This window comes from Comamonas sp. wu1-DMT (assembly GCF_040187805.1).
GTDB lineage: Bacteria > Pseudomonadota > Gammaproteobacteria > Burkholderiales > Burkholderiaceae_C > Comamonas > Comamonas thiooxydans.
The window spans coordinates 1-110,084 of sequence record NZ_JBANEM010000016.1; the positions used below are offsets into that span (position 1 = coordinate 1).

Below are 110,084 nucleotides of genomic sequence, written 5' to 3' on the forward strand. Positions count from 1 at the left end.
GCCGCCAGCGTTCAATCTGAGCCAGGATCAAACTCTATAGTTCGATCTTGAATTTAAAGTCTTTCGACTGCTCACTCACTTGACGGAATCAAGAAGAATTAATTCTTCCTCATTACTGTTTTTGTGAGCGTTTGATAACTCCGAAGAGTTTGTTCCGAAGAACTGACTGCTTGCCCTCAAACGCCCACGCTTATCGGCTGTATTTTTTTAAGGAACCGAGTGCAAAATCGGAAAACCCGATCTTGAATCTCGTTGCTTGCTGCGATCAGCGAAGCCTTGCATTGTAGCCTGTTTTCACCAGACTCAAATCAAAGTTTGAAACTTTTTGTCAACACCCAAAAGATCTTGACAAAAAGAAAAAGCCTTGCGGCTTTTTCTTTGATTTGGCGGAAACGGAGGGATTCGAACCCTCGATGAGGCTCTACACCCCATACTCCCTTAGCAGGGGAGCACCTTCGGCCACTCGGTCACGTTTCCGGAATGACGCTATTGTAAACAGCTTTTTTGTTCGTTTTTGGAAAGTTGCGAAAATTATTCGCTTTTGTCCAAACCGAAGGCTGTGTGCAGGGAGCGCACGGCCAGCTCCAGGTACTTCTCGTCGATCACGACCGAAGTCTTGATCTCGGAAGTCGAGATCATCTGGATGTTCACACCTTCCTTGCTCAGGGCACGGAACATGGTGGAGGCCACACCCACATGGCTGCGCATGCCGATGCCGACGATGCTGACCTTGGCGATATTGGGATTGCCCACCACTTCGGAAGCACCCAGTGCAGGAACAACGCTTTCACGCAGCAGTTCCATGGCACGCTGGTAGTCGCCCTGACTCACGGTGAAGCTGAAGTCGGTCTTGCCGTCCTTGGAGATGTTCTGGATGATCACATCGACTTCGATGTTGGCATCAGCCACGGGGCCCAGGATGGCAGCAGCCACGCCGGGGGTATCAGGCACTCCCAGCACGGAGATCTTGGCCTCGCCACGGTTGAAAGCGATGCCGGATACGACAGCCTTTTCCATTTTTTCGTCTTCCTCAAAAGTAATCAGCGTGCCGGACTTGGCTTCTTCTTCCAGATCGATATCCCAGGGCGTGAAGCTCGACAGCACGCGCATGGGCACCTTGTACTTGCCCGCAAACTCCACGGAACGGATCTGCAGCACCTTGGAGCCCAGGCTGGCCATTTCCAGCATTTCCTCAAAGCTCACCGTACCCAGGCGCTTGGCAGCAGGCACCACACGGGGATCGGTGGTGTAGACGCCATCCACATCGGTATAGATCAGGCATTCGGCCGCCTTCAGGGCGGCAGCCACGGCCACGGCCGAAGTATCGGAGCCGCCACGCCCCAGCGTGGTGATATTGCCTTCTGGATCGATGCCCTGGAAGCCAGTCACGATCACGACACGACCTGCCTCGAGGTCGGCGCGCACGCGCTTGTCGTCGATGGACTCGATGCGAGCCTTGGTGTAGCTGCTATCGGTGCGCACGGGCACTTGCCAGCCCGCATAGCTGACGGATTCCATGCCTTCGGCCTGCAGCGCAATGGCCAGCAGCGCCGAGGATGCCTGCTCGCCAGTGGCGGCCAGCATATCAAGCTCACGATAGTACGAACTCTTGGCGTGGCTGGGAGCCAGTTCGCTGGCCAGACCCAGCAAACGGTTGGTTTCGCCACTCATGGCGCTGGGCACAACCACCAACTGGTGACCTGCCCGAGCCCATTTGGCCACACGCTTGGCGACGTTGCGGATGCGCTCTGTCGAGCCCATCGAGGTGCCGCCGTATTTATGAACGATCAGTGCCATTGGATACTAAAGGGTGACGAAACAGCAGCCACGGCGCAGATCACAAAGGTTTTGGCGCGCCGGCGGTTTTCGTACAGGTAAAAAAAACCAAAACCTAGGAATTGTACCAACCGAGACTTGCCCCCTGGCGCTCTACAAAACCTCGCCCCACCTTGATGTGGATGCGGTGCCCTCGCGTAGTGCAAACGCCGAGCTGCGCCATGAGCTGCGCAAGCTGGGCCGCCGTCGGCGTCGTGCCATGCTCGGTGCGCAACCAATAACGCAGGACATTGCCCAGACGCAGCTCGCTCAAACCCTGCAATGCCTTGATGGCGGGCGGCACCCCCACCAGCAGCAGATCTGCCGCCGCCTGCTGATCCAGCAACTGCGACGCCTGGGCGCAATGGGCGCTGCTGCGTGCAAACGTGCTGCGAAACTGCGGAAAGACCTGCTCCAACACCGGCAGCAACTGAGCCCGGATGCGATTGCGCGTGTAGCCTGGATCGGCATTCGTCGGATCCTCGACCCAGCTCAAACTCCTGAGCCGCAGCCAGTCACGCAGCACCTGCCCCGGCACCTCCAGTAAGGGCCTGAACCATTCCAGCCCTGCTCTTTGCCAATGCCCTGGCATGGCCGCCAGACCGGCCACACCGGCACCGCGCGAGAGCGCCAGCAGCAAGGTCTCGACCTGATCGTCGGCATGCTGAGCCAGCGCCATGGAGCGCACCGCATCCAGCGCAGCGCCCTGCGCATCGAGCCAAGGCTGCCGGGCCGCCTGAATCAAAGCCGCATAACGCCCCTGGCGCGCCGCATCTTCGGGGCTTTGTCCCTGCACATTGCGCGCATCGATGGCGCAGACCTTGAGGGCAATGCCGTGCCGAGCACACAGTTGCTCACAGTGCCGCTGAAATTCATCAGCCGCCGCCTGCAAACCGTGGTGCACATGAATCGCCCTCACCCGCCCCGGCCAGCGCGCATGGCAGGCCAGCAGCAGAGCCGACGAATCGGCTCCGCCGCTGAAGGCCACGGCCAGTGGCAGCGGCGGCTCGAATGCCGCCATCGCTGCATCCACCCGAGCAGCCGAGGCCCGCAACAAGTCAGCATCTGACTGGGCTTGCATGAACAACAGACTCCCTATTTCCAATTCAATAGCAGCTAGCGCTTACCCCAAAAGGGCTAGAAACACACTTCACTCAAAGCCCTTCGGCAAAAACAAATGGCTCCCGAAGGAGCCATTGTGCGCAAGCAGCATCAAGCCCGCGGGATCAGCGGTTGTCAGCCTTGGTGTCGGCAAACTTGCCATAGCTCTGAATGCGGTCGTAGCGACGATCCTGCAGCTCCTTGGGCTTGAGATCGGTCAACTGGCGATAGGCATCGCCCAACGCACGCTTGAGGAAGGCACCCATTTGCTTGTGATCGCGGTGAGCGCCACCCACAGGCTCGTTGACGATCTTGTCCACCAGACCCAGCGCCTTGAGGCGGTGAGCGGTGATGCCCATGGCGTCCGCTGCTTCCTGGGCCTTTTCGCCGGTCTTCCACAGAATGGAAGCGCAGCCTTCGGGACTGATCACCGAGTACACGGAGTACTGCAGCATCAGCACCTGGTCTGCCACGGCAATGGCCAGCGCACCGCCCGAGCCACCTTCACCGATGATGGTGGTGATGATGGGGGTCTGCAGCTGAGCCATTTCGTAGATGTTGCGACCAATGGCCTCGGACTGACCACGCTCCTCGGCATCGATGCCGGGGAAGGCGCCGGGCGTGTCCACGAAAGTGAACACGGGCAGCTTGAACTTCTCGGCCGTCTTCATCAGACGCAAGGCCTTGCGATAGCCCTCGGGACGCGTCATGCCGAAGTTGCGCAGCGTACGCTCCTTGGTATCGCGGCCCTTTTGATGACCGATCACCATGCAGGGCTGGCCGTTGAAGCGCGCCAGGCCACCGATGATGGACTGGTCATCCGCAAAGTGGCGGTCGCCGTGCATTTCGACAAAGTCGGTAAAGCACTCGCGCACATAGTCGAGCGTATAGGGGCGCTCGGTATGGCGTGCGATCTTGGTGATCTGCCAGGGGGTCAGGTCACTGTAGATGTCCTTGGTCAGCTGCAGGCTTTTCTTGCTGAGCTGATCGATCTCTTCCGAGATATCTACTGCGCTTTCAGTCTGCACATAGCGCAGTTCTTCGATTTTGGATTCGAGTTCGGCAATGGGCTGCTCAAAATCCAGAAAGTTCTTTTTCGCCAACGTATTTCTCCTTGTGCCAGCCTGTTGCAATCCTTGCAATCGGCCAGTGGACAGATGTCATCAAGCCACAGGCTGCGCCTCGAGCGAGCGCCAAATATACCAAGTTGCAACCGTACACCACGGTTTCCAAGCCTCGGCAACTTCACGGGCATCGCTGCGACTGACAGGATCGCCCGAAAAATGATTGAGAGAGATGCCCTGTATCAAACCGGCATCATCCAGAGGCAGCACATTGGGCCGCCCCAGACAGTAAATCAGAAAATTCTCGGCCGTCCAGCGGCTGAGGCCGCGTATGGACATCAGCTCGGCAATGATGACTTCATCGCTCATCTGAGCCCATTCATCCATGTGCAGACGGTTCTCGGTGAAGTGCAGAGCCAGATCGACCAGATAGTCCACCTTGCGGGCCGACAATCCCACCGCACGCATATCGTCCACCTTGAGCCTGAGCACCTGCTCGGGCTGCATGGCAGCGGGCAGCCTGACGAACTTGTTCCACAAGGTCTTGGCGGACTTCGCCGAAATCTGCTGCCCGATGATGGACCGGGCCAAAGTGGCAAAGGCCTGCTCCTGCCCGCAAGGCAACAGCGCCTGGCTGCCGAGTTGCGGGATCAGGCGCTTGAGCACACGGTCGCGGCGCATGAGCTGACGACAGGCCTCAGCCCAATAGGCGGGCACACCATCAGGCAAATCCAGATGGATCTTTGGAGCGGCCACTTTGGACGCAACTGCCTGCTTTGCAGTTGTACCCGCAGGCTGAGCAATGGCTGCGGCCCCCAAAGGCGCTACAGGCAAAGGCGCAGCCGGCCCCATGGGCACGGGCAGATCAGCCACCAGCGGCAGCTGTTCAAACTCCATGGTGTCCAGATGCTTGGCCGCACTCATGCACGACTCTCCGCACTGCTCACACAGTTGATGGAATATTGCATGCAGCCTCAGCCCTTGGCGGCCGCTTCCCAGGTCGTGCCCGCGGCCGAGTCCTTGAGGACGATGCCCTGATCGAGCAGCTCCTTGCGGATGCGGTCGGCCTCGGCCCAGTTCTTGGCAGCCTTGGCCTCTGCGCGTGCGGCAATCTGCGCCTCGATCCCTGCCGCGTCCACCCCTTCGGCACCGGCCTGCAGAAACTTCTGCGGCTCGGCCTGCAGCAGGCCCAGGCAGGCCCCCAGAGCCTTGAGCAAGCCAGCCACTTCGGGCGACTTGCTGCGGTTGACCTCGGCGGCCAGCTCGAACAGCACGGCCACGGCCTCGGGCGTGCCGAAGTCTTCGTCCATCGCCGCCTTGAAGCGGGCGGCATAGGGATTGCTCCAGTCGATCTGCACCTCGGCAGGCGTCACCAGGTCCAGCGCGGTATAGAGGCGCTTGAGCGCACCGCGCGCATCATCGAGATGCACATTGGAATAGTTCAGCGGGCTGCGGTAGTGACTGCGTACGACGAAGAAACGGATGGTCTCGGCGTCGTACTCCTTGAGCACGTCGCGGATGGTGAAGAAGTTGCCCAGCGACTTGGACATCTTCTCGTTGTCCACGTTGATGAAGCCGTTGTGCATCCAGGTCCGGGCGAACGGCTTGCCAGTCGCACCTTCGCTCTGGGCAATCTCGTTCTCGTGGTGGGGGAACTGCAGATCCGCACCGCCGCCATGGATGTCGAAGCTCTCGCCCAGCAGCTCGCAACCCATGGCCGAGCATTCGATATGCCAGCCGGGGCGACCTTCGCCAAACGGACTCTGCCATCTCACATCGGCCGGCTCGTCGGCCTTGGCCGACTTCCACAGCACAAAGTCCAGCGGGTCTGCTTGCCGTCTGCCACGGCCACACGCTCGCCGGCGTTGAGCTCGTCCAGCGACTTGCCCGAGAGCTTGCCGTAGCCCGGAAACTTGCGCACGGCGTAGTTCACATCGCCGTTGCCGGCCTGATAGGCCAGGCCCTTGTCCTGCAAACGGGCGATCATGCCCAGCATCTGCGGCACGTATTCGGTGGCGCGCGGCTCCAGCGTGGGGCGCTCGATGCCCAGCGCATCCGCGTCCTGGTGCAGCGCATCGATCATGCGGTCGGTCAGGCTGCGTATGGTCTCGCCGTTTTCCACCGCTCGCTTGATGATCTTGTCATCGATGTCGGTGATGTTGCGCACATAGGTCACCTTGTAGCCGCTGGCGCGCAGCCAGCGCTGCACCACGTCGAAAGCCACCATGGAGCGTGCATGGCCCAGGTGGCAGAGGTCATAGACCGTCATGCCACAGACGTACATACGCACATGGCCCGGCTCAAGCGGCGAAAACGATTCCAGTGCACGCGACAGCGTGTTGTAGATACGCAAACTCATGAATCTTGAAATAGGGAGAGAGGGTGGCGAGCAGCAGCACTGGTCATGCCTGCGATGCATAAACCATGCCTGCCATTCCCTGAGGCTGAAAAATGCGCACTAGCATCCAGACACATCCCGGTCCGGCCAGACGCCTAAGCGCCGCACACCCCTCAGCTACAATTCCCCGCAGTATAAGCTCCCGCCGCAGCGCAGTTTTGCGGCGCCATGAAAGCACCTACATGCCTGTACGCAACTTGTTCAGTACCGCAGCGCGTGCGGCAGCCCTGGCTGCCTTGCTCGCTGCAGGTAGCGCCTACGCCGACGATTACACGGATGTTGCCCAGTTGCTCAAGAGCGGCAAGACACAGCAGGCGCTGCAAAAAGCGGACACCTATCTGGCCAAGAATTCACGCGACCCGCAGATGCGTTTTCTGCGCGGCATCGCGCTGAGCAATGACGGCAAGACCGAGGACGCGATTGCAGCGTTTCGCCAGCTGACCGAGGACTATCCCGAGCTGCCCGAGCCCTATAACAACCTGGCCGTGATCTATGCACGCCAGGGTGACCTGGATCGCGCCCGCGCCGCGCTCGAAGCCGCCGTGCGCAACAATCCGAACTATGCCGTGGCGCACGAGAACCTGGGCGATATCTATGCCCGCCTGGCCTATCAGTCCTATGCGCAGTCCCTGGCCAAGGGCGGTCGCCCCGCAGCCCTGAACCCCAAGCTCAAGCAGCTCAAGGACTTGCTGCAGCCTGCGACCTCTCTCGCCACGCCTGCCCCGGCCCTGCCTCCACAGCGCTGAACCCGTTTTTTCAATCACCGCCCTCTTGTGAAGCCGGCCGGCGCCCTCAGCTGCCTCAAGCCTGTTTTTCGCAGCCGCCATCCCTGCGGCCCTGCCCAAGGCCCACTTACCCAGGAATATGACCATGCTGAATTTCCGTCGAAACAGCCTCAAGGCCCTGTCTGCCATTGCGCTGACAGCCACTGTTTTTGCCATCCCCGGCCTGGCCCAGGCGCAATCCAAGGTGCAGCTCAAGACCAGCATGGGCGATATCGTGGTCGAGCTCAACGATGCCAAGGCCCCCAAGAGCGCCGCCAATTTTCTGCAGTATGTGCGTGACAAGCACTATGACGGCACGGTGTTCCACCGCGTCATCGACGGCTTCATGATCCAGGGCGGCGGCATGGACGCCAATCTGAACGAAAAGCCCACACGCGCCCCGATTTCGCTGGAAGCCAGCAACGGCCTCAAGAACGACCGCGGCACGATTGCCATGGCGCGCACCGGCAACCCCAATTCCGCCACCTCGCAGTTCTTCATCAATGTGGTGAACAATGACATGCTCAACGCCCCCAAGCCCGACGGCCATGGCTATGCCGTCTTCGGCAAGGTCGTCAAGGGCATGGACGTGGTGGACAAAATCCGCGCCGTGGCTACGGGCAACCGTGGCATGCACCAGAATGTGCCCACGACGCCGGTAACAATCCTCTCCGCCACCGAAATCAAGTAAACAACCCGGCGGCGCTGCACCTGCCGGGCCGCGCCCGCCTCCTTACTCCATCCTCTAGAAAGTACAGACATGAGCAATCCCCAAGTCGAACTGCACGTGACCATCAACGTGGCTGACACCGCAACCCAGGGCGTGATCACGCTGGAACTGGACGCCGTGAACGCGCCCAAGTCCACCGAGAACTTCCTGAACTACGTGAACCAGGGCTTCTACAACGGCACCATCTTCCACCGCGTGATCAAGAACTTCATGATCCAGGGCGGCGGTTTCGCAGCCGACATGAAGCAGAAGGACACTGCGGCTCCCATCGAGAACGAAGCCAAGAACGGCCTGAAGAACGACAAGTACACGATTGCCATGGCTCGCACCAGCGATCCTCACAGCGCAACCGCCCAGTTCTTCATCAACACCGTGGACAACGGCTTCCTGAACCACACCGCCCCCACCGGCCAGGGCTGGGGCTATGCCGTGTTCGGCAAGGTGGTCAAGGGTGAAGAAGTCGTGGACGCCATCAAGAAGGTGCGCACCACCCGCAAGGGCTTCCACGACGACGTGCCTTTCGACGCCGTGGTGATCGACAAGGCCGTGGCCCTGTAATCTCCCCCTGAGGCGCTAACGCGCCTTCCCCCTCTCTGCTTCGCGGAGGGGGACGACGGCCTCGCTGCGGGGCGGCCTTTGCTTGCCGTCTCTTTGTGAGGCCGTTATTGTTTTCAGGCTGCGCACTTTTCATTCATGGCTGAATCTTCTGATCCACGCACTGCCGCTCCTCAAGTCGCGCAGCTCCAGGCTGAGCCCCACTGGCGCACGCTTGATTTCATTTCCGATCTGCATCTGCAGCCTTCGGAGCCGCAGACGGTTGAAGCCTGGTGCAGCTATCTGGCACGCAGCACGGCCGACGCCATCTTTATCCTCGGCGATCTGTTTGAAGTCTGGGTGGGTGACGATGCACTCGATGAGCCCGGCAGCTTCGAAGCCGAATGCGCTGCCGTGCTACGCGAAGCGGCGCAGCAGCGCCCGCTGTTCTTCATGGTCGGCAACCGCGACTTTCTGGCCGGTGACGAATTTCTGCGCCGAAGCGGCATGACCGGCCTTTGCGACCCCACGGTGCTGCGGTGGGCAGGCACCAGCATCCTGCTCAGCCATGGCGACGCGCTGTGCCTTGACGATGTGGATTACCAGCAATTCCGTGCTGTTTCGCGCTCCGCCGCCTGGCAGAAGCAACTGCTGGCCCAGCCCCTGGCCGTGCGCCGCGCGATCGGCAGATCGGCACGCAGCGAAAGCGAGCAACGCAAGCAAAGCGGCGCACCCTACGCAGATGCCGACGCGCAGATGAGTGCCACCTGGATGCAGGCCGCGCAAGCGCCCTGGCTGATTCACGGCCACACTCATCAGCCCGCCGACCACGCACTGGGCAATGACCAATGGCGCGTCGTGCTCAGCGACTGGCATATCGATGCCGATACGCGTCGCGCCGAGGTGCTGCGTGTGACGCCCGAAGGCTGGCAGCGCATACCGCCCGAGCTGGCCTGACGCGCCGCCCCCGTTGGTACTATCTAATTCAGAGCTTCTTGCGCTTGCCATTCATAGATTTCAGATTGAAAACCATCCAAGTTCTATGAATAACAAGCGCTAGCAGCTATCAAATTTGCTGAACCGGCAGACACCCAGAGCCCGCTGCCCACAGAACTAAGGCATCGGACCTTGGAGTCAACTGCGGGATCTCAGACCGAGATCGCGGAAGCCGAGCCTGCTTGCTTGCGCAGCTCGAACTTCTGGATCTTGCCCGTGCTGGTCTTGGGCAGCTCGCCAAACACCACGGCGCGCGGCACCTTGTAGCCGGCCAGATGCTTTTTGCAGTGGGCAATGATGTCTTCGGCCGTGGTCTCGGCTCCGGCCTTGAGTTCGATGAAGGCGCAGGGCGTCTCGCCCCATTTGGGATCGGGCTTGGCCACCACGGCCGCAGCCAACACGGCGGGGTGGCGGTAGAGCACATCCTCCACTTCGATGGACGAGATGTTCTCGCCGCCCGAGATGATGATGTCCTTGCTGCGATCCTTGATCTGGATATAGCCGTCGGGATGCTGCACGGCCAGGTCGCCGCTGTGGAACCAGCCGCCGCGAAAAGCCTCCTGCGTCGCTTGCGGGTTCTTGAGATAGCCCTTCATGGCGATATTGCCCTGGAACATGATCTCGCCCATGGTCTGGCCGTCGTGCGGCACGGGCTGCATGGTTTCGGGGTCCAGCACGGCCGCAGAGCGCTGCAGGTGGTAGCGCACGCCCTGGCGCGAGTTCAGGCGGGCGCGCTCGCCGATATCGAGCGCATTCCAGCTTTCATGCTTGGCGCAGACCGTAGCCGGGCCATAGGTTTCGGTCAGGCCATAGACATGGGTGATGTCAAAGCCCATGGCCTCCATGCCCTCGATCATCGATGCGGGCGGCGCTGCCCCTGCCACCATGGCCTTGACGCCGGCGGGCACGCCCTGCTTCATGGCAGCCGGCGCATTCACCAGCAGGCTGTGCACAATGGGCGCACCGCAGTAATGGCTCACGCCATGGTTGCGGATGGCATCAAAAATCGCCTGCGCATCCACCCGTCGCAGGCAGACATTGACCGCCGCGCGTGCGGCCACCGTCCAGGGGAAGCACCAGCCGTTGCAGTGGAACATGGGCAGCGTCCACAGATAGACGGCATGTTTGGGCATGTCCCACTCCAGCACATTGCTGATGGCGTTGTTGTGCGCGCCGCGATGGTGGTAGACCACGCCCTTGGGGTTCCCGGTGGTTCCGCTGGTGTAGTTCAGCGCAATCGCATCCCATTCGTCGCCGGGCAACTGCCAATCGAAACCGGCATCGCCCTGGGCCACGAAGCTCTCGTAGTCGATGGCACCGATCTGCTCGGCCGCCTCGCCGTAAACCGGGTCTTCGACCTCGATCACATAAATGGGCACGGTGCTCTGGCGCAGCTTGAGCGCCCTGGCCATTAGAGGCGCGAACTCGGGGTCCACGATCAAGGCCTTGGCTTCGCCATGATCCAGCATGAATGCCAGGGTCTCGGCATCGAGCCGGGTATTGAGCGTGTTGAGCACGGCACCGGCCATGGGCACGCCAAAGTGCGCCTCCACCATGGGCGGCGTATTGGGCAGCATCACGGCCACGGTGTCGTTCTTGCCAATGCCGATTTTCTGCAGGCTGCTGGCCAGCTGACGGCAACGCGCATAGGTTTGCGCCCAGCTCTGGCGCAGGTCGCCGTGAACAATGGCCAGGCGCTCGGGGTAGACCTCGGCCGTGCGGGCAATAAATCCCAGCGGCGTCAGCGCGGCATGGTTGGCAGTATTTGGGGCGAGGTTCAGATCGAAAGAACTTGTCATGTTTGTCTCCTGAGCGTTTTGTACTCCAGCATCCGTCACGCCAGGCTTACAACCGAGCGCCATGCAGGCTTGTTGTGATCGGGATCAAGCAGTTGCGCCCGAAATGGCTGCACCGCGCCGGCAAACCGGCATGCGACATCCGCAGACAAACCAGAGCAATGCAAAAGGTCATTCAGCGAGACAGTACTTTCAACAGCTTCTGAAAATCGATAAATTCATTTGAAATCAACCACATGGAATCCTATTGAAAAATCCCCTCATTCCCCAGGCAGGGCCAACTCATGCAAGTCATCTATAAGACATCATTTATCTGACAGACCAATCACCAGGACTTCGAATCGCTTTTAGAATGCGCACATGTTTTGAGTACATGACTGCCTGCATCGGCAATGCAAGACCGGCATCTCTGCCCGCACGGAGCCGGTCGCAAGCCTCAAGACTGAGTGGCGGAGGAGACGTTTTAGAGGAGAGCCTGGCAATGACCCAGGCATCAGGAGACCTGAGCCTGCACCCATGGGTGCAGGCTTTTTTTTTGCCCGTCTGCCCCATTCCTGCCGCGCCCTCGGCCATTGCCGAAAAAGGCAGAATACGCGGGTGGCCATTCCCCAATCATTCATCCAAGAGTTGCTATCCCGCGTCGACGTGGTCGACATCGTGGGCCGCTATGTGCAGCTCAAAAAGGGCGGCGCCAACTTCATGGGCTTATGCCCGTTCCATAGCGAGAAGTCGCCCTCTTTCACCGTCAGCCCCAGCAAGCAGTTCTTTCACTGCTTTGGCTGTGGCAAGAATGGCAATGCCATCGGCTTTCTGATGGAGCATGCCGGCATGGGCTTTGTCGAAGCCGTGCAGGAGCTTGCCAACCAATGCGGCCTGCAAGTGCCGCAGGACGACATCAGTCCTGCCGAGCGCCAGCGCCAGGCTCAGCAAAAGCAAAAGGCGGAAACACTGAGTGATCTGCTGGAAAAAGCCGGCGAGTCCTATCGCAAGCAGCTCAAGGCAGCTCCGAAAGCCATCGAGTATCTGAAAAAGCGCGGCGTCTCCGGCGAAGTCTCCAAGCGCTTTGGCCTGGGCTATGCCCCTGCAGGCTGGCATGGTCTGGCCAGCGTATTTGCCGAGTACGACAACCCGCAGCTCGAAGAATGCGGGCTGGTCATCGTGGGCGAGGACGACAGTCGCCGCTATGACCGCTTCCGCGACCGGCTCATGTTCCCGATTCGCAATGTCAAGGGCGAGTGCATAGGCTTTGGCGGGCGAGTGTTCGGCGATGAAAAGCCCAAATACCTGAACTCGCCCGAAACCCCGGTCTTCCACAAGGGGCGCGAACTCTACGGCCTTTACGAGGCCCGGCAGGCCCTGCGCGACATGGGCTACGCCCTGGTCACAGAAGGCTATATGGACGTGGTGGCACTGGCCCAACTGGGCTTTGCCAATGCCGTTGCAACGCTGGGGACGGCCTGCACGCCCGAGCATGTGCAAAAGCTGTTTCGATTCACCGATGCCGTGGTCTTCAGCTTCGACGGTGACGGGGCGGGGCGGCGCGCCGCCCGCAAGGCGCTGGATGCGGCCCTGCCACTGGCGACGGACACGCGCTCCATCAAATTTCTGTTCCTGCCTTCAGAACATGACCCTGACAGCTTCATCCGCGAATTCGGCCCCGAGGCCTTCTCGCGCTATGTGGGCGATGCCACGCCGCTGAGCCGCTTTCTCATCGAATCGGCCAGCGAAGGCTGCGACCTGGGACAGACAGAAGGCCGGGCCCATATGGCCAGCAACGCCCGGCCGCTGTGGTCGCTGCTGCCCGACGGCGCGCTCAAGCGCCAGTTGCTCTCCGAAATCGCAGCCCTGGCTCAGCTGGACTCGCGCGACCTCTCCGATATCTGGGCGCAGGAGGCGGCACGCACCGCCCCCATTGTCCGCCGCGCGCCTGCGCCCCCCCGGCCCTCAGGCACCGGAATGGGATGCGCCTGCGGGCAACTGGGAAAGCGCTCCCGACTGGGCCGATGCCGCGGCACCGGCTCCCTCCTATCCGAGCCAGGGCAGCGGTGGCAACTGGCCGGGCCGCAAGGAATTCGGCCGCCAGCGCAAACCCTGGGGCAAGAAGGGTGAGGACTGGAACCCGCCGCAGCTGGGCCCGCGCCCCACGCCGGTCAGCCGCGAAGACCAGGCCGCACGCCTGCTGATGTGTCACATGGAGTTCATGGAAGAGATGACCCATGAGGACTTCGATGCCCTGGCTCGCTGCAACCAAAGCCATGCCCCCTTGTTCCGTTGGCTGGAAGCCCAGTTCACCGAATCCGGCCCGCGCTCCTGGGCAGTGCTGCGCGAGCAATTGCAAGGCTCTCCCTGCGAGCCGCTGGCCCAAAAGCTCATGAGCGGCGCCCATGCCAACCCCGAGGGCGAGGTGGACGAGTTGCGCAAGGAGTTGCGCGGCACTCTCAATCTGATCCTGGTGGATCACCTCAAGCGCGAAGAAGCCAAGGCCCTCAAGGAAATTGCTACGGACCCCACCGCGGCAAGACGTTACATTGAGTTTCAACAGCGGCGAAAAAATTTATCTGTAATTATTAGCTCCACCTCTTGACATCTTTAAAAAAGGTATAATTTAGTGGATATAGGCAAGAGCGACAGCAACACCTCCGACCCGGGCACCGTGAAGAAATCACGTGATGGCAGCAACTGCATGGCCCATTTCTCGCAAGGATTGCATACCAAATGATCGCCCCAACATCTTGCCATGGAGTCTTTGTGCTCCACCGGACAGGCTAGGCCTGTTCTTGCGCCAGCTTTCATGGCGTTTGTTTGCATTTTCCGTTTTCCTTTGTGTGTTTGTGTGTGTTCGTACCGTGAGAGGTGTTCATGCCCGTTTCAAAGTCCGTGAAGTCCAAGCAGGCCCCAGAAGCTTCAGCAAAGCCCAAGACCTCTAAAACTTCCACTTCCGCAGCAGAGCCCGCGAAAAAGGCCAGTGCCGGCAAGCCTGCTGTGAAGAAGAGTGCTGCATCTGCAGCCGAAGCAAAGAAAGACACCACCGTGGTTACCAAGTCACAAGCCGAACTCAAAGCCATGGCCGATGCGCTGCTGGCGCAGGCAACTCCCAAGCGCGGCCGCAAGAAGGCCGAAGAAGACGACGACACTGCTGCCGCTCCTGCCGCCAAGAAGACTGTCGCCAAAAAGGCCCCTGCTGCCAAGAAGGCCGCCGCCGTCAAGGCCCCTGCTGCCAGTGCCGATGCCGACAAGGCTCCCGCCAAGCGCGGCCGCAAGCCCAAGGCCAAGGAGGCCGACGAGGACATGGATGATGCAGACCTGTCGGATATCGACAGCGATCTGGAAGGCGAAGTCGAAGAGGAGGCATCGACCGAAGCGTCTGCTGCTCCTGCCGAAAAGGCCAAGCCTCTGCGCATGAAGATCAGCAAGGCGAAGGAACGCGCCTTGATGAAGGAATTCGGCCTGGACGAGACTGTTCTGACCGAAGAGGAAATGAACACCCGCCGTCAGCGTCTGAAGATGCTGATCAAGCTGGGCAAGACCCGCGGCTACCTGACCCACGCCGAAATCAACGACCACCTGCCCGACAAGCTGGTCGATGCCGAAACGCTGGAAGTCGTGATCTCCATGTTGAACGACATGGGCGTGGCCGTGTACGAGCAGACTCCCGATGCGGAAACCCTGCTGCTGAACAACACCGGCCAGTCGGCGACCACCGAAGAAGAAGCGGAAGAAGAGGCCGAAGCGGCTCTGTCCACCGTGGACTCCGAATTCGGTCGCACCACCGACCCCGTGCGCATGTACATGCGTGAAATGGGCACCGTCGAACTGCTGACACGCGAAGGCGAAATCGAAATCGCCAAGCGCATCGAAGGCGGTCTGATGGACATGATGGAAGCCATCTCGGCCTCCCCCGCGACCATCGCCGAAATCCTCAACATGGCCGAGGAAATCCGCGAAGGCAAGGTTGTCATCTCCACCGTGGTGGACGGCTTCGTCAATGCCAACGAGAACGACGACTATGTGGCCGAGGAAGACTTCGACGAATACGACGAAGAAGACGACGACGACGGCAAGGGCGGCTCCAAGGCTCTGACCAAGAAGCTCGAAGAGCTGAAGAACGAAGCCCTGGGTCGCTTTGACTCCATGCGCGAGCTCTTCGACAAGATGCACAAGGTGTATGACAAGGAAGGCTACGGCACCGAGGCATACATGAAGGTGCAGAAGGCCATCACCGAAGAGCTGATGACCATTCGCTTCACGGCCAAGACGATCGAGAAGCTCTGCGATCTGGTGCGCGCCCAGGTGGACGACGTGCGCAAGAAGGAACGCGAGCTGCGCAAGATCATCGTTGACAAGTGCGGCATGCCCCAGGAGCAGTTCATCAAGGACTTCCCGCCCAATCTGCTGAACCTGGACTGGGTCATCAAGCAAGTGGCGGCAGGCAAGAACTACAGCGCCGTGCTGGAGCGCAACATCCCGCCCGTGCAGGAGCTGCAGCAGAACCTGATCGACCTGCAGGCCCGCGTGGTCGTGCCTCTGGAAGAGCTCAAGCACATCAACAAGCGCATGAACAGCGGCGAGCGCGCCAGCCGCGATGCCAAGAAGGAAATGATCGAGGCCAATCTGCGTCTCGTGATCTCCATCGCCAAGAAGTACACCAACCGCGGTCTGCAATTCCTGGATCTGATCCAGGAAGGCAATATCGGCCTGATGAAGGCCGTGGACAAGTTCGAATATCGTCGCGGCTACAAGTTCTCGACCTATGCAACCTGGTGGATTCGTCAGGCCATCACGCGCTCCATCGCCGACCAGGCCCGCACGATCCGCATCCCCGTGCACATGATCGAGACCATCAACAAGATGAACCGCATCTCGCGCCAGCACTTGCAAGAGTTTGGTTTCGAGCCCGATGCGTCCATCCTGGCAGCCAAGATGGAGATCCCCGAGGACAAGATCCGCAAGATCATGAAGATCGCCAAGGAACCGATCTCGATGGAAACCCCCATCGGCGACGACGACGATTCCCACCTGGGCGACTTCATCGAGGACGGCAACAACACGGCGCCTATCGACGCCGCCATGCAGGCCGGTCTGCGCGATGTGGTCAAGGACATTCTCGACGGACTGACGCCTCGCGAAGCCAAGGTACTGCGCATGCGCTTCGGTATCGAAATGTCCACCGACCATACGCTGGAAGAAGTCGGCAAGCAGTTTGACGTGACGCGCGAGCGCATCCGTCAGATCGAAGCCAAGGCGCTGCGCAAACTCAAGCACCCTTCGCGCTCCGACAAGCTGCGCAGCTTCATCGACTCGCTGTAAAGTCAGTCCGAGGAACCGGCTCACCGGTTCCCTGCTACTCAAAGCCCCGACCTGCCCAGGTCGGGGCTTTTTCGCATGCAGCCCAGGTCAGCAAGCCTTCGCTTGCGGCCAAACACACCAAAAGACACATAACAACGGAGACAGACATGAATACCCCCCACTCGGACAATGCCCTGACACGCCGCCACTGGCTAAGCTATTCCGCTGCCTTGCTGTCTACACCTTTTGCAGCCATCGCCAATCCTCCCCAGCGCCTTGGCACGCAGCTGCGTATCGTGATCCCCGCCAACCCCGGCGGCGGCTGGGACCAGACTGGCCGCGCCCTGGGCGCAGTGCTGACCAGCTGCGGCACGGTGGACAAGGTCGTTTATGAAAACATCGGCGGCAAGGGCGGCACCATAGGCTTGGCCGAGTACACCAAACGCTATGGCAGCGACCCCAACAGCCTGCTGATCGGCGGCATGGTCATGGTCGGCGCCCTGGCACTGAACAAGAAGTCAGCAGAGCTGCAGCAGGTGCAACCCCTGGCGCGCCTGACCAGCGACTATCTGGTGGTGGCCGTGCCCACCGACTCGCCGCTTGCCAACCCCAAGGCACTGGCCAAGGCCATGCGCGAGAACCTGCCGGCACTGACCATTGCCGGAGGCTCTGCAGGCGGTGTGGACCATATGTACGCAGGCATGCTGGCCCGCCTGGCCAAGGCCAATGCGGAGCAACTGCAATACAAACCCTTTGCCGGCGGTAACGATGTGCTCCAGGCCCTGCTGCAAAAGCAGGTGCAGGTGGGAATCTCGGGTTACAGCGAGTTCAGAGAAGCCTTGCAGGCGGGCAAACTGCGCGCCCTCGGTGTTTCGTCACGCCGTGCCATGTTCGGCATTGCCTCCATGCGCGACCAGGGTCTGGATGCTGAAATGTCGAACTGGCGTGCCGTCTTTACAGGCAAGAATCTGCCGGCAGAACGCGCCCAACAACTGCTGGCTGCTATCGACCATGCAAGCAACCAGGACAGCTGGAAGCAAGCCCTGGTCAGCAATAATTGGAACTCTTCCTGGCAAACCGGCAAGGCACTACATGAATTTCTGGAGGTCGAAACCTCCACTGCCCAGCTGATGACCTATCTGCTCAAGCTCAAGAGCTGAGCCTCTTTGCGAGATAGCCTCATGAACATGGTCAACCACACCGCCGCCTCCCCCCGCCTGTCCATTGCCGTCATGGGTGCGGGCTCGGTGGGCTGCTACTTTGGTGCTCTGCTGGCTCGCGCCGGCCACCCGGTCACGCTGATCGGTAGAGCATCGCATATGCAGGCCATCAGCCAGCACGGGCTGCGACTGCAGACGGCGACAGAAGATCTGAACATCCCCATCACCACCAGCACCGAAGCCAGTGCCGTGGCAGGCGCCGATGTGGTGCTGTTCTGCGTGAAATCCACCGACACCGAAGCAGCGGCTGCACAGATCAAACCCCACCTGGCAGCGCACACTCAGGTACTGAGCTTGCAGAACGGCGTGGACAACGACCGGCGCCTGCGCCTGGTACTGGGTCAGCAGCCGGTGGCTGCTGCCGTGGTTTATGTCGCCACCGCCATGGCCGGCCCAGGCCATGTGCGTCACTTCGGCCGGGGCGAGCTGCTCATCGCCCCCTGTCCGCAGGGTGACGAGATGGCACTTCAGTTCAGCGCAGCAAACATCCCCACCCAGACCTCGGACGGCGTGCTGACCGCACTCTGGCAAAAACTCATCATCAACTGCGTGTACAACGCACTCTCCGCCCTCACCCAGCAGCCCTATGGCTGGCTGATCGCGCAGCAGGGCGTACCCGCCGTCATGCAGGATATTGCCGCCGAGTGCAAGGCCGTAGCTCTGGCCGACGGCGTGCTGCTGCCGGCCTCCGTGGACGAGGCTGTAGCGGCCATAGCGCGCACCATGCCCCGACAGCTCTCTTCCACGGCCCAGGATCTGGCGCGCGGCAAGACCACGGAAATCGACCATCTCAACGGCTATGTGGTGCGGCGCGGTCAGGCGCTGGGCATTGCCACGCCGATCAACCGTCTGCTGCAGGTGCTGGTGCAACTCAAGCAAATGCCGGCACAAAAGCAGGAACTATGATTTCCATAGCTGCTTGCTCTGACAAATCAATGGCTAGAGTCAATTTTTACACCCGGAAACACCTAAGCCAGTACTAACACTTCCGGCATGGCTCGCCACCCCGTCCCGAGGGCTGCTTCAGTTCTGCCCCTATTGCTACAAACCCTGAAGCAAGCGAGTCTTCTCCCTGATTCGTGGCTGACCCGCAACACTTGCGCGCTGTTTGTGGCCTTTATCACTTCAAGGCGTTGCAGTCGAAGATTTGAAGCTACTAAACTTGTAGCAAAATAAATTAACCGCTATAGTCCATTGGACATGGCACTGAAAGCGCCTAGTGCGCCCAGCTCGACAACATCATTGCGCAAGGAGAAGCGTCCATGAGCTCCAAGGAAAACGCCGCCATCAACCAGCTGTTCGAGAAGCTCGAATGCCGCTATGCGCTGCGCGTGCTGTGGGCTTTGCGGGATGGTCATCCCCAGACCTTCCGACTGCTGCAAGACAGTGTGGGCGGCATCACCCCCAACACCTTGAACACCCGTATCAAGGAGCTGCGCGAGTGCGGCCTGCTCGAGCATGGCAGCGACGGCTACACCGTCACCCTGACCGGGCAGGATCTGCTCAAGCGCCTGTCCGATGTACAAGCCTTTGCCAACCGCTGGGTTGCCGCGCGCGCCAAGAAGTAAACCTTGCCGCAGTTGCGGCCGGGGGACTGGCAGCAAGCGGGTGCACCACTATCATCCAAGGGCCCCAAGCGTGCTTGGCGGGCCCTTTTTCCATCGCCTTTTTCTGCTTTGCGCTGAAAGGAAATCATCATGGCATTCAACACTACTGCCTCCGGCCTGCAATACGAAGACACCGTCGTGGGCGAAGGCGCCGAAGCCAAGGCCGGTCAGAACGTGACCGTGCACTACACCGGCTGGCTCTACAACAATGGCGTGCAAGGCGCCAAGTTCGACTCCAGCAAGGACCGCAACGATCCTTTCGTCTTTCCCCTGGGCGCCGGCATGGTCATCAAGGGTTGGGACGAGGGCGTGCAGGGCATGAAGGTGGGCGGCCAGCGCACGCTGCTGATCCCCGCCGCCCTGGGCTATGGCGCGCGCGGCGCCGGTGGCGTGATCCCGCCCAACGCCACGCTGAAGTTTGACGTGGAACTGCTGGCTGTCTAAAAACAGGCTGGTTCATCAAAAAAGCGGCTCTCCGAAGCCGCTTTTTTCTTTGCGAGAGGCTCGGCACAGATGGTGCTCATGTCTCATCCGCCTCAAACAGCGCCCTGTACAACGACGTATAGGCCTTGTCACCCGCAGCATCTCGTATGCGTGGAGCCAGCGCTGCCAGTTGCTCATAACCCATGGCCGCCTCCACCGCCAGATTCAGCCGGAAGCCCTTGAGCCCAAGAGCCCCCGTGATGGACACCGCTATCGGATAGGCCCTCTGGTAGCGCCTCTGGGCGCTGCCAGGGTCGACGTCAGCAGTTGCCAACGATGCCGAACTGCTCTTTGAGAGCGAAGATGCATGGGCCTGTGCTGCAGCATCAGCCGCGACGGACGACTCTCTTGTGGCCAGCCAGCCCTTGCCGACCAGCGCCAGAATATCGTCCTTGTTCACCCCCAGCGCCGAGGTCGCCTCCAGCACCTGCATAAGACTGCGACGACCGTCAAACAGCAAAAAGGCCGAGCGCAGCCGCTGGCTCAAATCGGCATGGCGCTCCTTGAAGGCCAGCTGACCCTCGGGTGTTTTGACTAGATACATCGACCCCGCCCTCTGTGCATTGAATTGCTTCCCGCCCTGCAGAGTGGCAGTTATGGCTGGAGCTGAAAAGCGGGTTTTCCTGCAAGCCTGGTCCGCCCATGCTCCAGATCAGCTCACGGCGGATATTCAGCAGAAAACTGCCTCGAACCCGACCCAAAAGATCGCTGAAGGCCATCCAATCAAGAGTTTTTCAAACTCTCGCCCGCCGCTGCTCCCACCAGCTGACGAGCAATGTGGTGGCCAAGCCCACCGGCACGCCAAACACTCCGGCCGAGATGGGCTGAATACCCCACCACAGCGCTTCGCCACGGAGGACCGATGGCAGCACCCCTTGCAGGCCTGGAACGTGCGAGGCCATGTAGTAAAGCGTCACGGCCAGGCCCAGCAACATGCCGGCCACCGCACCACGACGCGTGGTGCCACGCCAGAAGATGCCCAGCACCATGGCCGGCACCAAAGCCGAGCCCGCCAGAGAGAAGGAGGCAGAGACCATGGGAAGAATGTCCGAAGAGCGCCGCGCCGCCACAAACGCCGCCGACAGAGCCACCAGCAGCAATGCGAATTTGGAAAGAATCACGCGCTGTTCAGGCGAGATGCGGCGCTTGCGCGTATCCAGGCGCTGGCGCTCCTGGAAATAGAGATCCCGCACCAGGGCATTGCTGATGGTCAGCAGCAGACCGTCGGCCGTGGACAGGGCCGCCGCCAGCCCGCCCGCAGCCACCAGCCCGGAGAGCACATAAGGCATGCCGCCGAGTTCTGGAGTGGCCAGCATGATGAGGTCGGCCCCCATGCGGATTTCGGCGAACTGCAAAATGCCATCGCCGTTGATGTCCTCCACCGACAGCAGCGAGGCGTCCACCCTTGACCACTGCGCTATCCAGTTTGGCAAGGCATCGAAATGCGTGCCAACGAGATTGCTCATGACCTCGTACTTCACCAGTACGGCCAAGGCTGGCGCCCCCAGATACAGCAACCCGATGAAGAACAGCGACCAGGCCACGGAGGTACGTGCGGCAGACACCGAGGGAACCGTGAAATAGCGCGTGAGCAAGTGCGGCAGCCCGGCCGTGCCGACCATCAGGCAGAACATCAGCGCCAGGAAATTGCGCCGACTTTCCTCATAGGCCTGCCGCTCGGCCGGCGAGCCATCCGGATCCCCCGCGAAAGGCTGGCTTTGCAGCGGCATGCCGCCCAGCGGCTTGGCCCGCTCATAGGCCTCGTGCAACTCACGGCTCCAGAGCTCGCGCGCCGCCGCCTCGTCCTTGGGCATGGCGGCCAGCTCCCGGCTGGCGGCCATGATGGCGCCGATATTGCCGCTGCTGGTGCGCAGCTCGCGGATATGCTCGCTCAGTGCCTGGCGTTCGGCCGCCAGCACATTGGGCACATCGCGCAGCTTGGCCTGCAGCACCTGAGCGCGGGTGCGATAGGCCTCCAGCACCGACTGCTCGGCCTCTGAGGAAAGCAACTGCTGCTCCATGGCGCCAATCTTGCCCAGTTGCTGGCTATAGGCCAGCTGCGCCCAGGGGTTGCCCAGCTGTTTGTAGGCCAGCCAGGAGACAGGCAGCATGAAGGCCAGCAGGATCACCACATATTGCGCCACCTGGGTCCAGGTGATCGCCCGCATGCCGCCGAGGAACGAGCACAGCAGCACGCCGCCCAGCCCCAGCATGATGCCGATCTCGAACTGCACGCCGGTCAGTCGCGCAGCAATCAGGCCCACGCCATAGATCTGCGCCACCACATAGGTGAAGGAACAGGTGATGGCCGCCAGCGCAGCAATAATACGCGGCCAACGTCCGCCATAGCGCGCCTGAAAGAAATCCGGCACGGTATAGAGATTCATGGCCCGCAGATAGGGTGCAATCAGCATGCCGACCAGACAGAACCCGCCCGTCCATCCCAGGACATAGGCCAGTCCGCCGGGCTGCGTGCCGGTTCCAGAAAAGCCTTGCAGATAAAGCGCACCGGAGAGGCTGATGAAGGAGGCTGCGCTCATCCAGTCGGCAGCGGCCGCCATGCCGTTGTAGAAAGGCGGAATGCGCCGGCCGGCGACGAAATACTCCTCGGCATCGCTGGTGCGCGAATACACGCCGATGGCCGCGTACACCATCACCGTGGAGAACAGGAAGATGGGCCCGATCCAGTGGCGAGAGAGCCCGCGCTCCTCGGCCCAGAGCATGGTCAGCAGAAAGCCTGCCGTTCCCAGCACATAGAGAAACAGGATGCGATGCAGCCGCCAGTGATAGGCACGGCTCAGAACTGGCCGCTCAGGCATGAAGATCGGAAGCGGCAGAGGAGGCGTCGTGAGCCTCAGCCGCTTTGCGCGCCTCGTCACGCGCCTGCTGGCGTTCAAAATAATCCATGGCCACACAATAGACCACGATGATGAGCAGGAACATCAGGACCGCCCCTTGGGCCGCCATCCAGTAGGCCACGGGCCAGTCGGGCACCAGCGCCTGGATATCGCGCGCAAAGTAGCAGATACCAAATGAAAATACCACCCAGACCGTCAGCAGCAAGGCCTTGAGTCTCAGGTGGTAGGTATCGTGCAGATCCGGCGGGAACGTGACTTCCACCGGATTGCCCAAAGCATCGAATGCCTGTCGCGGAGCATCCGACACAGCATCGTCATGCACGGGCGCGTGATGCGTCTGCATGCCGATGCGCAAGGCTTATTCAGCCAGCTTCTGCCAGGTGGAAACCACGCTGTCAGGGTTCAGAGAGATGGACGAGATGCCTTCGTCGGCCAGCCACTTGGCGAAGTCGGGGTGATCCGAAGGGCCTTGGCCGCAGATGCCCACATACTTGTTCTGGTCTCGGCAGGCCTTGATGGCATGAGCCAGCAGCTTCTTGACGGCGGGGTCACGCTCGTCGAAATCGGCGGCCAGCAGCTCCAGGCCCGAGTCGCGGTCCAGGCCCAGAGTCAGCTGGGTCAGGTCGTTGGAGCCCACGGAGAAGCCGTCGAAGTATTCGAGGAACTCATCGGCCAGCACAGCGTTGGAAGGCACTTCGCACATCATGATCAGCTGCAGGCCGTTCTCGCCACGCTTGAGGCCGTTCTCGGCCAGCAGCTCGGTCACGCGCTTGGCCTGGCCCAGGGTACGCACGAAGGGGATCATGATCTTGACGTTGGTCAGACCCATATCCTCACGCACGCGGCGCAGGGCTTCGCATTCCATCTTGAAGGCTTCGCCGAACTCGGCCGAGATGTAGCGCGCTGCACCGCGGAAGCCCAGCATGGGGTTCTCTTCCTCAGGCTCGTAACGGCTGCCGCCGATCAGCTTGCGGTATTCGTTGGACTTGAAGTCCGACATGCGCACGATCACGGGCTTGGGCCAGAAAGCGGCGGCAATCGTTGCCACGCCTTCGGTCACCTTGTCCACGTAGAAGGCACGGGGAGAAGCATGGCCGCGGGCCACGGACTCGACAGCCTTCTTCAGGTCGGCGTCAACGGCGGGGTAGTCCAGGATTGCCTTGGGGTGCACGCCGATGTTGTTGTTGATGATGAATTCCAGACGGGCCAGACCCACGCCTTCATTGGGCAGCTGGGCAAAGTCGAAAGCCAGCTGGGGATTGCCCACGTTCATCATGATCTTGGTGGAGATGCTGGGCATCTCGCCGCGCTTGACCTCGGTCACTTCGGTTTCCAGCAGACCGTCGTAGATCTTGCCGGTATCGCCTTCCGCGCAGGACACGGTGACCAGTGTTTCGGCCTTGAGCAGATCGGTCGCGTTGCCGCAGCCCACGACGGCAGGGATACCCAGCTCGCGCGCAATGATGGCGGCGTGGCAGGTACGGCCACCGCGGTTGGTGACGATGGCCGAAGCCTTCTTCATGACGGGCTCCCAGTTGGGGTCGGTCATGTCGGTCACCAGCACGTCGCCGGCCTGCACCTGATCCATCTGCGAGATGTCGGACACCAGGCGCACGGGGCCGGTACCGATCTTCTGGCCGATGGCGCGGCCTTCGGCCAGCACGGTGCCCGTGCCCTTGAGCTTGTAGCGCAACTCGGCCTGGCCCTTGGCCTGGCTCTTCACGGTTTCGGGGCGCGCCTGCAGGATGTAGAGCTGGCCGTCGGTGCCGTCCTTGCCCCATTCGATATCCATGGGGCGGCCGTAATGCTGCTCGATCACCAGAGCGTAATGCGCCAGCTGCTGCACTTCCTCGTCGGTCAGCGAATAGCGGTTGCGCAGTTCGTGGGCCACATCGGTGGTCTTGACCAGCTTGCCGTCTGCAGCCTTTTCCTCGGGCGTGGCAAAAATCATCTGGATCAGCTTAGAGCCCAGATTGCGGCGGATCAGCGCCTTGTTGCCAGCCTTGAGCATGGGCTTGTGCACATAGAACTCGTCGGGGTTCACGGCGCCCTGCACCACGGTCTCGCCCAGGCCGTAGCTGGAGGTGATGAAGACCACTTCCTCGAAACCGGATTCGGTGTCGATGGTGAACATCACGCCGGCAGCGCCCTTGTCGGAGCGCACCATGCGCTGCACGCCGGCGGACAGTGCCACCACATCGTGCTCGAAGCCCTTGTGCACGCGGTAGGAGATGGCGCGGTCGTTGTACAGCGACGCGAACACTTCCTTCATCTTGTGCAGCACGTCTTCGATGCCCACCACGTTCAGGAAGGTTTCCTGCTGGCCGGCAAACGATGCATCAGGCAGGTCTTCTGCCGTGGCGGAAGAGCGCACGGCAAACGATGCCTCGGCATTGCCGCCTTGCAGGCGGACAAATTCCTCACGAATGGCCTGCTCCAGATCGGCAGGGAAAGGCTGGTTCTCCACCATGGCGCGGATTTCCGCGCCCACAGCGGCCAGAGCGCGGACATCGTCCACGTCCAGAGCGGCCAGCTTGGCCGAGATCTTGCCGGCCAGACCTTCAAATGCCAGGAACTCGCGGAATGCATGAGCCGTGGTGGCAAAGCCGGTAGGCACGCGTACGCCCTGGGGCAGTTGCGAGATCATTTCGCCGAGCGAGGCGTTCTTGCCGCCTACGGACTCGACATCAGACATTCTCAGTTTTTCAAACGGAACGACCAGAGCGGTCGCCTCGAACAGTTGAGACATGGGAAGCTCCAAAGTTAAAAACCGGTACGCAGGCGGCTCTGGGCTGAATGGCCAGGGCACGCGAACCCATGCTGCTTGAGTGCAGTGCTTTGCTGTTCTGGATGTTGACCGTCAACGAGCATGGGCTTGAATTTGGGAATAATGGGCGCCATTGTAGGCTGAGCCGGCGAGCGCCGCGTGGCTCAAACCAGATTCAGAGTCCGGGACATGGCATTGCTTGCACAGGTCCCACCTAATAACTGCGCGCACCATGCATACCCATACAATTTTTGTCATTTCTGACGGCACAGGCATCACGGCCGAGACCTTTGGCACGGCCATCATGGCCCAGTTCGAGAGCAAGCCGAGGCTGATTCGCATCCCCTTTGTGGACTCGATGGACAAGATTCATCAGGCCGTGCGCCAAATCAACCATGTGGCCGAGGTGGAGAAGAGAAAGCCCATCATCTTCACCACCCTGGTCAATCAGGAGATGCTGGAATTCCTTGAAGCCAACTGCAAGGGCAAGCTGTTCGACATGTTCGGCACCTTTGTGCGCCCGCTGGAGGTGGAACTGGGCCAGAAGTCGCTGCACCGCGTGGGCCGCTTTGCCGACATCAGCGAGAGCAAGGAATATCTGGAGCGCATGGAGGCCATCAATTACACGCTGGCCCATGACGACGGCCAGACCCATTCCGACCTGAGCGGCGCCGACGTGATTCTGGTGGGCGTGAGCCGCTCGGGCAAGACGCCAACCAGCCTGTACCTGGCCATGCAGTTTGGCCTCAAGGTGGCCAACTACCCGCTGATTCCCGAAGACTTCGAGCGCAAGCAGCTGCCGCCCGCGCTGGAGCCCTATCGCAAGAAGCTGTTCGGCCTGACGATTCAGCCCGAGCGCCTGTCCAGCATCCGCAACGAACGCCGCCCCGACTCCAAGTACGCCAGCCTGCCCAACTGCCGCTACGAGGTGGCCGAGGCCGAAGCCATGATGCGCAGAAGCGGCATCGAGTGGCTGTCCAGCACCACCAAGTCGATCGAAGAGATTGCCACCACCATCTTGCAGGAAGTGCTGCCGCAGCATCTGGGACATTAAGCCTCCCCCTGAGCGGCTTCGCCGCTTCCCCAAGGGGACGCAGCCCTCGCTGCGAGGCGGCTCTTGCTCGGCCGCCCTTACCTAGCCCGTGCCTTTAGCCCGCGCCGGCGTCAAGAACTACGGGCAATGCAGGCGCCACGCATTGTCCTCGCTCAACGCAGGACGGGCTGCTGCGGCAGCTCCTGCAGCAGATAGTCCACCAGGGCGCGAACCTTGGCCGGCACATATTTACGGTCCTTGAAGCAGGCGAAGAAGTCCAGCGGGGCATCCTCGAACTGCAACTGGCCCTTGCGCGCCGGCTTGAGTGCCAGAGGCACCAGCCGCCCCTTGCGCATCTCCTCATGGACGATGAAGCTGCCGGCCCAGGCGATGCCGCCACCGGCAGCGGCGAACTCTACCAGGGCATCGATATCGCTGCCTATGGCCGCAATTTTCTGCTGCGGATCGGTGCGCTGGCCATCGCGCATAAAGGGCCAGCGCATGAGCCTGCCGTCGCGCTCGCGCCGATACAGCAGACAGGGATGCTCGAGCAGATCCTGTGCCGACTGCGGTCGGCCATGCTGCTGCAGGTACTGGGGCGAGGCACACAGAATGCGCGGCACCGAGGCCAGCAGCCGCACCGACATGCCGGGCTCCAGCACATCGCGGTAGCGCACGCTGATGTCCACATCCTCCTTGAGCACATCCACATGCCGGTCCGTGATCAAGAGCTCCAGCTCCAGTCGCGGATGCAGCGCGGCAAACGCCGGCAGCAGCGGCGCCAGCACATGGCGGCCGAAGGCTGCCATGCAGGCAATGCGCAGGCGGCCTTGCAGCTCTCCATGAATCAGCGAGAGATCGGATTGGGCCTTTTCGAGCTCGTCGAGCACCGGAGCGACGCGCGCCAGATAGCTCTCGCCGGCCTCGGTCAAGGCCATGGACCGGGTGGTGCGGGTGATCAGGCGCGTGCCCAGCTCGCGCTCCAGCCGCGCGATGTTCTGGCTGGCAGCGGCGGGCGAAATGCCCAGCTGGCGCGCAGCCGAGGCGATGGAGCCGCCTTCCAGCGCTTTGACAAAGGTTTCTATGGCTCGCAGATTCGGCATGACTGCGAATGTATCTCCAATTGAATTCGAAAGTTCTGCTTATGAGTACAACAAGCCCCGGACCTCTACCGCCGGCCGCCGCTGATGCTTACAGTTCAACCCTGTTTCCCATCCATGCATTCGGCCTCAAGCCTTTGACACAGCAACGCAGGTCGCCATGACGCCGAATGCATTTTCAGCATCGTTCCCATGAATTCATACTCCAGCTCCTTCTCCTCCAGACTTTCCGCACTGAAGCTGCACAGGCGTTACACGCCGTTTGTTTTCGCGTTTTTCATGGCCGGCATCATGGCCTTCCTGATGTGCTGCACCATTGTGGCGGCCAATACCGGCTTTGATGCCGGCTACGTCCGTCGTGTGTTCAGCGCCTATGCGCTGGCCATGCCGGTGGCGTTTTTCTGCGTAATGATGGTCAGGCCGCTGGTGCTCAAGCTGGTTGCGCTGACCGTGCATACACATTGACAGCCAGTGACAGCCAAGTCGTGAGATATTGAATCTGAAGCAGCCTGCGCATGACTGGCTTCAGAATTCAATGCAGTCCACTGAAATTTCAAGCTGACAAAGCGGTATCCGCTACAAAAATATATTGCAGCGCGCCGTCGCTGCTGTGCACCGGGTCGCACTGCATGCCCCAGACCTGGCGCACCAGCGCAGGCTGCAGCACATCCAGCACCGCACCGTGATGCACTCCGGCATCACCGCCCAGCACCAGCACATCGTCGGCATAGCGCAGCGCCAGGTTCAGGTCATGGATCACCGCCACCACGCCTGCGCCCTGCTGCCCGGCCCAATGGCGCAGTAGGCGCATGGCGTGGTGCTGATGGGCCAGATCGAGAGCGGCAGTGGGCTCGTCCAGCAGCAGCCAGCGCGCCGCGCCGTCGGCGGGCGGCTGCCAGATCTGCGCCAAAGCCCTGGCCAGATGGGTGCGAGCCCGCTCGCCGCCTGACAGCGTGTTGATGCTGCGCTGCGCCAGATGATCAACCCCGGTCAGCGCCATGGCCTGCGCCGGAATCTGCGCCTCCCCGCTGCCTGGCTGGTGACGATGCGGATAGCGCCCCAGCTCCACCACCTCCTGGGCCGTGAAGTCAAAGGCCACGCTGCAATCCTGGGGCATGACGGAGCGCCGACGTGCCAGGCCCTCCACCGCATGCCCGGACAGCTCCAGCCCGTCAAGCAGAACCTGGCCCGACTGCGGCACGCGCTCGCCCACCAGCATGGACATCAGCGTGGACTTGCCGGCGCCGTTGGGGCCGAGGATGGCGGTAAAGCGCCCGGCCTGAATCCGCACATCCACCGTCGCCAGGCGCGGCCCCTTGGCTACGCCTACGCCCAGATTGCGGCATTCGAGGCTGGACAGCCTGTGGTGCGCACTCATACCTTGCTCCTGAACTGGCGCAGCATGGCCAGGAAAAGCGGCACGCCGATAAACGCGGTGAGCACGCCCAGCGGCAGCTCGGCCGGCTTGACGATGGTGCGCGCCACGGCATCGGCGCTGACCACCAGCGCCGCACCCAGCAGGGCCGATCCCGGCAGCACCACGCGATGATCGGGACCGGCAATCAGCCGCACCCAGTGCGGCGCGACCAGACCGATGAAGCCGATGATGCCCGTGGTCGCGGTCACGGCGCCCACAGCCAGCGCCGCCACCATCACGGCGCGGCGCTTGGTTTTCTCCACGGCCACGCCCAGCAGATTGGCCTGGGCTTCGCCCAGGGCAATCGCATTCAGCGGCCTGGCCAGCGCCAGCGCCGCCGCTGCGCTGACGGCCACAGCCGCCGACACCAGGGCCACTGCACTCCAGCGCGAGGCGCCCAGGCTGCCCAGCAGCCACATCTGCAGATTGCGCAGCTGCTCGTCCGTCGATACAAAGCTCAGAAAGCCCAGTCCGGCACCGGCCAGCGCATTGATGGCAATGCCGGCCAGCAGCATCAGGCCGATGCGGGTCGTGCCCTGGACCTGGCCCAGTACATAAACCACGGCGGTCACGGCCAGACCGCCGCCAAAAGCCATGGCCACCAGGGCCCAGCTGCCCAGATGACGCGGCAGCCAGGGTAGATACATTCCGCCCAGCACGATGGTGATGCCGGCGGCCAGGGCCGCACCGCTGCTCACGCCGATGAGCCCGGGGTCGGCCAGAGGATTGCGAAACAGCCCCTGCATCAATGCGCCGGCCAGCCCCAGTCCTGCACCCGCAGCCACGCCCATGAGCAGGCGCGGCAGGCGGATATTGAGAAAGACCAGATGCTCGGGGCCGCTGTCCACGGCAGCGCCAAAAAGACTGCGAAGCCCGTCCCAGGCAATCCCGGGCAGTTGCCCCGGTGCAATGGCATAGGCACCGCTGGCCGCGCCCCACACCATGGCCAGCAACACTAGAGCCGCCCCCAGCAGCAGGGCTGCGCTGCGGCTGAGCCGCCCAGCAGGAGTGCGCCAACGTGATGCGACGGGCAGCTCGACTGCTGGCTTTGGTGCCACGCTCCCCATGCTTGCGCTCATGTTCAGGCCACCCACTGCAGTGCGCGCATATGCAAAGCCTGCACGGCACTGGGCAGGCGCGGGCCGAAGCCCAGCAAATGGCTGGCTTCCAGCGTCACCAGTGCCTTCTTGGCATAGGCCGGCGTCAGTGCCAGCTCGGGCCGCCTCCAGAAGGCAGCCTCTCCGCCCAGTGCTTCAATGCCCTGCGTGGTGTTGATGATGACTTCGGGCGCAGCGCTGGCCATGGCTTCGGCAGTCAAGGGCTTGTAGCCGTCGAACTGGTCGATGACATTGACACAGCCCGCGTACTGGATCAGCGCATTGGCTGCCGTGCCTTTGCCCGCCACCTGCGGACTGCCGCTGTGCGAGAGCACAAACAGCACGCGCGGCTTGCGCTGGGCCTTGGCCACCTGGGCCTGGACGCTGCTCCACTGCGCATCGAGCTGGGCCAGCAGCTTGTCGGCCTCGCTGGAACGACCTGTCTCGCGCCCCACAACCTTGACCTTTTCCTGGACCTCGGCCCAGTTGTGCCTGGCCGCAACCAGCGATACACGCACGCCAGCCTGACGGATCTGATCGAGTACCACGGGAGGCCCGGCCTCGCTGGTTGCGATCACCGCATCGGGCTTGAGCGAGAGCAGGCCTTCGGCCGAGAGCTGGCGCACATAGCCGACCTTGGCGGTTTTTTGCGCCGCCTCGGGGAACAGGCTGGTGGTGTCCGTGCCCACCAGCAGGTTCTGGGCATTGAGCAGGTAGACTACCTCGGTCAGTGCGCCGCTGAGCGACACCAGCCGCTTCGCTCCTGGCGCGGCAGCGGCGGTCTGTGCCAGGGCCGGCAGGGCCGTACCCGCCACGGCCGCGCCCAGCCAGTGCAGACCCTGGCGTCGAGAAATGCCTGGGGTGCTCATGCGGCCTCCGCCACTGCAGTCTTGCGCGGCAGGCCTGCCACCAGATCGCGCCAGCCTTGCAGCTCGGGCTGGCCGGGCTTGCGCTCGCCAAAGAACATGGCCATGTTGTTGCCTTCGGCATCAAAGGCCTCGACCGAGGTCACCACGCCATCGCTGGTGGGTTTCTGCACCACCCAGACATTGGCGATCAGGTCGGTGCGCAGATGCAGATTGAAGCCCTTGTCCAGCACATTGATCCAGCGCACGCCGTCCTTGCCGTCCATGGGCTGGATATTGCTCACGGGGCCGGTGTGGATCTGGATGCAGCCGCTGCTGCCCACAAACACCATGATGGAGACACCGTCCACCGCCGCATCGCCCAGCAGCTGCGCGACCGCGTCGGTGCTCAGGCGTTCGCAGTACTGGGGCACCAGACGGAAGGCCTGCTGGCGCTCGGCACCGAACCTGCGCAGCATCTCGAAGAACTCATGCGTGTCCTTCATATCGGTCCAGGCCTGGGTCAGCGCGGGTACGTCGATCTCGGCATCGGCCTTGACGGCAGGCTTGGCCGCAGGCTCGCGGAACACATAGCCTGCGGAGGGCTCGGCAAAGCGCTCCACCAGTGCATTCCAGGCTGCCATGTCCGTGGCCTCGCGCGCAAACACCTTGTGCACGGCACGGCCGGCTGCGTCATAGAACTGCAGGCTGCGCATGGCGGGGCGATTGCCGTTGGCGGACTCCTCGGTCACGGCAAAGCCGGCATGCCAGCGCATGAAGAACAGACGCAGATCGATCTCGCGGCTCAGCGCCAGACCGACCGGTCCCTGGGCCGAGAGGTTCTGATAGATGCCGTCTTTTTCATGCACGGTGGATTCATTGCGCGTGAGCGCCATCACGGTGCCGCAGACTTCCAGGCCTTTAAGAATGTCCAGCCATTCGGCGCGCAGCGGCACGGCCTTGAGCGTGCGCTCATGCTCGCCGCCATGGGCCGCGATGACCGCGCCTTCGCTCAGCTGCAGCGCCTCGGCCGCATCCTTGGCGCGCAGGCCTTGCTCGCGCTTTTGCGCGAATTGCTCACGGATTTGCACCGCGGTCATGGTCTGGATTTCGGGGGAGGTGATGGCGTTCATTGCAGGGTCTCCGGGCTGTGATGCCAGTGTGGTTGTGGGTTGGAAAATTCGTCGTCAAAGCGGGGAGCCGAAGCCTGGGCTTCGGGCTCTTGTTCAGGCAGGGCCAGCACCTGGGCCACGGAGGCCCAGCGCTGCTCCAGCTTTTGCAGAAAGTGGCGCATGTCCTCGGAGCGCTCACAGCCGTCCAGGCCTTCGGCCATGCGCGCCAGTTGCGTCGATACCCTCTGAGCCATGGGCGCGCGGTGCGCCGCACAGCAGCCCTGGCTGAAACCGGTCATCAACGCCAGCACCGTAGCCAGCTGGGCTTCGCCCTCGGTAAGCAGATATTCCTCATCGCGACTGCCAGAAGCACTCTGGGCATTGGCGGCGTTCTCGAAAACAGACATGGCACACTCCCGCAGTTTTTGAGTCAAACAGATCTCAAGCGCTTATCAAACAAGCGCTTTCAGCTACAAAATCAGAAGTCCTGAACCAGGGACACGCGCACATTGCGGCCCGGCTGGGTATAGGCATCGGCAATCTGCGTCGTGCGGCTCAAGCCACGTACATCCGCCCAGCGCGAATACTTTTTGTCGGTCAGGTTGTAGATACCCACATTCAGACGCGTGCCCGGACGGATACGCCATTGCGCACTCAAATCCAGCACCGTCGCGGATGGGCTGAGCAAGGGGCGGCCCGAGGAAAGATCAGGCGCATCCTTGTCTTTTTTGCCTGCCCAGTGCGAGGCGCTGAGCTGCACGCCCACATTCGAGCGGTCGTAGCGCACGCCCAGCACCAGTTGCTGAGGCGAGATGGTGTCCACCGGCTTGTTGGTGCTCTTGTCCGTACCCTTGGTGTAGCCATAGGCGGCATTGGTGCGCCAGTTGCCGCCCGCAAACCGGCCCCAGTCATAGTCGGCCTTGAGCTCGAAGCCGCTGATATGCACGCGGTTCAGATTGACGGACTGGAACGTGGCCGGGTTGTTGCGATCGCCGTATTCGCCCGCAACCTGCACCTGATCCTGGATGAAGTCCTTGTAGCGGCCCGTGAAGACTGCGGCATCGAGGCGCAGCGCATTCATGCGGCCGCGCAGGCCCAACTCGAAGGTATTGCTTTTTTCCGCCTTGAGATCGGGGTTGGGAATGCTCTTGTAGAACATGAACGGGTTCTCGAAGAAGGCATTGATCTGCCCTGCGTTCGGCGCTCTGAAGCCAGCGGCATAGTTGCCGTAGACCGACCAGGCATCGTTCATCTGGAACATGGCGCCCAGCTTGGGGGAGACGGCGGAGTCCGAATTGCTGACCGCTGTACCGCCAAACCCTTGCTGCTTGGGCTTGATGCTGTAGTGCTCGGCCCTCAATCCGGGCGTCAGGCTGAAAGCACCATAGTGCAGCTCGGCCTGGGCAAACAGCGCGGTCGAGGTTTCCGTGGTGTCGGGGAAGCGCTTGAGCGGAAAGCTCTCGCCTGCCGGCGGCGTGATGCCGTTCTGCTCGTTGACCACCTTGCCGCGCAGATAGTCGACGCCATAGCTGAGCTTGCCGCTGACGCCATTGCTCCAGCGCAGCGTCTTGCCGGCCTGGGCGTGCAGCTGCAGCGCATCCTCGTCATAGGTCACATCGCGCTCGCGATAGGCCAGCGGTGGGGTGCGGGTTTCGGTCACGAACTCGCGCGAGCGCGAGCTTTGATAGCTTGCCATCAGCTTGAGCTCGTCGGCCAGTGCCGTATCGAGCTGCTGCCACTGCCCCTGCCAGGTAGCGCGCCAGCGCTTCATGGTGGTCTCGGCACGCGAATCACTGACGGTGGCGCTGCGAGCGCTCAACAGGTCGTAGTCGGCACGCTTGTCCACGTTTTCCAGCGTGAAGACATGTTTTTGCACGGCCGAAGGCGTGTAGACCAGGCGCCCCAGCAGCGAATGGCTCTTGTCCTTTTCGGGATTGGGCGTGGTGCGCAGAGCACCCACGGTGTTATTGCTGCCCATATTCTCCAGCGCGCTGGAGCGGCCCACACCGGCCGAAAGCAGCCAACTCCATTCATCGCTGGCCTTGCCCGCGAGGGTTGCGCCCAGGCGCTTGCCGTTGTCCGAGCCGTCATAGCTTGCCGAGACGCGGCCGCCGATGGTCTTGCCGTCCTTGAGCAGATCGCTGGGCTGCACGGTGATGAAGTTGACCAGACCGCCCATGCCGTCCGAGCCATAGAGCGCAGGCACGGCACCGCGCAGAATTTCCACACGCTGCACCAGACCCAGGTCCAGATAGTCACGGCCAAAGGCATTGGCACTGAAGGTATAGCTGCGTGGCAGACGCACGCCATCGACCAGCATCAGTACGCGGTTGCCTTCCAGGCCGCGGATATTGAAGCCGCTGTTCTGGTCGCGACCGGTAGGAGAGCCGGCCAACGTGAAACGCGCCGGACTGCGCGGCACGGTCACATTGGGCAGCTTGGCTGCAAGCTCGCGGATGTCGCCGACCTGCTCCTCCTCCATCTGCTTGGCATCGATGACGTCCACCGTCATGGGCAGGCTGTCGGCGTCCTGCTCGTCGCGCGAGGCACTGACCACCACATCGCGCAGCACGGGAGTGTTGCGGTCGGTGCGGGCCGCTGCAACTTGAATGGATTCGGAAGACTTTTGCTGCGCCTGAACCGAGATGGCAGCGCAGGCCAGTGCGCAGGCCAGAGCCAGCGGACGGAGATTGGAGCGTGGCGCCAGCATGGCGCGGGCGTGCAAAGCGGTGGCGGATGCCATACCAGAAACCCTCTTTATTCATAGAAATGGACAAGAGCTGGCTTCTGATAGGTACCTCAATGGCCACAGGTCGAAACGTCAGAGGCTTCGCGGCCTGTAGCTGGCACGGCATTGGCTGGCTGAATGGAGAAAGTATATGCGAATAATTCTCAACCGCAAATAAATTCGTTACAAAACCGGGAATTGGGCCTTGCCGCAAGGCTGCGGCTTGCTCCACCGCCTGTTTTCAGGCGGCTGTCCCGACCCGATGAACGCTGCAGCCCTGACGATCCCGGCGGCCATGCCCCCTCCTCGCGGCCGTCCATAAGAAAAAAGGACTGCCCAAGCAGTCCTTTTTTAATAGCGACCATCGCTTACCTTGCAAGCGATGCAGGCCGTTTAGTTGCGGATCAGATGGTCAAAGGCCGACAGCGCTGCAGTGGCACCGGCGCCGGCGGCGATCACGATCTGCTTGTAAGGCACCGTGGTGCAGTCACCGGCGGCGAACACCCCGGGCAGACTGGTCTGCCCCTTGGCATCCACCATGATTTCGCCGAACTTGCTCAGCTCCAGTGTGCCCTTGAGCCATTCGGTGTTCGGCACCAGGCCGATCTGCACAAACACACCTTCGAGCTCCACATGGTGCTCTGCGCCGCTTGTACGGTCCTTGTAGCTCAGGCCGTTGACCTTGCCGTTGGCACCCGTGATCTCGGTGGTCTGGGCATTGGTGATGACGGTCACATTGGGCAGGCTGTGCAGCTTCTTGACCAGCACGGCATCGGCCTTGAGCTGATCGGCAAATTCCACCACTGTCACATGGGCCACCAGACCCGCCAGGTCAATCGCAGCTTCGATGCCGGAGTTGCCGCCGCCGATCACCGACACGCGCTTGCCCTTGAACAGCGGACCATCGCAGTGCGGGCAGTAAGCCACGCCCTTGTTCTTGTACTCGGCCTCGCCAGGCACGTTCACATTGCGCCAGCGCGCACCGGTGGACAGGATCACGGTCTTGGCCTTGAGCGAGCCACCGTTGGCCAGTTGCACTTCCACCAGACCGCCGGGATGCGCAGCGGGAATCAGCTTCTCTGCGCGCTGCAGGTTCATGATGTCCACGTCATAGGCACGGGTGTGGGCCTCCAATGCAGCGGCGAACTTGGGTCCGTCAGTTTCCAGCACGGAGATGTAGTTCTCGATCGCCAGCGTGTCGTTGACCTGGCCGCCAAAGCGCTCGGCCGCCACGCCGGTGCGAATGCCCTTGCGAGCTGCGTACACAGCGGCTGCCGCTCCGGCAGGGCCACCGCCGATGATCAGCACGTCGAAGGCTTTCTTGGCCGACAGCTTGACTGCGTCACGCGAGGCTGCACCGGTGTCCAGCTTGGCCACGATTTCTTCGATGGTCATGCGACCGGAACCGAACACGCTGCCGTTCATGAACACCATGGGCACGGCCATGATTTCGCGCTCGGTCACTTCCTTCTGGAAGGCGCCGCCTTCGATCACCGTGGTCTTGACCTTGGGGTTGAGAATGGCCATCAGCGACAGTGCCTGAACCACATCGGGGCAGTTGTGGCAGCTCAGGCTCATATAGACCTCGAAGTTGAAGTCGCCGTCCAGTGCCTTGATCTGGTCGATCACGTCCTGCTCCACCTTGGGTGGATGACCGCCAGTCCACAGCAGGGCCAGCACCAGCGAAGTGAATTCATGGCCCAGGGGCAGACCGGCAAAACGCAGCTGGGTGGCCGTACCCTGACGCTGCAGCGTGAACGAGGGCTTGCGGGCATCGCTGCCGTCGGTGCGCAGGGAAATCTTGTCGCTGCGCAGGGACTGGATGGTTTTCAGCAGGTCGTGCATCTGTGCACTGGTCTCGCTGTCATCCAGAGAAGCCACCAGCTCAAACGGCTGCTGCACGCGTTCCAGGTAGGCGGCGAGTTGGGCTTTGAGTTGATCGTCAAGCATGGTGGATTCCTTTGAATTTAGAGTTGTTGATGCAATGCAGCAAAGTGCTTTTGAAGCCTTTGCCCGCCCATGAAAGCAAAAACTGGGCGAAAAAAAGCCGGACGGACGGGCAGCAGTTGCCTGAACGTCGTCCGGCTTTCAGAGCACTTGCGCGCTCAGCCGATAGGTATCAGGCTTAGATCTTGCCGACCAGATCCAGCGAAGGAGTGATCGTGCTGGCGCCTTCCTTCCACTTGGCGGGGCACACCTGGCCGGGGTTGGCGGCGGTGAACTGGGCAGCCTTGAGCTTGCGCAGGGTTTCGGACACGTCACGAGCGATTTCGTTGGAATGCACTTCCATGGTCTTGATCACGCCTTCGGGGTTGATCACGAAGGTACCGCGCAGAGCCAGGCCTTCTTCGGGGATGTGCACGCCGAAAGCGTTGGTCAGCTGGTGTGTGGGGTCGCCAACCAGGGGGAACTTGGCCTTGCCCACTGCGTCGGAAGTTTCGTGCCACACCTTGTGCGAGAAGTGGGTGTCGGTGGTCACGATGTAGACCTCGGCACCGGCCTTCTGGAACTCGGCGTAGTTGTTGGCTGCGTCTTCGATTTCGGTGGGGCAGTTGAAGGTGAAGGCGGCGGGCATGAAGATCACCACAGACCACTTGCCCTTCAGGCTCTCTTCAGTCACGGTGATGAATTCACCCTTGCCGTTGCGGTTCACATAAGCTTCGGTCTTGAAAGGTTGAACTTGAGTGTTGATCAGAGACATTTGCTGTTTCCTTGTGGTTAGTGTTTGAAGACAGGATGAAGTTTAGAGCGGTCCACTTAATAAAACCAATCGATTGATTTCATCAAATTGATTTACAAAACCTATCAAACAAGATTCCCGGCTTCTGAAGTCAAGCCGCACCGCTGTGCAGCTCAGCTTTCTATTGTGGGCCGAAACCAGGTAGTTCAAGCCAATAGTCCTTCAATCACGCTCATAGCTTTTGTTGTCATCACTGAGTCAAACCTCGCGCGGGAAGTCCGTCCGGCAACAACGTAAGCTAAACGAGAACGCGCATCAGATGCAGCCAATTCGCGCGGGCATGGACTTTGTTTGATTTGCCTCATAAAGCATGGACAATCAACGCGAACAACAACTGCCCGAGAAGGAGTCGCCATGAAAGGTGATGCACAAGTCATTTCCTGGCTGCAAGCCCAGCTCAAGAACGAACTGACCGCCATCAACCAGTACTTTCTGCATTACCGCATGTACAAGCACTGGGGCTTCGACAAGCTGGCCAAGAAGGAATATGAGGAATCCATCGGCGAGATGAAGCATGCCGACGCGCTGATGGACCGCATCTTCATGCTCGACGGCCTGCCCAATCTGCAGGACCTGGGCAAGCTGCAGATCGGCGAGGACGTGCCGGAAGCCCTGGCCTGCGACCTGCGCCTAGAGCAAGCGGCGCAGCAGACCATCAAGGACGGCATCGCACACTGCGAATCCGTGCGCGACTATGTTTCGCGCGATCTGCTGCAGAAGATTCTGGACGACACCGAAGAGCACATCGACTTCCTCGAAACCCAGCTCGACCTGATCGACAAGGTCGGCACGCAGAACTATCTGCAGTCGCTGATGGGCGAGATCGAATAATTTCGGCTTCACGCTGAAAGACAAAAGCGGCCTCAGGGCCGCTTTTGCTTTGGAGACCCCGGCCTCAGGTCGGCATCAGGAAGTCCCGGCTGATGCCGGAACCCAGATCGTTGACGCGGTCGAGAAACTGCGTCAGATAGGCGTGCAGGCCGGTGGTCAGTATCTCGTCGATGCGACCGTATTGCAGGTCGGCCAGCAAGCGTCCGGCCTTGCGCGTGGTTTCCTGCGAATGGTCGTTGGCCACGCGCTCCAGGTTCTTGACCACCTCATGCATGCTGGCCAGCAACGAGCGCGGCATGTCGGCGCGCAGCATCAGCAGCTCGGCCACGCGTTCGGGCGTGATCACATCGCGGTAGACCTTGCGGTAGACCTCGAAGGCCGAGACGCTGCGCAGCAAGGCGCTCCAGTGATAGAAGTCGAAGTTCATCAGGGCGCGACCGCGCGGCATGCCGTGGTAGTCGCGCTCTATGGAATGGAACTTCACATCCAGCAAACGTGCCGTGTTGTCGGCCCGCTCGACAAAAGTGCCCAGGCGCACAAAGTGCAGCGCCTCGTCCTTGAGCATGGTGCCCAGCGACACACCGCGCCACAGGTGTGAGCGGTATTTGACCCATTCGAAGAACTGCGCCGGATCCTTTTTCCAGGCATCCTTGCCGAAGTGGCGCTGCAGCGCCAGCCAGGTCTGATTCTGCGTTTCCCAGGACTCCGTGGTCAGCGCACCGCGCACGGCACGCGCGTTCTCGCGTGCAGCCTTCAGACAGGCAAAGATGGAGGACGGATTGGCCTCGTCCGACACCATGAACTGCAGCACCGACTCACGATCCACCACGGGAAACTGAGCCTTGAAAGCCGGGATCAGCTCGCTGATGGACAGCACGCTCTGCCAGCCACGGTGCGCATCATGAATGGCCTGCGGCAGCATGGCGGTTTCATAAGCCACGCTGAGCATGCGCGCGGTGTTCTCCGCCCGCTCGGTGTAGCGGGACATCCAGTAAAGATGATCGGCGGTACGACTCAGCATAGGCCCTCCTTGGGCGGAGAACCCCGCACGCGCTGAACGCGCGCGCCGTATTCTGGTGAAAAAATGCTTGCAGCATTTTTTTCCGCCCGCTCGGTGTAGAGGGACATCCAGTACAAATGATCTGCGGTATGTGACAGCATCAGCGAGCTCCCCCTTGATCTTCCAGCACCCAGGTATCCTTGGTTCCGCCGCCCTGAGACGAATTCACCACCAGTGATCCCTGCTTGAGCGCCACACGCGTCAGTCCACCGGCCACCATATTGACCTCGGTGCCCGTGAGCACAAAGGGCCGCAGGTCGATATGGCGCGGCGCTATGCCTTTTTCCACCATGGTCGGGCAGGTGGACAGGGAGAGCGTGGGCTGCGCGATATAACCCGAAGGATTGCCGACCAGCACGCGGCGAAAAGCCTCTATCTCGGCCTTGGTCGCCGCCGGCCCGATCAGCATGCCGTAGCCACCTGCACCATGCACTTCCTTGACGACCAGCTCATGCAGGTGGTCGAGCACGTATTTGAGGTCGTCCTCCTTGCGGCACAGCCAGGTCGGCACGTTCTGCAGAATGGGCTCCTCACCCAGATAGAAGCGGATCATCTCCGGCACATAGGGATATACCGATTTGTCGTCGGCCAGGCCCGTGCCCACGGCATTGCAGATATTGACGTTGCCTGCGCGGTAGGCCCGCATCAGGCCCTTGCAGCCCAGCGTCGATGTGGGCCTGAAGACCTCGGGGTCGAGGAAATCATCGTCCACACGGCGGTAGATCACGTCCACACGCTGCAGCCCCTGGGTGGTGCGCATATAGACCACGTCTTTCTCGACCACCAGATCCTGGCCTTCGACCAGTTCCACCCCCATTTGCTGGGCCAGGAAGGCATGCTCGAAATAGGCGCTGTTGTACATGCCCGGCGTCAGCACCACCACCGTGGGCTCCAGCACGCCCGACGGTGCGCTGGCACGCAGGGTGTCGAGCAGCATGTCGGGATAGTGGGCCACGGGTGCCACGGCATGCTTGCCGAAAAGTTCGGGGAACAGGCGCATGGTCATGCGGCGGTTCTCCAGCATGTAGGAAACACCCGATGGCACGCGCAGATTGTCTTCGAGCACGTAATAGACGCCGTTGCCCTGCTCATCGGGCGCGCGCACGATGTCTATGCCGGCGATATTGGCGTAGACATCGTTGGGCACCTGAATGCCCTCCATCTCGGGCCTGTACTGGCTGTTGCCGCGCACCAGCTCCGTCGGAATCAGACCGGCGCGCACCATGTCCTGGCCATGGTAGGCATCGCGGATAAAGCAGTTGAGCGCCTTCACGCGCTGAGCCAGACCGGCCTGCATGCTGGCCCACTCATGGGCCGGAATGATGCGGGGGATCAAATCGAACGGAATCAGGCGCTCCGTACCGGCGCCGCTCTCGTCCTTGTCGCCATAGACGGCAAAGGTGATACCCACGCGGCGAAAAACGATTTCCGCCTCGGCACTGCGCGCTCGCAGATATTCCTGCGATTGTTTGCCCAGCCACTGCGCATAGTCCCGATAGTGGTCTCGCACCGCACCACCTTCGGCGGGCAAGCTCAGATACATCTCATCGAATGTGCGCATCTTGTCCTCTCTATTTTTGCCGCGGCTCACGCAGGCAAGCCACGGATTTCAGTTTAGCGACGCCGCACCGGACAAGCTGCCAGGCAACGAGCGTGCAACCATGCATGTCTGCATCCGCCCGAAAGCGGTACAGCATCAACGCAAGCTCCATGCCAGTTTCTCAGGGCTGCTCCTTGGAAATGGCATGGACATCCCAATAATGCGCCCGAATCAAGCGCTCGCATTCCAATTTTTCAGGTTGAGCAGAGTTCCAGTAGGCTGCGCCGCAGCGATCCTGAGCCACCAGCTGGCTGCCCACCGCCTGATAGCGCTGCACCACAGCTGCCACCGGATGCCCGAAGCGATTCCGATAACCCGCCTGCACCACCGCCCAGCGCGGCCGCAGCGTGTTGACCCAGGACTCGGTCGATGAAGTCTTGCTGCCATGGTGAGGCACCAGCAGCCAGTCCACAGGCTCGTCCAGACTGGTTTGCAACAGTTGCTGCTCCTGCGCTGCCTCGATATCTCCGGCCAACAGGGCCACGCGCCCGCTGGCCGAACGCAGGCGCAACACGCAACTGCCAAAGTTCGGCTTGGCCTTGCGACCATTGAGCCAGGCCTCTCCTGCAGGCGGGTGCAGCACTTCAAACGTCACACCATCCCATTGCCAGTGCTGCCCCTGTGTACAGCGCTGAACCGGAGCCAGGCCCGCCAGTTGCGGGGCTTGAATCACCGAGTCCGAGCCCCAGACTTTCGCGCGAGGCTGAGCCGCCTTGACGGCCAGAGCTCCACCTGTGTGATCCTTGTCGCTGTGACTGAGCATCATGGCATCAATCTGCATGCCATTCGCGGCCATCAGCGGCAGGAGCACACGCTCGCCGGCATCGCTCTGGCGGCTGTACTGAGGCCCTGCGTCATAGAGCAGACGATGGCTGGCTGTGCTGATGATGACGGCATTGCCCTGGCCGATATCCGCCGCCAGCAGTTCAAACTCGCCCGCACGCGGCCATGATCGAGGCCAAAACAGGGCTGGCAAAACAAATATGGCCGCCACCAGCCGCAACCTGAGTGGCAAAGGCGCAATCACCAGCAGTCCGGCGACTATTGCCAGCACACTGGCCCACCAGGCAGGCTGCGGCAAGGCCCATACGGCTCCGGGCAGCGCAGCCAGCCACTGCAGCAGGCTCATCAAGGGCAGCATGGCGACGGCAGCAGCGCTTGCCGCCATGGGCAGCACGGCAGCCAGCAAGGCCAGCGGCGTGACCACCAATGTCACCCAGGGAATGGCCAGCAGATTGGCCAGCAGGCCCACGACGGACACCTGACCAAACAGCAACAGACCCAGTGGTGCCAAGGCCAGGGAGATCAGCCACTGCTCGCGCCACAATTCCTTCAATCGTGCGAGAAATCGTTTTTTTTGCGCTTGCAGCTTCAGCGCTAACGGCCCCTGAATTGGAAGCAAGCAATACACCGACGGCGACAAAACTGAGCCAGAACCCAGCCTGCCACAACGCCCAGGGATCGGCCACAACAATCACCGCCAGAGCCAGCAGCCATACACAGGCCCAGGGCCAGCGCACGCCCAGCCATTGAAGCAGCGCCACTACGGCCAGCATGCAGATCGTGCGTTGCGCAGGCAGGCCCCAACCGCTGAACAAGGCATAGGCCGCCGCCAGTAACACGCCCATGACCAGGGCCGCGCGCGGGGCAGGCATCCAACGACAAGCGCGCGCACTCAGCCTCCATACACGGCCCACGATCAAGACTGCCAGCCAGGCAAACATGGTTATATGCAGGCCCGATATGCTGATTTTTGGTTCTTTTAGACCAACATGGCAGGTTGAAATAAACACCTTCCAGCCGGTTTCACCTTCTGTCGATTCCTTTTACTGTCTAGGTTCATCAAGGACTTACCTGATGAAACAGCATGACAGAACACCCCAGCCAACCGGCCTTTCTGGTTGCCAGTGACGATCAAAACCAAACGGTCGTTGCCCTTCCCGTTACCCCACTCTTCCCGCTTGGCGAAGTAGTCAGCACACCCGGCGCACTTGAAGCCATGCAGGCAGCAAACATCTCGCCGCTGGCTTTGCTTCATCGCCACCTAAGAGGTGACTGGGGCAACCTCGACAAGCACGACAAGCAACTCAACGACCTCGCCATCAAGGATGGCACGCGCATCTTCAGCGCCTACGACATCACGCCAACCAGCAAGGTCTGGCTGATTACCGAGGCTGACCGTTCCGCAACCACTTTCCTTTTGCCCTCGGAGTATTGAACATGCTTGCCATCACCGTTCCCTTCCTAGAAAAGTTTGCCTGTGTCGTAGCAGGAAAGATCATCGGCCTAAGCAGGCACAATGATTATTTTGAATATCACTACCGACTGCGTGACCTCAAAAAAATCCGCATCGAAGGACTGACCAAGTTCATCCGGGTGGATGGTCAAGGCCAAGTGGAAAGCATCATGCTGGCTGAAGCCCTGCTGACCAAAGGAGCCAAGATCGAATCGCAGCCTGTTGAATCCCTGACCGACGAAGAGAAGGTCGAGATTGCCACCGCCATCGAGTTGGTCAATCAACCTCCCCAAGAGGAACAGCCGACCAATCAGCAATCTGAAACAGAGACTGATTCCGAGGGAGCAGAGGCCACCACTGACAACGTGGATGAAACGCCTGACGAATCCAATGTGGCAGCCACATCAAGCCCGACGAAAAAATCTCGCCCCCGCCCCAACCGCCGCCGTTGAATGGTGCGAGTCAGGGGCTACCGAGCACAGGCAGCACATTGCTGCCTGCATCAGTACCCATGCAGTACCCCTGTTGTGCCAGCAATAGAAGCCAGCGCTCCAAAAGCCGATTGATCCGCCGATGGATCGAAAGCACGGGAGGCTCACCATCAATGGGGTAAGCATCCTCAACTCGCCCACCAAAATGGTAGGACACAGCTTCGGCAAGCTCCCAGTCGAAGAACACGCAAATCTCGAAAATCACATCAGGCACCTGATCACCGGTGGCAAGCATCCAGTAGTGCCCGAGAGCAATCCGCCTGAAGTCCTTGCCAACTTCCAGCACATCACAGCGTAGCGGCAATCCCTCCGCCACCTTCACGGTGCAGGTTCGATCCACGCTTGCAAGCTCCGGCGTGACCCGCATCAGTGCCTGATACAGGCGGTAGGTCTGCTTGACATCGACCCCCATCAGACCAGCTCCGCAGTGATCCGGCGCAACTTCTGGGGGTTGGCCTCCGCATACTTGGCCGTCATCGACACGGATGCATGGCCCATCAAAACGCTCACGGATTTGAGGTCAACGCCTTTGCCGATCAACTCGGTGGCAAACCAACGTCTGCCGCTATGGGATCGCCCACCAATCACCCCTGCCTGCTCGTGCAGCCCAGTCAGCAACTGGCTCATGGTGTTGGGTGAAAACGCAGAGCCTTTCTGCGACTTGAACAGCGGTGCCAGAACATTGAACAGGGAAGCCTCCCGCTCTTTCCGCTCGCTGAGGTAAGTTGTCAGGGCCGCCCGCAGTGCCGGGTTGGTGAGGTAAGCCACTCGCTGCTTGTTGCCCTTAGTCATCTTGCCGGTGAGGTGGATTTCCTCTTTCAGCCTGCCCCGGTCATCCAGCACGTCACAGACACGCAGTGCTGCAATTTCCTTGGAGCGAAAGCCCAGCTTGTAGCTGACCATCAGGATTGCCGTGTTCCTGGCCGGGTACATGCCACCCTTGGCTACCCGGTACAGGCGCTTCATTTCCTCTTCAGTGGGAACCCTTGCCTGCCCGAACTCCGCCATATCACAAACCCGTTTGTTTTGCTATTTTTATAGTATTCGGGGTGGCAAAAAAATTTAACCGGCTTGAGATGAAAAAAGTCTGAGAAAAATAGACAAGCCTAAAACTTCCTGCTGAAATACACACATCGAGCAACAACAAGCGGTCAACCTTCTGACTTAGCATGCGTTGCTCAACCAGGACGTTTTTAAGCGTCCTCTGCGCTCCCTAGTGGGTTCCTTGAGTCAGGGTTCGATTCCCTGAAAGCGCACCAGCCACCGAGCTTATTCGGCACATTTGCGAAAGCAATGACTTTCAGGCTTCAGCCTGAGGGGGCGTTTTTTCCTAAAGGAACCCATCATGTCTAAAAAAATCCACCTCAATCTTGAGGTTACGTCCTCAGATGGCAGCCGGAATTTTCAATTTCGAGGTGCTGCTTCGCGCGATCTAATTGAAATTCTGTACTGGCCAGAGTTCTGCGTCGTTACGAAAGATGATCTCACCAGCACTAAGGTTCTGATCGCACGCGACAGCCTGCAGATGGGAACCGACAAGCAAGACTTAGCGGTAACACTACCGCGCACAAGCCAAATCTATTCTCCAAAGTCTTTAATCGGTCCTCCTCTTTATATCCACAAATCGGTTAAGCAGTGTTTTGTCGAAAAATGGCGCGAGATTTCGAGCGCCAATAATCACCTGATGCGCGACTATGGTTTTGGCCTTCCTGCATCGAAATTGGAGTTCTTCAAAAGCGTACTCACGGCATTCGCCTTCTGTGAATCCGCCAACTTTGGCAGTCCTCTGATCGGTCACATAGAAATTTCAAGCTCAGAACAATCCGCTTACCGTTAAGCAGTCCTCAATTTCGTGTTCGGTTCTGCCCAGCACAGAAGCCGTAGCCCCTCGCAGGGGCAACACGAACCGGCACCTTTGTGTGCCCTCGCGTTTTGCGCGATGAAGTTCCGGCGTGCAGCCGGGTTCTCGACCTTTTTAGGAAGTTTTCAAATGAAACTTACCGCTATTACTGTGACCACCGCAGACGGCCATGACTGCTGCCTGCTCACTGGCAATCAGGTGCTGGGCCTGCTTGCCGCCTTTCAATCGCCCAAGCTGGGAGTAAAGCGCGAAGGAGGCAGCCATGCCGTACTGACCGCACATGGAAACCCAGACAACCCGAAGCACTTGACCATCGACATGCTCGATGGCCTTGAAGTTGATGCTTCTGCACAAGATGTCCTGTACCGCGACCATTGCCACAGCATCGGACGTGGATTTTCGATGGGTGCCCCATACACGCACCAAGCTCCGAACATGGTGGAGCTAGCCCGCAATCAATTGGTAGCCATGTCGAATGGCACCAGCGGCGGCAGCTTGTTCGTGACCAAGGTTGAAGTTGGGGAGGATTACAGCCATGCCTGAGATCGACCAGCTTGATTGCGACCAGTCGTTGCATGCGCTTGGTGAAAACCCCTGCATATATCCCCTCAGCCTGATCCCGGCAACTTGGATTGACTCACTGCCCAGCCCAATGTGGGCTGGAGGCGTCCGGCCCAGCTTTCCATGCATGCCATCCCCTGAGTGCATGAAGGAGCTTCTACACCTGTGCCATCTGCACAACCCAGACCAGCCGAGCTTGCATGTGGCTGGCTGCACCACTGACACGTTTGGCACACAAGAACTTGCCGCAGCAGCCGATGCTGACTTGAGCCTCCCTCTGGTCATCACTTGCCTGTTCAATCAGGACACCAAACCGGCAAGCCCAACCCCGCAAGCCACCATTGATGAAACAGCATGGCCGCTGTGTCATGGCGATGTTGCCCAGTGGTGGGCATTGATCGAGTGCCGTTTGGGCGATGAGGCTGTACCGGCGTGGATGATCCAATTGCATGCCGACCTCTTCCGCAAGCTGCGCAAGGGCACCCTGGGCTTGACCACCCTCAGTGCCAGCCAGCTAAAGGAGCTTGCTGACTTGCTGGATCAGGCCATGACAACATCCGGGCTGAACATCGAGGAAGACTTCGACACATCCCCCGAAGCACGGCTGCTCTGGAAATGGAACAGCGTGCTGTCGATGCACGCCAACGGCGACGCTGGCGATGGCACCGATGACATGGACTGGAAAGACTTCCTACCCCAAGCAGACGAGCCAGGTTTTGGGGTGTTCCTGACCCAGCCCCTGTGTGATTGGCTGGTGGAACAAGCCGACTCCGACGAGGGAGCCACAGAGATGAGTGACCGCATTCGCAATCTGATCTGGGGGCAAAAACGCTTCCTGCGCAAGTCGGGGGGCGTGTTGATCACCAACCAGCTTTTTTAAGACCGCTCAGTGCTCGCGCTATGCAGATGCGCGGGCACGGTCAAACTCCATGCGCTTCCTGGTGGGTTCCTTTCCTCAGGGTTCGATTCCCTGAAAGCGCGCCAGCCACCGAGCTTATTCGGTTCATCGGCATTCAAAATGCCGTGTCTTGCAGACGTTACCTGCGAGGGCTCCACCATGCGCGTTAGCGGATGGCGGCAACCAACCACGGGAGCTTAAATTGATTCAAGAAACTATCCACCAATCCTCCGAACTCTACTCCTGCGCCCATGGCCTGACTTTTCATGCGTGGGGCTCAGATGCATGTGAATGTGTACCGGAGGAAATTGCACGCCAGCTTCTGGAAACGCTGTTGCTGAACGAGGATTTTTGGTTGGTGAAAACCAAAAATGACGGGAACTGGTTGTACCACCGCAACTTAGTTCAGAGCTCAGTAACTGTTACGCCGGATATAGAAATCATCATCCCTCCTGAGCAAGATCACCGTTGTAGTGATGTCAATGATGATTTTTACGAGTCGATTCCATTCAAGGACTGCTTTATCCATTTCTCCGTCTTTGAATGCCTTGAGCGCGCCATTCGTCATTTAGCCTATGTCGAAAATAATTTAACCTGCGGATATGGCAAAACAATGCTGATGAAGTATTCGATGATTGGTGCAAAACGCCTTGTTCGTTTTGCCTTTGATCACGGTGGGGCTGGCCCATATACGGATTGGTGCGTGCACATATCCTTACCTCAATTTGCCAAGTAAAGGTGAGCATGCCCTAGATAGACAACGTCATTAACTTTGCCCATGCAGGATTCACTTTTTTAACAACCTGCGTGGGCATCACCGGCAAGGCCGTTGGCAAAGTACGACCAGTACGAACGTCGTAATACTTGTCCAATTTGTTAATGACCTGATTTTTGTATTCATTTCGATCATCAGGGGTAAATACCCTCAATGATCACGCTGCCCTTGGCAGCACATCACCAGAGCCGTTGTGCAAATGCTGCCAACGTCGCAGGCTCTTCAACACAGGCAAGTCACCGTTCAAGACAGTGGCATTCATATTACTTGCCTGTTGTTCAAGAAGAGCCTTTACAAGAAGCACAGGAAGATCAATACCAACCAGCTTCCGTGCCCGTTCGATTGCATCGCCTTGCATCGACCGATTGAATCCGTAATACGAATTGAACCATTACCGAGTCACCGAAAGTGGTCTGCAACTCCGCCCCGCTTTCATCAATATGATCACCAGCACTGCCCACACCCATTGGGTAACGCTGAACTTCCACAACGATTACGACCTGAATCGTGGGCAGAAACGCCTGTGTATGTGGTCACTCGATGTGATCCGCCGGATTTTCCATAGCAAGACCTTCTCGGCCTTGAAGCTCGATCAGCTATTCCGCTTCATTGCCTTCCCTGAGCACACGAAGACAGGCCACCTGCATTACCACCTGCCGATGTGGGTGCATGAGAGCCGCCATGACTGGTTTGCCAAGGTAGCAGCTCCGATATGGAAAAAGATCGTTCCTACCGGTACTGCTGACATCCAGCCGATAAAGCAGGGAGCCGATAACCTGAACTGGGTTGCCATCTATGCAACGAAGCACGTCAGCCGTCCGTTCTCCTATGAGAACTTCGTAACCAGCAATATGCTCGACCTGCCAGCCAATGGAGGTCCACTAAAGCCAAGCCACCACATCCACAACAAGAAGGGAGCCTGAATGACCACGCCACGTAAGTTGAAACGCCGCTATGCACGCCGACTGCCGAAAGCATTTGTCCGGCTGGACATGATCTGTGCTCGTGTCAGTAAAGCATCACGCCAGAGCCTGCTGTTGCTTGCTGAACGCCGGGGGATGTCCCTATCCGAGTACCTTGCTCGCTTGGTAAATGACCACCTGACCACCGCGCAGCAACAGGGGCTGCTGACATGACGATGAACCGCCGCAATTGGGTACGTGGTCTGTACCCCACAGCCTCCGAACTGAACCTTAACCCCTTCCAGTTAAGCATTTCCGACGAGGAAGCCTTTGGCCTATCCAAGTTCTGCCGTTGGGTGGGCACCGAGATTGTTAATCAGCCATGGACACCGGATGATGCCGCGCTGATGCTCAGGCTGGAAACTGAACCGCGCATTGTCTGCATTCCTGCCGTTTATGGTGAATCGAATCCAGTGCATGTCTCCCACCTGCTGACTTCACCTGCTGTCGTGAGCCAGCTACTTGTCGCTGCAGCCGATCCCGATGCACCGATGTTTACTGGTTGCCGCAGCTTTGCCATGCAATACAGCGATCAGCTTGCAGCCTGTTCAGGCCTTCACCTGACAGTGCTTTACTGGCCGTCTGAGCCCTCAGGCTCGACGGCTCCGATCAATCCAACTTCACCATGCTCAATGCCCGCCTGAACCTGCTTCGTGCCCTTTGCCCTGACAACGACTATCCGGCCAGCCGCTTTGCCGTTGCCTTCCAGGACAAGCCTTATGACTGGGTGCTCTCCCATGATGTTGCCAAACAGCTTTATGACTACATCCGGCGCCATTGGCATCTCGCCGCCGATGACGATGCCGACAGCCCATTGGATGACCTGCGCCGGTCTGCAATGCTGCGAGGTCCAGTGAGCCAATCCGCTGGGCCTTGGTATGCCGTCTATTGCCGGGGACAGGTTGCCAAGAACAGCATAGGGGTGAAGATCGAGCAAGCACGTTGCCGGTACGTGTTGGCATCCGCAGAGGTTGCCTGCAAGCTGTGGGAGGAAGCCGTGAACCCACAAACCGACCTACCGGAAGATCTACGCCGCTACGTGGCCAGCCATGAGCAGGTGTTCCGGTTCTGTGGAGGACTAGAGCTGGTCATGATGGACTTTGTTGCCCCCACATAAATCGCCAATCACTGCTTCTGCGCCATGCTGGTGCACCGAAACATCCACTTCTTGTGCCAAACGCTCAACAAGCTGCCAAAAAATGGTGCTCTGAACATCTAACGCTCGTCCGGTGCCCTTCAACCTGATAAATTGCAATCTTTGCGATTTAAACCGACTCTATGCCACCCGAACTACCTGTTGATAGAGTGCTGTCATGACTACTGAACCTTGGGTGTCGGTAGACCAGATCGCCGAGCATCTGGGCGTCACGCGAGACTCGATCTACCGTTGGATCGACCGCAAGAGCCTGCCTGCACACCGCGTGGGACGACTGTGGAAGTTCCAAGTGTCAGAGGTGGATGACTGGGTACGCTCAGGCGGGGCCGACGAAGCTTCAAGTGACCCCGTGCAACAAACAAAAAAGGGAGAACAGGTCTAATGGTTTTCAGTGAAGACTCACGTGTCAAGATTCCGTGCATCCTGCATTTGGTACGACTCGGCTATCGCTACCTTTCATTGAAAGACGCCGTATGGGATGAAGAGACCAACATCTTCCCCGCGCTTTTCAACGAAGCAATCGCTCGCATCAATCCCGACGTGAGCATGGAAGAGGTCACACGCCTCTTAAACGACGTCAAGTTGCTGCTGGATAACGAAGACCTTGGCAAAGCCTTCTATGACCGAATCACTGAGCGTTCCGGAACTCGGTTGATTGATTTTGAGAACTTCAACAACAACAGCTTCCATGTAGTCACAGAACTGACCTGCAAAAACGGTGATGATGAGTTTCGTCCAGATATCACCCTGCTGATTAACGGCATGCCGTTGGCTTTCATTGAAGTGAAGAAGCCCAACAATCGAGAGGGTGTACTGGCCGAGCGTAACCGCATCATCACGCGCAGCCGCAACCCGAAATTCCGGCGCTTTATCAACATCACGCAGTTGATGGTGTTCTCCAACAACATGGAGTACGACGATGGCTCTCCACAGCCAATCGAGGGGGCCTTTTATGCCAGTCCATCGTATGACTCTCCTGTCTTCAACTATTTCCGTGAAGAGGAATCACTGGACCTCACTCAGCTTTTGGCCGTTGAAGATGACTCACTCGAAAACGACGTGCTGCGCGACAACAACCTCAACGTCATCAAGCACAGCCCCGAGTTTCTAAGCAACAAGTCGCCCGATACGCCCACGAACCGAATCTGTACTTCGTTGTTCAGTCGTGAGCGACTTTCTTTCCTGTTGCGCTTCGCGTTGGTCTACGTCAATGAAAGTGACGGCCTGCACAAGCACGTCATGCGTTACCCGCAACTCTTCGCAACCAAAGCTATCGAGCGCAAGCTCAATGAGGGTGTTAAGAAGGGAATCATTTGGCACACCCAGGGCAGCGGCAAAACCGCACTGGCTTACTACAACACCCGTTTCCTCACTGATTACTTCCAACGTAACGGAGCTATCCCGAAGTTCTACTTCATTGTTGATCGGCTTGACCTTCTCATTCAGGCTCAGCGGGAGTTCTCTGGTCGTGGGCTGGTCGTGCACACCATCGACAGCCGCGAGGCATTTACCCGCGATATAAAGACAACACAAGTGCTGCATAACCACAGCGGTAAACCTGAAATCACCGTGGTCAATATTCAGAAATTTCAGGATGATCCAGACGTGGTACGTGCTGAAGATTACGACTTCAGCATTCAACGTGTTTACTTCCTAGACGAAGTTCACCGCAGCTACAACCCACAGGGCAGCTTTTTGGCCAACCTCAGTCAGTCTGACCGCAATGCCATCAAGATCGGCCTTACTGGCACACCACTTCTAGGAGATGACTACAACTCACGCACGCTGTTTGGTGACTACATCCACAAGTATTACTACAACGCGTCAATCGCCGATGGGTACACCCTGCGTCTGATCCGAGAAGAGATCGCGACCAATTACAAAATCTCGCTGCAAGAAGCTCTAGCTGCCGTCAAATTGCAGCAGGGCGATATAGACCGCAAGTTGATCTACTCGCACCCGAAATTCGTCGAACCAATGCTCGACTACATCGTGCAAGACTTCGAGAAAAGCCGAAGTGCGCTGGGCGACGCGAGCATTGGCGGCATGGTGATCTGCGACAGTGCCGAGCAAGCTCGCGAGATGTTCCGTGTCTTCACAGAGGTGTACGCGGCACAGGCCGAGAGCGACATCGCTCACAAATCACTGGGGAGCCGAGTCAAGAATTCCGCTCTGATCCTGCACGATGTCGGCAGCAAAGACGAACGCAAGCAGTGGGTGGAAGACTTCAAGGCGGGCAAGATAGACCTTTTGTTTGTCTACAACATGCTGCTGACTGGCTTTGATGCCAAGCGCCTGAAGAAGCTATACCTGGGCCGCATCATAAAAGCGCATAACCTGCTGCAGGCACTGACCCGCGTAAACCGTACCTACAAAGAATTTCGCTACGGCTACGTAGTGGACTTTGCCGACATCCGCAAGGAATTCGACAAAACCAACAAAGACTATTTTGATGAACTGCAATCTGAGTTGGGCGATGAAATCGAGCACTACTCCAATCTGTTTAAGTCAGCCGAAGAGATCACGCAAGAAATCGAAACCATCAAGGACATTCTGTTCAGCTTCGATATCGAAAACGCCGAAGAGTTTTCACGACAACTTAGCCAAATCCAGGATCGTGCGACAGTACTGGCACTCAAAAAAGCACTTGGCGATGCACGCAGCCTCTACAACCTGATTCGCCTGCAAGGTGAGTACGGCTTATTGCAGCAGTTGGATTTTCACAAGCTGAACCAGCTTTACCGAGAAACCAGCAATCACCTCGACCTACTCAACCTGAAAGAAAGCATCGAATCGGCCTCCGACACAAGCCAACTGCTTAACGTTGCGCTGGAGGATGTGATCTTTAAATTCGCCAAGATCAAGGAAGAAGAACTGGTTCTGGCCGACAAGCTGAAAAATACCCTGCGCCAGACGCGAGAAGCACTTGCGGATAACTTCGACCAGCAAGACCCCAAATTCATCAGCCTGCGTGAAGAACTTGAGCGACTGTTCAAGAAAAAGAAACTCAGCGAAGTCAGCCAAGAGGAAATGACTGCCAACATTGGAGCGCTCAACGCCATCCATGACAAGGTCAAAGAGCTAAACCGCCAAAACAACCAGCTACGTGCCAAGTACCACGGCGATGCCAAGTACACGCGCATTCACAAGCGTCTGCAAGAGCGTGGTGCGTTCTCACAAACAGAACGTCGCTTGTTTGACGCACTGGTAGGTGTCAAGGCACAGGCGGATGAACAGGTGCTGCAAAACACCCAGCTATTGAACAACGAAGGCTACTTCGAACGGTTGATGCAACCCATCGTGATTGGTGAGTTTGGCACTCGACAGCACATCAAACTGACACCAGACGCCACCCGCACAATCAACCAGTTGGTGGTGGCTGAATATATGAATGAATTTTCCTCTGGCGCACGCATGGGCGTGCGGTAAGAGTATCGGAGCATAACCTTGGTAACGCAACAATTTGAACAACGAACCCGCGAACTGATCGACAGTCTCAAGGCCATTTGCGCCGCCTACGGTCTGGGCAACGACGGCAACGAATTCAAAATCATCACTCAGGTCTTTCTATACAAATTTTTAAACGACAAGTTCGCATTCGAGGCCAAAAAAAAACCGCCCCGAGCTTGCCAAGGCCGCGAGCTGGGAAGCCGCCATAGCGGCAATGAGTCCTGACGATCTGGAGATGCTGCAAATGCAGATGGGGCCGGATACAGCTCGTCTGAAGCCCGAGCATTTCATTGCCCACCTATTCGGACGCCAGAACGCACCCGAGTTCGCCAAGCTGTTTGACGACACCCTGCGCGACATAGCCATCACCAACAACGACATCTTCGCCGTAAAAACCGACGGTGGCGCCAAGATCACGCTGTTTGATCGCGTCAGCGAATTCATCACTGACCCCTCCAAGCGCGACGCTTTTTGCCGCGCCATTATCAACAAGCTGGGCGATTTCAGCTTTGAGCGCATCTTCAACGAGAAGTACGACTTTTACGCCGCGTTGTTTGAATACCTCATCAAGGACTACAACAAAGACAGCGGCGGAAAATACGCTGAGTACTACACCCCGCACGCCGTGGCCAAAATCATGGCCGCCATCTTGGTGCCCGAAGCAGTGCGCGGCAAGGTGAACAACGTCAGTTGCTACGACCCCTCGGCTGGCTCGGGCACGCTGCTGATGAACATTGCCCATGCCATTGGCGAGCAGCGCTGCAGCATCTATTCGCAGGACATTTCGCAAAAATCCTCCAGCCTGCTGCGCCTGAACCTGATCCTTAACAACCTGGTGCATTCCATCCCCAACATCATCCAGGGCAACACCATGCTCCATCCCTACCACCGGGAAGTACAGGGGCACGCACTCAAGAAATTCGACTACATCGTCAGCAATCCGCCGTTCAAGATGGATTTCTCTGATTTCCGCAATGAACTGGATACCAAGGAGCACCAAGAGCGCTTCTTTGCCGGGGTGCCGAACATTCCGAAGCAGGCCGTGGACAAAATGGCCATCTACCAGCTCTTCTTGCAGCACATCATTTATTCGCTCAAACCCGGCGGCAAAGCAGCGGTCGTCGTGCCGACTGGCTTTATCACCGCGCAAAGCGGCATCGACAGAGGCATTCGCCAACACCTAGTGGACAACAAAATGCTCGCCGGTGTGGTCTCCATGCCCAGCAATATCTTCGCCACCACCGGCACCAACGTCTCCATCCTGTTCATTGACGCAGCCAATATGGCCGATGTGGTGCTGATCGATGCCTCCAGCCTCGGCACCAAGGTCAAGGACGGAAAAAACCAGAAAACCTTGCTGTCAACGGAGGAAGAAGACCGCATCATCGCCACCTTCAATGGCAAAGAGGCAGTGGAAGATTTCTCGGTGGTGGTGAGTTACGCCGACATCGCCGCCAAAAACTACAGCTTAAGCGCCGGCCAGTATTTCGAGGTGAAGATTGAATACAGCGACCTTACGCCGACACAGTTTGCCGAGAAGCTACAAGGATTCACTGACAGGCTGGATGTGTTGTTCAAAGAGTCAGCAGGGTTGGAGCAGGAGATAAAAAAGCAGTTGGCGGAGTTGCGGTATGAATAGTCAGTGGAGCTTGACCCCTTTGTCAAAATGCCTTTCAAAGGTAATTGACTATCGGGGAAGGACGCCAAAGAAGCTTGGTAAAGAATGGGCCTCAACCGGATATAGGGCCTTGTCCGCCAATAACGTGAAATTCAGCGGGCTGGATAAACTCGAATCCATAAACTATGCCGACGAAGACCTGTACAGAAAATGGATGAAAGAAGAGGTCAAAAAAGGAGACTTGTTACTCACATCTGAAGCTCCGTCAGGGCAAGTCATGCTGTGGGATTCTGACGAAAAGATCGTGTTGAGCCAGCGCCTGTATGCGTTGAGAACAAATTCAACGATTGATAGCGTATTCCTTAAATACTATCTTCAGTCCCCTTTTGGCCAGAAAGAGATTTTCAGGAATAACTCAGGCTCTACCGTTGCTGGGATTTCTGCGAAAACGTTCAGCAACATTTTGGTTCGTCATCCAGAAATGACTGCTCAAAAGAAGATTGGGTGTCTCCTGTATTCGATCGACAAGAAAATCGACTGCAACAACCGCATCAACGCCGAACTGGAGGCGATGGCCAAGACGCTGTACGACTACTGGTTTGTGCAGTTCAACTTTCCCGATACCAACGGCAAACCCTACAAGTTCTCCGGTGGCAAGATGGTCTACAACGCCACGCTGAAACGGGAGATTCCGGAGGGGTGGCGTGATTCAAGCGTGCTGGGTGTTGCCGACTTACTTGGGGGCGGTACGCCAACCAAGAAAAAGCCTGAGTTTTGGGGGGGGGGACATTCCGTTTTTTACACCCACCGATGCTGATGGAACCATCTTCAAGTTTTCAACGGCAGACTACATTACCGCAGATGGGTTGAAAGGCAGTAGCACCAAGCGCTTTGGCAAGCACACTGTTTTCATTACAGCGCGCGGTTCCGTTGGCAGGCTGGTATTGGCAGGTGTCGACATGGCAATGAACCAATCCTGCTATGCGTTGCGCGCCAAACCGGAAATCAGTCATGTATTTCTGTATTTTCTCGCCAAGGAATTGATCCATCACTTGCAGGTTAAATCATCAGGCTCCGTCTTTGATTCCATAGTCTCGAACGACATTGAATTGACAAACCTTACTATTCCGAAAACTGAAGTCATTGAAAAATTTGCTGTCGTTGTTGAGCCGGTATTCGAAAAGATCGCCAACAACACCAAGGAAAACCTGCAACTCGCCCAACTCCGCGACTGGCTCTTACCACTACTTATGAACGGCCAAGTCACAGTAGCCTAGGAATGGACCCATGACATTTCTCGACATCCTGAATGACTCCGTGACTAAGGAACGTGGTGGTAGACACGGCGGCAAGGGGCACGAATTCCAACGCTACTGGGCGTTATGCCACCTTTTGCAAGTCGATCTTGATAAGGACGATTATTTGCTTCTGCTGGAGTTTATTGAGGATGTTGCCCTTCTGAACAATGGTGATGTCCCTGCCGAGATGGAGTTATTCCAGCTCAAGAAAAAGGAAGGGACTTCGCCAAAGTGGACCAAAACCACTATTGCCAAGCCCCCAAAGGATGGCAAATCCATACTAGCAAAGCTCCATGAGTCGAAAGCCATTGCAAAGAATGAAACAACCGCCATCTCCTTCGTAAGCAACGCCCCAATTGATCTAAAACTCTCAGATGGTAGTGATCCAACTAGGCTTTCCGAATTTTCGGCAGGTCAGATTGATTCATCGCTACTTTCCGAACTTAAAACTTCGGTAGCTTCTGAATTGGGATGCAAGGCAGAGGACGTTGATTTCGATAACTTGAAATTTCTCCGTAGCTCGCTCGCAATGGATGATCTAGAAAGTCACGCGACAGGCAGGGTCGCATCCTTTCTTGCTTCCAAGTTCCCTGATCACTCCCCAAGAGCCGATGTCCTGTGCAAGGCGATCTACAGCGAAATAAAGGTTAAAGCCACTTCAACTGAAGAGGCCGCCACCTTTCACGATCTCAAGCGAATCCGTGGAATTTCAAAGCACCAATTTTCCTCAATGGTCGCACTCACGCTGTCGCGCAAGTCAGACAGCGATGTCGTTGATGGTATCTTGGCAAATCTTATCCAGGAAAGCGTTCCCTACGTTCAGCGCGAAGCAATAAAACGTGCTGCACGCCGATTCATAGTAGAGAAGGCTGGCAGAGGAAGCAGTCTTTTGTCATTGCTTCAAGGGCACGTAGAAAACACACTTCTGTCAGTCCCGAATAACCTCATCACGTCTTGGGACGTTGCTAACTGGGTCGTCGATCAAGTGCTTGCCCTGAGTTCTGGTGCCGATTTTTCAATCCTTGACCGGGACTACATGATCGCCGCGGCTCTGTACTGGATGAGCCAATGAATCATCTAGCCAACACAATCCAACTGGTAAGAAATCTCAGGAAGGGCAAACATGACTCGTTTGCGATTCAAAAAACTTTGGCTCATCTCAGAAACAACGAGGGCAGCAAGGAGCATCGAATTTCACACGAATCGAACACTGCTCGTGGGCAGGAACCACACGGGCAAATCGACGGTGGTCAAGCATGTCTTCCGGACCTTGGGTTGCGAAACCAAGGGGAAGAGTGACAGATGGGATAGCCTCGCTATTTCCGTATTGGAATTTGAGCTTGACGGTAAGCAATACACAGCCTATCGCAAAGCAAATGTCTACGCCTTGCGCGACGACGATAATGCCAGCATTCGAGTAACCACAAGCTACCCGGAATGGGCTGCCATCATGGCCGGAATATTTGATTTCCGCCTGATGTTACCTACCCATCAGGAAACCTTGGCTCAAGCAACGCCGCCGTATCTTTTTCTGCCTTACTACCTGGATCAGGATGGTAGCTGGCTGCAGCAGTGGAATTCGTTTGACAAGCTATCTCAGTTTGCCAACTGGAAAAAACCATTAGCTGCCTACGTAACTGGACAGCGGCCCAATGGCTATTACCTTGCAAAATTTGAGGAATCAAAAGCCAAGACTCTACTGAACCAGCTAAATCAGGAGTTGGGCGTAGTCCAGTCCGCCCTGTCGAGAGTAAGGAAAACATTGCCTCGCCCCGCTGTTCGCCTCGATGCTAATGCGTTCAAGCAAGAAATCACCGATCTGCTACGCACATCTACTCTTCTTAAAACAGAGCAAGAATCACTGAGAAAGAAAGCCTTTGACTGCGCCGCGCAACGGGAATCTCTTTCTAGTCAGATTGCAATGGCTCGTGATGCCCTGCGTGATCTTGAAGGCGACCTGAAGTACCTGACCGAATCCAAAACGGAACAGGCGATCACATGCCCTACCTGCGGAACAAGTCATGAAAGCGGATTTCCGGTTCGATTGGAGCTGATTGATGATGCAGTCACACTTCGGAAAGTTATTTCAGAGCTTGAAGGTGAGCACCGGAAGTATGAAGAGCAGTTGGCAGACATATACGGCAAGATAAATCGCATCAAGCGAAAATCACTGGACATTGAAAAGACATTGCAGACCAAAAAGGGAATGCTTCGTCTTCAAGATGTTGTGGACAGCCAAAGTTCCGAAGTAATCCGCAGCGCGTTTGCCAAGGACATGGATTCATTGAAACGCCAACTTGCTGCGCAAGAGAAAATTGCCACTGATGCCAAATTCAAGGTCAGCCAATTTGACTTGCCAGAGAGGACCAAGGCCATCAACGAGTTTTACTCCGAACGCATGGAGCTATTTGCAAGTGAACTCGGAGTGCCTGACCTGCGCGAGGATGTAAAAAAGCGCCCTGATGCCAGCATCAGCGCAAGTGGAAGCGCGTTGCCAAGGTCCCTTCTTGCCTATCAATTCGCGGTACTCCATACAGCGAAGGAAAAAGGTGATGCGAAGCATTTCCCTGTCATTATTGACTCTCCGAATCAACAAGGCCAAGACGCGGATCACCTCAAGCAGATGCTTCAGTTCATCGTGAAGCGAACGCCAAGTGACCAGCAACTAATACTGGCCGTCGAAGACAGGCCCAGTGAGTTTAATTTTGATGGTCAGGTGGTGGAACTTACCACCCCGTTTGGACTGCTGGAGGCCGATCAGTATGACCTTGCCTGCGAAGAGCTACGCGACATGGTGGTGGCCGTGGAAGCTGGGATCAATCAACGTTTAGCGAACAGTCGTATTGGCTCGATTGATTCAGAAGAGGATATTGACTGATGCTTGTTTGACCTACGCCACTCCCAAGGTGGCACTGGGTCTGCATCAGCCCATAGGCCAAGCCGTTGTCGGTGGGCTTCGTCTTCCGCAGCATAGTATTCCGGCACACCGTGGGCGTACTTCCGATAGACCCACGCCATGCCAGCCTTCACCATCGCAAGGTTGATCACCGTACTGCCAACGCTGCACACGGCAATGGTGCGCCCGTACCGATCAAGGCCGGATTGATTACATTCGATGGACTTGCCAAATGCCAGGTCAGACAAAGCCTGCTTTGAACGCTGCCCGAAGGGTTGTGCCTTCTCTGGTGCGTCGATGTTTGCCAGCCGCACCTTGACCTGATCGTGACCAGAAACCAGCACCGTGATGGTGTCACCGTCAGTCACCCCGACAACCTTGCCATTCAGAACCTCACCAGCCTGAGCAGGTAGGGTCAAGGCAAGCACTGTTGCCAACATCGTCAGGGCCAGCGTGCGTCGGGTTATTGTTTTCATTCAGACCTGTCCACCTTCACCGTTGGGTGACTCAGTGTTATCGAGAAGGGTTGCCAGCAGGTGATAGTAGTCTGCCTTGGTGGCCTCGTCGATGACCGCTTGAATTTCATCGCTTGACCAGCCCTGCCGCCGTGCTGCCTGTCGAAAGTGTGCCAGCAGGTTGAAGGCATTGCCGTTCAACCCTTCTAGCTGCAATTTCACCTTATCAGGCAATCACGCCCTCCCTCAGTTGGTGCTGCTTGCATGACCTGCTGAATCAAGTTTTCCGCATCCGCCAAGGCTTCTGCCGTTTCCTGATCGAAGCAGAGAGGGTCGATCCGGTCACGCACCAAGTAGGCTAGATTCGTCAAGGAATCGAAAACTTGCGAATGCCCGATGGATACCATGTCAGTAGGGCAAAGGACGACCAATGTTGATTGGCCGCTCCTTACTTTCATGGTATTTGGGATCATTGGGGCCGTTGGTATACCCCACAGGGATTCCAGCCAGGTCGGTGTAGACGCGATACGTACCACGCCCAACACCAGTTGCTATCGGCTCGCCCTTGGGCCTCCAGCGCGTATCTTCCCGCCCATGTGGGCCGTCTGCCGAGTCAATGACTGTCACAAGCCACTGAGTGGTGTTCTCGATCAGCGGTGGTGTAGGCTGCTTACGTTTGGATATGGCATCAATGATGGTGATGTGTCCATACGCGTCGTATCCCTCTCGGGTGCGGCAGATACCATCAGCGCACCAGAACATGAACAAGTCACCGGGCTTGGCCGCATCAAGGGTTGGAACCTTCTGGAGGCCATAGCCCTTTTGAACTGCCTCCCAATAGCTGTCCAGCCGCAGGTGCTTTTTCCAATAGGTTTTGGACTCGATTTCCTTGACCGTTGGGTTCTTCGCCTTTTCAAGCATGGCGCTGACAAAGCCGGTGCACATGGTGTTGACAGTGTTTTCACTGGTGAACAGATCACCTTTCCAGCGCACACCCTCCGGGCCACGAATCACGTACTTGTTGTTCTCAGGTTTGATCGTTGCAACCAACTCGCGTGCCAGTTCAAGATGCTTGGGCACAGGTGCCGACGATTGAACCTCATCATCTGCAAGTACCTGCGCCGTGGCCATGACCATCAGCATTGCAGCCATGCTGCGTTTCATTGTTGTGCTCCCCACCATCATTTCACCGCCACTGAGCGCAGGACATAACCACCGCGAGGGCAATCCAATTGCCCACTGATCGTGACCGTTTTGCCTGCATAGGGCTTTAGCTTGGTGGGTTCATCCCACAGTTCGATTTCATCCTTTTGCTGCTGGCCGCAATCTGCATCACCAGACAGCGCAACAGGTGATGCCAGCTTGAGGGTGTATTGATCACCCTGCTCACGCGGGGCAACAACAACACCCACATAGCTGGATGGCACGACAGGCGATGTATTCAATGGCTCAATGCCAGCAAAGGCGGCGTCCTCGCCGACTGTCATCACAGCCACTGTCTTTCCGTCCTTTTGCCAAAGGAACCGGCAATTTGCCATGCCAGTGCCAGCGCAAGCCTGCATTTCCGGCCTTCCCTGACAACGCGCATCACCTTGACTACATACATCAGCATCGGAGGCATGGAAGGGTTGCCAGCCGGATGCCAAAAGCTTTTGCCGAACCGAGGCATAGCCCTCATTTGGTGCAAACCCAGGTACTGTATTGTTCGATTGCCCCTTTGGTAGCGGCTGATTTTGGGTTGGTTTGATTGCAGGAACAGACACTTGAGCAGTGGTTGAAGTCTTTCTGTCGAACATTTCTGCTACGACCGCTATGCCGACACCGAAGACCACCAAGGCCCCAAGAAAAATCCCCAGCCATTTGGCGATTTTGTTACCTGCGCTGGACGTGCCGAAACTTTGGTCTGCGACAAAACTGCCAACTATCTTGCCGGCTTGATATGCAGAGCTATTTGCCTCCGCCGTTTTATCTTCAGTGCCAGTCGTCGAATCTGCTGTCCGCGCTTGATTCCTCGTAGAGATTGCCTTCACAGGTGCAGCCGTGAGCAACTCTCGCAATTCTGCCAAGGGCAGTAATGTTGCAGACAGCGGCGTTCCGCACTCGCCACAAAACTTGGAGCCAGCATCAAGGTGTTCACCGCAATACTTGCATGCAGACGTGGTTGTCATTTTTTCTGAAACCCTTCAACGATGGCGCCGACTTGTGAGCCAAACATATCCGTCATCAATGCAGACCCGAATTTTCCTTCGGACCACTGACGATGAATTTGCTGCTGCCGAATCAGATCGTTAATCAGTTTCGATTGATCAGCAGCCTCGGCTTGGCGTTGCATATCCCGCTCGTCATCATCACGACTGGCAGCCCGCTCCTCGTTGAAAATGTTCATCACGTTAATGGTTTGTTGAGCTGCGGCATTCATTTCTGCAGTAGTTTCCGAGATGAAATCTTGCAACCCACTACGATTCATCGATGCTATGTTTGCAACAAGATCAGGTTTGTTCGCAATCCAACCGCGGGAAATCGCCTTGAACCAGGCTGCGCTGTCCTTCAGATAGAGTTCGGAATCGGCATCGACCAAATCTTCAAGGCGGGCCAGCATCAGGCTGCACCTCCCTGCTAGCTCTCGATTGGCAATCGCGTTAAGCGAGAGATTTTCATATCGATTGATGATTGCATCATGAACCCGTTCAAACTCGGAGGCGCCCCTTTTCAGGTCCAAGAATTCAAGATGAAGATGGGCAACTGCGTATTCTTGATTTTCGGGATAAGCGTATGGGATCAAGGCTTTCTTGAGCACGGCACAATTCTCGGCAATCTTCAGCGCTTCAACCCGCATATGAAGTGTTTCCAGAGATTCCCAGGCTTGCTGTACTCGCATCTGGAAGACAAGTAGCTTCGAGATATCGCCACCAGTGGCCTCGATTTCCCTTACCAACAAATTCAGGTCACGGTCGAATAGGGCAAGTAGCCGATCAAATGCTTTAGGGCGAGACTCGATGTTGTCGCGCAATGCAGAAATTTCCTGCCGGATACCACTGACCGCGTTATCCAATTTTTTCCAGAAGGTGAGCCAAAGCTTGAAGAAGCGCTCGCTGGCATTGCCATCGCGCATTCGTGATTCGAGGGAGCGCTCAAATTCTGCTTCTGCTGCTGGGTAGAGTTCGCTGTGTTCCAGTTGCTCTGCCAACTCGAAGCGAGCCGCCATCAAGTCATCTGTGCCGAGCTTCCCTGATTCACTGCCCCCCATCTTCTCCAGCATCAGGAGGGGGTTCTGCTTCGACACAGGAATGCTCGGGGGCAAGGTGGATGCGCCTCGATGGGTAAGCAGATACGCCCCACACTCTTGGCAAAAGCTTGGCGATCCCGGCAGTGCCGCTCCGCACTTACTACATTGCTGATCACTACTATTCATCACTTGCCATCCCCATCAGCAGTCCCAAACAAAAGGGCAAAAAGCAGTCTGAAGGGCCGAAGTACCCACAACAAAACCGAGAAACTGGTTCGCGAATGCCCACGACAGCCCTGTAATGCCAAACAGATGATGGTAATCCGGTGATTACCATTTACTGTTCATTTGGACCAAATTACAATCTTGGCTCGTGATCCACCACGTCGAGCGTGTCCAGCATGGCAGCCAAACCCAAAGCCTATTCTTATGTCCGGTTCTCTACCCCTGCCCAGTTGCAAGGGGACTCGCTTCGACGGCAACTAGAGCTTTCAAGGAAGTACGCGGAAGAACATGACCTCGAACTGATCGAGGCTTCCTTTATGCGTGACCTTGGGAAGTCTGCATTCGACGGCACGAACATCGAAAAGGGTGGCTTGGGGATGTTCTTGCAGGCGGCCAAGGATGGGCTGATTGAGCACGGCTCTTATCTGCTGGTCGAATCCCTTGATCGCATCTCGCGTGCGCAGGTGCGCAAAGCAAACAAGCTGTTCAATGAAATCATCGACTGTGGAATCACCATCGTCACGCTGGCGGATGGCATGGTTTTCAGCCCTGATCGAATGGATGGTGACGACGCTGGTATTGCCATCATCCTTTCTATCCTGACGATGATGCGTGCTCACGAGGAATCAGCCAGGAAAAGTCAGCGAGTGCGTGAGGCATGGCAAAACAAACAACTTCGCGCAGGCGAAGAAAAGCTGACCCGCACGTGCCCACAATGGATGCGGTTATCTGACGACAGGAAGGACTTCGTACTGATTCCAGAAGCAGTTGAGGTGGTACGACGGATCATCGACATGCACATGAACGGCATGGGGCAATCAACTATCGTGAAAATCCTCAATCAGGAGGGTGTGCCTACACTGACGTATCGCCATAAACGCGCTGGCAGCGTAGGTTGGCATGAATCGGTCATTCAAAAAATCTCTACCAGTACAGCCCTCTACGGAGACTATCAGCCTGCAACTGGTCAAGGGAAAAAGCGTATCCCCTTTGGTGATCCAATCCCAAATTACTACCCTGCTTTGATCACCAAGGAAGAGTTCATTGCGTTGCAACAGGTTCGGCAAGAGCGTGCCACAAGGGGGCGTGGCATCAAAGGTGAGGGCTTTGCCAATATCTTTTCTGGCCTGTTGTACTGCGGCTACTGCGGTTCAAAAATCAGGACAATCGGGCACGTCAGCCGCACGGAAAAGCGAACCAAACGATCTGTCGTCTGCGCTACTGCCAAACGTGGGTTAGGTTGTCATTTCCTGATGTGGAGTTACCCAAACTTTGAGACTACGGTGCTCACCTATCTTCAAGGGGTGGACTTTGCGGGTTTGCTCGACGATGCCAAAAGCGTGAACAAACGGATTGTTGCGCTCAGTGCCAAGATCGAAGCACTGAGGCAAGAGTTTGCTGACAGTGAAGGCAAGCTGGATCGTCTTTACGATGCATTGGAGTCCGGTAGCACGCTAGCCTCGTTGCAGGAACGTATCGAACGTCAGGAACAGCGCCGCTTTGACATCGTTGATGAGATCAAAGCAAAAGAACATGAACTCCTTAGCGTGCAGGCCCTACTGACAGATGCATCAAAGATCAAGGCATCTGTTTTGGAGTTGTGCACCAAAATGGGTAGCCTGACTGGAGATGAGCTGTACCAACTTCGTGCCCAACTCGCCACCCAAATCCGGCGGGTCGTTGATCGAATCAACGTGTTCGGTGGCGGATACCTTATGCCAGAAGCTGACTATCAGGCAATGCTTGATACTCAGTTGAAGGACTGGGAGCTTGAGGATGACTATCGGTGGATGATTACCCCGGAAAAATCACGGCGATACGTCCAAATCGTTGGCAAGAACGGGAAGAAATATCACACCTATAACGCGCTGGATGCCAAGCTGAAGGATATGCCGGAGAAGATGGAAATCCTTCAGCAACTGGGCTTTGGTGTCGAGTTTGATATCAAGATGAGGGATCAGGATGCGGCAGCAACCATGCCCAAGACCACTAAAGCCAAGCGCAGCCGTAGCAAGGCAACAACACCGAGCGGGACAGCAGACCTAACCTAATGTGTGCAGTTTACAGATCGTAATGTCTTATCCATTTGGACCTAACTTGCATTGGATTTTGGTCAAAATGAACCTCTAATCGAGATTAGAGAACTTATTAGACCAAAGATTCAAATGCAAATAGTTGGTCTAAACGATTATCTAATCCTCATCAGATGCGCCACACCTGTCTGACGGAACAGGGTCCAGTCCTTGCGGTCAATCGCCTGCTGATCGCCCACGGCCAGCGCAGCCACCACACCCAGAGCGGTCTGTGCATGCTCTGCACCGCCACCTGGCAACCAGCGCTGCAAGCGCAATGCCTCGCCCTGAATGCGATCGCGCAAGCCCTGTCGCCAGCGCTGCAGCGGATATTGGCTTGTCACGGCCAGCAGTTCGGGCGCGGGCTGCTTGCGCACATAGCCCGTGGCCTGCACTCCTTGCTCCCAGGCCAGCAGCTCATAGTCAAAGCCGTGCGGATTGCGCGAGCCATGCGGGCGCTTGATGCGCACCGTGAAGCGCCAACGCTGGCCGGGACTCAACGCCATGCCCTGGGCCCAGTCAGGGACGAGAGGCTGGCTGGCGTCCGGCACCTGCCCGAACGGGCCATACCAGGACAGCTCCAGCAGCCTTGGCACGCCGGCATCCGAACTATCGACCACAAAACGCCAGCGCTGGCCGTTGACCTGGTTCTGCAGCATGGAGGCAATCCGCCCTTCCACCTGCAAGTCCACCGCCTCCAGCGCCTGTGGCAGGGTCTGCGTCAGATAAGCATGTGCACGCCAACCCGTCCCCCCCCGCCACACAGCAGGCAGCACCCAACAGCATCAGCCACCAGCTCTGCCAGGGTCTGCCACGCCATCTGCATGCAAACAGCAGTGTCAGCAAACCCCAGGCCAGCAAGATCTGGTAGAGCGACAGATGCCACAGCCTGGCCTGGGTCACCTGCCATGCAGCGCCCAGCACACAACCCCAGAGCGGCGCCAGCCACGACAGGCGGTGATGCTGAGAGCTTGGAGTCTGATGGAGCGGCATGCGGTCATGCTAGGAGCGAGCGCCCGCGCCCAGCATTGCGACTATCCCTGCCCTGTCTCGCACACCAAAACGGCATCAAACACTTGCTCTCATTATGCGAGCAGCTATCAATTCAAAAGCTATGGCCGCTGTGCCAAGGCGATCCATGCCCGGGCCCGCTGCTGTGTCAAACTTGTCGATCCTTAGCCTCGCACTTTTTGGAGCCGTCATGAGCGTCTATGAAAAACTCAAAGCCCTGAACATCACCCTGCCCGAAGTGGCCATGCCTGCAGCCGCCTACCTGCCCTATATGCAGACCGGCAATCTGGTGTTCCTCAGCGGCCATATCGCCAAGCAGAACGGCCAGCCCTGGGTCGGCAAGCTGGGCGAGAACATGACGACCGAAGAAGGCAAGCAGGCAGCCCGCGCCGTGGCCGTGGATCTGATGGGCACGCTGCAGCATGCCTGCGGCGGCGATCTGAATCGCGTCAAGCGCATCGTCAAGGTCATGAGCCTGGTCAACTCCAGCACCAGCTACACCGAGCAGCATCTGGTCACCAACGGCTGCAGCGAACTGTTGGGCGAAGTCTTCGGCGAAGCCGGCAAGCACGCCCGCAGCGCCTTCGGCGTGGCCCAGATCCCCCTGGGCTGCTGCGTGGAAATCGAGCTGATGGCCGAGCTGGGCTGAGACTTCCGCTCACACACATAAAGTGAGCTAATACCGCTTGCCATTCATAGAGTTCAGATACAAAACTATCTGAATTGATTGATTGGCAAACGCAAGCAGCTCACTTTATCTTTGCAGCGCGATGCTTGCCGCAAGCATCTCGATCACTCACGAAAGAGCCCTCATGCCCAGCACGCAGGCACCCCCGCTGGTTCTCAGCATTCAATCCCATGTCGCCTACGGCCATGTGGGCAACGACGCCGCCATGCTGCCGCTGCAGCTGCTGGGCATAGAACCCGTGGCCGTGCATACGGTGCAGTTCTCCAACCACACGGGCTACGGCGAATTCAAGGGCCAGGTCTTCACGCCGGCCCATGTACAGGATGTGCTGGACGGCCTGCGCGCCCGCGGCGTGCTGGCGCGCTGCACGGCCGTGCTCTCGGGCTATCTGGGCGATGCCGGTGTGGGCGAAGCCATTCTGGCCGCCGTGCAGGAGGTGCGCGCCGCCCAGCCCAAGGCACACTATCTGTGCGACCCGGTCATGGGCGATGTGGGGCGCGGCGTGTTTGTGCGCCCCGGCATCCCGGACTTTCTGCGCAAGCGCGCGCTGTCCCAGGCCAGCGTCATCACGCCCAACCATTACGAGTTCGAGCTGCTGTGCGGCGGCCAGCCGCTGAGCACCGTGGAAGCGGCCACCCAGGCGGCCCGAGCCATGCTGACGCAACTGCATCACAGCCCGTCGGCCCTGATCGTCATCACCAGCCTGCGCACCGACGATCTGCCTGCCGACCAACTGGCCACGCTGGCCGTGACTGCCGACAAGTCCTGGCTGGTACAGACGCCCTATATCGACCTGCACCCCCTGCCCAACGGCATGGGCGATGTGTTCTCGGCCGTGCTGCTGGGCCATCTGATTCAAGGGCGCGCCGTGCCCGATGCCGTGTCCAGGGCCGTGAGCACCTTGTATGCCCTGGTTTCTCGCACCGAATCGGGGCAGCGCGACCTGCCCCTGGTCGCCTGCCGCGACCAGATAATAGCTCCCGCGCAAACCTTCACGGCACTGCCTGTGCCAGCGCAGTGAATGGGTGCAAGAGCTTTGCCAAAGCTCTTTGCATCAACAGGCCTCCGGGGACTGGAGCGAGCTAGGCCTCAACCCAGGTCGAAATCGAATTTCCTGCTGTGAGCATTGATCCCCGGCGGCCGGAATTGAGTCAGCGAGACGGGCTACTTTGGAATAGATTTTGACTGTCGCCGTTCGGCGGCCCAAAGCCGCCGCACGCGTACTTTATGAAACGACAGCTTTGGACCAAAGCTGCAGCGCGCTGTTGCAAAAGCAGAGCAACCTCAAAATCCTGCCTCTTGCCTGGAGTCAGCTGCCCGTCTGCTGCTTGGGTAAATGACGAGCCATCACCAAAACGACTAGCGCGAGAGAAAAAAGCAACGCGATGACAACACCGCTAACCGCGGCAAAAGACGCTTCAAACGCTTGCATTGCGCTTTGTAAAACGGCTGGAGATTGGATGCCTTGTTGGGTATTTCGGTACGCTTCGTCCAGGCCGCTGCCAGCCATGGCCTCTATACCGCCGTGTCGTACATGCGCGACGTAGACCACAGTCATCAGGGAGCCAAAAATAGTCACCCCCAACCCTCCTCCAAACTCATAGGCCACGCCTTCTACAGACCCCGCCATGCCTGCGCGGTCTTCTGACACATTCGTCATTACCAGCGCACTGGAGGCGGTCAGGCTGAAGCCTATTCCCACACCGCACAAGGCCAGGACCCCCACTTGCCACAATGCGCCTGCCTCGTTCAAGCCAAGATATCCCCAGATGCCTGAGGCACACATGACCAGGCCGGCAGCAATGACACGCGGACCGCCAATGCGTCCAATCAATACCCCCGCCAACGGTCCTGCGAAGAAAGACCCCAAGGAGATAGGCAGAACGAATGCTCCTGCCTCAAGGGGACTTTTTCCCAGAACCAACTGCAGCCTCTGACTGAGCACCAACTCAAAGCCGATCAGCGTCATTGACGCCACGAGCGCGATAAAAATACCCATGGCTATGGGGGTGACTGAAAGCAAGCTGAAATCAATCAATGGTTGAGGCAGCCGGAGTTGACGTCGCACAAAGACTGTCAATGTCACGGCTCCCGCAAGCAAAGCCCCCCAGGCCAAGAGCACATGACTATCGAGCCTGGCCAATTCCTTGATGCCATAAGCCAGTGCGATGATGCCAAGCGTGCTTTGCCAGCAGCTATGCAAGTCGATGGTGACGTTCGCATTCCCCGCGCTCTTGGAAACCAGCCACCAGGCCAGCACTGCAGCCACAGCAATGATTGGGACGTTGATCAGAAAAACCGAACCCCACCAAAAATGCTCCAGCAGGACTCCACCCAAGACCGGGCCCACCGCAGCGCCACCAGAGGCCACAGACGCCCAGACACCAATGGCAAAAGCCAGTTCTTTGGGGTCATGGAAGGTGGTACGAACAATGGCAATCGTGGCCGGCATCATGGCTGCGCCGCCAATGGCAAGCAATGCACGAGCAGCGATCAGTACAGCAGCGCTGGGAGCAAATGCTGCAATCACGGAGGCCAGTCCAAACAGAGCCATGCCACTGATAAAGACCATCCGGTGACCCAGACGATCGCCTAAGGCACCCATGGCCGGCATCAATCCGGCCATCACCAAAGAGTAGGCATTGAGAATCCACAGCTTCTCCGAAGCCGTGGTGTGCAGGGCCTGCGCCAGACTCGGCAACGCCGTGTAGAGCACCGTCATATCGATGACGATGAGCAGCAATGCCGTTGAAACCACGCCAAGCGTGAGCCAGCGGCTCTGGAATTTCATAGAGAACCTTCGAACATTGACTTCGGTGCCTTGCAGATGCAGGCCTTGTGGCATTCGATGGATAGCGCGACTGGCTAGCCTCCATGCCAAGCGACATGATGGGCGCTCCAATTCAGTCTTCAGACCGACACTGGATTGCGCGGGGAATCCGTAACTGCAACTCAAACCTGCACTACGTCATGAAGCCAGCCCCTCCATGAGACTTGGCACCCAAGCCGGGCTGTGAACTATGAAGCCTCGCCCAAGTTGGAAACAACCTGAGGACGGCTATTTGCCCTGACCGGAAAAAAACGGTCATAGGCGACGTTGAACACAAAGTTGTAAACAAGATAGAACACGACGATAGCCAGATCGAGCACCAGCGTATCGAGTAGCGTCATATTCAGATACCAGGCTATCAACGGCAGCAGAATCAGCAACAGACCCGCCTCAAACAAGACAGTGTGCAGCAGGCGTGCTTTGAAGCTCTTGCGAATATGGCCGTACATCTCCCGCATGCAGCGATCAAATCCGATGTTGAACGTGAAATTCCAAACCGTCGCGATCGTGGCAGAGCCGATACCCACCACACCCATGTGCGTCATGGGCTTGTTGAACAAGGCTGCCGAGGCCGGGATGATGATCATCAACCCGATAGCCTCGAACATCAAAGCGTGCCGCACCCGATCAGAAAGACTGCGCGTTTTCATCATTTTTCTCCAATCACATTGATTGGTGTGCAATGTATCTTGATATCAAATAATTAAAAGTTATCTTCCATCTTAAAATCAGATAGATGAGCATATCCATGGATCAACTGGAAGCATTCGTCTCGGCGGCAGAAAAAGGATCGTTTTCTGCCGCCGGACGAGCTTTGCGCAAGGCGCAATCAGCCGTCAGCACCCAGGTTTCAAACCTGGAAACGGATCTTGGGGTGATGCTGTTCAACCGTTCCGGGCGCAACCCCTCGTTGACGGCTGCGGGCGAGCGCCTGCTGGCTGAGGCCAGGCTGATCCTCGATCGCCGCGAACACCTCATTGGGGTTGCGGCGAGCTTCGAGGCGCATGTTGAAAAGCGCCTTGTCGTAGCCATCGACGAGCTCTACCCGGAGCATGTGCAGGGAGAGCTATTCGCCGAGTTCGCGAGCCTCTTTCCCCATGTCGAACTGGAGTTGCTGTTCCCCATGATGGAGGATGTCAGCAATATGATTCTTGATGGAAAAGCGGATATCGGAGTGATGTGGCGCCAGGAATCGCTGCCCGCAGAACTTGGCTTTCACACTATTGGCTGGGTACCGCTCAAACTGGTTTGCGGAAGCAACCATCCGCTTGCGCACACCGTTGTCGACTGGGAGGAGCTCAAGCGTCACCGCCAAATCATGGTGACCCTGAGGTCCGAGGGAACCGAAAAGCACCGCCTTCGCGTCGCTGCCGAGGTCTGGTGGGTCGAAAGCCATTGGGTCATCCTGCAAATCCTCAAGCAAGGAATTGGCTGGGCACTGATCCCTGATCACATCATCGCGCGCTCGCCTATCGCCAAGGACCTCGTCATGCCAGCGCTACGATTCGACGAAGGGGCGCACCCAGTGGCCTTGGAGCTGGTTTGGCACAAGCAGCGGCCCAGCGGGCCCGCGGCCACATGGCTGCGCGAGAGATTTGCGGCAACGAAGATCTATACGTGACAATTTCCGAGAAAGATCGAAGCGATACCGTTGACGGCTTCGACACAAACGTCCGCCACGGATCGTTCTCTGCCATTCCTTCTTCAAGCCCGATCAAAAAAAAACCGCTCCAGCAAAACTGACGCGGTTTTTTTCATGGGCGTATCGATCACCTATTCCACACGCGTCACCGCCTGGGGCTTGAAACCCAGGTCGGCGGCCTTGCCCTTGCGGCCGCGGTTGCCACGGGCGTTGTTGAGGCTGCGGATCTCCAGCGTCTCGGTACGCGCCTTGCCGCCACGCCCCACACCATCCAGGCGGATGCTGCGCGTATAGGCGGCCGCGCCGGCCAGTTGATCCTTGTCTTCCAGGCTGATCAGCATCAGGCCGCGCCCGCCCTTGGGCATGGCCTTGAGCTCTGCGATCTCGAAGGTCAGAATGCGACCGCCCACCGAGGCGCAGATCACATGGCTGGCGGGGTTGAGCAGACCTGCTCCCTGCTCGCCGCCTTCCACATACTCGGCACGCGCATTCATGGGCACGCCATGCACCACCGAAGGTGCGCACAGGGTCTCGCCCTCGCCCAGCGTGACAAAGGCCTTACCGGCCTTCTGGCGCGAGACCATATCGCCCACATTCGCCGTGAAGCCATAGGCGCCCGAGCCCGAGAGCAGCAGCTGCGTGCTTTCGCTGCCGGCAAAGTAGTACAGCAGCTGGGTACCGGCTTCGAGTTCGATCATCGTCGTCACGGGCTGGCCGTCGCCGCGTCCGCCCGGCAGGGCCGATACCGGCACCGAATAGACCCGGCCGTTGCTGCCAAAGGCCAGCAACTGATCGACGGTGCGGCACTCGAACGTGCCGTAGAGGCTGTCGCCGGCCTTGAAGCTCAGCGTGGCAGCGTCCACACCATGGCCTTGGCGCGTGCGCACCCAGCCTTTTTCGGAAATGATCACGGTCGTGGGTTCATCCACCACCTTGACCTCGGCCACCACCTTTTTCTCCTCGTGGATCAGCGTGCGACGGGCATCGCCGAAGGTCTTGGCATCGGCCTCGATTTCCTTGCAGATCAGGCGGCGCATGGTCGCTTCGCTGCCCAGGATGTCCTCCAGCTTGCCCTGCTCGCTGCGCAGCTCCTTGAGCTCCTGCTCGATCTTGATGGCCTCCAGGCGCGCCAATTGACGCAGACGGATTTCAAGAATGTCCTCGGCCTGACGCTCAGAGAGATTGAAGGCGTCGATCAGGGCCTGCTTTGGTTCATCGCTGGCGCGGATGATGGCAATGACCTTGTCGATATTGAGCAGCACGGCCTGACGGCCTTCGAGGATGTGGATGCGATCGAGCACCTTCTCCAGCCGGTGCTGGCTGCGTCGCGTCACGGTCTGGAAGCGGAAGGCAATCCACTCCTCCAGCATCTGGCGCAGCGACTTCTGCACCGGGCGGCCATCGAGGCCGATGCTGGTCAGGTTGATCGAGCTCGAAGACTCCAGGCTGGTGTGGGCCAGCAGCGCCGTGATCAGCTCCGACTGCGGAATCTTGCCGGTCTTGGGCTCGAACACGATGCGCACCGGCGCATCCTTGCTCGACTCGTCGCGCACGCAGTCCAGCACGGCCAGCATGCTGGCCTTGAGCTGGGTCTGCTCCTGGCTCAGCGCCTTCTTGCCGGTCTTGACCTTGGGATTGGTGATGTCCTCGATCTCTTCGAGCACCTTCTGGGCCGACACGCCGGGCGGCAGCTCGGTCACCACCAGTTGCCACTGGCCGCGTGCCAGCTCTTCGATCTTCCAGCGCGCACGCACCTTGAGACTGCCACGGCCCGTGCGGTAGGCATCGGCAATATCGCTGCTTGATGAAATGATCTGGCCGCCGCCCGGATAGTCGGGGCCGGGAATCAGCGCCAGCAGCTCTTCCTCAGGCAGTTGCGGCTTCTTGATCAGGGCCACGCAGGCCGCTGCCACCTCGGGCAGATTGTGGCTCGGGATTTCCGTTGCCAGACCCACGGCGATGCCGCTGGCGCCATTGAGCAGCGAGAACGGCAGACGCGCCGGAAGCTGCTTGGGCTCCTGAGTGCTGCCGTCGTAGTTGGGCACAAAGTCCACGGTGCCCATATCGATTTCGTCGAGCAGCAGGCCGGTGATCTTGGACAGGCGCGCCTCGGTGTAACGCATGGCCGCTGCGCCGTCGCCGTCGCGGCTGCCGAAGTTGCCCTGGCCGTCGACCAGCGGATAGCGCTGATTGAAGTCCTGGGCCATGCGCACCAGTGCGTCGTAGGCCGACTGGTCGCCGTGCGGGTGAAAGCGGCCCAGCACGTCGCCAACGACACGGGCGCTCTTGACCGGCTTGACCGCCGTATTGCCATTCGGGCCGCTATAGCCCAGACCCATGCGGTCCATGGCATAGAGGATGCGGCGCTGCACGGGCTTGAGGCCATCGCTGACATCGGGCAGGGCACGACCCTTGACCACCGACAAAGCGTATTCGAGATAGGCGCGCTGTGCGTATTGACCCAGGTCCAGTGCATCGCCAGCGGCTTGTTGAGACAAATCCAGTGTGGTTTGATCGCTCATGAATTCTTTGTGATTTTCCAAATTGCGCCGATCCGGCGACTCAAGGTATTTGCGCGTCCGCGGCCGCAGAGGCCGCGCCCGGCAGAGTCATGCGTATGCGGGAGCCGCCGCGGCCAGCCGAGCCGGCCGCAGCCAGCCGGCCGCTCAGGGGCCGGGCTGCCTGCAACTGCTCGTAAATGCCCGTGACGGCCTTGACGTAATTCATTGTTTCTTTGTAGGGCGGAATCGCCTTGCCAAACTTCTGCACCGCACCTTCGCCTGCGTTATAGGCGGCCAGCACCAGATCGAGCCGGCCCGGGAACAAGTCCATCAGATAGCTCAGATAGCGCGCGCCGGCAGGCACGTTCACGGCCGGGTCGGCCAGTTGCTGCTGCATGCTGCGCTTTTTGCTGGCCGACACGCCAAAGCGCTCTGCCGTGGCCGGCATCAGCTGCATCAGACCGACGGCGCCCTTGGGCGAGACGGCCTGGGCATCAAAGCCGGACTCCACGGCGATCACGGCCTTGATCAGGTCGTAGTCCACGCCGGTTCTCTCGGCCGCCTTCTGCAGATGCGGCCTCACGCTCTTGTAGCGCGGCGAGACCTCGAAAAAGCTCTGCATGCGCGTGCGGGCGTTGAGCCCCTCGGCCGCCGAATCCGGCTTCAGTTGCAGACCCGGCTGGCTGCTGTCGTAGAGCTCGCCCTTGAAGAACAGCTTGTAGCGTTCGTCCAGCGCCTCGGCCGCAAAGTGCGTGACCCCGAATTCGTCGACATAGGCCCAGAGATCGGCATGCGCCGCCGGCACCAGGGCCAGCCAGCCCAAGCCCGCCAGCAGGGCCGCCACCACCGCACGTCGCAAACGCACAGACGCGAACCCGCCGCGCGCAGGCGGCTGGCTGGGTGAGGCATCGAACATGGGCTTGTGCATGGCTGGCTCCATCGACCGCTGGTGAGCGCTAGTGCAGACGTTGGCAACGCCCGCCTAGATATCGACCTCCACGGCATCGCCATGCAGCTCCATCAGCTCGCGGCGGGCGGCGGCTTCGCCCTTGCCCATGAGCTTGGTGACCACGGCCTCCGACTGTGCAAAGTCCAGATTCATGAACTGCACCGGCAGCAGACGACGCGTATCGGGGTTCAGCGTGGTTTCCCACAGCTGTTCGGCATTCATCTCGCCCAGGCCCTTGAAACGGCTGACCTGGCATTTCTCGCGCGGCACGCCGTCCTTGGCGCATTTTTCGATGATGGCATCGAGCTCGCCCGCATCGAGCGCATAGACCTTGATGGCGGGCTTTTTGCCGCGCGCCGGCACGTCCACCCGGAACAGCGGCGGCAGCGCCACATGGATGTGGCCGGCTTCGATGAGCTTGGGGAAATGCTTGAAAAACAGCGTCAGCAGCAGCACCTGGATGTGCGAGCCGTCCACGTCCGCATCCGAGAGAATGCAGATCTTGCCGTAGCGCAGACCGGACAGATCGGGCTCGTCGTTGGGGCCATGCGGGTCCACGCCGATCGCCACCGAGATATCGTGGATTTCGTTGTTGGCGAACAGCCGGTCGCGGTCCACCTCCCAGGTGTTGAGCACCTTGCCGCGCAGCGGAAGGATCGCCTGGGTTTCCTTGTCGCGGCCCATCTTGGCGCTGCCGCCGGCAGAGTCGCCCTCGACCAGAAACACCTCGTTGACGGCGATGTCCTTGCTCTCGCAATCGGTCAGCTTGCCGGGCAGCACGGCCACGCCGCTGCCCTTGCGCTTTTCCACCTTCTGGCCGGCCTTCTGGCGGGTCTGGGCGGCCTTGATGGCGATCTCGGCCAGCTTCTTGCCCCAGTCCACATGCTCGTTGAGCCACAGCTCCAGCGCCGGGCGCACAAAGCCCGAGACCAGGCGCACGGCATCGCGCGAATTCAGGCGCTCCTTGATCTGGCCCTGGAACTGCGGGTCCAGCACCTTGGCATTGAGCACATAGCTGGCGCGCGCAAACACGTCGTCAGGCATGAGCTTGACGCCCTTGGGCAGCAGCGAGTGCATGTCGATGAAGGCCTTGACGGCCTGGAACAGGCCGTCGCGCAGGCCGCTGTCATGCGTGCCGCCCGCCGTGGTCGGAATCAGGTTGACATAGCTTTCGCGCAGCGGCGCACCGTCTTCGGTGAAGGCCACGCACCAGGCCGCGCCCTCGCCTTCGGCAAAGCTGTCGTTGTTCTTGTCGGCAAAGCCCTCGCCCTCGAACAGGGGGATGACGGGCTCGCCATGCAGGCTCTGCGCCAGATAGTCGCGCAGACCGCCCTTGAACTGCCAGCTCTGGGTGTCACGCGACTTTTCATTGATCAGCGAAACGGCCACGCCGGGCATGAGCACGGCCTTGCTGCGCAGCAGATGCACCAGCTCGCCCATGGGCAGGGCCGAGGATTCGAAGTATTTGGCATCGGGCCAGGCACGTACCGTCGTGCCCTGCTTGCGCTCGCCGGCCTGCAGAGGGCGCACCTTGAGCGGCTCGATCACATCGCCGCCCGAGAACACCAGCGTGGCCACCTGGCCGTCGCGGTGCACCTGCACCTCCAGACGTGTGGCCAGCGCATTCGTCACCGAGACGCCCACGCCGTGCAGACCGCCCGAGAAGCTGTAGGCGCCGCCATTGCCCTTGTCGAACTTGCCGCCCGCGTGCAAGCGCGTGAAGACCAGCTCCACCACGGGCGCCTTTTCCTCGGGGTGCAGACCGAAGGGAATGCCGCGCCCGTCGTCCTCCACGCTGTAGGAGCCGTCGGCGTGCATGGTGAATTTGATTTTCTTGCCGTAGCCGGCAAGCGCCTCGTCGGCCGCGTTGTCGATCACCTCCTGCAGGATGTGCAGGGGGTTGTCGGTGCGCGTATACATGCCAGGACGCTGTTTGACAGGCTCCAGACCCTTGAGAACGCGGATCGAGCCTTCGGAATATTCGTTGGACGGTTTGACTGCCATGGGGGCGGATTGTAGTAGCCTCTCCGAGTGAGAGCTGGATAAATTCACAGTTGTTTACTCCCAATACTCTTGCACAAAGCCCGAACATCTGTCTTGGCAACGTGTTTTTACCGGGTCTTCATCGCTGCGGACACTCTGAAAACAATAGCATTTACCGCTTGCCATTCATGCGTTATGGATAGTTTCAAATCGATATCCATTACGCAGATTGCGCAAAGCGCTCACTTTTTATTTTTTTTCTGCCCGGCTGCGGCTCCCGCGCCGCAGCTTGCCGGTCACGCATTCTGGCAGGGCAGCCTGCCACGCATGTGACGGCCTGTGCAGGCGCAAAACAGCTTGTTTCGTTAAAGTGGCAAGTTGACCGCACCCCAAGCCTTTTTTCGCACACACGGCATGACTACAAAGACAACTCAAGCCCCCATGTCCATGGCGCAGATTCTTCTGTGCGGTGGCGCCATCGTCACGCTCTCCATGGGCATACGCCACGGCTTCGGCCTGTGGCTGCAACCCATTACCCAGGAGATGGGCTGGACGCGCGAGAACTTCTCCCTGGCCATTGCCGTGCAGAACCTGTCCTGGGGCATCTTGGGCATCTTCGTCGGCATGCTGGCCGACCGCATCGGCGCCTTCAAGGTGCTGATCGGCGGCTCCATCCTCTATGCCCTGGGCCTGGCCGGCATGGCGCTGTCCCCCGATGCCACCGTGTTTTTGCTGACCGCCGGCGTGCTGATCGGCGCGGCCCAGGCCGGCACCACCTATGCCGTGATCTACGGCGTGCTGGGCCGCCAGATTCCGGTGGCGCGGCGCAGCTGGGCCATGGGCGTGGCCGCGGCGGCAGGCTCGTTCGGCCAGTTCTTCATGGTGCCCGTGGAGGGCAAGCTGATCGCGCAGTTCGGCTGGTCCAATGCCTTGTTGATACTGGCGCTGTTCGCGCTGCTGATCGCCGCCCTGGCCTTTGGCCTGCGCGAGCCGGGCTTTGGCGGCAGCACGCCCATCAAGCGCGAGCAGACCGTGGGCCAGGCGCTCAGGGAAGCCTGGACCTACCCCAGCTTTCTGCTGCTGATGGCGGGCTACTTTGTCTGCGGCTTCCAGGTCATGTTCATCGGGGTGCACATGCCCAGCTATCTGAAGGACTTCGGCATGGCGCCCCATGTGGCCAGCTATTCGCTGGCACTGGTCGGCCTGTTCAATATCTTCGGCACCTATCTGGCCGGCAATCTGGGCCAGAAGCTGCCCAAGCGCTACCTGCTGTCGGGCATCTACGGTCTGCGCTCGGTGGCCACCGTGGCCTTTTTGCTGGCACCGCTGTCGCCCTGGTCGGTCTATGCCTTCTGCGCCGCCATGGGCTTTCTGTGGCTGTCCACCGTGCCGCTGACCAATGCCACCATCGCCCAGATCTTCGGCGTGCAGCATCTGTCCATGCTGGGCGGCTTTGTCTTTTTCAGCCACCAGATCGGCAGCTTCCTGGGCGTATGGCTGGGCGGCTATCTCTACGATATCAACGGCAACTACGATATGGTCTGGTACATCTCGATTGCCCTGGGCATTTTTGCCGCCATCGTCAACCTGCCCGTGCGCGAGGCAGCCATTGTGCGCCGCGCGCCCAGCGCCGCCTGATACCGGAGACACCACCATGCAGCTCAAACTCTGGCAACGCATCTCCATCTGGTGTGCCGTACTCGTGCTGCTGCTGGCGGTGTTTGCCCTGTATCTGCAACCGGAATTCATGCTCACACTCGCAGACCAGGTCTGGGCCTGCTTCTGAGCTCTTGGGCAAGCTGCCCGGGCGGCATGGCCGGGAGAGAGCATGGCCCGCATCATCATCACCGGAGCCTCGGACGGCATAGGCGCCGAAATGGCCCGCCAGCTGGCGCAAACCCATCAGAGTCGGCTGCAGCTGACGCTGGCCGCACGCAATGCAGGCAACCTGCAGGCCGTGGCAGAACAATGCCGGGCCCTGGGGGCGCAGGTGCTGACAGTTCCCACCGATGTGAGCGAAGAGGCCCAGTGCCGCGCGCTGATCGACGCAGCCGTGCAGCAGTTTGGCGGGCTGGACGCCCTGATCAACAACGCCGGGGTCTCGGCCCATGCGCTGTTCGAACAGGTCAGCGCACAAGACCTGGGCTGGTATGAGAGGTTGATGCGCATCAACCTCTGGGGCAGCGTCTGGTGCACCCACGCGGCGCTGTCGCACCTCAAGACCAGCCAGGGCTCCATCGTCGCCGTGTCTTCGCTGGCCGGTCTGATCGGCGTGCCGGGTCGCACGGCCTACAGCGCCAGCAAGTTCGCCATGGCCGGCTTCTTCGAAGCCCTGCGCATCGAGCTCAAACCCGCCGGAGTGAGCGTGACCACGGCCTACCCCGGCGTGGTGGATACGCGCATCCGCTACCACGGCTATAACGCCAGAGGCGAGGCCGCAGGCGTCAGCGGCCTCAAGGAAGACGGCGCGATGACGGTGGCCGAATGCGCGCGCCTCATACTCGACGGCATGAGGCGCCGCCAGCGCGAGGTGGTGATGACGGGCAAGGGCAAGCTGGGCCGCTTCATCAAGCTGATCGCCCCTGGCATGGTGGAAGACATGGCCCTGGCCGTGCTCAAGGACGATGTGAAACCGCACTGAGCCGGCGCGAGCTGCTGCCGATGCAGCGACGCACGGGCCATGCAAGGATTTGGCTGCGGGCACTGCTATAGTTTTCGCAAGATGACCAGCAACACCCAGCCACCCACACCCGCCGCCATTCCTGCGATTGCCGCCAGCCACTGCGCGCCGGCGCCCTCCGCCTGGATTGCCCGCTTTGCCCATCTGCTACGCCCGCAGGGCTCTGTACTGGATCTGGCCTGCGGCATGGGTCGCCATACCCGTTTCCTCTCGGCCTTGAATCACGCGTTGACCAGCGTGGACAAGGCGCCGGAAGCGACCCGGTCCGTGGCGGATATCGCCGAGACGATTACCGCCGACATCGAGAACGACGCCTGGCCGCTGACGGGGCGCAGCTTTGATGGCGTGGTCGTCACCAACTATCTGTGGCGACCGTTGTGGCCGCTGATTCTGGCCAGCGTCAAGCCCGGCGGCGTGCTGCTCTACGAAACCTTCACCCAGGGCAACGAGGCCTATGGCAAGCCCTCGCGCCCGGACTTCCTGCTGGCGCCAGCCGAGTTGCTGCAGGTCTGCGCAGGCTGGAACATCGTCGCCTACGAGCACGGCCTGCTGCACCAGCCCGAGCGCGTGGTTCAGCGCATTGCCGCCATCAGGCCCGATGGCCCGGCCGCGCCTGCCGCATTGCTTCAAGCCTGACGCCCTTCTTCTGCATCCACATCTGCCCGACCGCCATGCCCGCCTACGCCCTGCTGCTTGCCCACGACGAACACCCCAGTGCCTCGACAGAGTGGCCTGCAGAGCCCGGCGGCAGTTGTGACGGCTGGGCCGAATGGTTCAGCAGCACACCGCTGTTGTTCAGCGTGCTGCTGGGCGATGCGCGGCATCTGCCCGAACTGGTTCCCTGCAGCGCCTACCAGGACAAGCAAAGCCTCTCGGCCCTGGCCGCACCCATGGAGCAGGTCCGGGCCCGCTGGCAATGGCTCAAGAGCGTGATTGAGCCACTGCCCGCAAAATGCCCTATGCATTGGCCCGACTCCGTCAAGAAGCAATGGCAGCACATCGATCACACCATCAGCACCAGCACGCGCCAGTGGCTGCTGCTGGACTGCGCCACGCTATGTCCGCATGACTTTGACGAAGCGGAGTTCACGACCTTTTTGCAGGCACAGCGCGAGCTATGCCGGCAATGGAGCTGCAGCGGCGGCGAGCTGCCCGAATCCCTGCAGGCCTTGAAGCGGGCGCCGCAATCCCATCTGGGATGGTGGAGCGATTCGGTCATTGCACGCACCGAGGTGATCGAGCAGCAAAGCGAAGAAGACTGGCCCGCCTGGCTGGCCGATCACTACGAGCCGCGCCACCATGGCGCCTGGGACGAAGCGACCGAAAGCTATTACGTCATGCCCAAGCTGCACCCGCGCACGGGCCTGAAGCCACAGAACGAAGCCGAGCGCGACCACTGGCCTGTGGGCATGGTCACGCCCTATGGCCGCTGGCTTCAGCGCCCCCTGGAAGGCGCGAGCATGACTTTTGTCTCTGGCGAGCATCTGAGCGTGCACTATCCCGAGACCACGCCGGGCGAAGGCGCGAGGTCCGGCATCAAGGATTTGAACGGCATCTGGCTGGTATCGCCCTCCGAGGGCTATCGCGACGCCTATGCCGTCACGCCCCATGTGATGGCCTGCAGATCACCGAGGCAGGAAAACATGCAGGACCTGCGCAACCTGCCCGGCCTCGCGTTGCTGCACGAAGGGCTCAGCAGCATCGACTACAACGAGGAGCAGGACGAATTCATCCGTGTCGAACAAGGCTCTTATGGCGACTCGCGCCAGCTGCTGCTCAAGCCCGACGGCCACCCTGTGTTTGATGCGGGCCGCTATGAGCACATCAACGACTTCAGCGCCAAGACAGAACTGGCCGTCGCCTGCGTCCGGGAACCCTTTGTCAACGAGCAGGGCGAACAGGAGCACCGCATCCTCGAAGGCGTGATTGACATCCGCGGCCAGGAAATCATCCCCTGTCAGTTCAAGACCATAGAGCGCGGCTTCAGCAGCTCGCCCCCCAAGGTATTTCCCGGTCGCAAGCTTCTGGCCATCACCGAAAAAGGCGAGCCGCGCATCTTCAACACCAAAGGCAAGCTGCTGGCCGCCCCTGATATCTGGTGCCCGCCGCTGAACTGCAGTCCGAAGAAAAATGAACTGCTCACCTTTGTGGGCGAAGGGCCGGAGGCCGAACTGGTCATGTTCTCTATCCAGGATTTCAGCATCACCCGCACCGGAGAAACCTGGGAGGACTACCGTAACGCACTGCGCGGCATGTTCAAGGGCCTGGGTGGCGACACCCCCGAAACCACGACCATGACCGCGCGGAACTGATAGAGGCAGAGGATGGGGCCTGGATGCAGGATATATCGCGCATCCTCTGCCTGAATGACGAAAGCCGGACCGCAGAACTGCTGCAGCAATGGCGCGACTGCGTGGCGGCACCTGATCCTGACGACATGGGCTGGGACGAAGATGACGAGATCGACCCCGATGTCATGCATCTGCCCGCTGGTGAAAACGCGCTGACCCTGTACTGGGTGCATCTGCTTGCCGTTGCCAGTCAGTTCGCCCGCTTTGACTGGAAGGATGCCGACGGCATTGCGAACACGCGCTGGCTTCCCGGCACCGATGACTGGCAGTGGGACACGCCCGCTGACGGTGTTGAATCGGGCCTGGAGCATATGGCCGAGCATCTGGCCGGCCGCCAGCTGGCCCTGATCAAGCTGGCCACCGATGACGACAGCCTGCGCGTGACCGTGGTGCGCTCGGCAGATGCCGAGGACTTCATGGAGCGACTGGCGCAGGCCCATATCAGCGCCTGGAACTACAGCGCGAACTGAAGCGATGCCGGCGGGGCAGGAACCACGGTCGCCGGGCCTGCCTGCAGGCTTTGAGGAAAACGGCCGGGCCGCATTGAGCAAAACTTGCAAAGCCGCCAGATTGCAGCTATGCCGTCCGAAACAAAGCCACGATCAACGAACAATATGACGCACAGAAATTAAATATTTCGTCATTTCGTCATTTATCAACAACACTTCGACAAAAACAGAGTTTTGCTAGACACTGTTGATCGCAAACCACTGCCTGCACCCTGTCCCTGTTTGTAGAATTCATTTTTACCGTTTTCTGATTGCGGATATGACATCACCCTCCGTTGCTCTCACTGGCAGCATTGTTGCCCTCATTACGCCCATGCTCGAAGACGGTAGCGTCGACTACCCGTCGCTGCGCAAACTCATCGACTGGCATGTGGCCGAAGGCACCAACTGCATCGGTGTGGTCGGCACCACCGGTGAATCGCCCACCGTGAATGTCGAAGAGCATTGCGAAATCATTCGTGTCGCCGTGGAACAGGCCGCCGGTCGCGTCTCCATCATGGCCGGCTGCGGTGCCAACAGCACGCACGAAGCCATCGAGCTGGCCAAATACGCCAAGAAGGTGGGCGCCGACAGCCAGCTGCAGGTCGTTCCCTACTACAACAAGCCCACACAGGAAGGCCAGTACCAGCACTTCAAGGCCATCGCCGAAGCCACTGGCGACCTGCCCGTGGTCCTGTACAACGTGCCCGGCCGCTCGGTTGCGGACATGCAGCATGACACCGTGCTGCGCCTGGCCCAGATCCCCGGCATCATCGGCATCAAGGAAGCCACCGGCAACATCGAGCGTGCCCAATGGCTGATCCGCGACGTGCCTGCCGGCTTCGGCGTCTACTCCGGTGACGACCCCACCGCCGTGGCACTGATGCTGTGCGGCGGCCACGGCAATATCAGCGTGACGGCCAACGTCGCGCCCCGCCTGATGAGCGAGTTGTGCAAGGCCGCCATGGCCGGCGATACCAAGCGCGCCATGGAAATCCAGTTCAAGCTCATGCCCCTGCACAAGAGCCTGTTTGTGGAAGCCAATCCCATTCCCGTGAAATGGGCAGCAGCCCGCATGGGTTTGTGCGGCCCCGCCATGCGCCTGCCCATGACGCCGCTGAGCGAGCAATGCGAAGCAGTTGTTGAGGATGCTCTGCGTAAAGTTGGCGTACTCTGATCGAGTTGCGCTAAGCTAGCGGTTTTTCGCACATAGCTTGAACGCTACCCAAGGACAATCCGCGTGAAACAACAAACAGCACGTTTGAGCCTGCTCAGCATCGCGCTGGGCCTGTCTGCCTGCACGACCACGTTCCAAGAGACCAAGATCGACTACAAGAGCGCGGGCAAGAATCAAGCTCCCTCTCTTGAAGTCCCTCCGGATCTGACGCAGCTGTCGCAAGACTCGCGCTATACCGTCCCTGGTGGCGTGGTATCCGCTGCTGCCATGCAGGCCAATGCCAAGGCCGCCAAGCCTGCCGACAACAACACCGCGGCCAACAAGATTGGCGACGTCCGCATCGAGCGCGACGGTGCCGAGCATTGGCTCGTGGTTGATCGTGCAGCCGACAAGCTCTGGGAGCCCACTCGCGACTTCTGGCTGGAAAACGGCTTCATCTACTCGATGGAAGACCGTCAACTGGGCATTCTCGAGACCGACTGGGCCGAAAACCGCGCCAAGCTGCCTCAGGACATCATCCGCAAAAGCCTGGGCAAGGTGTTCGATTCGCTCTATTCCACCAGCGAGCGAGACAAATTCCGCACCCGCCTGGAGCGCGAACCCGATGGCAAGACCCGCATCTATGTCACCCACCGTGGCATGCAGGAGGTCTACACCAGCGAGCGCAAGGACAACACCATCTGGCAACCACGTCCTCGCGACCCCGAACTGGAAACCGAATTCCTGCGCCGCATCATGGTCAAGCTGGGCGTGAGCGAAGAGCAGGCCTCTGCCGTCGCCAAGGCGGACAAGTCTGCAGCTACCACCTCGACCGGCGCACGCATGGACACCATCAACGGCGTGCCCACGCTGCAGCTGGAAGAAGGCTTTGAGCGCGCATGGCGCCGCGTTGGCGTGGCGCTGGACCGCACCGGCTTCACCGTGGAAGACCGCGACCGCAGCCGCGGCCTCTACTACGTGCGCTACGTGGACCCGAACGCCAAGCCTGAGTCCAAGGGCTTCTTCAGCAAGATCTTCAGCCAGGGCAAGGAAGCTGCCGCGCCTCAGAAGTATCAGATCCAGGTCAAGGGTGACGGCAACAAGTCCCAAGTTAGCGTGCTCAATGAGCAAGGCCAGCCGGACAGCTCCGCCAACGGCCAGCGTATCGTGCGCATCATCACCGATGATCTGAAGTAAAGAGCGCTGCACCCCATACAAAAGCCACCGGACTCAGCTCTGGTGGCTTTTTTCATGTCCTAACGAATCGAACTTCGGCTTGGGGGCTGCCGCTCATGGCGTGCGCTTGCCCGCCAAAATCCGCCCAAGTGCAAATTACAGGTGCAGACCTTGTATGCCGGCAGGCATCCGCAGCTCGAAAATCCGCTGCGAAATCCAGACGTAAAAAAACCGCACCTGAGTGCGGTTTTTTCATGCTTGAGGCCTGGGCCTCAAGCTGGCTGATGCAGCGAATTACTTGGCAGCAGGAGCTTCAGCGGCGGGAGCAGCAGGAGCGTCAGCGGCAGGAGCAGCAGGAGCGTCAGCGGCGGGGGCAGCAGGAGCGTCAGCGGCAGGAGCAGCAGCGTCAGCGGCGGGAGCAGCAGGAGCTTCAGCAGCAGGTGCGGGAGCAGCAGGAGCTTCCACAGCAGGAGCGGGAGCAGCAGGAGCTTCTTCCTTCTTGCCGCAAGCAGCCAGAGCAGCAGCAGCGATCACGGTAGCCAGAATCAGAGAGTTCTTCATGACAGTTTCCTAAATGGTAGGTTCAGCAGACGGTATGCAGATTGCCATTACGGTCAGCCTTTTGCAGCTATTGATCGCTCTGGCAGATCAGGTCAAACGATAAATTCGACTCAGCCCGCATTATAGGTAGTTTTGCCCATTGCTGACTAACACTGACAGCAACCAAACAATTCTGCACAAATCGGTGCGTTCTCATTTACCGGGCAAGCCCACGCTTGCCTTGAGCCACACTGTGGAGCATAAATTTATTCCTGTCAAATCCCTGACAAAGCTTTGATAAAGATTTACATAACCTACACAAAGCCTGCGAAATCAGCAGGAGCCACAGAGGACAAACCCGTAAGTTAGCACGATCGCTGTTACAAGTCCACCCTGTTTCAGTCGCCGGAGCGAACCCAGCCAGCATCAAACCACGACGACAGCAACTCCAGCGCGTCATCGCTGGCAGTTGCCAGATCCTTGCGCGACAGGGCTCGGCTGTCTGCCAGCTTGCGCATCAAGGTGGCATCGCGGCCGCCAGCCAGATAGCTTTCGCCATTGATGAAGATGTGCTTGGCGTCATACATCATGCGTGTGCGGCGATCCAGCACCACGCTCTCGAACATGCCGTTTTCATCGCCATGCTCGAACCAGACATTGGGCTTGGGGTCGCTCAGGTACTCGCCCAGCGCGCGCTCCAGCGCCAGCGGCTCGGCCATGGCCTTCTTCAGTGCCTCGCGGGCAAAGTCATACATGCCTTCAGGAATCAGCGCCGGGTTGCTCACGGCCTCCTGCTTGGGGTCGCGATAAATGACCGGAGTTTCGGGCTCGTCGGGCTCGTCCGACATGCGCAGCAGCAACTCGCGACCCAGCTCGCTGCGATCGGGCGAGCGAAAGCCTATCGAATACGTCATGCATTCGCCTTCTGCCACTCCGTCATGCGCCCATTTGGGCGGCAGATACAGCATGTCGCCGGGCTCCAGAACAAACTCTTCCTCGGGCTCGAAATTGGAGAGGATTTTCAGTGGCTTGCCCTGCTGCAGAGACAGGTCTTTTTGACGACCGATGCGCCAGCGGCGCCTGCCCTGGGCCTGCAGCAAAAACACGTCATAGCTGTCGAAATGCGGGCCTACGCCTCCTTGATCGGTGGCAAAGCTGATCATCAGATCATCGAGGCGCGCCTCGGGCACAAAGCGGAATTGCTGCAGCAACTCATGCGCCTTGGCGTCATGCATGTCCACGCCCTGCACCAACACGGTCCAGCCCGGCTTGGTCAATGCAGGCAGGCTGCGACGGGACAGCGGGCCGTGGCTGAGCTTCCAGTTGTCGCCTTCGAGCTGCTGGATCAGGCGCGACTCCACGCCATCCTCGCCCGCCATGGCCAGCAGGCGAGCACGCGGAATCGGGGCCTTGAAGCCGGGGATGGCCTGGCGCACCAGCAAAGGCTTTTTATGCCAATGCTTGCGCATGAATTGAGAGGCGGTGAGCCCACCCAGCAGGGTGAGCGGCGTATTGATGTCCATGAATACAGTCCTGCTTTCTAAGCAACGGCCTGCATTGTCCTATAGGCCTCGAAAACGCTGGTCGGCACAGATCAATGACCGAGCGCTCTGAACTCGGACGGCGACATGCCGGCATAGGCCTTGAAGGAACGGCTGAAGTGCGCGCTGTTGCCAAAACCACAGCCCATGGCAATGTCTGTAATGGTGCGGTGCGCGAGCGCCGGGGAATGCAGCTCCCGCATGCAAAGCTCCAGTCGGCTCTGCTGGATGAAGCCGCCCAGCGACTGGTCTCGCCCCGCAAAGGCGTTGTGCAGATGCCGACGGCTGCAATTGAGTGCTTCGGCCACCTGATCGACTGACAACCCGGGGTCGCGCACATGGCTGGCCACATGCTCGCAGATGCGGTCGTACAGGGCCTGCTTCTGCGTCACCGCCGTGGCCTGCCCGCCAAGGGCCTGCAGGGACAGATGCACCATATCCACCAGCAACTCCCCGGCGCGGCGCGCCAGCGGTGCCGTCATATTGTCCAGTTCCTGGTAAGTGCTGCGCATGGTCTGCAGAGCAATGCGCGCAATGCCGGCGCTGCCCCCCACCGATCGACCCATGAGATTTTCCAGACGCAGGCCTCGCTCGGCAATGCTCTGTTTGGGCACCATCATGATCAGGTGCTCCGTGTGCCGGGGATTGGCCACCACATAGGGCTGCGAGGTGTCATAGATGGCCCAGCTGCCATTGCTCACGCAGGCCTTGCTGCCGTACTGTTCCACCTCGGCATGGCCGCTCCAGGGCGCCACGATCTTGAGATAGGCCGCTTCGCTGTCGCGCAGACGGTGGCTGTCGCGTATGACGCGATGGCGCCCGGCATCCAGCTTGGTGAGCATCACATCGCCGGCGTATGCCACGCTCAGATGCCCGTCAAAACAGGTGTCGCCATACAGATCCGTATCCAGACCCGAGAACAGCTGCGCCATCCAGCCCTGCCAGGCTGGTGCAGTTTCCTTCTCGGGAAGACCATCGGTACTCAGTACCACGGGCGCGGTCATGGGCCTTGACTCCTCGTTGTATCTATCTCTGCCTGTACCGACAAAGTACAGCAATTATCGGTAAGTGAGCACTTTCGTGCTCAGGCCGGAAAGAATCTCCCACACTGCATTCAAACTAGTGCAAACCCTAGGTTGCGTGCACGATTCGTCAAACGGTTTGTGCACATTGCGCACAGCATCTTGCCAAGGCTTTTCCTACGATCACTCACACGCCAGTGTCAGGCGAAACACCACAAAAGGGGGAGACAAGCCCGGTGACACAAGCCTTGTGCAACGGCACCAGCTCCCACTTTTTTCAACTTGCAGCAACAAGCAGTGACCGCGGTCACGCGACCTTGGTAGCGAAGGAAGCGAAGATGATTGAACAAAGCATGCTCATCGGCGGTCAGACCGCACAGGCCAGCAATGGCGCCACTTTCGAGCGCAGAAACCCTCTGGACGGATCGGTCGCCACGCGTGCCCCGGCCGCCACAACAGCCGACGCCGTGCGTGCCGTGGAAGCCGCTCAGGCGGCCTTCCCTGCCTGGGCGGCCCTGGGCCCCACAGAACGCAGGCTGATGCTGATGAAGGCCTCGCAGGCCCTGGAGGCCAAGGCCGAAGCCTTTGCCGCAGCCATGGCGGCAGAAACCGGCGCCTCCGGCATCTGGGCCGGCTTCAATGTGCATCTGGCCGCCAATATGTTTCTCGAAGCCGCGTCGCTGACCACCCAGATCAACGGCCAGCTGATTCCTTCGGATATCCCCGGCAGCATGGCCATGGCCGTGCGCCAGCCCGCTGGCGTGGTGCTGGGCATCGCCCCCTGGAATGCCCCCATCATCTTGGCCGTACGCGCCATTGCCACGCCCCTGGCCTGCGGCAACACCGTGATCCTCAAGGGCTCGGAACTGTGCCCTGCCACGCACGGCCTGATCATCGAAGCGCTGCAGGAAGGCGGCTTGCCGCCCGGCGTGGTGAACTTCGTGACCAATGCGCCCGAAGACGCCGGCGCCGTGGTCGAGGCCATGGTGGCCCACCCCGCCGTACGCCGCGTGAACTTCACGGGCTCGACGCGCGTGGGCCGCATCATCGGCCAGACCTGTGCCAAATACCTCAAGCCCGTCATTCTGGAGCTGGGCGGCAAGGCACCGTTCCTGGTGCTGGACGATGCCGACATCGACTCCGCCGTGGCCGGCTGCACCTTTGGCGCTTTTGCCAACTCGGGCCAGATATGCATGTCCACCGAGCGCATCATCGTGGACGAGGCCGTGGCCGAGGAATTCATCGCCAAGCTGGTGGGCCGCGCCCAGACCCTGCCTCTGGGCGACCCTCGCCAGGGACCGGTGGTGCTGGGCTCAGTCGTGGACATGAACACCGTGAACCGCGTCAACGAGCTCATCGACGATGCCGTGAGCAAGGGTGCCAGGATTCTTTGCGGCGGCAAGGCCAACGACACCTTGATGGCCGCCACGCTGATAGACGGCGTGACTCCCGAGATGCGAATCTTCCGTGAAGAGACCTTTGCCCCGGTAAAAGCCATCGTGCGCGTACGTGGCGAAGAGCAGGCCATCGCCATGGCCAACGACAACGAGTTCGGCCTGTCTTCCGCCGTCTACACCAGGGACACAGCGCGCGGCTGGCGCGTGGCCGGCCGCATCGAAGCGGGCATCTGTCATGTCAACGGCCCCACCGTGCACGACGAGGCACAGATGCCTTTCGGCGGCGTGAAGAACTCGGGCTACGGCCACTTTGGCGGCCAGGCCGGTATCGATGCCTTTACCGACACCCGCTGGATCACCATGCAGACCACCGCACGTCACTACCCCTTCTAAAGCGTCCAGGACAGCAGTCGTAGCCGGCAGGCATGACTCCTGTCTTCGCTTGAAACCTCCATCGCGGGCACTGGGCCATGAGGCAAAGACCTCAGGTGCAGCGCCCGCATGGGCAAGGCGCGAGCCCTAGCCCGCGCCTTGTGTCTGCCGACCCACAGAACCACCGGAGACCCACGTTGAAACATGCCTCCCAACTGGCCCTGGCAGCCCTGCTGTCTGGCCTCAGCCTCGCCGCCTCGGCTGCGGACTCTCACAACATTGGCCCCGGCCAGCGCTTCTACGAAAAGACCTGCGCCAAATGCCATGAAGCCGGCATAGGCCCCGTCATCAAGGGGCGAGGCTTTCCGCCCGCGACCTACGTGATCATTGCGCGCAACGGCATGAACGCAATGCCGTCTTTTCGCGTGACCGATATCGACGACGCCACGCTGGAAGACTTGGCAAACTACCTGTCCAAGACAGAGGCCCCCAAGGCAGCCGAGCCAGCCAGGAAATAAGGAGGACGATGCAATGCAAACCGATCGTCGCTCCCTTCTCAAAGCTCTGACCGCTGCAGGTCTGGCTGTCTCCGGCATAGGCTGGGCACAGGCTGCCACCTCCGCTGCAGGCCGCACCGCCAGCGCAGCCACACGCTCTGCCGAGGTGCTGGCCGTGACCTCCTCCATGCACGCCAGCGCGCTGGACAAGGCCTTTGCGGCCGGTGTTCAGAGCACCTCCCGCAACGTGGTGCACACCGGCCTTCAAGGTCTGGACAGCGCCGCATTCAACCAATTGGGCGAGCTGCTGACCGACAGCCAGGAAACCCTACTGGTGGGTCTGCTTGATGACGCCTCGGCCACGTTGGTGCTGGACCTGGTTCGCTCCAGCGGTGGCCGCGTGCTGGCCGTGGAACACCATCGCGTAGACGGCGCCGCCGCTGACTGGGCCCAGGCGCTGGGTCGGTCGCTGGCGTCCGGTCAAGTCATGAACACCACCACGGCGGCAGCAGGCAAGGAAGCCCGCGTGTCCTTTAGCTGCGTAATCTAAGAAACAAGGAAAGCAGAGCATGACAAGCAAATACATGGCCCTGCCCAAGGGCATGAGCGAAAGCAGCTTCGATGCGGCCATCGCCCAATTCAAGAAGGCCCTGGGCGAAGACAATGTGATGATCAAGGACGAACTGGTTCGTCCCTACACCAAGGTGATGATGGCTGTGCCTACCGAAGAGCACACACCTTCCGCCGTTGTGACTGCCACCACCGTGGAGCAGGTGCAAGAGGTCGTCAAGATCTGCAACGCGCACAAGGTGCCCGTGTGGACCATCTCCACCGGCCGCAACTTCGGCTACGGCTCGGCCGCACCGGGCCAGCGCGGCCAGGTGGTGCTGGATCTGCGCAAGATGAACAAGATCATCCACGTGGACCCCGAACTGTGCACGGCCCTGGTCGAGCCTGGCGTGACCTACCAGATGCTCTACGACTACCTCGAAGAGAACAAGATTCCCTTGATGCTGTCGTTCTCGGCACCTTCGGCCATTGCCGGCCCTCTGGGCAACACCATGGACCGCGGCGTGGGCTACACACCTTATGGCGAACACTTCATGATGCAGTGCGGCATGGAAGTGGTGATGGCCAACGGCGATGTGCTGCGCACCGGCATGGGAGGCGTCAAGGGCGACAAGGCCTGGCAGGTGTTCAAATGGGGCTACGGCCCGACGCTGGACGGCATGTTCACCCAGTCCAACTACGGCATCTGCACCAAGATGGGTTTCTGGTTGATGCCCAAGCCCCCGGTCTTCAAGCCGCTGGAAATCCAGTTCGACGAAGACAGCGATATCTCCGAGATCGTGGAATTCATCCGCCCCCTGCGCATCGCCCAGGTCATCCCCAATTCGGTGGTGATCGCGGGCGTGCTGTGGGAGGCATCCACCTGCAACACCCGCCGCTCGGACTACACCACCGAGCCCGGCCATACGCCCGACGCCATCCTCAAGCAGATCCAGAAGGACAAGCATCTGGGCGCCTGGAATGTCTACGCGGCGCTGTACGGCACCAGGGAGCAGGTCGACGTCAACTTCAAGATCGTGCAGGACGCGCTCAAGAAGCTGGGCAAGGGCCGTCTGATCACCGAAGAAATGGCTGGCGACACCCAGCCCTTCAAGTACCGTGCCCAGCTCATGTCGGGCGTGCCCAACCTGCAGGAATTCGGCCTCTACAACTGGCGCGGGGGTGGCGGCTCGATGTGGTTTGCCCCTGTGTCGCAGGCGCGCGGCAGCGAGTGCGACAAGCAGAAGTCGCTGGCCAAGAAGATCCTCAACAAGCATGGCCTGGACTATGTGGGCGAGTTCATCGTCGGCTGGCGCGATATGCACCATGTCATCGATGTGCTCTACGACCGCAGCAACGAAGAGGAAACCAAGCGTGCCAATGCCTGCTTTGCCGAGCTGCTGGACGAGTTCGAAAAGGAAGGCTATGCCGTGTACCGCGTGAACACGGCCTTCCAGGAGCGCGTGGCGCAGAGCTACGGTCCGGTCAAGCGCGATATCGAGCGCAAGATCAAGCGTGCTCTGGACCCCAATGGGATTCTGGCTCCGGGCAAGTGCGGAATAGATATCTGAGGCTCCCCCTGAGCGGCTTTGCCGCTTCCCCCTCTCTCGCTGCGCGGGAGGGGGACAATACCTTCGCTGCGGGGCGGCCCTTGCTCGGTATTACTGAATCAGAGCATGCTCAATCCAACGCTCTTGGTCGCAGCCAAGCACGCAAAAAAGCCACCCGATTTGAAAACGCCGGGTGGCTTTTTTGTTTTTGGATTGCTACCTTATTGATAGCTTACAGCGTATTTAGCATCTGAACCTGAGGCTTGTTTAACTCTTAATTGAGCAATTTGGAGCCAAACATGCCTGCCCTGAACTGCGCCGGCGTCTGCCCCGTGTGCTGCTTGAACAGGCGGCTCAGATGCGCGCCGCTGGCAAAGCCGCTAGCCAGCGCCAGCTCGGTCAGGGTGCAGTGGCGATTGGCAGGACTGAGCAGTTCGCGCTGGAACAGGGCCACGCGCTCGGCCCAGATATGCTGGCTGATGGACAGGCTCTCATCGGCAAAGGCGTTGTAGAGATGACGCTTGCTGCAGTTGAGCGCTGCGGCCACGGCATCGACGCTCAGGGCCGGATCGCGCAGATGCTGGCGCACATAGGCCTTGATGCGGCCCAGCAGCAGCTCGCTGGCGCTCAGGGAGGCCGCACGGCCGCAGGCATCGAGCAGGGACAGCTGGATCAGCTGCAGCAGCGAATCCGTCACATGCTGGGCCAGACCCTGGCCCATGGCCCGACATTCGGCAAAAGTGCCGCGCATCATGTCCAGCGCAATGCGGGACACGCCTTCGCTGCCGCCCACATAGCGCCCCATGAGCGCGTCGATGGCGCGACCATGGTCTTCGAAGCGGCTTTTGGGCAGGGTGATGATCAGATGCTCGCACCACTCGGGGTTGAGCACCTCGTACTCCTGCGTGGTGTCATAGATCAGCCACTGGCCGCTGCGCGCCACGGCTTCGCGCCCGTTCTGGCAGACGCGGGCCTCGCCATGCCAAGGAGCCACGATCTTGAGAAAGTCCGTGCTGTGCCGCGCCATGCTGGCCGATGTGCGCCGCACGCGATGGCGGCTGGCCTCGATCCGGGTCATGCCCACCGGCCCCAGCTCCAAGGTTCCCAGCCGCGCCGAGAAATGCTGATCGCCATAGACATCGCTCTCCAGTCCATAGAGCGTTGACATCCAGTGCTGCCAGGCGCCCACGGCTTGGGCACCTTGCATCTCGGTCATCTTCTCGGTCACTTGGTAGGCAGGAATGTCTGGCCGCATCTGGGCTCCTGAAGAAGTAACAGGATGCTTCATTATCCATAGCGACCCGGACCCGGGTCCGGGCAAAACCGGCGCCTCGCAGGGAAATCAGTGTTTACCCACAGACACTTGCATGCACAGACAAGACGCAGTGCACGCACAGACAAGCCCCTTGCGCCGCGATTTCCTACGATGGCCGAAAACCCGGACACCCGTCCATAAAAAGGAGACAAGCATGACATTCGCCGACAAGCGTTTTGTTCTCAAAAGCCTGGTCGCGGCCACGGCCCTGGCGGGTCTGTGCGGCCAGGCCCTGGCCCAGGAAGCGCCCAAGTCCATCCGTATCGGCTGGGCAATTGCCAAGACCGGCGTCAACGCGGGCGGAACCTCCGTGACCACGGCGCCCAACTACAAGCTCTGGGTCAAGGAGATCAACGACGCCGGCGGCATCATGCTCAAGGCCTACAACAAGCGCGTGCCCATCGAGGTCATCGAATACGACGATCGCTCCAGCACCGAGGAGGCCGTGCGCGCCACCGAGCGCCTGATCACCCAGGACAAGGTGGACTTCGTGCTGCCGCCCTGGGGCACGGGCTCCAACCTGGCCGTGGGGCCGACCTACGAAAAGCACAAATACCCGCTGCTGGCCGCCACCTCGGTGACCGACAAGGCCCCCGATCTGGCCAAGCGCTGGAAGCATGCCTTCTTCTTCCTGGGCACGGGCGGCGAATATGCCGAGGGTCTGGTCGCCATGCTGGAAAAGGCCAAGAAGGACGGCAAGATCAACAACAAGATCGCCATGATCAACATCGCCGACGGCTTTGGCGTGGAGCTGGCCAATGCCACGCGCAAGGCCGCCAAGCAGCATGGCTTCGAGCTGGTCTACGACAAGAGCTATCCGATCGGCACCCAGGACATGACGCCCGTCATCAACGAGGCCAAGGGCAAGGGTGCCGACACCTTCGTGGCCTACTCCTACCCACCCGACACCATGCTGATCAACGAGCAGGCCAGGACGCTGGGCCTGGCTCCCAAGGTGCTGTTCACCGGCGTGGGCACGCAATTCCCCATGTTCAAGGGCAAGTTCGGCGCAGCGGCCGAAGGCGTGATGGCGCCGGGTGGCATCGATGCCGGCAACCCGCAGATGCAGGCTTACCTCAAGCGCTTCAAGGAGGTGACCGGCCAGGAATCGGACCGCTTTGCCAGCCCCATCGTCTACACCTCGCTGCAGATGCTGCAGCAGGCCATCGAGCGCGTGGGCAAGATCGATCGCGCCGCCGTAACGCAGGAACTCAAGAGCGGCAGCTTCGAGACCGTGCTCGGCCCCGTCAAGCTTGAAGGCCAGATGCTGACCAAGCTCTGGCATGTGGGCCAGTGGCAGAACGGCGAGTTCAATGCGATTGCGCCGACCAACCGGGCGGGGGTCAAGCCTGCGGTGATACCGCGGGTCACCCCCTGAGGCGCTGCGCGCCTTCCCCCTCTCTCTACGCGCTTCGCGCTATGGGAGGGGGACGACAGCCTCGGTGCGGGGCTGCCCTTCCTCGCTGTCCCGTTGCTGGGGCATGCCTATTCCGGCATTCGCCCAGTTCCACAATAACTATCAAAACAAGAGCTGGTTGCGCATGTCTCGCTTTCACTTTGCATTGATTTCATAACAAGAACAATGAATCACCAGCGGTATACGCTATGAATTTAATAGACATCTTTCTCGCTGGCGCCATGCTGGGCGGGCTCTACGGCCTGGTGGCCATGGGGCTGACGCTGCAGTATGGCGTGGCGCGCATCATGAATCTCTCGTATGGGGAGTTTCTGATTGCGCCGGCCTTTCTGGCCTTTTTTGCGGTGAGCAGCTGGGGTATTTCACCACTGCTTCTGGTGCTGCTGGTGGTGCCGCTGGGCTTTGTCATCCAGTGGCTGATCTATCAGCTGCTGCTGACGCCGCTGGTGCGCCGCGCCAAGGGCGGACCGGCGCTGGAGGTGGATTCGATTCTGGCCACCTTCGGCATGCTGTTCGTCGTGCAGGGCGTCATGCTGGTGATGTTCGGCGGCGACTATCACAGCTACAGCTATCTGGCCGATCCCGTGGAGATCCTGGGCAGCAAGGTCGCGGCCAACCGTCTGCTGGTGCTGGGCTTTGCCATCGTGCTGGGCGGCGGCCTGTACCTGCTGCTGACACGCACGCGTGCCGGCGCCGTGGTGCGCGCCGTGTCCGTGGCACCTCAGTTCGCACATCTGGTCGGCATCAATGTGCGCAGCACGGCGGCCCTGGCCTATGGTCTGGGCGGCGCGCTGGTGGCGGTCTGCGGCGTGCTGGTCAGCATGTTTCTGCCCTTCTCGGCCGGCATGGGCACCATGTTTGCCATGAAGGCGCTGATCGTCGTCATCATGGGTGGCGTGGGCAATCTCATGGGTTGCCTGGTGGCCGGCATGCTGCTGGGCTTTGCCGAAACATTGGTGGCCTCCTTTGTCGACCCCGGCCTGACGCTGGCCGTCAATTACGCGGTGTTCCTGCTGGTGCTGCTGTTCAAGCCCACCGGTTTGTTCGGGAGGACTGCACGATGAGCCGCAAAGAAATTCTGATCTGGGCCATCTGCGCCATCGCCACCGCCGGTCTGGCACTGCTGCCGCGCTGGCTGACGGATGAGTACTACCTCTCGCTCATGATCAGCATTCTGATGTACTGCGTGCTGGCCACGGCCTGGGCGCTGTTCTCGGGGCCCACGCGCTATATCTCGCTGGCCACCGTCGCCTTCTTCGGCATGGGCGCCTATGTCACCGCCGTGTTCGGCGAGTCCCTGCCCTGGGCCGCCGTGCTGGGCATTGCGGCCGGCGTGGGCCTGGTCATGGCCTTGATCGTGGGCCTGTCCACGCTGCGGCTGTCGGGCGTGTACTTCGTGATCTTCAGCTTCGGCCTGGCCGAGCTGGTCAAGCAGCTCGTCACCTGGTGGGAAGTCAACATCACCAAGGACCTGGGCCGCTATGTATTCGTGGAGATCACCCAGCTCGATATCTACTGGCAGTTGCTGGCCATGCTGGCCCTGGTGCTGGCGCTGCGCGCCCTCATCAACCGCTCGCGCCTGGGCCTGGCGCTGCGCGTGATCGGGGAGGACGAGACCGTGGCCACCCATGTGGGCATCAACACCACCACGGCCAAGCTGCTGCTGTTCGCCCTCAGCGCCGTGTTCATCACCGTCACGGGCGCCATCATGGCTCCGCGCTGGACCTATATCGACCCCAGCATTGCCTTTGCTCCTGCCGTCTCGTTCCAGACCCTGATCATGGCCTTGCTCGGCGGTGCCGGCGCGCTATTCGGCCCGATTCTGGGGGCCGTGCCGCTGGTGCTGCTGTTCGAGTACCTGGCTGCCAACTTCCCCAACCATTTCTCGATTCTGCTGGGCCTGGTATTCATCGTGATCGTGTACTTCATTCCCCAGGGCCTGTCTGGCGTGCTGGCCAGACTGCTGGGCAGGAATGCGGCCAGCAAGGGAGAGCAGCCATGAAGACCGCCACCCTGCTTTCCGTGCGCGGTGCCACCAAACGCTTCGGCGGCCTGGTGGCCGTCAACGCACTGAGCTTTGACGTCTATCCGGGCGAGGTCGTGGGCCTGCTCGGCCCCAATGGCTCGGGCAAGACCACGGCCATGAATCTGATCTCGGGCGCCCTGCCCGTCAACGGCGGCGAGATCGTATTCAACGGCCAGCCCATCCACCCGCTCAAAAGCCACCAGATCGCCCGCCTGGGCGTGGCACGCACCTTCCAGCTGGTCAAGGTGCTGGGCTCCATGAGCTGCAGCGACAACGTCATTGCCGGCATGGCCTTCAAGCCCCGGCCGCTGTTTGGCAAACCTGCCGCTGCGCGTGCCCTGCAACTGCTGAATCAGGTGGGTCTGGCCGAATTGGCGAATACTCCCGCGGGCGAGCTCACCTATATCAACCAGAAGCGCCTGGAGCTGGCCCGCGCGCTGGCGCTGGAGCCGCAGATCCTGCTGCTCGACGAATGGCTGGCAGGCCTGAACCCCACGGAGCTGCAGCAGGGCATTGCACTGATCCGGCAGTTGCAGGCCACGGGGCTGACGATTCTCATGGTCGAACATGTGATGGACGCCGTACACGCGCTGTGCAGCCGCTGCGTGGTGATGAACGCGGGCACGAAAATAGCCGACGGCCCCACGGCCCAGGTACTCAAAGAGCCCGAGGTGGTGCGTGCCTATCTGGGGGAAGACGTGAGTGCAGATGAAGACCGGTCAGCGGAGGCCAGCCATGCTTGAAGTGCGCAATATCTCGGTGAGCTACGGCAAGCATGAGGCGCTGCACCAGGTCAGCCTCCTGGTTCAGCCCGGCGAGCTGGTCGTCATGCTGGGCGCCAACGGAGCGGGCAAGTCCAGCCTACTCAAGGCGCTGGGCGGCATGGTCACGCCCCAGGCCGGCGCCAGCGCCCAGCTGGCGGGCCAGGAGCTGATGCAGCTGCCCCAGCATGCCATCGTGCAAGCCGGCCTGGCCCTGGTGCCCGAAGGGCGCGGCGTATTCGGCGATCTCAACGTCAAGGAAAACCTGCTGCTGGGAGCCCAGCCCCAGCGCGCACGCGCCAACGAGGCCAGCAATCTGGAGCAGGTCTTCGCCCTCTTTCCCAAGCTGCGCGATCGCCTGCCGCAAGTCGTTCGCACCATGAGCGGCGGCGAGCAGCAGATGGTGGCCGTGGGCCGCGCTCTCATGAGCCAGCCCGATATCCTGCTGCTGGACGAGCCTTCGCTGGGCCTGTCGCCGCTGATGTGCAAAGAGCTGTTCGCAGCCCTGGCGCGCATCAAGACACTGGGCATGGGCGTGCTGCTGGTGGAGCAGAACGCGCGCCAGAGCCTGGCCATCGCCGACCGTGGCTATCTGCTGGAGACGGGCCGCATTGTGGGCGAAGGCTCGGCCACAGAACTCAGCAACAGCCCCGCCGTGCGTCGCGCTTATTTGGGCGGAGAACACTGAGATGAATCCCCCTGAGCGGCTTCGCCGCTTCCCCCGGAGGGGGACGATGCCATCGCTGGGGCAGCCCATGCTGGGGCAGCCCACGCTGCGGGGCTGCTGGGCCGCCTAGGCCCTTGCTCGACACCTCTGTGCTGGGCCGCGTCTAATTTCAACGGTATGAACAACAGGCAGCTTTGATGACTGCTTTCACGTCAAAAGGAGATGAAAAATGATCGAACAAAAAATGCTGATAGCCGGCCAGGAATGCGCAGCCGGCAATGGCGCGACCTTTGAACGCAGGAACCCGCTGGATGGCAGCGTGGCCACACGCGCGCCGGCAGCCACGACCGAGGACGCGATTCGCGCCTGCGATGCAGCGGCAGCAGCCTTCCCCGCCTGGTCGCAACTGGGGCCGAACGCCCGCCGCGCGATGCTGATGAAGGCCTCGCAGGCGCTGGAAGCCAAGGGCGAAGCGATTGCCGCGGCCATGGCTGCCGAGACCGGCGCATCGGGCATCTGGGCCGGCTTCAACGTGCATCTGGCCGCCAGCATGCTGCTGGAAGCGGCTTCGCTGACCACGCAGATCAATGGCGAGATCATCCCCTCCGACGTGCCCGGCAGCCTGGCCATGGCCGTGCGCCAGCCCGCCGGCGTGGTGCTCGGTATCGCGCCCTGGAATGCCCCCGTGATTCTGGCCGTGCGCAGCATCTCCACGGCCCTGGCCTGCGGCAATACCGTGATTCTCAAGGGCTCGGAACTCTGCCCCGCCACCCACGGCCTGATCATCGAAGCGCTGCAGGACGCAGGCCTGCCCGCCGGCGTGGTGAACTTTGTGACCAATGCGCCCGCCGATGCGGGCAGCGTGGTCGAGGCCATCGTGGCCCATCCGGCCGTGCGCCGCGTGAGCTTTACCGGCTCCACACGTGTGGGCCGCATCATCGGCCAGACCTGCGCCAAGCATCTCAAGCCCGCACTGCTGGAGCTCGGCGGCAAAGCCCCGTTTCTGGTGCTGGACGATGCCGATATCGATGCGGCCGTGAACGCCGCCACCTTTGGCGCGTTTGCCAACTCGGGCCAGATCTGCATGTCCACCGAGCGCTTTGTGGTGGATAACAAGGTGGCCGACGAGTTCATCGCCAAGTTTGCCGCCAAGGCCCGCAGCCTGCCGCTGGGTGACCCGCGCAAGGGACCCGTGGTGCTGGGCTCTGTGGTCGATCTGGCCACGGTGGAGCGCTGCAATGCCATGATCGACGACGCGCTGGCCAAGGGCGCAAAAATCGTATGCGGCGGCAAGGCCGAGAACACCCTGATGCCCGCCACGCTGATCGACCATGTGACGCCGGCGATGCGCATCTTCCACGAGGAGACCTTCGGCCCGGTCAAGGGCATCGTGCGCGTGAACGGCGAGGAAGAAGCCATTGCCACGGCCAATGACAACGAGTTCGGTCTGTCCTCCGCAGTCTTCACCCGGGACACGGCCCGTGGCTGGCGTGTGGCAGCGCGCATCGAGACCGGCATCTGCCATATCAACGGCCCCACGGTGCATGACGAAGCCCAGATGCCGTTTGGCGGCGTCAAGGCCTCGGGCTACGGCCATTTCGGCGGCCAGCAGGGCATCAATGCCTTTACCGAAACCCGCTGGGTGACCATGCAGACCACAGAACGCCACTATCCGTTCTAAAGACCCCCTGAGCGGCTTTGCCTAGGCGGCCCCGCCGCTTCCCCCTCTCTGCTTCGCGGGGGGACGACAGCTTTGCTGCGCGGCGGCGCTTGCTTGCTGTCCCACACTTAGGTCGCGCCCTAGTTAAAGCTCGCGCCCATCGCTACTGAAATTAAAAAAGCCACCTGATTTGAAAACGCCAGGTGGCTTTCTTTTTTCCTTCTCACTATCTAATCCATAGCTGCTAGCGTTTGATGGAAAAGGGCTTGAGCCTCAAAAATCTCAAAGCATGTAATCAGGCAAAGTCATCGTCAAAGAAGCCGCCGCCATCGTCCCAACTGCCGCTGTCAAAGCTGACTGAGTTGTCTATGCTGCCAAGGCCCGCATCGTTGGCCAGGCTCGAGGTATTGCCGCTGTCGCCATGCAAGCCCTGGTTGCTGCTGTCCTGCGCCAGCGACTTGCTTTCGCCGCCACTCTGACTGCCCGAGCCGGCGTGATGGCCGCCCATCAGATTCTCCAGCCCGTTGAACAGAAACATGCCGCCCGCCACGCCGGCTGCGGCCGCTGCGGCATTGCCCAGGAAGCTGCTGCCGGCAGAGGTTGCAGGCTGGCCGTAGGCCTGCGGCGCTGCAGCACGGGGCGCCGAGCCGCCGCCAAAGAAACGGTCGCGCCAGCTGGAAGGTTGAGGCGCCACTTGCGGCTGGTTCTGCGGCTGGTACTGGGGTTGATAGGGAGGCTGGGCATTGGCAGCGTAGCCACCATCCTCGGCATGGCGCTCGGGAGCGCGGCCGAAGTGCGTGCCCAGGCCGCCCGAGAGAAAGCTGCCGGCGCCCTGGCTCTGGCTTTGCTGGGCCAGCTTCACCTGCTGCTGCAACTCGCCGATCTGCTGCTGGGCCTGCTGAATGGCTTGCTCCAGCATCAAGGTGCGCTGGGCCAGCCAGTAGACCGCGTCGGGCGCGTTGCTCAATCCACGGCGCAGCTCGGCATCGGCCTGCGCGTCCTTGGGCTGACCCTGGGTCAGCGTCAGCCTGGCGCACAGGTCTTGCAGCAGTTGTTGTTCCTGAGAGGTCATGGTGCCTTCCTTAAAGCCCGCAAATTACTTGCAGCAGAGATGGGGTCAGTATGCAGGCCTGCAAGAGCGCCAATGTGAAGGCTGTGCAAGTGCTTTTTGCAGGGTGTAACAAAAGGCCTGTGCTGCAGTTGCGGGCAGCGCATGGGACAATGCCTGCCATTGCGCCACGGCCGTGGCGGCGTTTCAATTTCGGCTGCGGGACTGGCCCGCGGCCCACCAACTGCATACACACACCATGGAAGTTACCCAACAATGCGTGGTCGCCCTGACCTGGACACTGAAAGACACCCTGGGCGAGGAGCTGGACGTGCTGGACGAGCCCGTGGAGTTCCTTGTCGGCGGCGATGACCTGTTCAAGCGCATCGAAGAGGCTCTGCAAGGCCACGGCGTAGGCACCACACTGGACCTGCACCTGGAGCCCGAAGAGGCATTCGGCGACTATGACGAGAGCCTGATCTTCCTGGAAAAGCGCGAGCTGTTCCCCGAGGAGATCGAGGAAGGCATGAGTTTCGAGAGCACGGCCATGCCCAAGGGCACCAACCCCGTGCCTCCCGATCTGCTCTACACGGTCACCGAAATCTATCCCGAGCATGTGGTGCTGGACGGCAACCACCCGCTGGCCGGAATCGCCATCCGCCTGCACCTCAAGATCGAAGCCGTGCGCGAGGCCACCGAGGAAGAGATCGGTCGCGGCACGGCCGGTACGGGATTTTTCCGTATCGAGCCCATGGCTCCGGGCAACGAAACACTTCACTAATCCCCTGAGGCGCTTTGCGCCTTCCCCTTCAGGGAGACGACAGCTCCGCTGCGGGGCGGCGGGGCCGCCTAGGCTCTTGCTTGCTATCTCTGGCTTGAGAACACGCCAGTTTTCAAGGCTGTACTGCTCTTGACTGGTGAAGTAAAAAGGGACTCCTCGGAGTCCCTTTTGTTATGTGCGCCTGTCTGCTCAGCGGCGGAAGATCTGGTTGCCTTCCACGCGCACATATTCGCCGATGCTCAGCTGCGGAGGCTGCTGGTAGTCCAGGGCGCGCACGCTGCCGTCCTGCAGTTGCACGGTGACGCGGTAAATATCGCGCACGCTGCCTCCGCCCATGTTGTTTTGCACGGCGTTGCCGGCAAAAGCGCCTGCAGCTACACCGGCGATGGTCGCCAGTGTACGGCCCGAGCCCTTGCCCACCTGGTTGCCCAGCACACCGCCGATCACGCCACCGGCAATCGCGCCGCCCGCGCCAATGCCGCTGCCGTCCTGTACACGCACGGTCTCGATATTCATCACACGGCCCTGCTGGGCGTATTGCTGAGGCTGCTGCGAGTAACAGTTGGGGTTGTTGTAGCCGCAGTTATTGGCGGGATAGGTCTGGACCTGGTTGTTGCCCACGGGGTAGGCCTGTGTGCTGCCAGGGTAGCCTGTACCCGAATATGCACCCTGGGAGTAGCCTCCCTGGTAGCCGCCGCTCTGGTAGCCCCCCTGGGGATAGGCCGCACAGGCCGACAGAGCCGCAACGATTGCGCTCACCATGGCCAAGCGGCCCCAGCGTTGATTGATTTGCATGGAAATCTCCTGATTGGCGCATGCACATTCCATACGCCGCAGTCCCTGTTATGAGTTGCTCTGCAAACCTTGCACGGTCTGCCTTTCCATTGCAACGCGGCACAGGCTCGCCAGGACGACAGCTTTCACATTTGCTCACAATACTTCGAGTAAAGCGCAGCCGTTTACAACTCTTCAAACCATAGCGCCTTGCCCAATACCTGGCTTCTTTGCTCTGCAAACCGTCATGGAATCCACAACGGCAGGGTTCTGACAGCTATCGAATCCGGAGCCAATCCTAGCCCTTGGTGCGTACGCGCAGCACTTCGCCGCTACGGCCGTCGACATAGAGCTTCACAAAGCGTCCATCGCTGGCCGTGGCCTTGACCTTGTAGAGGCCGTCGTCCCATTCCACTTCCTGGAATTCACGATAGCCGGCCTTCTCCAGCCGGTCGCAAACATCGCGAATGGACAGGGCCGGTCCGAGCGCCATGCCGCGCACGGCGGCCACCGAGGCCGAGGCACGATCCGCCAGGGAGTTTTCTGCGGCCAGGCAAGTGCCGGCCGACAGCAGCGCCGCGCCTGCGAGCAAGACCGCGCCGCTGCGACGCCACAGGGAGCGGAATACGGATAGGGGGCCTGAGGACATGGAAAAAGCCGGGCTGGGAAGATGGGACATGAAAACTCCTGCAGTCGCTGGGTCGAAGAAAGGGACAAAACACGGCCCACCAGTGCACAAGCACTGCTCAGCGGGTTGGTGCCGATTGTTCGCAAGTCAGGCTGAACCGTTTCTGAAGCCGCCATTCAGCTTCCGTTCATCGATGCAGGCCTATAACCTTGGCTGCAGACCGCTACCAGACCTCATCACCTCCAACTCCAGCCCTCTCGCCATGTCTTTTCTCAACGCCTCGAATGACCCGCAATCTGCGCACCGCCCACGCCGGCGCGCCCTTCATGCCGTGCTGGCCATGCTGCTGGCAACGGCAGGCTTTGCCGCGCTGAGCCTGTGGCCCGCCACCTCGGATGCCGGTGACAACGACCACGAGCTTGCCCGTCAGGCCCTGCGCCAGGGCCAGGTGCTGCCGCTGCGCACCGTTCTGGATCAGGTCGAGCAGCAATACCAGGGCCAGGTCATCAAGGTGGAGTTCGACCGCGAGGACGGCCGCTTTGTCTACGAGATCCGGCTGCTGCAAAACGACGGCAAGGTGGTCAAGCTGGAGATCGATGCCAGCAACGGCAAGCTGATCAGCATGAAGCGCAAGAAGTGAACCCCGGCACTCAGGAAGGCTGCAGAGCATGCGAATTTTGCTGATTGAAGACGAACCCACGCTGCGCGAGCAGCTGCATCAGGCCCTGCTGCAGGCCGGCCACACCGTGGAGACGGCCGCCGATGGCGAGACGGCGCAATACCTGGGCGAGGTCGAGAGCTTTGACGCTGCGGTGCTGGACCTGGGCCTGCCCGTGCGCGACGGGCTGAGCGTGCTGCGCGCCTGGCGTGCGCAGGGCCGCTCCATGCCGGTGCTGATCCTCACCGCCAGAGCCGCCTGGCATGAAAAAGTCGCGGGCATGGATGCCGGAGCCGACGACTATCTGGCCAAACCCTTCCACATGGAAGAGCTGCTGGCGCGCCTGCGCGCCCTGCTGCGGCGCCTGAGCCCGCATGCCAGCGCACTGTGGCAATGCGGCTCCATCACCCTGGATTCGCGCCAGGCGCGCGTCACCGTCGAAGGTCAGGCGCTGACGCTGACCAGCCATGAATTCAAGGTGCTGGCCCTGCTGATGCAGCGCATGGGCGCCGTGGTCTCACGCACCGAGCTGTCCGAGCATATCTATCCGCAGGACAGCGACCGCGACTCCAACACTATCGAGGTATTTGTCGGGCGCCTGCGGAAAAAACTACCCGCCGGCTCGATCGAAACCGTGCGCGGCCTGGGCTATCGCCTGGCCGCGCCATCCAACCAAGAATAAAGCCTATGTCCGAGCATACTCTGACCTCCCCCATGGCCCAACAGCAGCCACCGCTGAGTGCGGGCTCCTGGAAGAACTCGCTGCGCCTGCGACTGCTGGCGGGTGCCCTGATCTGGGTGCTGGCAGCACTGCTGCTCACCGGCTGGGGCCTGCGCACGCTGTTTGCCGAGCACCTGACCCAGCAGCTGCGCAGCCAGTTGGTGGCCAAGCTCGACCGGCTCAGCGGCGCCGTCAACTACCAGCCGGAGCAGACCGTCCCGGTCACGGTCTCGCCCTTCTCCGGCGACCCCTTGCTGCAGCAGCCGCTGTCGGGCATGTACTGGCAGGTAGATCAGCTCGATGCGGCCGGCAAACAGACGGTTCAGGCCGGCATCCAGCGTTCCCGTTCGCTCTGGGACCAAACCCTGGACTGGCCTTTCTTCAAGGCCGACAAAGTCTGGGAGCCCACCCTGCCCCTGCACGCTCCCGCCAGCTATGGCCATATGTCGGACGGCAATGGCAACACCCTGGTGATCGTGACGCGTACCGTACAGCTACCCGAGGCCGATGCCCCGCCGCTGCGCCTGATGATTGCCGCCGACGCGGCCATGCTGGCCACGCCGCTGCAGCGCTTTACCAAGATGCTGGTGGCCGCGCTGTGCATGCTGGCTGCGGGGCTGATCGCCGCCGTGGTCGTGCAGCTGCAGCTGGCACTGGCTCCGCTGGCCACCCTGCGCCGTCAGCTGGCCGCCGTGAGCCAGGGCGAAGCTTCTGAAATCAGGGGCGAGCACCCGGCCGAAATCATGCCCCTGGTTCAGGAGTTCAACCATGTGCTGCGCATGAATGCCGAGATGGTGGAGCGAGCCCGCACCCAGGCCGGCAATCTGGCTCACGCAGTCAACACTCCGCTGAGCATCATGGGCAACGCGGCCGCGCAGCAGGACAGCCCGCTCGCGACCCTGGTGCGCGAGCAGGTCGCCAGTGCCAGCCGCCAGGTCGAATATCACCTGGCCCGCGCCCGCGCCGCCGCAGCAGCGGCGCAGCAAGGCCATGGCCTGCGCACCGAGCTGGCCGGACCGCTGCACTCCCTGGTCCACACCATGGACAAGCTGCATGCGGCGCGCTGCATACGCTTCGAGCTGCAGGGGGATGCCACCCAATGGGACTTCAAGGGCGACTCCCAGGACCTGATGGAGATGCTGGGCAATCTGCTGGACAACGCCGGCAAATGGGCCAGGTCGAAGGTCGTGCTGAAGGTGCAGCCTATAGCCGATGACAGCCAGCAACTGACGCTGTGCATAGACGACGACGGCCCGGGCATTGCCCCCGAGTTGCGCGAGCGCATCTTTGCGCGCGGCGAGCGGCTGGACGAACAGCGTCCCGGCGCCGGCCTGGGCCTGGATATCGTGCGTGATCTGGTTCAGACCTATGGCGGCAGCATCCAGGCTCTGCCGTCGCCGCTGGGCGGGCTGCGCATGCAGCTGCAACTGCCCGGCGCCAGGCACCAGGACTGAGGACGATCAAAGACTGCGCAGCACCTGTGCGAGGGTATCGGCCTGGGGAAACAGCCAGTCGGCGAGCAGCCCCAGCACCACGGCCGCGACCAGGGCGCCCAGCACGGGCTTCCAGCTGATGCGCAGCGCCGCCAGCAACCAGCCTTCGCGCTCCACCACATACAGGGTTCGGGTCATCAGCAGCGCAAACGCCACCTCTACCGCCACGGTCAGGAACAGATCGGCACCGAACACCAGCCACACCAGCGAGCCCATGCCCGTGACCGCGATCAGCAGGGCCGCAAAAACCAGCAGCACCGGCACGAGCACCACGGCGCCTTCATCGAGTCCGTCCAGCCCCGACACATCGACATCGGGCAGCTCCAGGCCGGATGACGCAGGCGCGATATCAGGCACGACTGCGCCATCGTCCCAGTGGCCGCCGGCACCGCCGCCGCCGTAGGAGCCTCCCTGCCCGCTTTCAAAGCCCGCAGCGTCGGCACTGCCCGACTTGCCGCCCAAGCCGGGACCATCGGAGGGCAGCTCGCCCCCGTCCCAGTCGCGGCGCAGCATGCAGCCCGCCCACAGACGCACCAGCAGCAGATAAAGCAGATAGCCGCAGGCCAGCGCCAGCCCATAGCGCAGCCCCATGCTGTGCACACCGGCATGCAGCAGGCACAAGCTGATCAGGGACATGGCAGCCAGACTCAGGCCGCCGGTCAGAGCGGCATGCAGACGCAGCCAGTGGCGTTTTTGCAGCCGTCGCCGCATGTGCTGGTCGCGCCCCAGCTGCACCTTGGTCCAGGAGGCAGAGCGGCTGCGGGTCTGGCGGCTCATGTTGCGCGAGATGCGGGCGAGTCCAGAGACTCAGTGCTTGCCGGTGGAGCCGTAGCCGCCTTCGCCGCGCTCGCTGGCGTCGGCAAAGTCATCCACCAGATTGAACTGTGCCTGCACCACGGGCACGATGACCAGTTGGGCCAGACGGTCCATGGGCTGCAGCGTGAAGGCGGTCTGCGAACGGTTCCAGGCGCTGACCATGAGCTGGCCCTGGTAGTCGGAGTCGATCAGGCCGACCAGGTTGCCCAGCACGATGCCGTGCTTGTGGCCCATGCCCGAGCGCGGCAGGATGAGCGCCGCGTAATGGGGATCCTTGAGGTGCATGGCCATGCCGGTGGGAATCAGCTGCCACTGGCCGGGCTCCAGGGTCACGGGCGCGTCGATGCAGGCGCGCAGGTCCAGTCCGGCGCTGCCGGGGGTGGCATAGGCGGGCAGGTTGTCGCGCAGGCGCGCATCGAGAATCTTTACATCAACATTCATAAGGATCTGGCTAGTCTTGTCTGTCTTGAAACAAGGCCCGTGAACCGGGCCTTGCATCCATTGCGGCAGCTGCATGGCAGCGGCCAGCAGCTTTCCTGAAGGGCGCCATTGTGCCCGCTGCCGGGCAGGCGTCGGCGCTTGACGCCTGTCAGCGGCCTTGCAGGCGCTTGAGCACGCCGCCCACCAGCGACATCAGGCCCATGAGTGCGAGCAGCACGCCAAAGCCCTGGATGAACTGGGAGAGGATCACCCCGCCCACGATCAGCGCCAGCGAGCCCGGAGACACCCAGGGCTTGCGACCGTTCTGAGCCTTCTGCCCCTCGATCTCGCGCTCCATGGCCCTGAAGCGCTGCTGCGCCTCCTGCTTGGTCACGGCCGTATTGGGGCGCCGTGCAGCAGCCGTGCGCGGGGCCGGTTGAGCAGCCGCCGTGGTTCGCGCTCCCGGCACCTGCTGCGCCTGCTCGGCCATGTCGCGCGCCTTCTGCAAGGTGTTGCGCAGTTGGGACATGGGCGAGGCGGCCTGGGAGCCGGGCGTGACGACCGCGGTCTGAATCGCTCCGTCGATGCTGCGCAGCGTGCGGCGGTACTCGGGACTGGCTCGCATCAGCTGATCCACATAGGCCACATAGTCGCCATTGCGCGGGCCTTCATAGCTGGAGAGATTCATGTTCGGACTCCTGGGATCACGGGTCAGGGACGCTTGGCGCTCAGGCGCTGCGCAATTTCATCGACCAGCTGGCGCGCCAGCACGTCCTTGCTGGCATGGGGCAGCTCCTTGGAGCCCTGATCGTCGATCAGCAGCAGTGCATTGTCGTCCTTGCCAAAGGTGGCGGGGCCGATATTGCCGACCAGCAACGGCACGCTCTTGCGCAGCCGCTTGGCGCTGGCGTGCTTGAGCAGATCATGGCTTTCAGCCGCAAAGCCCACGCAATACAGCTTGCCGGACCGGGCCTGGTCGGACTGGGCCACGCCGGCGAGAATGTCGGGGTTCTCGACAAAGTCCATGGCCGGCACATCGCCCGAGCCATCCTTCTTGATCTTCTGATCGGAAAACTCGGCCGGACGCCAGTCGGCAACGGCGGCCGTGGCAATGAAGATCGAGGCCCCCGCCACCAGGGACTGCACGGCAGTCTGCATCTGGCGCGCCGACTGCACGTCGACGCGGGTCACTCCGCGCGGCGTTGGCAGATGCACGGGCCCTGCCACCAGCGTGACCTGGGCGCCGGCCTCGCGCGCCGCACGGGCAATCGCGAAGCCCATCTTGCCGCTCGAAAGATTGGTGATGCCGCGTACCGGATCGATCGCCTCGAAGGTCGGGCCGGCCGTCACCAGCAGATGCTGGCCCTGCAGGCTCTTGGCCGTGAAGTGCGCCGCCAGCTCCTCCATGATTTCCTCGGGCTCGAGCATGCGGCCGTCGCCGGTCTCGCCGCAGGCCTGACTGCCGTTGCCCACGCCCAGCACCTGGGCACCGTCGGCTTGCACCTGGGCCAGATTGCGCTGGGTCGCGGGGTGGGCCCACATCTCGCGGTTCATGGCCGGGGCCAGCAGCAGGGGGACGCTCTCCATGGGGCGGGCCAGGCACATCAGGCTGAGCAGCTCGTCCGAGCGGCCCTGCACCAGGCGCGCGATGAAGTCCGCGCTGCAGGGTGCGATGAGAATGGCATCGGCCTCACGGCTCAGATTGATGTGGGGCATGTTGTTGGGTTCGCGCACATCCCACTGGGAGGTGTAGACTGCGCGCCCAGAAAGCGCCTGCATGGTGACGGCCGTCATGAACTGCTCGGCCGCCTCCGTCATGACCACTTGCACCGTGGCACCGGCCTGGACCAGCAAGCGGCACAGCATGGCCGATTTGTAACAAGCCACGCCTCCGGAGAGACCCAGCACCAGATGTTTGCCTGCGAACACGTCATTCATGCTGCGCAATTTATCAGACCTGAGCGGCTTTGCTGCCGCACAAGCATCCCTGTACGCCACGCCGAAATTCGTGGCGAACCTATAATCCTGTTTTACCGTGCGACACGTTTGTCGCTCTGTAGTCGGTTGAGCCTCTGAAAACCGTACAACCAGACCTCCCAAGGGTCCGGTGCGAGGCATATTCTTCCAATCAGGCTGCGCCCCTCCGGGGTCAGTCAAGCCTAGGGTGTCGGACTCCGATAACCCCATCGCCGCTCGGGATACCGTCATGTATCCAAGTGGAGTCATGGTTACGTGAGATTCACGTTCCCGCTCGTATCACACTGACCGCCACAAGCGGACATTTCTAAGAAACAGAAATCCTTCATTGGAGGACTTCTTACGTGCATACGCTTTGATTGATGGAAGAAGCACAGAGTGCAACTCTGACCTGCCTTGTCATGCTCTCTAGTAATGGAGTGCCATGACCTTGTGTGCGACCACAAGTAGCCTACGGTGACATGCAAATCCAGTGATGGACTTGTGTGAAGCTCGCCCGACAACGTACTCCCGCTAACGCGGTACCCCTCATCCGCAAGGATAGGGGTAGATGCTGCCAGCAGAAATGGCGGTTGAGAGGCAAGGCTAGTCCCGCATGGGCAACGTAAAGTGAATCATCGTCTGAACCTGGGTAAGGATTGAATGGCCAAATCTGCTGATAGGCCATAACCAAAAGGTACGCTGTAGGCACTCCCCGTGGTAAATGGGTGTGCGTCGCCAACACGACAGCTCCAGGATAGATGAGTCCTAACCGGATAGACATGCAGCGATGCGAATCGCCCGTGTCGGCAAGTCAGGGAACGTGGTAAGCCCCACTATCCGCCAGCACGCGCAAGC

Annotated in this window: 101 protein-coding genes, 1 tRNA gene and 3 pseudogenes; 57 read left to right on the plus strand and 48 right to left on the minus strand. The window is 60.1% G+C overall.

All coding sequences use genetic code 11. From position 1 onward, the window contains the following. Nucleotides 1-384 precede the first annotated feature (384 nt). The 6 genes and pseudogenes from V8Z78_RS20130 to cysS form a co-directional block, all read right to left on the minus strand. Nucleotides 385-477, minus strand: a tRNA-Ser gene (locus tag V8Z78_RS20130). A 54-nt stretch (nucleotides 478-531) separates the two neighbouring features. Further along, nucleotides 532-1,797: an aspartate kinase gene (locus tag V8Z78_RS20135; protein ID WP_003057587.1), complete on the minus strand. Its 1,266-nt coding sequence runs from the start codon at nucleotides 1,795-1,797 to the stop codon at nucleotides 532-534. Between the two features lie 94 nt (nucleotides 1,798-1,891). Next, on the minus strand, nucleotides 1,892-2,896 hold the full coding sequence (gene tilS, locus V8Z78_RS20140; RefSeq protein ID WP_349731981.1) for a tRNA lysidine(34) synthetase TilS: 1,005 nt from the start codon (nucleotides 2,894-2,896) through the stop codon (nucleotides 1,892-1,894). Between the two features lie 145 nt (nucleotides 2,897-3,041). Next, complete coding sequence (locus V8Z78_RS20145; protein WP_003057594.1) at nucleotides 3,042-4,019, minus strand: acetyl-CoA carboxylase carboxyltransferase subunit alpha; 978 nt, start codon at nucleotides 4,017-4,019, stop codon at nucleotides 3,042-3,044. A 60-nt stretch (nucleotides 4,020-4,079) separates the two neighbouring features. Further along, nucleotides 4,080-4,904 (minus strand): DNA-3-methyladenine glycosylase family protein, encoded by an 825-nt coding sequence (locus V8Z78_RS20150; RefSeq protein ID WP_046460866.1) that lies wholly within the window; start codon nucleotides 4,902-4,904, stop codon nucleotides 4,080-4,082. Nucleotides 4,905-4,954: 50 nt separating this feature from the next. Beyond that, a pseudogene (gene cysS / locus V8Z78_RS20155) lies at nucleotides 4,955-6,339 on the minus strand (cysteine--tRNA ligase). A 221-nt stretch (nucleotides 6,340-6,560) separates the two neighbouring features. On the opposite strand from cysS, the gene V8Z78_RS20160 reads away from it, so the two are divergent. From V8Z78_RS20160 to V8Z78_RS20175, 4 genes are all read left to right on the plus strand, one after another. After that, nucleotides 6,561-7,124 (plus strand): tetratricopeptide repeat protein, encoded by a 564-nt coding sequence (locus tag V8Z78_RS20160; RefSeq protein ID WP_349731982.1) that lies wholly within the window; start codon nucleotides 6,561-6,563, stop codon nucleotides 7,122-7,124. Nucleotides 7,125-7,248: 124 nt separating this feature from the next. Beyond that, nucleotides 7,249-7,833, plus strand: coding sequence for a peptidylprolyl isomerase (locus V8Z78_RS20165; protein ID WP_349731983.1), 585 nt, complete (start codon nucleotides 7,249-7,251; stop codon nucleotides 7,831-7,833). 69 nt (nucleotides 7,834-7,902) lie between these two features. After that, nucleotides 7,903-8,430 carry a peptidylprolyl isomerase gene (locus tag V8Z78_RS20170; RefSeq protein WP_003070690.1) on the plus strand — a complete coding sequence of 176 codons (528 nt, stop codon included), beginning with the start codon at nucleotides 7,903-7,905 and terminating at the stop codon, nucleotides 8,428-8,430. Between the two features lie 135 nt (nucleotides 8,431-8,565). Next, a complete protein-coding gene (locus tag V8Z78_RS20175; RefSeq protein WP_349731984.1) occupies nucleotides 8,566-9,363 on the plus strand; it encodes a UDP-2,3-diacylglucosamine diphosphatase in 798 nt (265 codons plus the stop codon). Nucleotides 9,364-9,554: 191 nt separating this feature from the next. On the opposite strand, the gene V8Z78_RS20180 is transcribed toward V8Z78_RS20175, so the two are convergent. Continuing rightward, entirely contained in the window at nucleotides 9,555-11,201 is a 1,647-nt protein-coding gene (locus V8Z78_RS20180; protein ID WP_003070686.1) for an acyl-CoA synthetase, read from the minus strand. A gap of 594 nt (nucleotides 11,202-11,795) precedes the next feature. Here V8Z78_RS20180 and dnaG point away from each other — a divergent pair. The 6 genes and pseudogenes from dnaG (at nucleotide 11,796) to V8Z78_RS20210 (ending at nucleotide 19,755) form a co-directional block, all read left to right on the plus strand. Further along, a pseudogene (gene dnaG, locus V8Z78_RS20185) lies at nucleotides 11,796-13,782 on the plus strand (DNA primase). A 275-nt stretch (nucleotides 13,783-14,057) separates the two neighbouring features. Next, entirely contained in the window at nucleotides 14,058-16,505 is a 2,448-nt protein-coding gene (gene rpoD, locus V8Z78_RS20190; protein ID WP_003070680.1) for an RNA polymerase sigma factor RpoD, read from the plus strand. 146 nt (nucleotides 16,506-16,651) lie between these two features. Then, entirely contained in the window at nucleotides 16,652-17,644 is a 993-nt protein-coding gene (locus tag V8Z78_RS20195) for a Bug family tripartite tricarboxylate transporter substrate binding protein (RefSeq protein WP_349731985.1), read from the plus strand. Nucleotides 17,645-17,665: 21 nt separating this feature from the next. Continuing rightward, nucleotides 17,666-18,610, plus strand: a complete 945-nt coding sequence (locus V8Z78_RS20200; protein WP_349731986.1) for a ketopantoate reductase family protein — start codon at nucleotides 17,666-17,668, stop codon at nucleotides 18,608-18,610. Between the two features lie 356 nt (nucleotides 18,611-18,966). Further along, the gene (locus V8Z78_RS20205) at nucleotides 18,967-19,272 is read left to right on the plus strand and encodes a winged helix-turn-helix transcriptional regulator (protein ID WP_003057624.1); all 306 of its coding nucleotides are present in this window, start codon (nucleotides 18,967-18,969) and stop codon (nucleotides 19,270-19,272) included. A 129-nt stretch (nucleotides 19,273-19,401) separates the two neighbouring features. Beyond that, on the plus strand, nucleotides 19,402-19,755 hold the full coding sequence (locus tag V8Z78_RS20210) for an FKBP-type peptidyl-prolyl cis-trans isomerase (RefSeq protein WP_003070674.1): 354 nt from the start codon (nucleotides 19,402-19,404) through the stop codon (nucleotides 19,753-19,755). Nucleotides 19,756-19,831: 76 nt separating this feature from the next. Here V8Z78_RS20210 and V8Z78_RS20215 read toward each other — a convergent pair whose 3' ends face one another. The 4 genes from V8Z78_RS20215 to ppsA all read right to left on the minus strand — a co-directional run bounded on the left by V8Z78_RS20215 (nucleotide 19,832) and on the right by ppsA (nucleotide 25,401). Next, nucleotides 19,832-20,338, minus strand: coding sequence for a hypothetical protein (locus tag V8Z78_RS20215; protein WP_349731987.1), 507 nt, complete (start codon nucleotides 20,336-20,338; stop codon nucleotides 19,832-19,834). A 190-nt stretch (nucleotides 20,339-20,528) separates the two neighbouring features. Further along, complete coding sequence (locus V8Z78_RS20220) at nucleotides 20,529-22,613, minus strand: VC_2705 family sodium/solute symporter (RefSeq protein ID WP_012837406.1); 2,085 nt, start codon at nucleotides 22,611-22,613, stop codon at nucleotides 20,529-20,531. Next, nucleotides 22,606-22,995, minus strand: coding sequence for a DUF4212 domain-containing protein (locus V8Z78_RS20225; RefSeq protein WP_034349047.1), 390 nt, complete (start codon nucleotides 22,993-22,995; stop codon nucleotides 22,606-22,608). The genes V8Z78_RS20220 and V8Z78_RS20225 overlap by 8 nt, the downstream gene beginning before the upstream one ends. A 15-nt stretch (nucleotides 22,996-23,010) precedes the next feature. Then, complete coding sequence (gene ppsA, locus V8Z78_RS20230; protein WP_349731988.1) at nucleotides 23,011-25,401, minus strand: phosphoenolpyruvate synthase; 2,391 nt, start codon at nucleotides 25,399-25,401, stop codon at nucleotides 23,011-23,013. Between the two features lie 250 nt (nucleotides 25,402-25,651). Here ppsA and ppsR point away from each other — a divergent pair, with 250 nt between their 5' ends. Continuing rightward, nucleotides 25,652-26,473, plus strand: a complete 822-nt coding sequence (gene ppsR / locus V8Z78_RS20235) for a posphoenolpyruvate synthetase regulatory kinase/phosphorylase PpsR (RefSeq protein WP_003070661.1) — start codon at nucleotides 25,652-25,654, stop codon at nucleotides 26,471-26,473. Between the two features lie 152 nt (nucleotides 26,474-26,625). On the opposite strand, the gene V8Z78_RS20240 is transcribed toward ppsR, so the two are convergent. Next, nucleotides 26,626-27,555, minus strand: coding sequence for a LysR family transcriptional regulator (locus V8Z78_RS20240; RefSeq protein WP_003070657.1), 930 nt, complete (start codon nucleotides 27,553-27,555; stop codon nucleotides 26,626-26,628). A 189-nt stretch (nucleotides 27,556-27,744) separates the two neighbouring features. On the opposite strand from V8Z78_RS20240, the gene V8Z78_RS20245 reads away from it, so the two are divergent. After that, a complete protein-coding gene (locus tag V8Z78_RS20245) occupies nucleotides 27,745-28,017 on the plus strand; it encodes a DUF2798 domain-containing protein (protein WP_003070654.1) in 273 nt (90 codons plus the stop codon). An 88-nt stretch (nucleotides 28,018-28,105) separates the two neighbouring features. On the opposite strand, the gene V8Z78_RS20250 is transcribed toward V8Z78_RS20245, so the two are convergent. The 8 genes from V8Z78_RS20250 to ahpC all read right to left on the minus strand — a co-directional run bounded on the left by V8Z78_RS20250 (nucleotide 28,106) and on the right by ahpC (nucleotide 37,452). Continuing rightward, a complete protein-coding gene (locus V8Z78_RS20250; protein ID WP_280008950.1) occupies nucleotides 28,106-28,930 on the minus strand; it encodes a heme ABC transporter ATP-binding protein in 825 nt (274 codons plus the stop codon). Further along, on the minus strand, nucleotides 28,927-30,036 hold the full coding sequence (locus V8Z78_RS20255) for a FecCD family ABC transporter permease (protein ID WP_279091056.1): 1,110 nt from the start codon (nucleotides 30,034-30,036) through the stop codon (nucleotides 28,927-28,929). The genes V8Z78_RS20250 and V8Z78_RS20255 overlap by 4 nt, the downstream gene beginning before the upstream one ends. 14 nt (nucleotides 30,037-30,050) lie before the next feature. Further along, a complete protein-coding gene (locus V8Z78_RS20260) occupies nucleotides 30,051-30,935 on the minus strand; it encodes a heme/hemin ABC transporter substrate-binding protein (protein ID WP_279091052.1) in 885 nt (294 codons plus the stop codon). Then, nucleotides 30,932-32,044, minus strand: coding sequence for a hemin-degrading factor (locus V8Z78_RS20265; RefSeq protein WP_349731989.1), 1,113 nt, complete (start codon nucleotides 32,042-32,044; stop codon nucleotides 30,932-30,934). Before V8Z78_RS20265 ends, V8Z78_RS20260 begins: the two co-directional genes overlap by 4 nt. Further along, the gene (locus tag V8Z78_RS20270) at nucleotides 32,041-32,430 is read right to left on the minus strand and encodes a hypothetical protein (protein ID WP_057091691.1); all 390 of its coding nucleotides are present in this window, start codon (nucleotides 32,428-32,430) and stop codon (nucleotides 32,041-32,043) included. The genes V8Z78_RS20265 and V8Z78_RS20270 overlap by 4 nt, the downstream gene beginning before the upstream one ends. A 71-nt stretch (nucleotides 32,431-32,501) precedes the next feature. Further along, on the minus strand, nucleotides 32,502-34,766 hold the full coding sequence (locus tag V8Z78_RS20275; protein ID WP_349731990.1) for a TonB-dependent hemoglobin/transferrin/lactoferrin family receptor: 2,265 nt from the start codon (nucleotides 34,764-34,766) through the stop codon (nucleotides 32,502-32,504). Nucleotides 34,767-35,144: 378 nt separating this feature from the next. Next, a complete protein-coding gene (ahpF, locus tag V8Z78_RS20280) occupies nucleotides 35,145-36,701 on the minus strand; it encodes an alkyl hydroperoxide reductase subunit F (protein WP_349731991.1) in 1,557 nt (518 codons plus the stop codon). 175 nt (nucleotides 36,702-36,876) lie between these two features. Then, nucleotides 36,877-37,452, minus strand: a complete 576-nt coding sequence (gene ahpC / locus V8Z78_RS20285; RefSeq protein WP_003057651.1) for an alkyl hydroperoxide reductase subunit C — start codon at nucleotides 37,450-37,452, stop codon at nucleotides 36,877-36,879. Between the two features lie 393 nt (nucleotides 37,453-37,845). Between ahpC and bfr the strand changes: the two genes are divergently transcribed. Next, nucleotides 37,846-38,322 carry a bacterioferritin gene (gene bfr, locus V8Z78_RS20290; protein WP_012837398.1) on the plus strand — a complete coding sequence of 159 codons (477 nt, stop codon included), beginning with the start codon at nucleotides 37,846-37,848 and terminating at the stop codon, nucleotides 38,320-38,322. Nucleotides 38,323-38,386: 64 nt separating this feature from the next. Here the strand turns inward: bfr and V8Z78_RS20295 are convergent, their stop codons facing one another. The 4 genes and pseudogenes from V8Z78_RS20295 to V8Z78_RS20310 form a co-directional block, all read right to left on the minus strand. Further along, the gene (locus V8Z78_RS20295) at nucleotides 38,387-39,343 is read right to left on the minus strand and encodes an alpha-E domain-containing protein (protein WP_003057653.1); all 957 of its coding nucleotides are present in this window, start codon (nucleotides 39,341-39,343) and stop codon (nucleotides 38,387-38,389) included. After that, nucleotides 39,337-39,483, minus strand: coding sequence for an alpha-E domain-containing protein (locus tag V8Z78_RS20300; RefSeq protein ID WP_349731992.1), 147 nt, complete (start codon nucleotides 39,481-39,483; stop codon nucleotides 39,337-39,339). The genes V8Z78_RS20295 and V8Z78_RS20300 overlap by 7 nt, the downstream gene beginning before the upstream one ends. Then, nucleotides 39,483-40,943, minus strand: a complete 1,461-nt coding sequence (locus V8Z78_RS20305; RefSeq protein ID WP_034392114.1) for a circularly permuted type 2 ATP-grasp protein — start codon at nucleotides 40,941-40,943, stop codon at nucleotides 39,483-39,485. The genes V8Z78_RS20300 and V8Z78_RS20305 overlap by 1 nt, the downstream gene beginning before the upstream one ends. Nucleotides 40,944-41,103: 160 nt before the next feature. Beyond that, nucleotides 41,104-42,733, minus strand: a pseudogene (locus tag V8Z78_RS20310) (DNA internalization-related competence protein ComEC/Rec2); the annotation flags it as partial. 116 nt (nucleotides 42,734-42,849) lie between these two features. On the opposite strand from V8Z78_RS20310, the gene V8Z78_RS20320 reads away from it, so the two are divergent. Next, a complete protein-coding gene (locus tag V8Z78_RS20320; RefSeq protein WP_349731994.1) occupies nucleotides 42,850-43,200 on the plus strand; it encodes a hypothetical protein in 351 nt (116 codons plus the stop codon). A gap of 2 nt (nucleotides 43,201-43,202) precedes the next feature. Next, a complete protein-coding gene (locus V8Z78_RS20325) occupies nucleotides 43,203-43,670 on the plus strand; it encodes a hypothetical protein (protein ID WP_349731995.1) in 468 nt (155 codons plus the stop codon). A 10-nt stretch (nucleotides 43,671-43,680) separates the two neighbouring features. Here the strand turns inward: V8Z78_RS20325 and V8Z78_RS20330 are convergent, their stop codons facing one another. Together V8Z78_RS20330 and V8Z78_RS20335 are read right to left on the minus strand one after the other, a co-directional pair. Then, nucleotides 43,681-44,121: a DUF1249 domain-containing protein gene (locus tag V8Z78_RS20330; protein ID WP_349731996.1), complete on the minus strand. Its 441-nt coding sequence runs from the start codon at nucleotides 44,119-44,121 to the stop codon at nucleotides 43,681-43,683. Beyond that, a complete protein-coding gene (locus V8Z78_RS20335; protein WP_349731997.1) occupies nucleotides 44,121-44,675 on the minus strand; it encodes a tyrosine-type recombinase/integrase in 555 nt (184 codons plus the stop codon). Before V8Z78_RS20335 ends, V8Z78_RS20330 begins: the two co-directional genes overlap by 1 nt. A gap of 379 nt (nucleotides 44,676-45,054) precedes the next feature. Between V8Z78_RS20335 and V8Z78_RS20340 the strand changes: the two genes are divergently transcribed. The 16 genes from V8Z78_RS20340 (at nucleotide 45,055) to V8Z78_RS20415 (ending at nucleotide 59,166) form a co-directional block, all read left to right on the plus strand. Next, nucleotides 45,055-45,546: a hypothetical protein gene (locus tag V8Z78_RS20340; RefSeq protein WP_349731998.1), complete on the plus strand. Its 492-nt coding sequence runs from the start codon at nucleotides 45,055-45,057 to the stop codon at nucleotides 45,544-45,546. A gap of 153 nt (nucleotides 45,547-45,699) precedes the next feature. Continuing rightward, entirely contained in the window at nucleotides 45,700-46,113 is a 414-nt protein-coding gene (locus tag V8Z78_RS20345; RefSeq protein WP_349731999.1) for a hypothetical protein, read from the plus strand. Continuing rightward, nucleotides 46,106-47,011: a hypothetical protein gene (locus V8Z78_RS20350; protein ID WP_349732000.1), complete on the plus strand. Its 906-nt coding sequence runs from the start codon at nucleotides 46,106-46,108 to the stop codon at nucleotides 47,009-47,011. The genes V8Z78_RS20345 and V8Z78_RS20350 overlap by 8 nt, the downstream gene beginning before the upstream one ends. Before the next feature lie 220 nt (nucleotides 47,012-47,231). Further along, nucleotides 47,232-47,765, plus strand: coding sequence for a hypothetical protein (locus tag V8Z78_RS20355; RefSeq protein WP_349732001.1), 534 nt, complete (start codon nucleotides 47,232-47,234; stop codon nucleotides 47,763-47,765). Nucleotides 47,766-48,244: 479 nt separating this feature from the next. After that, nucleotides 48,245-48,727: a rolling circle replication-associated protein gene (locus V8Z78_RS20360; RefSeq protein WP_349732002.1), complete on the plus strand. Its 483-nt coding sequence runs from the start codon at nucleotides 48,245-48,247 to the stop codon at nucleotides 48,725-48,727. Then, complete coding sequence (locus V8Z78_RS20365; RefSeq protein ID WP_349732003.1) at nucleotides 48,728-48,940, plus strand: hypothetical protein; 213 nt, start codon at nucleotides 48,728-48,730, stop codon at nucleotides 48,938-48,940. It begins immediately after the preceding gene. Next, nucleotides 48,937-49,410 (plus strand): hypothetical protein, encoded by a 474-nt coding sequence (locus tag V8Z78_RS20370; RefSeq protein WP_349732004.1) that lies wholly within the window; start codon nucleotides 48,937-48,939, stop codon nucleotides 49,408-49,410. Before V8Z78_RS20365 ends, V8Z78_RS20370 begins: the two co-directional genes overlap by 4 nt. Then, entirely contained in the window at nucleotides 49,392-49,883 is a 492-nt protein-coding gene (locus V8Z78_RS20375) for a hypothetical protein (protein WP_349732005.1), read from the plus strand. Before V8Z78_RS20370 ends, V8Z78_RS20375 begins: the two co-directional genes overlap by 19 nt. Nucleotides 49,884-50,079: 196 nt before the next feature. Then, a complete protein-coding gene (locus V8Z78_RS20380; protein WP_349732006.1) occupies nucleotides 50,080-50,304 on the plus strand; it encodes a helix-turn-helix domain-containing protein in 225 nt (74 codons plus the stop codon). After that, nucleotides 50,304-53,351 (plus strand): type I restriction endonuclease subunit R, encoded by a 3,048-nt coding sequence (locus tag V8Z78_RS20385; RefSeq protein ID WP_349732007.1) that lies wholly within the window; start codon nucleotides 50,304-50,306, stop codon nucleotides 53,349-53,351. Before V8Z78_RS20380 ends, V8Z78_RS20385 begins: the two co-directional genes overlap by 1 nt. 18 nt (nucleotides 53,352-53,369) lie before the next feature. Next, entirely contained in the window at nucleotides 53,370-53,597 is a 228-nt protein-coding gene (locus V8Z78_RS20390) for a hypothetical protein (protein WP_349732008.1), read from the plus strand. Continuing rightward, the gene (locus V8Z78_RS20395) at nucleotides 53,587-55,011 is read left to right on the plus strand and encodes an HsdM family class I SAM-dependent methyltransferase (protein ID WP_349732009.1); all 1,425 of its coding nucleotides are present in this window, start codon (nucleotides 53,587-53,589) and stop codon (nucleotides 55,009-55,011) included. Before V8Z78_RS20390 ends, V8Z78_RS20395 begins: the two co-directional genes overlap by 11 nt. Nucleotides 55,012-55,120: 109 nt before the next feature. Next, nucleotides 55,121-55,807, plus strand: a complete 687-nt coding sequence (locus tag V8Z78_RS20400; protein ID WP_349732010.1) for a restriction endonuclease subunit S — start codon at nucleotides 55,121-55,123, stop codon at nucleotides 55,805-55,807. Then, nucleotides 55,713-56,267 (plus strand): restriction endonuclease subunit S, encoded by a 555-nt coding sequence (locus V8Z78_RS20405; RefSeq protein ID WP_349732011.1) that lies wholly within the window; start codon nucleotides 55,713-55,715, stop codon nucleotides 56,265-56,267. The genes V8Z78_RS20400 and V8Z78_RS20405 overlap by 95 nt, the downstream gene beginning before the upstream one ends. Before the next feature lie 10 nt (nucleotides 56,268-56,277). After that, nucleotides 56,278-57,360, plus strand: coding sequence for a DUF4297 domain-containing protein (locus tag V8Z78_RS20410; RefSeq protein WP_349732012.1), 1,083 nt, complete (start codon nucleotides 56,278-56,280; stop codon nucleotides 57,358-57,360). Between the two features lie 51 nt (nucleotides 57,361-57,411). Continuing rightward, complete coding sequence (locus V8Z78_RS20415) at nucleotides 57,412-59,166, plus strand: hypothetical protein (RefSeq protein ID WP_349732013.1); 1,755 nt, start codon at nucleotides 57,412-57,414, stop codon at nucleotides 59,164-59,166. Here the strand turns inward: V8Z78_RS20415 and V8Z78_RS20420 are convergent. The 5 genes from V8Z78_RS20420 to V8Z78_RS20440 form a co-directional block, all read right to left on the minus strand. Further along, entirely contained in the window at nucleotides 59,109-59,660 is a 552-nt protein-coding gene (locus tag V8Z78_RS20420) for a thermonuclease family protein (RefSeq protein WP_349732014.1), read from the minus strand. The two genes, V8Z78_RS20415 and V8Z78_RS20420, sit on opposite strands and share 58 nt — an antisense overlap. Then, nucleotides 59,661-59,873 (minus strand): hypothetical protein, encoded by a 213-nt coding sequence (locus V8Z78_RS20425; RefSeq protein ID WP_349732015.1) that lies wholly within the window; start codon nucleotides 59,871-59,873, stop codon nucleotides 59,661-59,663. Between the two features lie 174 nt (nucleotides 59,874-60,047). After that, the gene (locus V8Z78_RS20430; RefSeq protein ID WP_349732016.1) at nucleotides 60,048-60,803 is read right to left on the minus strand and encodes a hypothetical protein; all 756 of its coding nucleotides are present in this window, start codon (nucleotides 60,801-60,803) and stop codon (nucleotides 60,048-60,050) included. Nucleotides 60,804-60,820: 17 nt separating this feature from the next. After that, the gene (locus V8Z78_RS20435) at nucleotides 60,821-61,807 is read right to left on the minus strand and encodes a zinc ribbon domain-containing protein (protein ID WP_349732017.1); all 987 of its coding nucleotides are present in this window, start codon (nucleotides 61,805-61,807) and stop codon (nucleotides 60,821-60,823) included. Then, nucleotides 61,804-62,898: a hypothetical protein gene (locus tag V8Z78_RS20440; RefSeq protein ID WP_349732018.1), complete on the minus strand. Its 1,095-nt coding sequence runs from the start codon at nucleotides 62,896-62,898 to the stop codon at nucleotides 61,804-61,806. The genes V8Z78_RS20435 and V8Z78_RS20440 overlap by 4 nt, the downstream gene beginning before the upstream one ends. A 368-nt stretch (nucleotides 62,899-63,266) precedes the next feature. Between V8Z78_RS20440 and V8Z78_RS20445 the strand changes: the two genes are divergently transcribed. Then, entirely contained in the window at nucleotides 63,267-65,141 is a 1,875-nt protein-coding gene (locus V8Z78_RS20445) for a recombinase family protein (protein ID WP_349732019.1), read from the plus strand. Nucleotides 65,142-65,278: 137 nt separating this feature from the next. On the opposite strand, the gene V8Z78_RS20450 is transcribed toward V8Z78_RS20445, so the two are convergent. Then, nucleotides 65,279-65,938: a ComEC/Rec2 family competence protein gene (locus tag V8Z78_RS20450; protein WP_349732020.1), complete on the minus strand. Its 660-nt coding sequence runs from the start codon at nucleotides 65,936-65,938 to the stop codon at nucleotides 65,279-65,281. Between the two features lie 425 nt (nucleotides 65,939-66,363). Between V8Z78_RS20450 and V8Z78_RS20455 the strand changes: the two genes are divergently transcribed. Together V8Z78_RS20455 and pdxY are read left to right on the plus strand one after the other, a co-directional pair. Next, on the plus strand, nucleotides 66,364-66,822 hold the full coding sequence (locus tag V8Z78_RS20455; RefSeq protein ID WP_003064600.1) for a RidA family protein: 459 nt from the start codon (nucleotides 66,364-66,366) through the stop codon (nucleotides 66,820-66,822). A 163-nt stretch (nucleotides 66,823-66,985) separates the two neighbouring features. Continuing rightward, on the plus strand, nucleotides 66,986-67,882 hold the full coding sequence (gene pdxY / locus V8Z78_RS20460; protein ID WP_012837395.1) for a pyridoxal kinase PdxY: 897 nt from the start codon (nucleotides 66,986-66,988) through the stop codon (nucleotides 67,880-67,882). Between the two features lie 288 nt (nucleotides 67,883-68,170). Here pdxY and V8Z78_RS20465 read toward each other — a convergent pair whose 3' ends face one another. Both V8Z78_RS20465 and V8Z78_RS20470 read right to left on the minus strand, forming a co-directional pair. Next, on the minus strand, nucleotides 68,171-69,652 hold the full coding sequence (locus V8Z78_RS20465; RefSeq protein ID WP_349732021.1) for an MFS transporter: 1,482 nt from the start codon (nucleotides 69,650-69,652) through the stop codon (nucleotides 68,171-68,173). Nucleotides 69,653-69,879: 227 nt separating this feature from the next. Next, nucleotides 69,880-70,344 carry a PACE efflux transporter gene (locus tag V8Z78_RS20470; protein ID WP_197565153.1) on the minus strand — a complete coding sequence of 155 codons (465 nt, stop codon included), beginning with the start codon at nucleotides 70,342-70,344 and terminating at the stop codon, nucleotides 69,880-69,882. 83 nt (nucleotides 70,345-70,427) lie between these two features. On the opposite strand from V8Z78_RS20470, the gene V8Z78_RS20475 reads away from it, so the two are divergent. Continuing rightward, on the plus strand, nucleotides 70,428-71,312 hold the full coding sequence (locus tag V8Z78_RS20475) for a LysR family transcriptional regulator (protein WP_039049892.1): 885 nt from the start codon (nucleotides 70,428-70,430) through the stop codon (nucleotides 71,310-71,312). Nucleotides 71,313-71,464: 152 nt separating this feature from the next. On the opposite strand, the gene parC is transcribed toward V8Z78_RS20475, so the two are convergent. Genes parC through V8Z78_RS20490 form a run of 3 tightly spaced genes read right to left on the minus strand, consistent with a single transcriptional unit; the run spans nucleotide 71,465 to nucleotide 76,787 of the window. Beyond that, entirely contained in the window at nucleotides 71,465-73,855 is a 2,391-nt protein-coding gene (parC, locus tag V8Z78_RS20480) for a DNA topoisomerase IV subunit A (RefSeq protein WP_349732022.1), read from the minus strand. A 40-nt stretch (nucleotides 73,856-73,895) separates the two neighbouring features. Further along, nucleotides 73,896-74,762 (minus strand): lytic transglycosylase domain-containing protein, encoded by an 867-nt coding sequence (locus V8Z78_RS20485; protein WP_349732023.1) that lies wholly within the window; start codon nucleotides 74,760-74,762, stop codon nucleotides 73,896-73,898. Between the two features lie 54 nt (nucleotides 74,763-74,816). Next, nucleotides 74,817-76,787 carry a DNA topoisomerase IV subunit B gene (locus tag V8Z78_RS20490; protein ID WP_003064589.1) on the minus strand — a complete coding sequence of 657 codons (1,971 nt, stop codon included), beginning with the start codon at nucleotides 76,785-76,787 and terminating at the stop codon, nucleotides 74,817-74,819. A gap of 420 nt (nucleotides 76,788-77,207) precedes the next feature. Here V8Z78_RS20490 and V8Z78_RS20495 point away from each other — a divergent pair, with 420 nt between their 5' ends. The 8 genes from V8Z78_RS20495 (at nucleotide 77,208) to bamC (ending at nucleotide 84,638) form a co-directional block, all read left to right on the plus strand. Then, nucleotides 77,208-78,404, plus strand: a complete 1,197-nt coding sequence (locus V8Z78_RS20495; protein WP_034392076.1) for an MFS transporter — start codon at nucleotides 77,208-77,210, stop codon at nucleotides 78,402-78,404. A 16-nt stretch (nucleotides 78,405-78,420) separates the two neighbouring features. Further along, nucleotides 78,421-78,552 carry a hypothetical protein gene (locus tag V8Z78_RS20500; RefSeq protein WP_003057673.1) on the plus strand — a complete coding sequence of 44 codons (132 nt, stop codon included), beginning with the start codon at nucleotides 78,421-78,423 and terminating at the stop codon, nucleotides 78,550-78,552. Nucleotides 78,553-78,594: 42 nt separating this feature from the next. Continuing rightward, nucleotides 78,595-79,407, plus strand: a complete 813-nt coding sequence (locus V8Z78_RS20505) for an SDR family oxidoreductase (RefSeq protein ID WP_280031884.1) — start codon at nucleotides 78,595-78,597, stop codon at nucleotides 79,405-79,407. An 81-nt stretch (nucleotides 79,408-79,488) separates the two neighbouring features. After that, nucleotides 79,489-80,082: a class I SAM-dependent methyltransferase gene (locus V8Z78_RS20510; protein WP_502878867.1), complete on the plus strand. Its 594-nt coding sequence runs from the start codon at nucleotides 79,489-79,491 to the stop codon at nucleotides 80,080-80,082. Nucleotides 80,083-80,117: 35 nt separating this feature from the next. Then, the gene (locus V8Z78_RS20515; protein WP_349732025.1) at nucleotides 80,118-81,758 is read left to right on the plus strand and encodes a DUF7822 domain-containing protein; all 1,641 of its coding nucleotides are present in this window, start codon (nucleotides 80,118-80,120) and stop codon (nucleotides 81,756-81,758) included. Between the two features lie 23 nt (nucleotides 81,759-81,781). Then, nucleotides 81,782-82,267: a DUF6630 family protein gene (locus V8Z78_RS20520; protein WP_349732026.1), complete on the plus strand. Its 486-nt coding sequence runs from the start codon at nucleotides 81,782-81,784 to the stop codon at nucleotides 82,265-82,267. A 298-nt stretch (nucleotides 82,268-82,565) separates the two neighbouring features. Continuing rightward, nucleotides 82,566-83,462 (plus strand): 4-hydroxy-tetrahydrodipicolinate synthase, encoded by an 897-nt coding sequence (dapA, locus tag V8Z78_RS20525; protein WP_003064577.1) that lies wholly within the window; start codon nucleotides 82,566-82,568, stop codon nucleotides 83,460-83,462. 63 nt (nucleotides 83,463-83,525) lie between these two features. Then, nucleotides 83,526-84,638, plus strand: coding sequence for an NlpB/DapX family lipoprotein (gene bamC, locus V8Z78_RS20530; RefSeq protein ID WP_039049897.1), 1,113 nt, complete (start codon nucleotides 83,526-83,528; stop codon nucleotides 84,636-84,638). A 273-nt stretch (nucleotides 84,639-84,911) separates the two neighbouring features. Here the strand turns inward: bamC and V8Z78_RS20535 are convergent, their stop codons facing one another. The 3 genes from V8Z78_RS20535 to V8Z78_RS20545 form a co-directional block, all read right to left on the minus strand. Next, nucleotides 84,912-85,178, minus strand: coding sequence for a hypothetical protein (locus V8Z78_RS20535; RefSeq protein ID WP_034359978.1), 267 nt, complete (start codon nucleotides 85,176-85,178; stop codon nucleotides 84,912-84,914). Between the two features lie 377 nt (nucleotides 85,179-85,555). Next, nucleotides 85,556-86,680, minus strand: a complete 1,125-nt coding sequence (locus V8Z78_RS20540) for a JmjC domain-containing protein (RefSeq protein ID WP_012837381.1) — start codon at nucleotides 86,678-86,680, stop codon at nucleotides 85,556-85,558. A 71-nt stretch (nucleotides 86,681-86,751) separates the two neighbouring features. Next, nucleotides 86,752-87,702 carry an AraC-like ligand-binding domain-containing protein gene (locus V8Z78_RS20545; protein ID WP_179625674.1) on the minus strand — a complete coding sequence of 317 codons (951 nt, stop codon included), beginning with the start codon at nucleotides 87,700-87,702 and terminating at the stop codon, nucleotides 86,752-86,754. Between the two features lie 356 nt (nucleotides 87,703-88,058). Between V8Z78_RS20545 and V8Z78_RS20550 the strand changes: the two genes are divergently transcribed. From V8Z78_RS20550 to V8Z78_RS20565, 4 genes are all read left to right on the plus strand, one after another. Next, nucleotides 88,059-89,510: an aldehyde dehydrogenase gene (locus V8Z78_RS20550; RefSeq protein WP_349732027.1), complete on the plus strand. Its 1,452-nt coding sequence runs from the start codon at nucleotides 88,059-88,061 to the stop codon at nucleotides 89,508-89,510. A 176-nt stretch (nucleotides 89,511-89,686) separates the two neighbouring features. Continuing rightward, nucleotides 89,687-90,007 carry a c-type cytochrome gene (locus V8Z78_RS20555; RefSeq protein WP_012837377.1) on the plus strand — a complete coding sequence of 107 codons (321 nt, stop codon included), beginning with the start codon at nucleotides 89,687-89,689 and terminating at the stop codon, nucleotides 90,005-90,007. A 13-nt stretch (nucleotides 90,008-90,020) separates the two neighbouring features. Further along, nucleotides 90,021-90,536, plus strand: a complete 516-nt coding sequence (locus V8Z78_RS20560; protein ID WP_349732028.1) for a hypothetical protein — start codon at nucleotides 90,021-90,023, stop codon at nucleotides 90,534-90,536. A 19-nt stretch (nucleotides 90,537-90,555) separates the two neighbouring features. After that, nucleotides 90,556-92,106, plus strand: coding sequence for an FAD-binding oxidoreductase (locus V8Z78_RS20565; RefSeq protein ID WP_003064558.1), 1,551 nt, complete (start codon nucleotides 90,556-90,558; stop codon nucleotides 92,104-92,106). Between the two features lie 253 nt (nucleotides 92,107-92,359). Here V8Z78_RS20565 and V8Z78_RS20570 read toward each other — a convergent pair whose 3' ends face one another. Next, a complete protein-coding gene (locus V8Z78_RS20570; protein ID WP_003064557.1) occupies nucleotides 92,360-93,340 on the minus strand; it encodes an AraC family transcriptional regulator in 981 nt (326 codons plus the stop codon). Between the two features lie 214 nt (nucleotides 93,341-93,554). Between V8Z78_RS20570 and V8Z78_RS20575 the strand changes: the two genes are divergently transcribed. The 6 genes from V8Z78_RS20575 to V8Z78_RS20600 all read left to right on the plus strand — a co-directional run bounded on the left by V8Z78_RS20575 (nucleotide 93,555) and on the right by V8Z78_RS20600 (nucleotide 99,952). Beyond that, nucleotides 93,555-94,778 (plus strand): amino acid ABC transporter substrate-binding protein, encoded by a 1,224-nt coding sequence (locus V8Z78_RS20575; RefSeq protein WP_045838289.1) that lies wholly within the window; start codon nucleotides 93,555-93,557, stop codon nucleotides 94,776-94,778. A 227-nt stretch (nucleotides 94,779-95,005) separates the two neighbouring features. Beyond that, on the plus strand, nucleotides 95,006-95,881 hold the full coding sequence (locus V8Z78_RS20580) for a branched-chain amino acid ABC transporter permease (RefSeq protein WP_349732029.1): 876 nt from the start codon (nucleotides 95,006-95,008) through the stop codon (nucleotides 95,879-95,881). Next, entirely contained in the window at nucleotides 95,878-96,819 is a 942-nt protein-coding gene (locus V8Z78_RS20585; protein WP_003064547.1) for a branched-chain amino acid ABC transporter permease, read from the plus strand. The genes V8Z78_RS20580 and V8Z78_RS20585 overlap by 4 nt, the downstream gene beginning before the upstream one ends. Continuing rightward, nucleotides 96,816-97,586 (plus strand): ABC transporter ATP-binding protein, encoded by a 771-nt coding sequence (locus tag V8Z78_RS20590; RefSeq protein ID WP_349732030.1) that lies wholly within the window; start codon nucleotides 96,816-96,818, stop codon nucleotides 97,584-97,586. The genes V8Z78_RS20585 and V8Z78_RS20590 overlap by 4 nt, the downstream gene beginning before the upstream one ends. Next, nucleotides 97,579-98,292, plus strand: a complete 714-nt coding sequence (locus V8Z78_RS20595) for an ABC transporter ATP-binding protein (protein WP_349732031.1) — start codon at nucleotides 97,579-97,581, stop codon at nucleotides 98,290-98,292. The genes V8Z78_RS20590 and V8Z78_RS20595 overlap by 8 nt, the downstream gene beginning before the upstream one ends. 208 nt (nucleotides 98,293-98,500) lie before the next feature. After that, nucleotides 98,501-99,952, plus strand: a complete 1,452-nt coding sequence (locus V8Z78_RS20600; RefSeq protein ID WP_279090407.1) for an aldehyde dehydrogenase — start codon at nucleotides 98,501-98,503, stop codon at nucleotides 99,950-99,952. A gap of 274 nt (nucleotides 99,953-100,226) precedes the next feature. On the opposite strand, the gene V8Z78_RS20605 is transcribed toward V8Z78_RS20600, so the two are convergent. Further along, nucleotides 100,227-101,003, minus strand: a complete 777-nt coding sequence (locus V8Z78_RS20605; RefSeq protein WP_349732032.1) for a DUF2076 domain-containing protein — start codon at nucleotides 101,001-101,003, stop codon at nucleotides 100,227-100,229. A 235-nt stretch (nucleotides 101,004-101,238) separates the two neighbouring features. Between V8Z78_RS20605 and V8Z78_RS20610 the strand changes: the two genes are divergently transcribed. Beyond that, entirely contained in the window at nucleotides 101,239-101,760 is a 522-nt protein-coding gene (locus tag V8Z78_RS20610; protein WP_003064531.1) for an FKBP-type peptidyl-prolyl cis-trans isomerase, read from the plus strand. 189 nt (nucleotides 101,761-101,949) lie between these two features. On the opposite strand, the gene V8Z78_RS20615 is transcribed toward V8Z78_RS20610, so the two are convergent. Further along, nucleotides 101,950-102,555 carry a glycine zipper 2TM domain-containing protein gene (locus V8Z78_RS20615; protein ID WP_003064528.1) on the minus strand — a complete coding sequence of 202 codons (606 nt, stop codon included), beginning with the start codon at nucleotides 102,553-102,555 and terminating at the stop codon, nucleotides 101,950-101,952. 277 nt (nucleotides 102,556-102,832) lie between these two features. Continuing rightward, entirely contained in the window at nucleotides 102,833-103,213 is a 381-nt protein-coding gene (locus V8Z78_RS20620) for a PepSY domain-containing protein (RefSeq protein WP_349732033.1), read from the minus strand. A 280-nt stretch (nucleotides 103,214-103,493) separates the two neighbouring features. On the opposite strand from V8Z78_RS20620, the gene V8Z78_RS20625 reads away from it, so the two are divergent. The 3 genes from V8Z78_RS20625 to V8Z78_RS20635 are packed head-to-tail and all read left to right on the plus strand — an operon-like array spanning nucleotide 103,494 to nucleotide 105,995. Continuing rightward, on the plus strand, nucleotides 103,494-103,802 hold the full coding sequence (locus V8Z78_RS20625; RefSeq protein ID WP_012837366.1) for a PepSY domain-containing protein: 309 nt from the start codon (nucleotides 103,494-103,496) through the stop codon (nucleotides 103,800-103,802). A 28-nt stretch (nucleotides 103,803-103,830) separates the two neighbouring features. Then, a complete protein-coding gene (locus tag V8Z78_RS20630) occupies nucleotides 103,831-104,502 on the plus strand; it encodes a response regulator transcription factor (RefSeq protein WP_046461267.1) in 672 nt (223 codons plus the stop codon). A 5-nt stretch (nucleotides 104,503-104,507) separates the two neighbouring features. Beyond that, the gene (locus tag V8Z78_RS20635) at nucleotides 104,508-105,995 is read left to right on the plus strand and encodes an ATP-binding protein (RefSeq protein ID WP_349732034.1); all 1,488 of its coding nucleotides are present in this window, start codon (nucleotides 104,508-104,510) and stop codon (nucleotides 105,993-105,995) included. A 6-nt stretch (nucleotides 105,996-106,001) separates the two neighbouring features. Here V8Z78_RS20635 and V8Z78_RS20640 read toward each other — a convergent pair whose 3' ends face one another. The 4 genes from V8Z78_RS20640 to coaBC all read right to left on the minus strand — a co-directional run bounded on the left by V8Z78_RS20640 (nucleotide 106,002) and on the right by coaBC (nucleotide 109,208). Next, on the minus strand, nucleotides 106,002-106,811 hold the full coding sequence (locus tag V8Z78_RS20640; protein WP_046461266.1) for a hypothetical protein: 810 nt from the start codon (nucleotides 106,809-106,811) through the stop codon (nucleotides 106,002-106,004). Nucleotides 106,812-106,841: 30 nt separating this feature from the next. Continuing rightward, nucleotides 106,842-107,291 (minus strand): dUTP diphosphatase, encoded by a 450-nt coding sequence (gene dut, locus V8Z78_RS20645; protein WP_003064513.1) that lies wholly within the window; start codon nucleotides 107,289-107,291, stop codon nucleotides 106,842-106,844. Between the two features lie 148 nt (nucleotides 107,292-107,439). Then, nucleotides 107,440-107,958, minus strand: a complete 519-nt coding sequence (locus V8Z78_RS20650; RefSeq protein ID WP_046461265.1) for a hypothetical protein — start codon at nucleotides 107,956-107,958, stop codon at nucleotides 107,440-107,442. Nucleotides 107,959-107,981: 23 nt separating this feature from the next. Further along, nucleotides 107,982-109,208, minus strand: a complete 1,227-nt coding sequence (coaBC, locus tag V8Z78_RS20655; protein WP_012837360.1) for a bifunctional phosphopantothenoylcysteine decarboxylase/phosphopantothenate--cysteine ligase CoaBC — start codon at nucleotides 109,206-109,208, stop codon at nucleotides 107,982-107,984. Between the last annotated feature and the right edge of the window lie 876 nt (nucleotides 109,209-110,084).

Coding starts and splice junctions, on each gene's coding strand:
- V8Z78_RS20240 (WP_003070657.1), bottom strand. CDS start 27,555: ATGCCGAATCTGCGAGCCATAGAAACCTTTGTCAAAGCGCTGGAAGGC.
- V8Z78_RS20195 (WP_349731985.1), top strand. CDS start 16,652: ATGAATACCCCCCACTCGGACAATGCCCTGACACGCCGCCACTGGCTA.
- V8Z78_RS20205 (WP_003057624.1), top strand. CDS start 18,967: ATGAGCTCCAAGGAAAACGCCGCCATCAACCAGCTGTTCGAGAAGCTC.
- V8Z78_RS20515 (WP_349732025.1), top strand. CDS start 80,118: ATGCCCGCCTACGCCCTGCTGCTTGCCCACGACGAACACCCCAGTGCC.
- V8Z78_RS20470 (WP_197565153.1), bottom strand. CDS start 70,344: ATGATGAAAACGCGCAGTCTTTCTGATCGGGTGCGGCACGCTTTGATG.
- V8Z78_RS20225 (WP_034349047.1), bottom strand. CDS start 22,995: ATGCAGACGCATCACGCGCCCGTGCATGACGATGCTGTGTCGGATGCT.
- V8Z78_RS20650 (WP_046461265.1), bottom strand. CDS start 107,958: ATGAATCTCTCCAGCTATGAAGGCCCGCGCAATGGCGACTATGTGGCC.
- V8Z78_RS20585 (WP_003064547.1), top strand. CDS start 95,878: ATGAGCCGCAAAGAAATTCTGATCTGGGCCATCTGCGCCATCGCCACC.
- V8Z78_RS20270 (WP_057091691.1), bottom strand. CDS start 32,430: ATGTCTGTTTTCGAGAACGCCGCCAATGCCCAGAGTGCTTCTGGCAGT.
- V8Z78_RS20320 (WP_349731994.1), top strand. CDS start 42,850: ATGACAGAACACCCCAGCCAACCGGCCTTTCTGGTTGCCAGTGACGAT.
- V8Z78_RS20550 (WP_349732027.1), top strand. CDS start 88,059: ATGATTGAACAAAGCATGCTCATCGGCGGTCAGACCGCACAGGCCAGC.
- ahpC (WP_003057651.1), bottom strand. CDS start 37,452: ATGTCTCTGATCAACACTCAAGTTCAACCTTTCAAGACCGAAGCTTAT.
- V8Z78_RS20595 (WP_349732031.1), top strand. CDS start 97,579: ATGCTTGAAGTGCGCAATATCTCGGTGAGCTACGGCAAGCATGAGGCG.
- V8Z78_RS20150 (WP_046460866.1), bottom strand. CDS start 4,904: ATGAGTGCGGCCAAGCATCTGGACACCATGGAGTTTGAACAGCTGCCG.
- V8Z78_RS20415 (WP_349732013.1), top strand. CDS start 57,412: ATGACTCGTTTGCGATTCAAAAAACTTTGGCTCATCTCAGAAACAACG.
- V8Z78_RS20465 (WP_349732021.1), bottom strand. CDS start 69,652: ATGAAATTCCAGAGCCGCTGGCTCACGCTTGGCGTGGTTTCAACGGCA.
- V8Z78_RS20580 (WP_349732029.1), top strand. CDS start 95,006: ATGAATTTAATAGACATCTTTCTCGCTGGCGCCATGCTGGGCGGGCTC.
- V8Z78_RS20385 (WP_349732007.1), top strand. CDS start 50,304: ATGGTTTTCAGTGAAGACTCACGTGTCAAGATTCCGTGCATCCTGCAT.
- V8Z78_RS20210 (WP_003070674.1), top strand. CDS start 19,402: ATGGCATTCAACACTACTGCCTCCGGCCTGCAATACGAAGACACCGTC.
- V8Z78_RS20170 (WP_003070690.1), top strand. CDS start 7,903: ATGAGCAATCCCCAAGTCGAACTGCACGTGACCATCAACGTGGCTGAC.
- V8Z78_RS20505 (WP_280031884.1), top strand. CDS start 78,595: ATGGCCCGCATCATCATCACCGGAGCCTCGGACGGCATAGGCGCCGAA.
- V8Z78_RS20300 (WP_349731992.1), bottom strand. CDS start 39,483: ATGCTGTCACATACCGCAGATCATTTGTACTGGATGTCCCTCTACACC.
- V8Z78_RS20590 (WP_349732030.1), top strand. CDS start 96,816: ATGAAGACCGCCACCCTGCTTTCCGTGCGCGGTGCCACCAAACGCTTC.
- V8Z78_RS20330 (WP_349731996.1), bottom strand. CDS start 44,121: ATGGGGGTCGATGTCAAGCAGACCTACCGCCTGTATCAGGCACTGATG.
- V8Z78_RS20360 (WP_349732002.1), top strand. CDS start 48,245: ATGATCACCAGCACTGCCCACACCCATTGGGTAACGCTGAACTTCCAC.
- V8Z78_RS20160 (WP_349731982.1), top strand. CDS start 6,561: ATGCCTGTACGCAACTTGTTCAGTACCGCAGCGCGTGCGGCAGCCCTG.
- V8Z78_RS20535 (WP_034359978.1), bottom strand. CDS start 85,178: ATGAAGAACTCTCTGATTCTGGCTACCGTGATCGCTGCTGCTGCTCTG.
- ppsA (WP_349731988.1), bottom strand. CDS start 25,401: ATGTCTCAACTGTTCGAGGCGACCGCTCTGGTCGTTCCGTTTGAAAAA.
- V8Z78_RS20605 (WP_349732032.1), bottom strand. CDS start 101,003: ATGACCTCTCAGGAACAACAACTGCTGCAAGACCTGTGCGCCAGGCTG.
- ppsR (WP_003070661.1), top strand. CDS start 25,652: ATGCATACCCATACAATTTTTGTCATTTCTGACGGCACAGGCATCACG.
- V8Z78_RS20375 (WP_349732005.1), top strand. CDS start 49,392: ATGCTCAATGCCCGCCTGAACCTGCTTCGTGCCCTTTGCCCTGACAAC.
- V8Z78_RS20485 (WP_349732023.1), bottom strand. CDS start 74,762: ATGCACAAGCCCATGTTCGATGCCTCACCCAGCCAGCCGCCTGCGCGC.
- V8Z78_RS20275 (WP_349731990.1), bottom strand. CDS start 34,766: ATGGCATCCGCCACCGCTTTGCACGCCCGCGCCATGCTGGCGCCACGC.
- dut (WP_003064513.1), bottom strand. CDS start 107,291: ATGAATGTTGATGTAAAGATTCTCGATGCGCGCCTGCGCGACAACCTG.
- V8Z78_RS20305 (WP_034392114.1), bottom strand. CDS start 40,943: ATGCGCACATTCGATGAGATGTATCTGAGCTTGCCCGCCGAAGGTGGT.
- V8Z78_RS20335 (WP_349731997.1), bottom strand. CDS start 44,675: ATGAAGCGCCTGTACCGGGTAGCCAAGGGTGGCATGTACCCGGCCAGG.
- V8Z78_RS20420 (WP_349732014.1), bottom strand. CDS start 59,660: ATGAAAACAATAACCCGACGCACGCTGGCCCTGACGATGTTGGCAACA.
- V8Z78_RS20540 (WP_012837381.1), bottom strand. CDS start 86,680: ATGGACATCAATACGCCGCTCACCCTGCTGGGTGGGCTCACCGCCTCT.
- V8Z78_RS20250 (WP_280008950.1), bottom strand. CDS start 28,930: ATGAGTGCGCACCACAGGCTGTCCAGCCTCGAATGCCGCAATCTGGGC.
- coaBC (WP_012837360.1), bottom strand. CDS start 109,208: ATGAATGACGTGTTCGCAGGCAAACATCTGGTGCTGGGTCTCTCCGGA.
- V8Z78_RS20165 (WP_349731983.1), top strand. CDS start 7,249: ATGCTGAATTTCCGTCGAAACAGCCTCAAGGCCCTGTCTGCCATTGCG.
- pdxY (WP_012837395.1), top strand. CDS start 66,986: ATGCCCAGCACGCAGGCACCCCCGCTGGTTCTCAGCATTCAATCCCAT.
- V8Z78_RS20545 (WP_179625674.1), bottom strand. CDS start 87,702: ATGACCGCGCCCGTGGTACTGAGTACCGATGGTCTTCCCGAGAAGGAA.
- V8Z78_RS20510 (WP_502878867.1), top strand. CDS start 79,489: ATGACCAGCAACACCCAGCCACCCACACCCGCCGCCATTCCTGCGATT.
- V8Z78_RS20365 (WP_349732003.1), top strand. CDS start 48,728: ATGACCACGCCACGTAAGTTGAAACGCCGCTATGCACGCCGACTGCCG.
- V8Z78_RS20570 (WP_003064557.1), bottom strand. CDS start 93,340: ATGCGGCCAGACATTCCTGCCTACCAAGTGACCGAGAAGATGACCGAG.
- V8Z78_RS20445 (WP_349732019.1), top strand. CDS start 63,267: ATGGCAGCCAAACCCAAAGCCTATTCTTATGTCCGGTTCTCTACCCCT.
- V8Z78_RS20260 (WP_279091052.1), bottom strand. CDS start 30,935: ATGAGCACCCCAGGCATTTCTCGACGCCAGGGTCTGCACTGGCTGGGC.
- V8Z78_RS20600 (WP_279090407.1), top strand. CDS start 98,501: ATGATCGAACAAAAAATGCTGATAGCCGGCCAGGAATGCGCAGCCGGC.
- V8Z78_RS20635 (WP_349732034.1), top strand. CDS start 104,508: ATGTCCGAGCATACTCTGACCTCCCCCATGGCCCAACAGCAGCCACCG.
- V8Z78_RS20475 (WP_039049892.1), top strand. CDS start 70,428: ATGAGCATATCCATGGATCAACTGGAAGCATTCGTCTCGGCGGCAGAA.
- V8Z78_RS20370 (WP_349732004.1), top strand. CDS start 48,937: ATGACGATGAACCGCCGCAATTGGGTACGTGGTCTGTACCCCACAGCC.
- V8Z78_RS20640 (WP_046461266.1), bottom strand. CDS start 106,811: ATGAGCCGCCAGACCCGCAGCCGCTCTGCCTCCTGGACCAAGGTGCAG.
- V8Z78_RS20610 (WP_003064531.1), top strand. CDS start 101,239: ATGGAAGTTACCCAACAATGCGTGGTCGCCCTGACCTGGACACTGAAA.
- V8Z78_RS20560 (WP_349732028.1), top strand. CDS start 90,021: ATGCAAACCGATCGTCGCTCCCTTCTCAAAGCTCTGACCGCTGCAGGT.
- tilS (WP_349731981.1), bottom strand. CDS start 2,896: ATGCAAGCCCAGTCAGATGCTGACTTGTTGCGGGCCTCGGCTGCTCGG.
- V8Z78_RS20435 (WP_349732017.1), bottom strand. CDS start 61,807: ATGACAACCACGTCTGCATGCAAGTATTGCGGTGAACACCTTGATGCT.
- V8Z78_RS20175 (WP_349731984.1), top strand. CDS start 8,566: ATGGCTGAATCTTCTGATCCACGCACTGCCGCTCCTCAAGTCGCGCAG.
- V8Z78_RS20245 (WP_003070654.1), top strand. CDS start 27,745: ATGAATTCATACTCCAGCTCCTTCTCCTCCAGACTTTCCGCACTGAAG.
- V8Z78_RS20520 (WP_349732026.1), top strand. CDS start 81,782: ATGCAGGATATATCGCGCATCCTCTGCCTGAATGACGAAAGCCGGACC.
- V8Z78_RS20490 (WP_003064589.1), bottom strand. CDS start 76,787: ATGGCAGTCAAACCGTCCAACGAATATTCCGAAGGCTCGATCCGCGTT.
- V8Z78_RS20630 (WP_046461267.1), top strand. CDS start 103,831: ATGCGAATTTTGCTGATTGAAGACGAACCCACGCTGCGCGAGCAGCTG.
- V8Z78_RS20565 (WP_003064558.1), top strand. CDS start 90,556: ATGACAAGCAAATACATGGCCCTGCCCAAGGGCATGAGCGAAAGCAGC.
- V8Z78_RS20620 (WP_349732033.1), bottom strand. CDS start 103,213: ATGTCCCATCTTCCCAGCCCGGCTTTTTCCATGTCCTCAGGCCCCCTA.
- V8Z78_RS20430 (WP_349732016.1), bottom strand. CDS start 60,803: ATGAAACGCAGCATGGCTGCAATGCTGATGGTCATGGCCACGGCGCAG.
- ahpF (WP_349731991.1), bottom strand. CDS start 36,701: ATGCTTGACGATCAACTCAAAGCCCAACTCGCCGCCTACCTGGAACGC.
- V8Z78_RS20215 (WP_349731987.1), bottom strand. CDS start 20,338: ATGTATCTAGTCAAAACACCCGAGGGTCAGCTGGCCTTCAAGGAGCGC.
- V8Z78_RS20410 (WP_349732012.1), top strand. CDS start 56,278: ATGACATTTCTCGACATCCTGAATGACTCCGTGACTAAGGAACGTGGT.
- V8Z78_RS20340 (WP_349731998.1), top strand. CDS start 45,055: ATGTCTAAAAAAATCCACCTCAATCTTGAGGTTACGTCCTCAGATGGC.
- V8Z78_RS20255 (WP_279091056.1), bottom strand. CDS start 30,036: ATGGGGAGCGTGGCACCAAAGCCAGCAGTCGAGCTGCCCGTCGCATCA.
- rpoD (WP_003070680.1), top strand. CDS start 14,058: ATGCCCGTTTCAAAGTCCGTGAAGTCCAAGCAGGCCCCAGAAGCTTCA.
- V8Z78_RS20395 (WP_349732009.1), top strand. CDS start 53,587: ATGAGTCCTGACGATCTGGAGATGCTGCAAATGCAGATGGGGCCGGAT.
- V8Z78_RS20265 (WP_349731989.1), bottom strand. CDS start 32,044: ATGAACGCCATCACCTCCCCCGAAATCCAGACCATGACCGCGGTGCAA.
- dapA (WP_003064577.1), top strand. CDS start 82,566: ATGACATCACCCTCCGTTGCTCTCACTGGCAGCATTGTTGCCCTCATT.
- V8Z78_RS20295 (WP_003057653.1), bottom strand. CDS start 39,343: ATGCTGAGTCGTACCGCCGATCATCTTTACTGGATGTCCCGCTACACC.
- V8Z78_RS20350 (WP_349732000.1), top strand. CDS start 46,106: ATGCCTGAGATCGACCAGCTTGATTGCGACCAGTCGTTGCATGCGCTT.
- V8Z78_RS20615 (WP_003064528.1), bottom strand. CDS start 102,555: ATGCAAATCAATCAACGCTGGGGCCGCTTGGCCATGGTGAGCGCAATC.
- V8Z78_RS20180 (WP_003070686.1), bottom strand. CDS start 11,201: ATGACAAGTTCTTTCGATCTGAACCTCGCCCCAAATACTGCCAACCAT.
- parC (WP_349732022.1), bottom strand. CDS start 73,855: ATGAGCGATCAAACCACACTGGATTTGTCTCAACAAGCCGCTGGCGAT.
- V8Z78_RS20200 (WP_349731986.1), top strand. CDS start 17,666: ATGAACATGGTCAACCACACCGCCGCCTCCCCCCGCCTGTCCATTGCC.
- V8Z78_RS20575 (WP_045838289.1), top strand. CDS start 93,555: ATGACATTCGCCGACAAGCGTTTTGTTCTCAAAAGCCTGGTCGCGGCC.
- V8Z78_RS20380 (WP_349732006.1), top strand. CDS start 50,080: ATGACTACTGAACCTTGGGTGTCGGTAGACCAGATCGCCGAGCATCTG.
- bfr (WP_012837398.1), top strand. CDS start 37,846: ATGAAAGGTGATGCACAAGTCATTTCCTGGCTGCAAGCCCAGCTCAAG.
- V8Z78_RS20345 (WP_349731999.1), top strand. CDS start 45,700: ATGAAACTTACCGCTATTACTGTGACCACCGCAGACGGCCATGACTGC.
- V8Z78_RS20455 (WP_003064600.1), top strand. CDS start 66,364: ATGAGCGTCTATGAAAAACTCAAAGCCCTGAACATCACCCTGCCCGAA.
- V8Z78_RS20135 (WP_003057587.1), bottom strand. CDS start 1,797: ATGGCACTGATCGTTCATAAATACGGCGGCACCTCGATGGGCTCGACA.
- V8Z78_RS20495 (WP_034392076.1), top strand. CDS start 77,208: ATGTCCATGGCGCAGATTCTTCTGTGCGGTGGCGCCATCGTCACGCTC.
- V8Z78_RS20325 (WP_349731995.1), top strand. CDS start 43,203: ATGCTTGCCATCACCGTTCCCTTCCTAGAAAAGTTTGCCTGTGTCGTA.
- V8Z78_RS20500 (WP_003057673.1), top strand. CDS start 78,421: ATGCAGCTCAAACTCTGGCAACGCATCTCCATCTGGTGTGCCGTACTC.
- V8Z78_RS20440 (WP_349732018.1), bottom strand. CDS start 62,898: ATGCTGGAGAAGATGGGGGGCAGTGAATCAGGGAAGCTCGGCACAGAT.
- V8Z78_RS20220 (WP_012837406.1), bottom strand. CDS start 22,613: ATGCCTGAGCGGCCAGTTCTGAGCCGTGCCTATCACTGGCGGCTGCAT.